The sequence below is a fragment of the Paenibacillus sp. D2_2 genome (assembly GCF_031199965.1).
Taxonomy (GTDB): Bacteria; Bacillota; Bacilli; order Paenibacillales; family Paenibacillaceae; genus Fontibacillus.
The window spans coordinates 3096350-3211692 of the sequence record NZ_CP133605.1; the positions used below are offsets into that span (position 1 = coordinate 3096350).

The 115343-nt window shown below is 45.2% G+C and carries 89 protein-coding genes, 20 pseudogenes and 1 riboswitch (2 of these 110 running past the window's edge); of the genes and pseudogenes, 26 read left to right on the forward strand and 83 right to left on the reverse strand.

The annotated features are described in order from the left end of the window. The 3 genes in view from RE628_RS15770 to RE628_RS15780 are tightly spaced (at most 32 nt apart) and all read right to left on the reverse strand, a layout consistent with a single transcriptional unit that may run on beyond the window. A protein-coding gene (locus tag RE628_RS15770) for a glutathione S-transferase C-terminal domain-containing protein (protein WP_309153979.1) crosses the window boundary here: on the reverse strand, nt 1-543 show its 5' portion. Its footprint begins 465 nt before the window's first position; 543 of the gene's 1008 nt are visible here — the first part of the coding sequence; it begins with the start codon at nt 541-543; its stop codon lies off the left edge, out of view. 32 nt (nt 544-575) lie between these two features. Then, nucleotides 576-1553: a glutathione S-transferase family protein gene (locus RE628_RS15775; RefSeq protein ID WP_309153980.1), complete on the reverse strand. Its 978-nt coding sequence runs from the start codon at nt 1551-1553 to the stop codon at nt 576-578. 15 nt (nt 1554-1568) lie between these two features. Next, nucleotides 1569-2003: a GNAT family N-acetyltransferase gene (locus tag RE628_RS15780; protein WP_309153981.1), complete on the reverse strand. Its 435-nt coding sequence runs from the start codon at nt 2001-2003 to the stop codon at nt 1569-1571. Between the two features lie 306 nt (nt 2004-2309). Between RE628_RS15780 and RE628_RS15785 the strand changes: the two genes are divergently transcribed. Next, the gene (locus tag RE628_RS15785) at nt 2310-2903 is read left to right on the forward strand and encodes a restriction endonuclease (RefSeq protein WP_309153982.1); all 594 of its coding nucleotides are present in this window, start codon (nt 2310-2312) and stop codon (nt 2901-2903) included. A 76-nt stretch (nt 2904-2979) separates the two neighbouring features. Here RE628_RS15785 and RE628_RS15790 read toward each other — a convergent pair whose 3' ends face one another. Genes RE628_RS15790 through RE628_RS15800 form a run of 3 tightly spaced genes read right to left on the reverse strand, consistent with a single transcriptional unit; the run spans nt 2980 to nt 4142 of the window. Further along, nucleotides 2980-3720 (reverse strand): SDR family NAD(P)-dependent oxidoreductase, encoded by a 741-nt coding sequence (locus RE628_RS15790; RefSeq protein WP_309153983.1) that lies wholly within the window; start codon nt 3718-3720, stop codon nt 2980-2982. A gap of 24 nt (nt 3721-3744) precedes the next feature. Next, nucleotides 3745-3972: a tautomerase family protein gene (locus RE628_RS15795; RefSeq protein ID WP_309153984.1), complete on the reverse strand. Its 228-nt coding sequence runs from the start codon at nt 3970-3972 to the stop codon at nt 3745-3747. Beyond that, nucleotides 3969-4142: a tautomerase family protein gene (locus RE628_RS15800; protein ID WP_309153985.1), complete on the reverse strand. Its 174-nt coding sequence runs from the start codon at nt 4140-4142 to the stop codon at nt 3969-3971. The genes RE628_RS15795 and RE628_RS15800 overlap by 4 nt, the downstream gene beginning before the upstream one ends. Nucleotides 4143-4262: 120 nt before the next feature. Between RE628_RS15800 and RE628_RS15805 the strand changes: the two genes are divergently transcribed. The 3 genes from RE628_RS15805 to RE628_RS15815 all read left to right on the forward strand — a co-directional run bounded on the left by RE628_RS15805 (nt 4263) and on the right by RE628_RS15815 (nt 6969). Continuing rightward, nucleotides 4263-5180, forward strand: coding sequence for a LysR family transcriptional regulator (locus tag RE628_RS15805; protein WP_309153986.1), 918 nt, complete (start codon nt 4263-4265; stop codon nt 5178-5180). Between the two features lie 200 nt (nt 5181-5380). Further along, complete coding sequence (locus RE628_RS15810) at nt 5381-5980, forward strand: YjgB family protein (protein ID WP_309153987.1); 600 nt, start codon at nt 5381-5383, stop codon at nt 5978-5980. A 101-nt stretch (nt 5981-6081) separates the two neighbouring features. Further along, a complete protein-coding gene (locus RE628_RS15815; protein WP_309153988.1) occupies nt 6082-6969 on the forward strand; it encodes a fructose bisphosphate aldolase in 888 nt (295 codons plus the stop codon). 101 nt (nt 6970-7070) lie between these two features. On the opposite strand, the gene RE628_RS15820 is transcribed toward RE628_RS15815, so the two are convergent. From RE628_RS15820 to RE628_RS15840, 5 genes are all read right to left on the reverse strand, one after another. Then, complete coding sequence (locus tag RE628_RS15820) at nt 7071-8756, reverse strand: ABC transporter substrate-binding protein (RefSeq protein ID WP_309153989.1); 1686 nt, start codon at nt 8754-8756, stop codon at nt 7071-7073. Between the two features lie 131 nt (nt 8757-8887). Continuing rightward, the gene (locus RE628_RS15825; RefSeq protein WP_309153990.1) at nt 8888-9763 is read right to left on the reverse strand and encodes a carbohydrate ABC transporter permease; all 876 of its coding nucleotides are present in this window, start codon (nt 9761-9763) and stop codon (nt 8888-8890) included. A gap of 15 nt (nt 9764-9778) precedes the next feature. Next, nucleotides 9779-10732, reverse strand: coding sequence for an ABC transporter permease (locus RE628_RS15830; protein ID WP_309159480.1), 954 nt, complete (start codon nt 10730-10732; stop codon nt 9779-9781). Nucleotides 10733-10978: 246 nt separating this feature from the next. Continuing rightward, a complete protein-coding gene (locus RE628_RS15835; protein ID WP_309153991.1) occupies nt 10979-12559 on the reverse strand; it encodes a glycoside hydrolase family 3 C-terminal domain-containing protein in 1581 nt (526 codons plus the stop codon). Continuing rightward, the gene (locus RE628_RS15840; protein ID WP_309153992.1) at nt 12522-13136 is read right to left on the reverse strand and encodes a glycoside hydrolase family 3 protein; all 615 of its coding nucleotides are present in this window, start codon (nt 13134-13136) and stop codon (nt 12522-12524) included. The genes RE628_RS15835 and RE628_RS15840 overlap by 38 nt, the downstream gene beginning before the upstream one ends. 299 nt (nt 13137-13435) lie before the next feature. Here RE628_RS15840 and RE628_RS15845 point away from each other — a divergent pair, with 299 nt between their 5' ends. From RE628_RS15845 to RE628_RS15870, 3 genes and pseudogenes are all read left to right on the forward strand, one after another. Next, on the forward strand, nt 13436-14320 hold the full coding sequence (locus tag RE628_RS15845) for a helix-turn-helix transcriptional regulator (RefSeq protein ID WP_309153993.1): 885 nt from the start codon (nt 13436-13438) through the stop codon (nt 14318-14320). Between the two features lie 30 nt (nt 14321-14350). Then, nucleotides 14351-17851: pseudogene (locus tag RE628_RS29685) on the forward strand (glycoside hydrolase family 2 TIM barrel-domain containing protein). A gap of 332 nt (nt 17852-18183) precedes the next feature. Further along, nucleotides 18184-18840: a hypothetical protein gene (locus tag RE628_RS15870; RefSeq protein WP_309153996.1), complete on the forward strand. Its 657-nt coding sequence runs from the start codon at nt 18184-18186 to the stop codon at nt 18838-18840. Between the two features lie 36 nt (nt 18841-18876). Here the strand turns inward: RE628_RS15870 and RE628_RS15875 are convergent, their stop codons facing one another. The 3 genes from RE628_RS15875 to RE628_RS15885 form a co-directional block, all read right to left on the reverse strand. Further along, complete coding sequence (locus RE628_RS15875) at nt 18877-19203, reverse strand: thioredoxin family protein (RefSeq protein WP_309153997.1); 327 nt, start codon at nt 19201-19203, stop codon at nt 18877-18879. Further along, nucleotides 19200-19577 carry a MerR family transcriptional regulator gene (locus RE628_RS15880; protein ID WP_309153998.1) on the reverse strand — a complete coding sequence of 126 codons (378 nt, stop codon included), beginning with the start codon at nt 19575-19577 and terminating at the stop codon, nt 19200-19202. The genes RE628_RS15875 and RE628_RS15880 overlap by 4 nt, the downstream gene beginning before the upstream one ends. Before the next feature lie 378 nt (nt 19578-19955). Next, a complete protein-coding gene (locus RE628_RS15885) occupies nt 19956-21191 on the reverse strand; it encodes an RICIN domain-containing protein (RefSeq protein WP_309153999.1) in 1236 nt (411 codons plus the stop codon). A 307-nt stretch (nt 21192-21498) separates the two neighbouring features. On the opposite strand from RE628_RS15885, the gene RE628_RS15890 reads away from it, so the two are divergent. The 7 genes and pseudogenes from RE628_RS15890 (at nt 21499) to RE628_RS15920 (ending at nt 28113) form a co-directional block, all read left to right on the forward strand. Further along, nucleotides 21499-22533: an MFS transporter gene (locus RE628_RS15890; protein WP_309154000.1), complete on the forward strand. Its 1035-nt coding sequence runs from the start codon at nt 21499-21501 to the stop codon at nt 22531-22533. A 150-nt stretch (nt 22534-22683) separates the two neighbouring features. After that, a complete protein-coding gene (locus RE628_RS15895; RefSeq protein ID WP_309154001.1) occupies nt 22684-23232 on the forward strand; it encodes a TetR/AcrR family transcriptional regulator in 549 nt (182 codons plus the stop codon). A 73-nt stretch (nt 23233-23305) separates the two neighbouring features. Then, nucleotides 23306-24052 (forward strand): DUF421 domain-containing protein, encoded by a 747-nt coding sequence (locus tag RE628_RS15900; RefSeq protein ID WP_309154002.1) that lies wholly within the window; start codon nt 23306-23308, stop codon nt 24050-24052. A gap of 71 nt (nt 24053-24123) precedes the next feature. Further along, nucleotides 24124-25029 (forward strand): polysaccharide deacetylase family protein, encoded by a 906-nt coding sequence (locus RE628_RS15905; protein WP_309154003.1) that lies wholly within the window; start codon nt 24124-24126, stop codon nt 25027-25029. Nucleotides 25030-25102: 73 nt separating this feature from the next. Further along, on the forward strand, nt 25103-26140 hold the full coding sequence (locus RE628_RS15910; RefSeq protein ID WP_309154004.1) for an asparaginase: 1038 nt from the start codon (nt 25103-25105) through the stop codon (nt 26138-26140). A 223-nt stretch (nt 26141-26363) separates the two neighbouring features. Further along, nucleotides 26364-27026: pseudogene (locus tag RE628_RS15915) on the forward strand (alkaline phosphatase); the annotation flags it as partial. 115 nt (nt 27027-27141) lie between these two features. Next, a complete protein-coding gene (locus RE628_RS15920; RefSeq protein ID WP_309154005.1) occupies nt 27142-28113 on the forward strand; it encodes a serine hydrolase domain-containing protein in 972 nt (323 codons plus the stop codon). Nucleotides 28114-28172: 59 nt separating this feature from the next. Here the strand turns inward: RE628_RS15920 and RE628_RS15925 are convergent, their stop codons facing one another. The 5 genes from RE628_RS15925 to RE628_RS15945 all read right to left on the reverse strand — a co-directional run bounded on the left by RE628_RS15925 (nt 28173) and on the right by RE628_RS15945 (nt 32807). Beyond that, nucleotides 28173-28802 carry a glycerol-3-phosphate acyltransferase gene (locus RE628_RS15925; protein ID WP_309154006.1) on the reverse strand — a complete coding sequence of 210 codons (630 nt, stop codon included), beginning with the start codon at nt 28800-28802 and terminating at the stop codon, nt 28173-28175. Between the two features lie 2 nt (nt 28803-28804). Beyond that, nucleotides 28805-29929: a glycosyltransferase family 2 protein gene (locus RE628_RS15930; RefSeq protein ID WP_309154007.1), complete on the reverse strand. Its 1125-nt coding sequence runs from the start codon at nt 29927-29929 to the stop codon at nt 28805-28807. A 140-nt stretch (nt 29930-30069) separates the two neighbouring features. Beyond that, on the reverse strand, nt 30070-30693 hold the full coding sequence (locus tag RE628_RS15935) for a hypothetical protein (RefSeq protein WP_309154008.1): 624 nt from the start codon (nt 30691-30693) through the stop codon (nt 30070-30072). Nucleotides 30694-30726: 33 nt separating this feature from the next. Beyond that, nucleotides 30727-31473 (reverse strand): LTA synthase family protein, encoded by a 747-nt coding sequence (locus RE628_RS15940; protein ID WP_309154009.1) that lies wholly within the window; start codon nt 31471-31473, stop codon nt 30727-30729. Then, nucleotides 31473-32807 (reverse strand): SPFH domain-containing protein, encoded by a 1335-nt coding sequence (locus RE628_RS15945; protein ID WP_309154010.1) that lies wholly within the window; start codon nt 32805-32807, stop codon nt 31473-31475. Before RE628_RS15945 ends, RE628_RS15940 begins: the two co-directional genes overlap by 1 nt. An 836-nt stretch (nt 32808-33643) precedes the next feature. Here RE628_RS15945 and RE628_RS15950 point away from each other — a divergent pair. Continuing rightward, nucleotides 33644-34300: a transcriptional regulator gene (locus RE628_RS15950; RefSeq protein ID WP_309154011.1), complete on the forward strand. Its 657-nt coding sequence runs from the start codon at nt 33644-33646 to the stop codon at nt 34298-34300. Nucleotides 34301-34761: 461 nt separating this feature from the next. Here RE628_RS15950 and RE628_RS15955 read toward each other — a convergent pair whose 3' ends face one another. From RE628_RS15955 to RE628_RS15980, 6 genes are all read right to left on the reverse strand, one after another. Beyond that, complete coding sequence (locus RE628_RS15955) at nt 34762-35961, reverse strand: MFS transporter (protein ID WP_309154012.1); 1200 nt, start codon at nt 35959-35961, stop codon at nt 34762-34764. 409 nt (nt 35962-36370) lie between these two features. Beyond that, complete coding sequence (locus RE628_RS15960; protein WP_309154013.1) at nt 36371-36520, reverse strand: hypothetical protein; 150 nt, start codon at nt 36518-36520, stop codon at nt 36371-36373. A gap of 31 nt (nt 36521-36551) precedes the next feature. Next, on the reverse strand, nt 36552-38852 hold the full coding sequence (locus tag RE628_RS15965; RefSeq protein WP_309154014.1) for a DUF4132 domain-containing protein: 2301 nt from the start codon (nt 38850-38852) through the stop codon (nt 36552-36554). Next, nucleotides 38819-40744, reverse strand: a complete 1926-nt coding sequence (locus tag RE628_RS15970) for a DUF5724 domain-containing protein (RefSeq protein WP_309154015.1) — start codon at nt 40742-40744, stop codon at nt 38819-38821. The genes RE628_RS15965 and RE628_RS15970 overlap by 34 nt, the downstream gene beginning before the upstream one ends. Beyond that, nucleotides 40671-41540: a DUF5724 domain-containing protein gene (locus tag RE628_RS15975; protein ID WP_309154016.1), complete on the reverse strand. Its 870-nt coding sequence runs from the start codon at nt 41538-41540 to the stop codon at nt 40671-40673. Before RE628_RS15975 ends, RE628_RS15970 begins: the two co-directional genes overlap by 74 nt. Before the next feature lie 15 nt (nt 41541-41555). Further along, nucleotides 41556-41972, reverse strand: coding sequence for a hypothetical protein (locus RE628_RS15980; RefSeq protein ID WP_309154017.1), 417 nt, complete (start codon nt 41970-41972; stop codon nt 41556-41558). Nucleotides 41973-42384: 412 nt separating this feature from the next. Here RE628_RS15980 and RE628_RS15985 point away from each other — a divergent pair, with 412 nt between their 5' ends. Further along, the gene (locus RE628_RS15985; RefSeq protein WP_309154018.1) at nt 42385-43557 is read left to right on the forward strand and encodes an immunity 26/phosphotriesterase HocA family protein; all 1173 of its coding nucleotides are present in this window, start codon (nt 42385-42387) and stop codon (nt 43555-43557) included. 270 nt (nt 43558-43827) lie between these two features. Then, complete coding sequence (locus RE628_RS15990; protein WP_309154019.1) at nt 43828-44436, forward strand: MORN repeat-containing protein; 609 nt, start codon at nt 43828-43830, stop codon at nt 44434-44436. A gap of 181 nt (nt 44437-44617) precedes the next feature. Here RE628_RS15990 and RE628_RS15995 read toward each other — a convergent pair whose 3' ends face one another. The 13 genes and pseudogenes from RE628_RS15995 to RE628_RS16060 form a co-directional block, all read right to left on the reverse strand. Continuing rightward, complete coding sequence (locus tag RE628_RS15995; protein WP_309154020.1) at nt 44618-44812, reverse strand: hypothetical protein; 195 nt, start codon at nt 44810-44812, stop codon at nt 44618-44620. A 234-nt stretch (nt 44813-45046) separates the two neighbouring features. Beyond that, on the reverse strand, nt 45047-45358 hold the full coding sequence (locus RE628_RS16000; protein ID WP_309154021.1) for a hypothetical protein: 312 nt from the start codon (nt 45356-45358) through the stop codon (nt 45047-45049). After that, a complete protein-coding gene (locus tag RE628_RS16005) occupies nt 45355-45492 on the reverse strand; it encodes a hypothetical protein (RefSeq protein ID WP_309154022.1) in 138 nt (45 codons plus the stop codon). The genes RE628_RS16000 and RE628_RS16005 overlap by 4 nt, the downstream gene beginning before the upstream one ends. Nucleotides 45493-45586: 94 nt before the next feature. Continuing rightward, a complete protein-coding gene (locus RE628_RS16010; RefSeq protein WP_309154023.1) occupies nt 45587-46129 on the reverse strand; it encodes a hypothetical protein in 543 nt (180 codons plus the stop codon). After that, the gene (locus RE628_RS16015) at nt 46111-46353 is read right to left on the reverse strand and encodes a hypothetical protein (protein ID WP_309154024.1); all 243 of its coding nucleotides are present in this window, start codon (nt 46351-46353) and stop codon (nt 46111-46113) included. Before RE628_RS16015 ends, RE628_RS16010 begins: the two co-directional genes overlap by 19 nt. 29 nt (nt 46354-46382) lie before the next feature. Next, on the reverse strand, nt 46383-46880 hold the full coding sequence (locus RE628_RS16020) for a hypothetical protein (RefSeq protein ID WP_309154025.1): 498 nt from the start codon (nt 46878-46880) through the stop codon (nt 46383-46385). A gap of 37 nt (nt 46881-46917) precedes the next feature. After that, on the reverse strand, nt 46918-47589 hold the full coding sequence (locus RE628_RS16025; RefSeq protein ID WP_309154026.1) for a DUF2625 family protein: 672 nt from the start codon (nt 47587-47589) through the stop codon (nt 46918-46920). 108 nt (nt 47590-47697) lie between these two features. Further along, nucleotides 47698-49376 (reverse strand): annotated as a pseudogene (locus tag RE628_RS16035) (DUF6138 family protein). Nucleotides 49377-49439: 63 nt separating this feature from the next. Further along, nucleotides 49440-50506, reverse strand: a pseudogene (locus tag RE628_RS16040) (suppressor of fused domain protein). Between the two features lie 99 nt (nt 50507-50605). Further along, complete coding sequence (locus RE628_RS16045) at nt 50606-51184, reverse strand: hypothetical protein (protein ID WP_309154029.1); 579 nt, start codon at nt 51182-51184, stop codon at nt 50606-50608. Then, nucleotides 51132-51416, reverse strand: a complete 285-nt coding sequence (locus tag RE628_RS16050; protein ID WP_309154030.1) for a hypothetical protein — start codon at nt 51414-51416, stop codon at nt 51132-51134. The genes RE628_RS16045 and RE628_RS16050 overlap by 53 nt, the downstream gene beginning before the upstream one ends. A gap of 348 nt (nt 51417-51764) precedes the next feature. Continuing rightward, entirely contained in the window at nt 51765-52409 is a 645-nt protein-coding gene (locus RE628_RS16055) for an RNA ligase family protein (protein WP_309154031.1), read from the reverse strand. A 39-nt stretch (nt 52410-52448) separates the two neighbouring features. Then, on the reverse strand, nt 52449-53408 hold the full coding sequence (locus RE628_RS16060) for an AAA family ATPase (protein ID WP_309154032.1): 960 nt from the start codon (nt 53406-53408) through the stop codon (nt 52449-52451). A gap of 202 nt (nt 53409-53610) precedes the next feature. Here RE628_RS16060 and RE628_RS16065 point away from each other — a divergent pair, with 202 nt between their 5' ends. Further along, nucleotides 53611-54708: a hypothetical protein gene (locus tag RE628_RS16065; protein ID WP_309154033.1), complete on the forward strand. Its 1098-nt coding sequence runs from the start codon at nt 53611-53613 to the stop codon at nt 54706-54708. A gap of 145 nt (nt 54709-54853) precedes the next feature. On the opposite strand, the pseudogene RE628_RS16070 reads toward RE628_RS16065, so the two are convergent. From RE628_RS16070 to RE628_RS16090, 5 genes and pseudogenes are all read right to left on the reverse strand, one after another. Beyond that, nucleotides 54854-56031 (reverse strand): annotated as a pseudogene (locus RE628_RS16070) (MFS transporter). A 171-nt stretch (nt 56032-56202) separates the two neighbouring features. Further along, nucleotides 56203-56790, reverse strand: coding sequence for a TetR/AcrR family transcriptional regulator (locus tag RE628_RS16075; protein WP_309154034.1), 588 nt, complete (start codon nt 56788-56790; stop codon nt 56203-56205). Nucleotides 56791-56939: 149 nt separating this feature from the next. Further along, complete coding sequence (locus tag RE628_RS16080) at nt 56940-58070, reverse strand: stalk domain-containing protein (RefSeq protein ID WP_309154035.1); 1131 nt, start codon at nt 58068-58070, stop codon at nt 56940-56942. After that, on the reverse strand, nt 58067-58414 hold the full coding sequence (locus tag RE628_RS16085) for an RCC1 domain-containing protein (protein WP_309154036.1): 348 nt from the start codon (nt 58412-58414) through the stop codon (nt 58067-58069). Before RE628_RS16085 ends, RE628_RS16080 begins: the two co-directional genes overlap by 4 nt. A 185-nt stretch (nt 58415-58599) precedes the next feature. Next, nucleotides 58600-59897 (reverse strand): annotated as a pseudogene (locus RE628_RS16090) (alpha-glucosidase/alpha-galactosidase). 194 nt (nt 59898-60091) lie between these two features. Between RE628_RS16090 and RE628_RS16095 the strand changes: the two are divergent. Continuing rightward, nucleotides 60092-60919 (forward strand): AraC family ligand binding domain-containing protein, encoded by an 828-nt coding sequence (locus RE628_RS16095; protein WP_309154037.1) that lies wholly within the window; start codon nt 60092-60094, stop codon nt 60917-60919. Here RE628_RS16095 and RE628_RS16100 read toward each other — a convergent pair. Then, nucleotides 60897-62006 carry a GIY-YIG nuclease family protein gene (locus RE628_RS16100; RefSeq protein WP_309154038.1) on the reverse strand — a complete coding sequence of 370 codons (1110 nt, stop codon included), beginning with the start codon at nt 62004-62006 and terminating at the stop codon, nt 60897-60899. The two genes, RE628_RS16095 and RE628_RS16100, sit on opposite strands and share 23 nt — an antisense overlap. Before the next feature lie 146 nt (nt 62007-62152). Here RE628_RS16100 and RE628_RS16105 point away from each other — a divergent pair, with 146 nt between their 5' ends. Next, nucleotides 62153-63037: a M23 family metallopeptidase gene (locus RE628_RS16105; RefSeq protein ID WP_309154039.1), complete on the forward strand. Its 885-nt coding sequence runs from the start codon at nt 62153-62155 to the stop codon at nt 63035-63037. Between the two features lie 79 nt (nt 63038-63116). Here the strand turns inward: RE628_RS16105 and RE628_RS16110 are convergent, their stop codons facing one another. The 13 genes and pseudogenes from RE628_RS16110 to greA form a co-directional block, all read right to left on the reverse strand. Then, on the reverse strand, nt 63117-63452 hold the full coding sequence (locus RE628_RS16110) for a thioredoxin family protein (protein WP_309154040.1): 336 nt from the start codon (nt 63450-63452) through the stop codon (nt 63117-63119). 118 nt (nt 63453-63570) lie between these two features. Continuing rightward, nucleotides 63571-64830 (reverse strand): annotated as a pseudogene (locus tag RE628_RS16115) (alpha-L-fucosidase). Between the two features lie 14 nt (nt 64831-64844). Beyond that, a complete protein-coding gene (locus RE628_RS16120) occupies nt 64845-66305 on the reverse strand; it encodes a glycosyl hydrolase family 95 catalytic domain-containing protein (RefSeq protein ID WP_375143119.1) in 1461 nt (486 codons plus the stop codon). Continuing rightward, nucleotides 66254-66523 (reverse strand): hypothetical protein, encoded by a 270-nt coding sequence (locus tag RE628_RS16125; protein ID WP_309154042.1) that lies wholly within the window; start codon nt 66521-66523, stop codon nt 66254-66256. The genes RE628_RS16120 and RE628_RS16125 overlap by 52 nt, the downstream gene beginning before the upstream one ends. Beyond that, nucleotides 66489-67213, reverse strand: a pseudogene (locus RE628_RS16130) (glycoside hydrolase N-terminal domain-containing protein). Before RE628_RS16130 ends, RE628_RS16125 begins: the two are co-directional and overlap by 35 nt. A 141-nt stretch (nt 67214-67354) precedes the next feature. Beyond that, on the reverse strand, nt 67355-68713 hold the full coding sequence (locus tag RE628_RS16140; protein ID WP_309154045.1) for an ABC transporter substrate-binding protein: 1359 nt from the start codon (nt 68711-68713) through the stop codon (nt 67355-67357). A gap of 183 nt (nt 68714-68896) precedes the next feature. After that, nucleotides 68897-69733 (reverse strand): carbohydrate ABC transporter permease, encoded by an 837-nt coding sequence (locus tag RE628_RS16145; protein WP_309154046.1) that lies wholly within the window; start codon nt 69731-69733, stop codon nt 68897-68899. Between the two features lie 12 nt (nt 69734-69745). Further along, nucleotides 69746-70676 (reverse strand): annotated as a pseudogene (locus RE628_RS16150) (carbohydrate ABC transporter permease). Nucleotides 70677-70934: 258 nt separating this feature from the next. Next, the gene (locus tag RE628_RS16155) at nt 70935-72521 is read right to left on the reverse strand and encodes a response regulator transcription factor (RefSeq protein ID WP_309154047.1); all 1587 of its coding nucleotides are present in this window, start codon (nt 72519-72521) and stop codon (nt 70935-70937) included. After that, nucleotides 72514-74232, reverse strand: a complete 1719-nt coding sequence (locus tag RE628_RS16160; RefSeq protein ID WP_309154048.1) for a cache domain-containing sensor histidine kinase — start codon at nt 74230-74232, stop codon at nt 72514-72516. The genes RE628_RS16155 and RE628_RS16160 overlap by 8 nt, the downstream gene beginning before the upstream one ends. A 74-nt stretch (nt 74233-74306) precedes the next feature. After that, nucleotides 74307-76481, reverse strand: a complete 2175-nt coding sequence (locus tag RE628_RS16165; RefSeq protein WP_309154049.1) for an alginate lyase family protein — start codon at nt 76479-76481, stop codon at nt 74307-74309. Beyond that, nucleotides 76471-77595, reverse strand: coding sequence for a glycoside hydrolase family 88 protein (locus RE628_RS16170; protein ID WP_309154050.1), 1125 nt, complete (start codon nt 77593-77595; stop codon nt 76471-76473). The genes RE628_RS16165 and RE628_RS16170 overlap by 11 nt, the downstream gene beginning before the upstream one ends. 617 nt (nt 77596-78212) lie before the next feature. Beyond that, nucleotides 78213-78689 (reverse strand): transcription elongation factor GreA, encoded by a 477-nt coding sequence (greA, locus tag RE628_RS16175; RefSeq protein ID WP_309154051.1) that lies wholly within the window; start codon nt 78687-78689, stop codon nt 78213-78215. Nucleotides 78690-78900: 211 nt separating this feature from the next. Between greA and RE628_RS16180 the strand changes: the two genes are divergently transcribed. Continuing rightward, nucleotides 78901-79521: a TetR/AcrR family transcriptional regulator gene (locus RE628_RS16180; protein ID WP_309154052.1), complete on the forward strand. Its 621-nt coding sequence runs from the start codon at nt 78901-78903 to the stop codon at nt 79519-79521. A gap of 148 nt (nt 79522-79669) precedes the next feature. Further along, nucleotides 79670-80880 (forward strand): annotated as a pseudogene (locus RE628_RS16185) (MFS transporter). Between the two features lie 269 nt (nt 80881-81149). Here RE628_RS16185 and RE628_RS16190 read toward each other — a convergent pair. From RE628_RS16190 to RE628_RS16295, 22 genes and pseudogenes are all read right to left on the reverse strand, one after another. Continuing rightward, entirely contained in the window at nt 81150-82424 is a 1275-nt protein-coding gene (locus RE628_RS16190; protein ID WP_309154053.1) for an MFS transporter, read from the reverse strand. Between the two features lie 125 nt (nt 82425-82549). Next, nucleotides 82550-83298 (reverse strand): annotated as a pseudogene (locus tag RE628_RS16195) (SDR family NAD(P)-dependent oxidoreductase). A 38-nt stretch (nt 83299-83336) separates the two neighbouring features. Continuing rightward, complete coding sequence (locus tag RE628_RS16200; protein ID WP_309154054.1) at nt 83337-84215, reverse strand: NAD-dependent epimerase/dehydratase family protein; 879 nt, start codon at nt 84213-84215, stop codon at nt 83337-83339. 48 nt (nt 84216-84263) lie between these two features. Continuing rightward, a complete protein-coding gene (locus tag RE628_RS16205; RefSeq protein ID WP_309154055.1) occupies nt 84264-84662 on the reverse strand; it encodes a hypothetical protein in 399 nt (132 codons plus the stop codon). Between the two features lie 35 nt (nt 84663-84697). Then, a complete protein-coding gene (locus tag RE628_RS16210) occupies nt 84698-85486 on the reverse strand; it encodes a DUF817 domain-containing protein (RefSeq protein WP_309154056.1) in 789 nt (262 codons plus the stop codon). Nucleotides 85487-85650: 164 nt separating this feature from the next. Then, nucleotides 85651-86493, reverse strand: coding sequence for an aldo/keto reductase (locus RE628_RS16215; protein ID WP_309154057.1), 843 nt, complete (start codon nt 86491-86493; stop codon nt 85651-85653). Nucleotides 86494-86570: 77 nt separating this feature from the next. Next, nucleotides 86571-87062, reverse strand: a complete 492-nt coding sequence (locus RE628_RS16220; protein ID WP_309154058.1) for an RNA polymerase sigma factor — start codon at nt 87060-87062, stop codon at nt 86571-86573. A 209-nt stretch (nt 87063-87271) separates the two neighbouring features. After that, nucleotides 87272-88167 (reverse strand): annotated as a pseudogene (locus tag RE628_RS16225) (sensor histidine kinase). 187 nt (nt 88168-88354) lie between these two features. After that, nucleotides 88355-89048, reverse strand: a pseudogene (locus RE628_RS16230) (response regulator transcription factor). Nucleotides 89049-89155: 107 nt separating this feature from the next. Further along, on the reverse strand, nt 89156-90223 hold the full coding sequence (locus RE628_RS16235) for a sensor histidine kinase (RefSeq protein ID WP_309154060.1): 1068 nt from the start codon (nt 90221-90223) through the stop codon (nt 89156-89158). Nucleotides 90224-90230: 7 nt separating this feature from the next. Further along, nucleotides 90231-90904 (reverse strand): annotated as a pseudogene (locus tag RE628_RS16240) (response regulator transcription factor). A gap of 25 nt (nt 90905-90929) precedes the next feature. Continuing rightward, nucleotides 90930-92701 (reverse strand): annotated as a pseudogene (locus RE628_RS16245) (ABC transporter ATP-binding protein). A 216-nt stretch (nt 92702-92917) separates the two neighbouring features. Continuing rightward, nucleotides 92918-93632 (reverse strand): annotated as a pseudogene (locus RE628_RS16250) (MgtC/SapB family protein). A gap of 124 nt (nt 93633-93756) precedes the next feature. Beyond that, nucleotides 93757-94254 carry a metal-dependent hydrolase gene (locus RE628_RS16255; protein ID WP_309154061.1) on the reverse strand — a complete coding sequence of 166 codons (498 nt, stop codon included), beginning with the start codon at nt 94252-94254 and terminating at the stop codon, nt 93757-93759. A 216-nt stretch (nt 94255-94470) separates the two neighbouring features. Further along, on the reverse strand, nt 94471-95097 hold the full coding sequence (locus RE628_RS16260; RefSeq protein ID WP_309154062.1) for an FMN-dependent NADH-azoreductase: 627 nt from the start codon (nt 95095-95097) through the stop codon (nt 94471-94473). A 142-nt stretch (nt 95098-95239) separates the two neighbouring features. Beyond that, nucleotides 95240-97544: pseudogene (metE, locus tag RE628_RS16265) on the reverse strand (5-methyltetrahydropteroyltriglutamate--homocysteine S-methyltransferase). 160 nt (nt 97545-97704) lie between these two features. Next, a riboswitch (cobalamin riboswitch) is annotated at nt 97705-97904 on the reverse strand. A gap of 86 nt (nt 97905-97990) precedes the next feature. Beyond that, a complete protein-coding gene (locus RE628_RS16270; protein WP_309154063.1) occupies nt 97991-98353 on the reverse strand; it encodes a replication termination protein in 363 nt (120 codons plus the stop codon). A gap of 301 nt (nt 98354-98654) precedes the next feature. Then, the gene (locus RE628_RS16275) at nt 98655-99290 is read right to left on the reverse strand and encodes a response regulator transcription factor (RefSeq protein ID WP_309159482.1); all 636 of its coding nucleotides are present in this window, start codon (nt 99288-99290) and stop codon (nt 98655-98657) included. Next, entirely contained in the window at nt 99265-100119 is an 855-nt protein-coding gene (locus RE628_RS16280; RefSeq protein WP_309154064.1) for a sensor histidine kinase, read from the reverse strand. Before RE628_RS16280 ends, RE628_RS16275 begins: the two co-directional genes overlap by 26 nt. A gap of 204 nt (nt 100120-100323) precedes the next feature. Further along, nucleotides 100324-101488: pseudogene (locus RE628_RS16285) on the reverse strand (FtsW/RodA/SpoVE family cell cycle protein). Between the two features lie 194 nt (nt 101489-101682). Beyond that, entirely contained in the window at nt 101683-103146 is a 1464-nt protein-coding gene (gene nagE, locus RE628_RS16290; RefSeq protein WP_309154065.1) for an N-acetylglucosamine-specific PTS transporter subunit IIBC, read from the reverse strand. 29 nt (nt 103147-103175) lie between these two features. Continuing rightward, complete coding sequence (locus RE628_RS16295; protein WP_309154066.1) at nt 103176-103676, reverse strand: PTS sugar transporter subunit IIA; 501 nt, start codon at nt 103674-103676, stop codon at nt 103176-103178. 474 nt (nt 103677-104150) lie between these two features. Between RE628_RS16295 and RE628_RS16300 the strand changes: the two genes are divergently transcribed. After that, the gene (locus tag RE628_RS16300; protein WP_309154067.1) at nt 104151-106145 is read left to right on the forward strand and encodes a YhgE/Pip domain-containing protein; all 1995 of its coding nucleotides are present in this window, start codon (nt 104151-104153) and stop codon (nt 106143-106145) included. Beyond that, nucleotides 106145-106315, forward strand: coding sequence for a hypothetical protein (locus RE628_RS16305; RefSeq protein WP_309154068.1), 171 nt, complete (start codon nt 106145-106147; stop codon nt 106313-106315). Before RE628_RS16300 ends, RE628_RS16305 begins: the two co-directional genes overlap by 1 nt. Before the next feature lie 134 nt (nt 106316-106449). On the opposite strand, the gene RE628_RS16310 is transcribed toward RE628_RS16305, so the two are convergent. Beyond that, nucleotides 106450-107352: a glycoside hydrolase family protein gene (locus RE628_RS16310; protein WP_309154069.1), complete on the reverse strand. Its 903-nt coding sequence runs from the start codon at nt 107350-107352 to the stop codon at nt 106450-106452. 140 nt (nt 107353-107492) lie between these two features. Beyond that, nucleotides 107493-109691 (reverse strand): alpha-L-fucosidase, encoded by a 2199-nt coding sequence (locus RE628_RS16315; RefSeq protein ID WP_309154070.1) that lies wholly within the window; start codon nt 109689-109691, stop codon nt 107493-107495. Between the two features lie 137 nt (nt 109692-109828). Between RE628_RS16315 and RE628_RS16320 the strand changes: the two genes are divergently transcribed. Beyond that, nucleotides 109829-110683 carry an AraC family transcriptional regulator gene (locus RE628_RS16320; RefSeq protein WP_309154071.1) on the forward strand — a complete coding sequence of 285 codons (855 nt, stop codon included), beginning with the start codon at nt 109829-109831 and terminating at the stop codon, nt 110681-110683. 359 nt (nt 110684-111042) lie between these two features. Here RE628_RS16320 and hrpB read toward each other — a convergent pair. After that, a pseudogene (hrpB, locus tag RE628_RS16325) lies at nt 111043-113604 on the reverse strand (ATP-dependent helicase HrpB). Between the two features lie 263 nt (nt 113605-113867). On the opposite strand from hrpB, the gene gluQRS reads away from it, so the two are divergent. Beyond that, complete coding sequence (gene gluQRS / locus RE628_RS16330) at nt 113868-114830, forward strand: tRNA glutamyl-Q(34) synthetase GluQRS (RefSeq protein ID WP_309154072.1); 963 nt, start codon at nt 113868-113870, stop codon at nt 114828-114830. A 61-nt stretch (nt 114831-114891) separates the two neighbouring features. Here the strand turns inward: gluQRS and RE628_RS16335 are convergent. Then, a pseudogene (locus RE628_RS16335) lies at nt 114892-115343 on the reverse strand (SDR family oxidoreductase) (it continues 353 nt past the right edge of the window).

Below are 115343 nucleotides of genomic sequence, written 5' to 3' on the forward strand. Positions count from 1 at the left end.
CAGGAAGTCATTGTACTTGTCGATCTCTGCCCTCAGCTGAGTGGGATACAAATCAGGAGCGCCTTCCTTGTGAAAAGGAGCAAATTCATTCTCCAAGTAATTCGTCAGCCAAACGTAATCATTGTTCACGACCTGCTTGGTGGTAATATCGATAACCGCAGGTACGGTTGGTCGTCCTTTGTAATCCGAGTCGCTATTGGCATACAACTCACTCAGGAACTGTACGCCCAGCACCGGGTCAGTATTGTTCTCATCAAAGATAAATTCCCAGCCCAGATTCTGCTCATGCTGTCCACGTCCGACTAGATTAATGCTAATGAACTCTTCCAGTCCTAACAGTTCTCTGACGATTGAAGCCCGGTTAGACCAATGGCAACCCTTCGCCCAAATCAGCCGATAGCGTCCTGCTTCCACAGGGAGCTTCCCTTTCCCGTCTCCAAATGGCGTCGTAAAGTGATTTTTCTGCCGTACAAAATATCCTTTTTCATCGATTTCATGCTCGGTCTCTTTAGGTCTTACACGTACATTTGCCCCTTGAGTCATGGCTTTCCCTCCGAATCTATATTTTGATCGTCCTACTTGAACTTTTCTGCTCTGTCATGAGCCTCGTTCCAGATTGATAGATCCGGGCCTTTGGCAAGAATCTGATAAGGATTGTCAGCATGATTGCCAAGCTGGTAGCCTCTCTTAATCGCGTAGAAATCCGTTGTATCCCCGAAGCCAGATGTCTGATATAAATCTTTGGCATAATTCCAGATGTTCGGAAAATCGATAATCCGGTTACGATTGGTTCTGAATACGGAATAATAGGCGGAATCAAACCGGACTAGAGTGACATAGAAGCGGACATCGGCATCGGTAATACGATCACCAAATAAGTATCTGCTCTTCGACAGTCTCTCCTCTAATTGGTCCAATCTAGCGAATAGCACATCATAAGCTTGCTCATAGGCCTCTTGCGATTGTGCAAATCCTGCTTTGTATACCCCGTTGTTTACCTCGTGAAATAATATGTCATTGAATTCATCAATTTCTGCTCTTAATTCAGCCGGATATAGATCCGGAGCGCCCTCTTTATGGAACGGCTTAAATGCTGTCTCCAAATAATTCGTCAATCTGAAATAATCATTATTAACGACCTGTCTCGTTGTTACATCCACCACAGTTGGCACGGTGGCTCTACCGGTGTATTCCGGATCAGTTTCGGCATAGATCTCTGGTAAGTAGCGAATCCCCAGCACCGGATCAACTCCTCCTTCATCCAAGGAGAACTCCCACCCGTTCTCCGTTCGTACCGGACTTGTAGTACCAAGGCTAATTACATCCTGCAGGCCCAGCAATTCTCGTACAATGACGGCACGGTGCGCCCAGGGGCGAATTGGGGCCCAAAGCAAGCGATACCGTCCTGCTTCAACAGGCAGTTCCCCGGGCTGATTGCCAAAAGGAGTAGTGAATCGGTTCTTCTGGCGGTTGAAGGCGCCCTCTTTAGTAATTTCGTTGGCAATTTCATGATTGGCAATGCGTGTGTCTAGTGCTGTAGTCTTCTCTGACATATGGATCTCCTCTTTTCAATCGAATTGTTTGTCGGTGTAGACGATGGGGATCGTAGACTCCAACTTAATTTCAGGTCTAGCAATATAGCCCAAGCTTTCATAGAACCCAACGGCTTGCTGCTGACTTATAATCACGATTTTTCGAAATCCAAGCTCTCTAATCCAATCCTCAGCCGTTTCAATCACGAGTTTTCCATAACCTTTATTCTGAAATTCCGGGATGACGGCGACTCTTTCGATCTTGGCGTAGTCAGTATATTTCGTGTTAATACGGGCAGTAGCAACAGCGGTGTGGTCCTGCTCAAGTAGGATATAACAGTATGCCTGACCATACGTTTCATCGAATTCATGTTCTTTAGGTATTCCTTGCCCATGCACAAAAGTCTTCGTTCGCACTTCATAGACTCCAGCTAGCTGCCATACTGTATCCACTCTGTAGATTTCTGCCATCCTTTAACCCCTTTCTCTGCCGCCAATGATCCTGGCCACTTGTATCCTAGTATTTTTATATAACATACATTTCTTATCCGTTAACTCGGATATATGTTTTCATCATATTATCTGGATTGTTATTTGTTGTCAACAACATTTTTTTGATGTTTGTACTCACAGCCCTCTGAGATCTCTGGGCGTATGTCGCCGTAGTTATTTGTCATTTAGTACTATGAGGCCGAGGAATGACAAGGTCTTCCGTAACAACTCTTAGTCTGGTATAGTAAATAAGAACATACATTCGAATAGTGAGGTATAACCGCAATGCCAATTCCTTGGAATACAACAACGATATTAACCACCGCGATCCTCGCTTTGCTTTTCGTTTTGCTCGTTATTCGTCTGGTTAATAACAGGCGACGACGCATCCGTCGTGAAGCCAATCCGCGCAAAATTTCGCTTAAGGACATTGATCTGATGGCTGATGGTTCGGAGTTTGAGCTGTACCTATTCCACTTGTTCCATGAGCTTGGCTATGATGAAGTCTATCAGACAACTGGCAGCCGTGATTTCGGGGCTGATCTGGTATTTACGGGTCTTGATGGGAGTAGAAATGTACTTCAGGCCAAACGTTACGGGCAGAGTAACCCAGTAGGACTTGGTGCCGTCCAAGAGATCTATGCTTCTATGCGCTATTATGAGGCTGAACGCGCCCTAGTGTTGACTTCAGGTCGTTACACCGAAGGTTCCCGTACTCTCGCTGCTGTGAACGGTGTCAAGCTATTGGACAGAGAGGATCTTGAGGATATCATTCATTTATTCAAAAGCCGTCGGTATGATGAAGCGATAGCTATAATTGAGGAGCCTGCTGAACTGCATGAGTCTCCTTGGAAGCCAAAAGTGAAGAAAGCTACATAAATACAGCCTTGGTTCCATTTTGTGAACCAAGGCTGTACTATTGTGATTCGATATGAATAAGGACCTTCTTTACGCCTTACATGGACTGCCCAGCATCCACCGTGATGATCTGGCCGGTGAGAGCTTCCTGCTCCAATACAGCACAGATCATATGAGCAATATCGGCAGGCAGTGCGGTCTCACCCAGCAAGAGACTACCTGCCAATTGCTCCATCTGCTGCTCCCGTCCCTCCCACCAACGGGTCAACACCGCTCCAGGGGCAACACAATTGACGCGAACATACGGTGCAAGTGATCTCGCCAGAGAGAGGGTGAGTCCATGGACAGCAGCTTTGGATACGGCATACGGCAGCGATGAGCCCGACCCAGTAATTCCGGCAATGCTGCCCACATTTACGATCGCTCCCTTCTCTTGTTTGAGCATATAAGGAGCAACAGCCCTTGCCACATAGAACATCCCTTTAACATTTACTTGAAATAAATCATCCCAAGCATCGTCCGTCACGGCATCCAGATCATTCATCGGAATATGACGGGTCACACTGGCGTTATTAACCAGCAGATCAATACCACCCCATTCGTTTCCAAGAGTGTTCACCATGGCTAATACCTCTTGCTCACACGAGACGTCTGCTTGAATAGCGAGTGCATTTCGACCCTGACTTTGGATCGTCTGTACCGTTTCCTCCGCTTCGTCCAATGATCTTGAATAATTGACAGCCACAATAGCCCCACGTTCTGCCAGCGCCAATGATACCGCTCTGCCTATACCTGTGCCTCCACCTGTAACCAGTACCTTTTTACCTTGCAATTCCATTTGTGATCCTCTCCCTATCTATCCTTAAGAATCTGATTCTTCTCTCGCCAGTTGAGCGATTCCATTGCCAAATGACCAGTTCTCCTGAGTATTTTCCGTTAAAATGATTATGACATCCTGGGGCCGAATTGCCGCGTTCTGCTCGAGCAACTCTGCAATCCGGGCGTACAGCGCCTGCTTCTTCTGGGTTGTTCGTCCTTCCTTCATGGTGATATTAATAAAAATTTGCTGATCCGATCTTGCAATATTCATATATGCCCGATCATATAAAAGCTCCCCACTGCATGCGTCGTAATGGTCTGGAAATAGTCATCCTCTGGAATATCAATCGTATCCACCATCGATTGGTGAACTGCACGACTAATGATTAATAAATCTTCTTTTGACTTCCCCTCATGCAAATCAATACATACAAACGGCATAAATGATTCGCCCTCTCTTATTCAATTGCCGGCAAAATTATTGTATCTGAACAACTGTTATCTGTATAATTGAATTAATAGAATGAATAGTTCATTATTTTTGAATCAACAGGAGGAAACATGGATCTAAAAGCGGTTAAAACATTTCATCGTATTGTTGCCTTAGGAGGCTTCAATCGCGCAGCAGAAGAGCTTAATTACGCACAATCCACTGTTACGATGCAAATACAGAAACTTGAATCCGAGCTCGGCATGCGTCTCATCGAACGTAGCAAATCCTTTGAACTAACTGAAGCCGGTCGTCTGTTCCTTGAACAAAGCGAGCATATTATCAGGGATATTGAGCAACTACAGGAAACAATGGCAGAGCTAGTGGCTGGCGAAGCAGGACATGTTCGGCTCGGTGTAGTAGAGCCGATCGCCAGCTATCGGTTGCCGAAGATCATTGCTGAATTTTTATCGGAATATCCCCATATTCGCGTGTCAATTTCCATTGCAAGTTCTGCGGCGTTAAACCAGCAGTTGCAGCATGGTGAGCTTGATCTGGCGATATGCTCTCCACCTATGCTGGGAACAGAGTTGTATTTCGAACCACTGCTTACAGAGAATTTCGCTGTTTTACTGCCTGAACTACATCCTTTGTGTGATAAAGATATGATTACGATTCAGGACTTACGTAATCATCGACTACTTATCACTGCTGCAGACTGTCCGTATCGGCGCAAGCTGGAGATGATCTTACAGGAACCAGGCGGTCTTCCCTTGAATACGCTGGAGATCGGTAGCATGTCCGCCTTGAAGTTCTATGTTCAGAGTGGTATTGGAGCTGCTCTCGTACCATTGTCCGTGCTTCATCCGGAACCTCCCAGAACCGTGATTAGGCCACTGCAAGGAAATGAGGTCGATATGACATGCGGTCTAGTATGCAAAGCATCTCATTATCCTCTTCGCCTGGCCGCAGGCAAACTGTACGATGCCATACACAGAGGGTTAGCCGATAGCCGTCTCAATCCTTTTGCTAGTGTGCAGCCAACATAAAGAGCCCTGGGCCAAAGGCCCAAGGCTTTTTGTAAAGAATCAGATAGATCCTTTCTACACATCATATCGTCATATGTCAAAAATGACATTTCATTTTTAGAGAAAAGTAACACAATCATTCGCCAACCTGACTATGATGTAGACTATGAATTGACATAAAAATACATGTATCTCAACTTAGATCAAGGAGTGGATCAACGATGAACTTTAAATTATCAGCAAAAAAAACATGGGCTACTGTCGCCATCGCAGGTGTTGTCGGTATTGGTACAACGATGGTAAGCGGCATAGTTCCTTCAGCAAATCTGGCCCAGGCCGCAGCAGCTGCGTCCAGCCAAAACAACGAAGACGCTGCTCAAGCCCTTAAGACGCTGAACAGCTTCTATAAGCCTGCCTTGAAAGGCCAATTCCCCGGTTCAGTAAGTGAACTAACGGTGGGTAAGAGTACGCGTAAGGATGTGTTCAAAGCCATCGGCGAACCCTCAGAAGAACGCAAGAATGCAAGCGGCTATGACGTGTATGGCGCCGAGATGGGACACCCCGGTTATGCCTTCACGTACAAATCTGATAAGATTCGGGAGATACGTTATTTCGGCACCAATATAGAACGGCAAACCAACATCGGCGGTATTACAATGAGCATGCTGAAGAAAAATTGGGGTGCCCCTAATACTACAACGACCGTCAAGAATGGCAATAGCAAACAGACCAAGATCACCTATAATCGTGACAAATATAAATTAGAGTTTATTTTTAACAGCAGCACCGATCTGGATCATATCAATCTACTGGCCAAATAAGCGGACACTGTAGAGGAATTGTAATTCGTCCTTGAAGAAGTGCTATAATATAAGCGTTCAAGATAACTCCAATTTTCACCATCAGGAAAGGAGAGGTATTTATGAATACCCAACAGTTTGAAAGAATTCATTCAGGAAAAGGCTTCATTGCAGCATTAGATCAGAGCGGCGGTAGTACCCCAAAGGCCCTTCTGCAATATGGAGTAAAAGAAGATAGCTATTCTAATGAGGAAGAGATGTTCGTATTAGTTCACAAGATGAGAACACGCATCATTAAGAGCCCTGCCTTCAACTCAAAGCATATCCTAGGTGCAATTCTGTTCGAGAATACGATGGACCGTACCATAGACGGGATGCATACTGCTGACTATCTCTGGGAGAAGAAAGGCATCGTACCTTTCCTGAAGATCGATAAAGGACTGGCAGAGCTAGAGAACGGCGTTCAGATTATGAAGCCTATGCCCGATCTGGACGAACTGCTTGTGAGAGCGGTACAACGCAACATCTTTGGAACGAAAATGCGTTCTGTAATCCAAGAAGCAAATCCTGCCGGCATCAAGAAAGTTGTAGAACAACAATTCGCCGTCGGCAAGCAAATTATTAATGCTGGATTAGTGCCGATTATTGAGCCGGAAGTGGATATCCATAGTAAGGATAAAGAAGTGTCTGAACAAATATTGAAGGATGAGATTTTAGCGCAATTGTCCAAGCTTGATGCTGATGACAAAATTATGCTTAAACTCTCCATTCCAACGCAAAATAATTTCTATAGTGACTTGATGTCCGATCCACATGTTGTCAGAGTCGTTGCCCTGTCCGGTGGATATTCACAAGCCGAAGCTAACGACAAGCTGGCGCATAACCAGGGACTGATCGCCAGCTTCTCCCGTGCCCTGTCACAGGACTTGACTGCACAGCAGAGCGATGAGGAATTCAATGCGATGCTAGCCAAATCGGTTCAGGACATTTACGAAGCTTCTGTTCAATAATCACAAGTACGTTAAATCCCATATAATGATAAATAAACGGCCCGGCACACCATCTAATGGTGCACCGGGCCGTTCTCATTTGTTAGGTCCTATTCAATGGATTAGTAGCCTAAAATACTCTTTGTGCTATTAAAGATATCATTAGCCATGTTTGTATAATTAGTGCTGCCGTTAGCTTCAGCAGTTTTTACGAAATTATCCCAATTAGACAAAGGCTCTTGACCCGTAATGAACTTCAAGGTCATTGAGTTAATATAATCCATCAATGGTGTTGAGATCATGTTCAATTGCTCACTCTGATCAGCCGATGCCATAATTGGCGGCGCAATTGGGCGTGGTTGATTGTTCTTAAAGATCCGGTTATAGTAATCCTTCTCGCCTTCTGTAAACTTCGACCATCTCAGATCATTAGAACCACCATAAGCAAATACTCCTCCACCAAAACCAAAGTCAACATTCAATTTCTTGGTAGCCGTATCAGCATTTAATCCATTATAAGTAATATCCGGATTCAATTTGATTGTACCATCTGCATCCTTAGTATAAGTTTCTCCTTCAACGCCCCACAAGCTGAGCGTCTGACCTTCATTAGAATACCAGAGCCAATCGACAAAGCGAAGCATCTTAATAAAGTTCTCTTCACCCAAATCTTTACGGGCGTTCTCTGAAATCATAACACCGTTCTCCAAACGAGAGTTTTCAACCTGCAGCTTGCCTTTAGGACCGCCAGGCTGAACAATCATATATAATTCTGCGTTCGGGTCTTGCATTTTCGTTTGATAATCAGTCATTACTTGGTAGTTAGTATTAAGCACGTAGCTGTCGCCTTTGAAGAACTTGGCTTCGGCAACATCATTTTCTTGTGTGAAGGACTCAGGATCCAGCAGTCCTTCTGTGACTAGTTTATTGAAATACGTTACATACGCTTTGTAGTCATCCGAAGCGTCGGCAAAATAAAATTCTTTCTTAGCCTCATCGAACTTCAAGCCGTTAGCTTTACCCCAACCAGCTGTTACGCCGTATTCTACAGCAGCAATATTCAAGGTAGAGTCGCCTTTGTTAATATCGGACATTACATATTTCGCTCCAGTATACGCTTTCACTTTCTTCAGAGCTTCATAGAAATCCTCGTAGGTCCAAGTTCCTTCTTGACTTAGATCAACTCCAGCTGCTTCAAAAATATCTTTGCGAATAGCGTAGGAATATCCGCTACCAGCCCCTTCCCACATACCAGGGAGGACATAATATTTTCCGTCCGCTTGCAACTTAGCTTTTAAATCTGCTTCAAGACCCCAATCTTTTACAGCCTTCATAAAGTTTGGCATGTACTGCACATAATCGCTAATAGGGACAATTTGTCCACCAGCAACAAATGGAGTTTCATCATATGTTTTAGGAATGATATAAGGAGCATCGCCACTATTGATGATCAGCATTTTTTGATTATCATATTCAGTTCTAGCTGTGAGCGACAAATCAAAGCTAACATTCGTTTTTTCTTTAATTGCGCTCCAGAGTCTCCAATCCTTTTGGTAAGGATAGTTCTCATGGTCACTATACATCATAGAATAAGTGATTGGTTCGTCGGAGTGGAAGGTTTGACCCTCCCCAAATTGATAATCCAGGGTAGGTTCTGCTGGTTTATTTTCAGCAGAATTGTTTGGCTTGTCAGTTGCTGGCGGGTTCGGATCGGATGCCCCCTCATTTTTCCCACCACCACATGCGGCCAAGCTGAGTGCCAAGACTAACACCATGAGAACCCCTATTGCTCTGTTAAACTTTTTCATAGCCTTCCTCCTCAATTTTTTTGTGAAGAGCCGCTTAGCCTTATTTATCTGACTTAAGCAAACCTTCATTTATATTACAGAAATCGCTGCAAACAAGTTTCACGTGTGCAGAATTTCCGAACATAAACCAATTAACCTTTTACAGAACCGATCATCATCCCTTGTACGAAGTACTTCTGTATAAACGGATATACACAAATGATCGGTAATGAAGTCAGTACCATCGCGGCAGACTTTACAGTAGCGGCGATTTGACTCTGTTGATCAGCTGTAGTCGCTCCGACTTCAGTCGGACTGATTGCATTCTCGATAAGCTGTCGTAAATATAAGGCTACAGGCCATTTATCCTTCGACTGTATATAGAGAGAAGCTCCGAACCAGGAATTCCAAAGACCTACTACTACGAACAACATAATCGTTGCCAGTATCGGTTTAGATAGCGGAAGCGTAATTTTCAGGAAAATACCGAATACGTCAAGCCCGTCTACCTTGGCCGCTTCCTCCACTTCATTTGGAAGACTAGAAAAGAAGGTCTTCATCAGAATAACGTTAAAAGCGCTTATCGCTCCTGGAAGAACTATCGCCCAAATTGTATCCCGCATTGCCAGCGTCTTGGCGATCAAAATATAATTGGGAATCAACCCTCCGCCAAAGTACATTGTAAAGATAACAAATGGAATAAAGAACTTATTCATTCTCAGCTTATCTTTTGATAATGGATAGGCCATTACCGCTGTTAAGGCCACCGAAATGAACGTCCCTACTACCGAGTACAAAATGGTATTACCGTAATAACGGAAGAAATCCGGTTTACTTAAAATTATTTTATAGGTTTGAGCTGTGAACTCCACTGGATAGAAGCTTACTTTACCTGCGTATACAGCTGCCTCCGAACTGAAGGACTGGGCTATCAAATAGACAAAAGGATATAAAGTTGCCACTACAACCAAAGTCATGATCAATGCATTAAAAATTTGGAACGATCGATATGATAATGATGCCTTCATGTTTTTCGCCTCCTTCTACCATAAGCTTGATTTTGTCGTCTTCTTGGATATTTGATTCGCTGCTGTGACTAAGATCAAGCCGAGAATACCTTCGAATAATCCGACTGCGGTAGCATAACTAAAGTTACCGCCCTTGATCCCTAGTCGGTAGACGTAGGTGGAGACAACATCCGCGGTTTGATAGATTAAAGGATTTTGCAGCAGTAAGACTTTTTCAAAATTAGAACCTAAAATACCACCAATATCCAAAATCAATAACGCCATTATCGTAGGAAGAATTCCTGGAATCGTAACATGCCATGCCAACCGTAAGCGGTTCGCGCCATCAATTTTGGCCGCTTCATACAGTTCTGTATTAATTCCCGTCATCGCCGCCAAATATAGGATCGTGCCCCAGCCAAGCCCTTGCCATATGCCTGAGGTGACATAGATTGTCGGGAACCAATGCGGTATAGTAATGAATGGAATCTTATCGAATCCTAAATTTTCGATCAATGAATTGATCGGACCGTTCATTGAGACAAATTCCTTGATCATACCCGCGACAATAACCGTAGCGATAAAGTGTGGCAAATAAGATACCGTCTGAACAAACTTTTTCAGCCTCAGCCTGACGATCTCATTAAGTAGTAACGCAAAGCCGAGCGTTAATGGAAACCTAAAGATCAAGTATAAAGTACTTAACACTAGATCGTTCTTAATTGCTCTCCAAAAGGTTGGATCATTAAAGAACATTTTGAAGTAAGTAAATCCGACCCACTCTGTACCAAATAGATTGGGTCCGCCTCTGTATTTCCGGAAGGCGATAATATTCCCAAGCATTGGAACATACTTAAAAATAATAAAGTAGATTACCGGAATAAGTAGAAATGAATACAGCTTCCATTCCTTTCTGACGTGCTTCCATAGTGGTTCTAAATCTACTGACTTATTTACCTCGACGCGTTTCTTCAGTGGCTCTACACCCATATCATTGTTGCGGAACGCCATACCCTCACCTTTCCTTCATGAGTATTGTTGGTTTCTTTCCCTACGTTGAAGATTTCGGCATCGAATCTTGAATTCAGCCGGGTCTTCCGGTGCTCACGTACCTACTACATACGCTCCGCTCCTCAGACCCTAGCTACATCCAACTGAAGCGTTTTGAAAAAACGCATATCGGAAGCATAAGCTTCGGTGCTGAAAGTCTGACTTTTTAAACACACATTTTTATTCTTAGACTTCTGTATCCAGTTCAGAAACCAGCTTAAATTCCGCTGTTTTCTTACCTGTAAGTGTGTAACTTCTGCTGTCCGGTCCGGAAGTACCTACATAAACGGCATACGTTCCAGCTTCTACCTTTCTTCTACCTTCTTCATCGTATAGAGCAAAGGCCTCGACTGGCAGGTGAAGTGTCAATTCCTTGCTCTCCTGCGGCTGCAGATGAACTTTTCGGAAGGCTTTTAGCTGAGCATTCGGAGTTCCATCCCGATCTGCCTTAACATACACTTGTAGTACTTCGCCTCCGGCCATGCTACCTTCGTTCTTGATCGTAGTCATAACCGAAATTCCGGCTTCTGTAATCCGTTCATGATCAATCCTCGTATTTAAAATAGTGAAATTCGTATAGGACATTCCATATCCGAATGGATACAGAGCTTCTTGCGTCATGTAGCGATATGTCCGGTTCTTCATGGAATAGTCCGTAAATTCCGGCAATTCTTCTGTCGTCTTGTAGAACGTAATCGGCAATTTTCCTTCCGGCGAGAATTCCCCAAAGATCGCTTCGGCAATGACACGGCCACCCTGAGCGCCCGGATACCAGCCCTGCATAATAGCCTGAACATGCTCATCTGCCCAAGGAACCGCGAGAGCGCTTCCAGATAACATAACTAGAATAATCGGTTTTCCGCTCTCATAGATCGTTCGTAGCATCTGTTCCTGAATTCCAGGTAAGTTCAAATCTCTCTTATCACCACTAGCGTACTGATTACCGGTATCCCCTTCTTCACCTTCCAATCCGGCATCTAGTCCCAAGCAGACGATAACAACGTCGCTTTCTTTGCAAACCCCCATCACTTCGGCAATCCGGTCATTCTCTATTCCCAGACCGCTAATTTTGTCTTTATGTAAATGACAGCCCTCGGAGTATAAGACACGAGCACTATCCCCCACGTAATCTTGAATACCTTCGAGTATAGTGATATATCGAGATGCCGTTCCTTCGTAATTGCCTTCTAACGCCCGTCTATTATTCGCGTTTGGACCGATTACGCCGATCGTTTTAAGCTTCGATTTATCTAGCGGGAGCATACCGTTCTCATTTTTCAGAAGAACCAACGATTCTCTCGCCGCCTTGCGATTTAATTGCTGCATCTCGGTCGAATCTACTTCGGTATACTTGATCGATGAGTACGGAACCTTCTCTTGCTCATCGAACATCCCCAGCTTCATTCTTGTCGTGAACAGACGGGTTACGGCTTGATCGATCTGAGCTTCAGTTACTAATCCTTCTTTGACTGCATCAAGTAGGAACACGAACAGGCTTCCGCAGTTCAGATCACAGCCCTGATTTACTGCCAGTGCTACGGATTCTATCGCATTAGCGGTAACGTGATGATGTTCGTGAAAATCCCGTATCGCCCAGCAATCTGAGACTACGTGTCCGTCAAATTGCCATTTTCCCCGTAATATTTCCTGCAGCAGCAGCTCACTTCCACAACACGGTTCACCATTAGTTCTGTTATAAGCCCCCATGACCGCTTCTACCTTCGCTTCTTCAACGCAGGCTTGGAACGCCTGGCAAATAGGTTTCATACAAGTCCTGAGTGGAGACCACTGCATTAAATTGATGCCGTAAATCCTCAGGTCCTGAATGGACGGCAAAATGCTTCGCACAAGCGGCAACCTTCATATAATTCTCATCATGGCCCTGTAAGCCTTGTATAAAACGGACTCCTAATCTTGAGGATAGATATGGATCCTCTCCATAAGTTTCATGCCCTCTGCCCCACCGTGGATCACGGAAAATGTTCACATTCGGTGCCCAGAAGGTCAGTCCTTTATAAATATCCGTATCATCAAATTCCTGCTGCATATTGTACTTCGCTCTAGCTTCTGTCGCGATCTTATCTGCAACTTCTTCCAGAAGATCCTCATCAAAAGTTGCTGCAAGTCCAATTGCCTGTGGAAAAACCGTTGCAACCCCTGCCCTCGCTACACCATGTAGCGCTTCATTCCACCAGTTATAGGCCTTCACATTAAGGCGTTCGATCCCTGGTGCGGCATGCAGCATTTGACGCACTTTCTCCTCAAGTGTCATTTGCGCGACCAATTGCTCCGCTCGTTTCTTATACTCTAGAATCTTAAAACTGTTTTCAACCAACTCTGCCATACTACACCATCTCTTCCCATTTATTTAAGCAATCAAAAGAATTGGCAAAACCAATATTTGCATGTTATGATTTCCTTGCTAGAGGATGTTTTTAACGAGTTTGTCACCTCATAATTCCAATGTATGCGGTTTCATAGGCTATATTATAGCGACTTTAGCTTTGAGGTTCTTCGTGAATTTAGCTTTTGGCTTCTCAAATATTGCTAAATTTATGCTAAGTCCACCTAAGTGATTGTTGGTGAAGTCTCTTTGATTTGATTCGTGTGTAAATAATCTAACCAAAGTAAGGATGGATGCTAATGATTGAGTCTCTGAACGGAGCCAAGGAAACAGTCTCTTATCGCGAACATTTTGGAATACGTATTTATTTAAATCAAGAGACAGAGGATTATCCAATCCATTGGCACACCGCTGCAGAAATTATTATGCCGCTCGAAAATGATTATACTGCTGTAATCAACGGTACCAAGTATGTGCTTCATCCCAATGATATCCTCGTGATCCCTTCGGGTGAGCTGCATGAACTTTTTGCTCCCAAATCAGGAAAGAGGATCATTCTGCAATTCGACTGGTCCCTACTGTATAACTTGAACGGATTTGACTCTACATTCCATTTGCTTCGGCCATGCTTACTCCTTACTTCGGGAGATAACGAAGATCTGCATGGCATACTAAGACCGCTTCTACATCAATTAATAGATGAATATTTCAGTAACTCATTACTGAAGGAAGCCTCAGCTTATTCCCTGCTGATTCAGTTCTTCGTCGTGCTTGGACGGAATTTCATGAATCATGATCAACGCTTTCTAAATACCAACAACCAGAAGCAACACAAATATATCGATAAGCTCCTCCAGGTTTGCAATTATATGAACAAGCATTGTACAGAGGATATTCAGGTTGAAGATCTGGCGAAGCTCGCTGGCTTCAGCAAATTTCACTTTATGCGCCTGTTCAAGCAATTTATGGGGATGTCCTATTACGACTATCTCAACCAGCATCGGATTATGCATGCGGAGACATTACTGATTGATCCCAATTTATCAGTGATGGAGATTGCCATGAGCTCAGGCTTTGGAAGTCTCCCACCTTTAACCGGGTGTTCAAGAAATATAAGAAATGTACTCCTACTGAATACAAATGCCTTCATGGCAACCATCCAACGCGTTAATAGATGGACTTAAATATAATAGAATTAAGGGAGCTTAACACCGATGAATCAGAATACAAACTTCAATAATGATTGGTTTTTTGCCAAACTGCCTCTTCATGTAAATATAGAGACGGTTTTTTCCGGCAGCGTTAATTGGTCACCGGTCACCTTGCCCCATGACTGGTTGATATATGACACACATCATTTATATGAAAATGGAGAAGGCTGGTATCGTAGAACATTATTCATTGACGAGTTAGTACCAAATAGCGTCACATCGCTTTGTTTTGAAGGCGTTTACATGAACTCCTCACTCTATGTGAACGGTCATCTCGCTGGGACTTGGAAATACGGATATTCCACCTTTGAAATAGACATCACTCCTTACATAACTTCAGGTAGCAACGAAATTTATGTTCAAGTTATACATGAATCTCCTAATTCACGTTGGTATTCCGGGCGGGAATTTATCGGAATGTATGGCTGAGAACTTATCCCGATACCCATATTGTTCCAAACGGGGTTTATATCGTTGCGAGAAAAGACAAAGATGATCCTGACCTCTGGAATGTAGAGATAGAATCCGAGCTGAAGTTAAGCGAGATTTCTGGCTCAACAGCGGCCAAGAAGTATCAGATTAGACACTCGATTCTGGATGCTTTCGGAACGCAGGTTACCCAGGCTATAACGGAAGTTTCTTGGGATAACAACAGATTGTCTGCATCCCCTCTTGTATTTCAATCCTTAATCCGATGCTATGGGACATCTCACTACCATACTGCTATACACTTAAAACCGAGCTTATTGTCGATGATACGGTCATCGATTTAGAGATCAATAATTTTGGATTCCGAACTATGGAATTTGATAGCCAACGGGGCTTCTTCCTCAACGGTCGGCATGTTAAGCTTCATGGCGTTTGTCAGCATCATGATCTGGGTTGTCTAGGTGCTGCTGTTAATAGAGCGGCCTTGAGGAGACAGATTTCGCTCTTACAGGAAATGGGCGTGAACGCAATCCGTACCGCTCACAATATGCCTGCCGTTGAACTGATGGAACTTGCTGATGAAATGGGCGTACTGATCGTCTCAGAAGCATTTGATATGTGGGAGCGAAAAAAAACTACGTATGATTATGCGAGATTTTTCCCTGAATGGTGGAAAAAAGATGTAGCTAGTTGGATACGCCGGGATCGGAACCACCCCAGTATGCTGATGTGGAGTATTGGGAATGAAATTTATGACACTCATGCTGATGAGCGTGGTCAGGAATTAACGATTCTACTCAGGGATGAAGTGCTCATACACGATCCAAAAGCAAATGCTGTCGTTACGATTGGCTCTAATTATATGCCTTGGGAGAATGCCCAGAAGTGCGCCGAGCTGGTTAAGATCGCTGGATATAACTATGGGGAGAAGTATTATGATCTCCATCATCAGGAGCATCCCGATTGGATTATTTATGGCAGCGAAACTGCGTCAACGGTACAAAGCCGGGGAATCTATCATTTTCCATTATCCCAATCGGTACTGTCAGATGATGATGAACAATGCTCATCCTTAGGCAACAGTTCAACCAGCTGGGGAGCAAAGAGCACAGAGCACTGCATTATGGATGACCGGGACGCTGTGTATTCCCCTGGACAATTCATATGGACGGGCTTCGATTACATCGGTGAACCAACTCCCTATCATACGAAGAATTCCTATTTTGGACAATTGGATACGGCGGGGTTCAAGAAGGACTCCTTCTACATATATCAGGCAGAATGGACGGATTATAAAGTAAATCCGATGGTTCATATCTTCCCGTACTGGGACTTTTCCGAAGGTCAGATGATTGATGTGCGCGTCACCTCAAATGCTCCAAGGATTGAGTTATTCTTTAACGATGTCTCACAAGGCACGGTAGATATTGATCATAAGCATGGTCGCAAACTGTTGGGAGAGTGGCAGGTCCCTTATCGTAAAGGTGTTCTGCGGGCTGTAGCTTACGATGAGGACGGAAATACATTAGCAACAGATGTGAACTCCTCCTTTGGGGATGCGGCTTCTCTAGTACTGGTTCCTGACAAAAAGACAATAACGGCCGATGGATCGGACCTTATTTTTGTTGAGATTTCAACTGTCGATCTGGACGGTATTCCAGTGGGAAACGCAAATAACCGGGTTCACATCACGGTCGAAGGTCCCGGACGACTTGTTGGCCTCGATAATGGCGATAGTACCGACTATGACCAATATAAAGGAACGAACCGTAGGCTGTTCAGCGGTAAGCTACTTGCCGTCATTGCCAGTACAGAAGAGACGGGTTCCATCATAGTTCGTGCTGAATCCAAGGGGCTGAACCCTGCCGAGCTTATCTTAACCGCCGCTCCCCCACAACCGTCTAACGATACGGATAGTATTGTTTCGTTATATAGTTACACAAATGAGAATGCAGCAGAGCTGAAAACGCAGGAACTGCGGATGACTCAGGAACTACAGGCGTCGGAAATTCCGATACGTAAGCTCGAGATTATTTGTCCTGAAGGGAATAAGCTATCTAAGGACATCAGATCTCTTCCCGTTAGGGTCAAGATCCATCCAAGTAATGCCACTTATCAAGAGGTTACATGGAGAGTTACCAACGCAGGTGGTATAGATGCAAATATTGCTATCCTAGATGCGAAGGGGCATGCAGCCGTCATTACAGCATTGGGCGACGGAGAGGTCTATATCCGCTGTGCGACGACAAATGGTTCTGATAACATACGGCTCTATTCCATGATGGAATTTCAGATCACCGATCTGGGCAAGCCTATTTAAATCCATACGAGTTCGTGTCAGCTGGGTATCATAGCGATGCCAGTACGAATTTAACGAATGGCAACGAGCGCGGAGTTGCTACAGGTAGAGACGGCGAGAGTCTGATCTGCTTTGACAAGATCGATTTTGGGAACTTTGGTTCCGATGAAATTACGCTGCCGATCTTCTCGCTTGATGATGCGGAGTTCCCTATCGAGATATGGGAGGGTATCCCGGGTGAGGACAATGCTTCTTTACTGACAACGGTAACCTATCAAAAACCGTCAATATGGAATGTCTATCAGGAAGAGACCTACCGTCTACCGAGACGATTGAAGGGAATTGTCTCCCTCTGCTTCCTGCTGCGACGTAAAATTCATTTGAAAGGCATGCAGTTTGAGAAGCCGATGAAGGCTTTCGAAAAGCTAAGCGTTCTTGAAAATAATCGCATCTACGGTGATTCCTTTACTCTCATGGAAGATTCGATAGAGAATATTGGTAATAATGTCTCGCTGGTCTTCGAAGATATGGACTTCGGGGAATCGGGAAGCAGTAAGCTGGTCATTTGCGGACATTCACCTCTCGATAAGAACACCTTGCATATTCAATTCAGCAGTCTAGATGGTGATAACAAGCAGATTGTGGAGTTCACCTTATCCAAAGATTATTGCGAGCAGGAGTTCACACTAGAACGTATAACTGGCCTCCAGACCGTAACCTTTGTATTTCTCCCTGGTAGCCAATTCGACTTCAAGTGGTTCCAGTTTCATAGGTGAATAGAACTTAATATATGCCTATTGAGCCATGGAAGTGAAGAAATGATGAGCTAAGGATTGTTGATTGCAAAGAGGAGCTGTCCCATAAGTAAGTGTTTACTTACTAGGGATGGCTCCTTTTTATTTCATGGCGAGGAAAAGACGTAGAAATCACCTATGCCAGATTTAACGGACGACGGACGACGTTCCACTTATTTCTACTACTAGCGGATTATTTGTAGTATTATGTCATAAGAGAATTGGGAGAATTTACGCTTTGAAAAGAAAAAAATAATCGTATGAAGGTGTAACAAGTGAAGAATTCTATAAGATTAATACTCATATGTTCTCTTATGATAGCTTTATTTAGTGGTTGTTCCTCAGGCAGTAACAATGAGCTATCTTCCAAAATCGATAGTTTGTCAAAACAAGTCTCTTATTTAGAAGATGAAAACGAAAAATTAAAACAACTACTTAAAGAAACAAACGTGACAGTGGATGAAACTACTGAAGAAAGCAATTCTCCAACTAGTGAAGATCAATCTCAGACGACAAATAACTCCAATATAGACAATCTTATTGAACTTACAAAGCCCTTCACTGTCGAAGACTATGCTAAGCTTAAACTGAAGTCGGTCGAATTTGCTTCAAAAATAGCTCCTCCTAATCCTGATTCTTTCTATTCTTATTATGAAGTAAAAGACTCAAATAACATCTACCTTGATACCGTAATCAACATTAAGAGTTTATTGACCTCCGCAAAATCATCAGATGAATTTGTATCGGTAAAAGTAAAGTATGATGAAAAGTATGATTACAATAGCTTCTCAACGGTTGAAGAAAATGGCGGAACAGATTTTACATATACGAACATCACTAGTATAGAACCACTTAAATCTAAAAACCTACATTTTATTGCCGAGCTTCCTGTCGAAGCATCTAAGGATACTAAATCTCTCTCTGTAATTATTACCTGTGATGGCAAGGACTTTATTTATAAGTTGAGATAATGAAAAAGAGTGCAGGGGTCCCTGCACTCTTTTTCATTACACCGTGGCCATATACTTGGAAAGTACATTCTCGTATACACTCATAGGTCGCAACCCCACCAGCTTTTCAACTGGTTCCCCATTATGAAATACAATCACTGTAGGCATAGACATGATACCGAAAGAACCTGGTGTAATCGGAGACTCATCGCAATCCAACTTAAGAATTGATACCTGTTCTCCATACTTTTCGCTTAGCTCACCTAAAATAGGCAATAACGCCTTACAAGGTGGGCACCATACAGCGCCAAACTCTACCAAGGTCAGTTCTTTCTTTTGGATCTCCGATTGAAAAGTTACATCATTTACCTCAATAACACTCATAATAATCTCTCCTCCTTCATATGTTTACGCTCCTGCAGAATGGAGACCATACGATCCTGCAAATTCTCTCTGATTTGGCTCAGTAACCGGATTTGTTCGTCGATCTCCTCCATCTTCTCTTGAAATATCGGCAGTATTTCTTCACAGAACGCTTCTTTGTTTTTGAGAACACAATGAAGAAATCCTGAAATCTGCTCCGTCGATAACCCAAGATCCAGATAAAATCGAATAGTACGAACCTGCTCTTCAGCCAGAGCCGAATATTCCCGATATCCGTTATCCTGCCTGATCGGGGCTAGCAAGCCCTTGCTTTCATAATAGCGCAGTGAACGAATGCTGATTCCAGTCCTCTCAGACAGTTCTCCGATTTTCATTTCATATGCTCCCTTCTGCTTCATAACAATAATAAACCCTAACATTAATGTCAGGGTCAATAGTTAAATGCTTGATTATGTACTGATAACATACAAATATCCGTAGTAAATCTAAGAAGTGTTTAGCATACTACATGGAAGAATTTATACGATTGCGTAGAATAGCCGGCTGAATCGCCGATTTTCCGCCAAACCTGCCTCCGACAAGCTTTGTGTTAGAATAGTTCTCCAGCGTTTAATACTATATATATCCGGAACTTTTTGTCCTTTATTATTAAAAATTGACGGGTATAGATAAAAGCCGAGTCTAACGACTCGGGCTCTTCATATCTCTAAGCTCTAAGTGAATATTCCATTATGAATTGAAGTTCAGAGAGTTCAATTTACTTTAGTAAATGCCCATTTCTGCGCGTCCGTTCCATTATCGGTCCACTGTTGAACGGCGGCTCCATCAGCAGTTGAGGACCCAGATACGTCCATAACAAGCCCGCTCGCCTTGGACACCAGCTTGTAATAGCCTCCGCCGACATCAACTAGCTTCCACCGCTGCGCACTCGTGCCGTTATCAGTCCATTGCTGTAGCTGTACTCCGCTTGATGTGCTTGAATTGGGCACATCCAGCACCTTTCCGCTATGGACTGCCGTAAGTTTATAATATCCATCCCCCGTGCTCTCGACTTTGAAGCGTTGATTGTTGGCGCTGTAATTCGTCCACTGCTGCATTTTAGCGCCGTCAGCCAGGGAAACATCAGTTACGTCGAGTACCTTGCCACTCGCCTTGGAGGCGAGTGTATAGATGCCGCCACTTATGATATTCGATGGATTTGACTGTTGATATACCCTCACATAGTCAACGAGCATCTGTGAAGGAAACGGCGTTGATCCATTCGGGCTACCCGGCCAATTGCCGCCGACGGCCAAGTTCAGAAGGATAAAGAAAGGTCTCTGGAACTCCTCTGTATTCCCCGTTCCGTTCTGAATATAAATCTCGTTATACTGGTTGCCATCTACAAACCAACGGATGTAATTGGCATCCCATTCTATACTATACGTATGAAATTGAGAGAAATCCAAATTACCTGATATATTCCCGTAACTTGCATAACCGTTCGCATCCCAATGTACAGTTCCGTTCACATAAGGGTTATTGTTAACCCGCTCCATAATGTCGATCTCACCGCAAGCAGGCCATCCAACCGAAGTAATATTCGAGCCAAGCATCCAGAAAGCCGGCCATAACCCTTGACCAGAAGGAAGCTTGATCCGCGCCTCAACCTTACCATAGGTAAAATTCTGTAGACCTTGTGTTTTGATTCTTGCAGAGGTATAGTTCATTCCTCCATAAGATTCCTTCTGCGCAGTAATGACCAGATTTCCCCCGGTCACCTGCAAATTTTGCGGTCGACTTGTATAATACTCCAGCTCATTGTTCCCCCATCCACCGCTACCGGTACCGATTTCGGCTGTCCAATTAGCGGTATTTAAGGATGAGCCGTTAAATTCATCGCTCCAGACCAGGTTCCAATCAGCTGCACTCGTCTTCATCGTAGGCACAAAAGCAATCAGGAGAGTAAACACCAGAAATAAACACAGTTTTTTCCCATGTCTTAACATTCATACTCGCTCCTTTTAGGGTAGATTGCCTTGCTTCTTCTACACACGCCCGCGCAGCGTGCTTTGGACCTAAACCGGTTTCGAATTGAGCTGAATGATAGCGCTATCTTTTTCTGTTGTTTCCATTATAAGGGTTTGGGCTTTACTATTTCAACTTATTTTTATATTTCTTCCAAAATAGAGGAATTATAAGTGATATTCATAGGATTGAACCGGAGTCTTGACTGTACTAAATAAGAGATGTAAAATTTGTTCGGAAACTATTTAAACTTATTCGGTTTCTATATTTCCTTGGAGGGTTGATTAAATGAAAAACGTCAAGTCAGTCTCTGTTATGCTACCGGTAGTAATGCTTAGTCTCGCATTGGCCCTTCGTCAAATGTCCATGACGATCGTCATGCCTTTTATTTCTACGTACTGTAAAGACCTTATTGGATACACGCCTTTATTAGCCGGACTTGCAGTCGGAATCTTTGGACTAACACAAGCTATATTTCAAATTCCCTATGGAGTACTTAGTGATAAATACGGGAACAAGCGAATGGTTCTGATTGGGCTTGTGCTTGTCGTCGTTGGGCTTGTCCTCGCTTTTTTCTCTAACAATATGGCTCTCTTGATCGTTTCACGTGCATTACAAGGCAGTGGTGCTATCATCGGAGTTGCCTATTCTTGGAGCATTGGCATGGTGAACGAAAAGGATAGAACGAAAGCGATGAGTATTCTTGGCGCCTTTATTTCCGTTGCAGCGGCCCTCGCTTTCGCAGTCGGACCATTGCTTCGCGAGATTATGTCCGTCAGATGGATGTTTATGACCTGTGCCATATTACTTACTTTGAATCTACTCTATATTTTGTTTTTCTTAAAGGATAATAAACAACATACAAAGACCCAAGCTGCTCCGAAAGGCACTTTTCGGCTCTTGCTTCAAAACAAGACTTTTGTAACACTCAATCTGGCTGCCTTCCTTAATAACTTCTTGATGGTCTCCGTATTCTATGCATTGCCTCTCGATTTGAACAAAATAACAGGGGAAACTGGAATGTGGAAGATTTTCGTACCGGCCATTATCGCAGCTATAATATTTATGAAGGCCGCAGTAACTTGGGCTGAGAAGAGTATTAACAACAATTATTACGTTCTGATCGCTTCCTTTATGATCTCAGCCGTGAGCATTATTTTTTATTTTAACAAGACGTCATTCCTCTCTTTGCTTGCCGGGACAACATTATTTATGTGTGCTTACATTTCCCTGACCACCCTTGTGGCGGCCAATGTGAACAGCATCGCAGAGGACAGCTATCGGGGACAGCGAATGGAATTTTTAATTCTTTCCAATTCGTAGGTAATTTTATCGGTGCCCTGATCACGGGATTTTTATGGGGATATCTGAGAGCCTAACCTGGCTAATGATGATCGTTATAGGAATAGCAGGTATTATTTTGATTGCTTTCGGAGGAATTCCGAGAGCACATCAAACAAGGGGGAATCGTATATGAAAGAGAATATCCTTAATGTCGCTGCTGAACTCATTGAGAAATACGGACTTAGAAAATTCACGATCGATGAAATTGCAAAGGAATTAAAAATCAGCAAAAAAACAATTTATAAGCACTTTCAAAGTAAAGATGAGATTATTAAGGAGTTCTTTATTACAACACTGGACAGCGATCGAAACAGCGTAATTAGCGCACTCAACAGCGACCTGAATTTTAGGGATAAAATCCATTCGATTATATATTCCAATCACATATACAAAATCCCCCTCGCCCTCTTAACTGAAGCTAAACAGTTTTATCCTGAAGAATGGACTAGAATTGAGGAATTAAAGCACTTCAAGACACGCTCTATACAAAAATTGTTGGAGCAAGCTCAGACTAATGGCATCCTCAAGCCGCAGATTCATTTTGGAGTTTTATCAAAAATGCTGGAGGAAATCAGTGATATCTTTATCGACTACGATTTTCTGTTGGAGAACAAACTAACAACGTCCGAAGCCATCGATGAAGCTTTGAAGATTGTGTTTAACGGAGTTATGAAATAGCACTGACGTATAATAAGTGGCAATCCAATCATACTAAACCATAGCAAATCCCCACCAAAAGGATGTGGCCTATGTGAATGGATGGATACAATTCGATTTTTGGGAAATGATCTTGAGAACTACCATCACTTTCCTTATCCTGCTTACACTGACCAGACTTATCGGCGAAAAACAGCTAGGACACCTTACCTTTTTCGATTATGTTACTGGAATTACGATCGGCTCTGTAGCAGCGGAAATTGTCGTTAGAAAAGACACTCCTTTTTTTAACGGCATGATAAGCTTAATATGGTGGGTAATTCTGGCGATTCTGATAAGCTATATAAGCTTAAAATCAAGTAAAGCCCGAATTGTGATGGATGGACAACCGAAGATTATTATTAAAAAAGGGAAGATTATGAAGGATACTTTGAAATCGACCCGTTTAAACCTGGATGATCTATGCATGATGCTACGGGAAAAGGATGTATTTAGCATCCAGGACGTTCACTACGCAATCCTAGAACCTGATGGGAAAATAAGCGTTCTTAGAAAGGAATTCAAACAACCTGTAACTAAAGGGGACTTGAATATTCCTACTCCTAACTTCACATATTTACCGTCCGAGATCATTTCAGATGGAAAAATAGTTAAGAAGAACTTACAGGAATTAACTCTTGATGAGACTTGGCTCCATCAAGAGTTACTGAAAAAGGGATCCATTCTGCCGAAGAAGTGTTCTATGCTGAAGTGCAGAGTGATGGATCCCTATTTGTTGATAAGGACTGAGGTTCAGTGTATAATGCTGGTAACAAGTTCAATAAAAATTCAAGGGACGTAGTTTACGATCATTCGTAAATTGCGTCCCTTTATTCTTGTTCAATATCCTATTAATCTGTTGAGGTGTATACAATGTTTGAGATACCACAGCTTATGCCAAATGATCGAGCTATTATTATCAATGCGGATGACTTTGGAATAACACATAGTACAAATCAAGCCATAGTAGAATTGTTCGAAAACGATTCAATTACTTCCTCTTCTCTCATGGTCCCTTGTACTGCAGCAAAAGAAGTACCCCAATTATGTTCCAAGAACCATAATCTCAAAGTCGGAATACATCTGACACTTACTAGTACAGAAAACTATTCACTTAAACCTGTATTTCAAGAGTATAATCTGGAGAGTCTGGTTACTGATGAAGGCTTTTTCCCTAAGGACCTTACGTTTGTTGAAAAGAATGCAGATCCCCTTCATGTCAAAGCGGAATTGGAAGCGCAGATATTATGGGCGCTCTCGCATGGAGTCGATGTTACCCATTTGGACAGCCATGCTGGTTCAGTTATGGGTCTTACGACCGGCCGTGATTTCCTTGAGATCGTATTCGATTTATGTGAGAAGTATGAATTGCCCTTTAATTTACCTTTGCAAATTATCGATCAGCCTTTCTTAAGTAGGAGTCAAAAAAGTCTTTTTGAACAAAGGATTCTTTCTGCTAAGCGTCGTGGAATTGAGTTAATTGACGACTTGATACCGCTCCCCTATCATCTTGATCCTGGAGAGAATTACAATCATATGAGAGATGGGCTAATTAGGCAGATTGAATACTGCAAACCAGGCATTACACAGATCGTTGCTCATCCCGCCAAGGTAACAAGTGAACTCCAGGCACTAACCCCGCACTTCAAAAAAAGAGGGCTTGAATTCCAATTGCTCAATGATCCACGGATCAAGCATACGCTTCAAGTAAATCACATAAAGCTAATATCATGGGAATATTTGCGCTCGCTACAAAGATCCAAGAAGCCGCTGTATTGACTTATTGGCAAATATACGTTAATTTTCTGACTAGCAGTACTGAATAGATTGCAACTGGAAAGGAATACCAAACATGATAATACCTGATTATTCCGTACATTTTGAAACTTTGCCTTCTTATAATCCTGAGCTTAAAAATGTTGTCGTTCTAGCCACAGGCGGGACGATTGCCGGAAGCGGAGAGGCGCATAAAACATTAAATTACGAACCGGGTTCACTGCCTATAGAGCATCTTCTCGATAGTGTGCCGCATTTGAATGAGATCGCGAATTGCAGCGGCTTACAGATCAGTAATCTGTGCAGCGCTGACATTACTGGCTCACACTGGCTGACCTTGGCCACAATCATCAATGATTTAGCCCAAAGGGAAGATGTCCATGGCTTCGTCATTACTCATGGGACGGATACACTCGATGAGACATCCTATTTTCTCAACCTTGTCGTTAAGACAGACAAACCCGTCATTATTACCGGTTCCATGCGTCCAGCTACTGCAATTAGCGCTGACGGCCCGCTGAACCTGTTCCAATCCGTTGCACTGGCTGCAAATCCAGAAGCGATCGGCCAGGGAGTGATGGTCGTATTTGCAGAAGGAATATACAGCGGCAGAGATGTGCAAAAAGTTAATACTTTTAAAGCTAACGCCTTCGACGAACGGGATTTCGGCTGCCTCGGATACATGCGGGACCATCAGGCTTTCTTCTATACCCGTTCGCTGAAGAAGCATACAACGGATGCTCAATTTGATATTTCACAAATATCTGAACTGCCAACAGTCTCTGTTGCTTATTTTCATGTCGATGCTGACCCGGGGATCCTGGATTATCTAGCTACGATCTCTAAAGGGATCGTCATCGCTGGAGCAGGCGGAGGTATCTACAGTAAACCTTGGATCGACCGAGTTCAGGCACTCAAGAATAACAATATCCCTGTAGTACGCTGCTCACGGATTTCAAGTGGAATTACGCTCAAGGATGCTTATATTGACCTGTCCGCGAACTCTATTCCATGCAATAGTCTCGTTCCGCAAAAAGCTCGGATCCTCCTCTCTCTTGCCTTGACACAGACAACAGAGTATCACGAGATTGCAGCTATGTTTGATGAATATTAAGCTAGCGATGTAAATAAAGACAGCCCAAACAAGCGGGGCTGTCTTTATTTACATAATATGCTAATTGATAAAACACTCTCTTAATGTATAACGCCTACTATTAATTTGTAAAACATACATTAGGAGGGAAAATATGAAGCCAGATAAGACTAAATTGAAACATGCTATTGTAGCAGCAACTGCTGCAGCCGTGCTCGTCTCGGGCGCGATTACAACGCAAATCTCGGAGAAAAGCAAGGGAACTCAAGGCAATCTCGTTAATAAAGCCAAGCAATTAGGCTATTCATATGTGTCCAGTAAAGAGGAACTGCAAAAAGCTAAGAATGGTAAGCTGCTCGGTTTATTCGCAAATGAGGAAATGTTCCAGCAAAGACCGGAAGGCGAAGGAGATATTTATGATCCGGTCGTCTCCTTACCGGAGATGACGAAGAAAGCGCTCGATACACTCTCCACCAATAAAAAGGGATTTTTCCTGATGGTTGAAGAAGAGGGCACTGATGAATTCGCTCATGAGAACAATGCGAAAATGACGATCAAATCTGGCCAAGAGCTCGATAAAGCCGTTAAGATCGCTAAAGACTTCGCCAAGAAAAATCCGGATACCCTCGTACTTGTGCTGGCCGACCATGAAACCGGCGGCTTCTCGATCGAACCTGTGGACGATAAGGACGAATCAGGAGACGGCATCTCCCAAGAAGACGGACCTTTTGCTATCGCCAAATCGAAACTTAACTTCGTAGTGGATTGGACGACTTCAGGGCACACGGCGGTAGATATTCCAGTTACGGCAACTGGCAAAAATGCCGAACTCTTCACAGGAATCTATGAGAATACTGAAGTATTTAGCAAATTGATGCAGGCTCTCGGACTGAAAACTAAGAAATAACTTATAGAGAAATATTGAGACAGACAGCCCTTACGTCAGATGAATGACGTTAAGGGCTGTTTTTTGCAATTATTTAGGCCATAATGTTATATGTACATAACATATTAATCAAAGGATGAACGCCATGAGTTTTACATCACTGTCTGCCTCCCTTGCGGAACTGAAGCTAAGAAGCTGTCTGATCAGTAAACGTGGCCAGCTAATTTTCGAATATTATAAAGACACTAACATCCCGGGCCAGATCGCCAAGATTAACTCATGTACCAAGAGCATCCTTTCCTCTCTTATCTGCATCGCTATGGATCAAGGGTACTTGCCTCCTCCGGAAACAGCGATCTCGAAATACTTCCCGGAGCTTGTTGTAAAGGCAAAGTATGGCTCCATCCAGACGGACGAGCCATCCACTGGCAGCAAAATACCCGATGCTCGCAAGCTTGATATTACGATAAATCATCTGTTAACAATGTCAGCTGGATTTGATTGGACGGAGTTTGGCGGGCAAAATTCTTTTCCGAAAATGACAAGAACGTCGGATTGGATCAACTTCGTGCTGGATCAACCTCTATCCGATCTACCTGGTACGAGAATGGAGTACAATTCCGGAGTCTCGCAGCTGTTGTCTGTTATTCTGGTGCAAGCAACCGGCTTATCCGTTGCCGAATTTGCCGAGAAGCAGCTATTCGGCCCGCTCGGGATAGAGTCCTATAAATGGGAGACCGACCCTCAGGGTTTCCACACTGGTGGCTTCGGACTATGGCTGCGCCCTACCGATATGCTGAAGTTTGGACAACTCTATTTGCAACAAGGAATGTGGGAGGGCAAGCAGATCATCTCGCCTGAGCTTATCACCCGAACTATCCATCCCACTCTTCCCGCCGAAGCACCGCGTCATGGATTTTATGGCTGGCACTGGTGGGTGGATAAGTTGTCTTCAATTGACTATTACTATGCACGCGGCTTCGGCGGGCAGTTCATTCATATCATCCCTAGCCTGGAGACAGTGGTTGTTCAGACGCATGATAATCGCAAGAAAAAGGAACAACCTGATATTTTCCGTGAATATATCTTGCCTTTGTTAATCGAATAACGTCCCTGTAAATCTGAAAAGGAAGGTATCGGACTCGAACTGTCGATACCTTCCTTTTATCATTTTCCCCACCTGGCTTCATCAATAGACCAATTTCTCACGATAAAGGACATGCATGCTTTTCTGTTCGTATATAGGAGGATTACAAAATTAATTATCCAGATGTAGATCAGCGGTAGCGAGAAATCAATGAAGTATAGATACACTAATAATATTAAAAATCCGATTACGACTTGAAAACCATCTGTTGACCTTGGATCGGCCCGGTTGTTATGGAGCGGGATGAAGATAAGTTTCAGTAGAGCCAGAATGACCGCGTAAGCTAGAGCAACCTCGAACCATGTTAACGCACTCCACACACCAAAGGTCACAGCTATCGCTTTACCGCCCTTGAATTTCATAAATGGTGAGAATACATGCCCCAAAATAAAAGCAGTTGCAACCCATATCAGATCATAGCCTTGAATTAGTCTGAAATGCATCATCAAGAATAGAGGAACGTATCCCTTGGCGAAGTCGAGCAATATCCCCAGTAGCCCCATTCTGTACCCAGCTGCTTGCCATAGATTGAAGGCGCCAGGATTGCCGTCTCCTTCCCTTCGTATATCTTTGCTAGCTACCTTCCCCAGCCAATAAGAGAACATCAGTGATCCGGACAGAAACCCCGTAACGGTCAGCAAGATGATCATTTCTAGGACCTGCCCCTCACCTGAATCGCCCTGCCTTTCCACGATACAGACCCAAGAAATATGACCTGATATGCGGAATAGAGCATCACAATCAGAAAGAACAGCGTCGACAAAATATGAAGGATTGGCATTAGCTTACCGAACTTTCCAACGTACTTGATCAAATAAAAAATTTGCATGGTATACAGTACATAACCGATAAGTGCTGCATAGAACCACGAACTATCCCAAAAGATAACAGTACTCTCGGCGACAATCAGTCCAATTAACCATAACGCAACCAATACGATTGTCGGAGCCGCTAATTTGGAGGTACTGAGAACAGCCCCCTTTCCAAATCCCTGCAGTTCACTCTTGATCCCGTTCGGATACATTCTAAAGGAGACAAGTCCTTGCCCTAGAAAGTTGGTCACTGGAATTCCAGCTGCCCGGTACCTTGCCCCTAAATTGAGATCGTCCAACACTTCTGCTTTAATACTGTCATGTCCCTGAATCGCTTCATAATCCACTCTGGTCGTAATAATACAGGAACCATATAGTCCTTTCTGCTTACTTTTACGTTCAAAAGGAGAAGTAAAGGCGAACACGCCAAGAATATTGGCAACCATTGCTAACCGTTCATAAAGTTTCTCCGTATAGTGGTACGGGACAACCGAGATTACCCCGCCACATTGCTTACGTAATCCTAATAACGATTCAAGCGCATGAGGATCCATCCGAATATCCGCATCCAGAAAAACAATCAAATCGCCTGAACTATGCAGAAATCCATTCCATACGGCCCAGGTCTTCCCCGTCCACCCGGCAGGTAGCTCCGGATTATCTACTACCTTAACTCCGTAGCTCATAGCAATTTCTCGCGTTCGATCCTCTGAACCATCGTCTACAACGATAATTTCATCAGGTTGATAGCGTTGACTCAACAAGGAGCTAAGGAGTTGAGGCAAATTGGCCTCCTCATTTCTAGCAGGGATGATGACTGAAATTCGTTCATCTTTTATATATGTCTCTGTACTTTCCGGCACTGTATTTTTTCGAAACAATAAAAAACCTGAAATACATCCCAAGAAGACAATAACAGAAACTGCAACCACCAAATCGATCCCCCGATCAGAAAGGAACTGCATGAACAAGATTAATTATTTATACGCGACATGATAGTTTTCAATGCTAGATGTACCGGATATAACGGAAAAGCCACGAAACCCTCATCTGGTAAAATACAGTGAGCTGCTTCATGGCTAATGGTTTGAACTAAATTTGATGATTAGGTAGTGGCCTCTTTATAAGGTACTACAGCACCGCAGAATTCGCACTTAACCGACTGATCCGGCGGTACATTTGCTACAGCACCGCACCCCGGACATTCGACTGATAGTGGTACTTTAGGAGTTGCTCCCGTTACTGAAGACGTTCCTCTCGGAAAAGCGCTAGCTGGATTACCATTCTCCGTTGATGAAGTATAAACATAGCTAGTGGTAACAGTTCTACCACCCTGAGAATTTGCTTGTTTGATCTGCTGCTGTACAAAATCATTTACCGATCTTGCATCAAGTGGGTCAAAACCTGTATTCACCGGTCTTTGCGGAGATGGTCCTGCTTGGTTCGGATTAGGAACCCCGTATGGTACACCATTCGGCATCCTATTCATACCAGGATTTGCAGGTCCACCTCGGGGATAGCCTGCCATGTTCATTTGGGGCTGCTTTTTCGCATCAACCATCTTGATACTCGCTATTAACAACAAAATACCCGGTAAAATTAATACAATAAGAGAAATAAAAAACAACGCCACTTCAGACGAAGCTAAACTTCCAAAAACCATGATGATCCCGAGAAGAAGTAGAACTATTGATAATACCATGAGCAAAACACCGGAAAGCTTCTTCACATCATAACCTCCTGAACCTATATCGTCGACTAACTATTTCGATACGAGCAGCTGGTTGTTCCGTCTGGCAAGTGTACTAGAGAATTCATTCAAGCCTTGTAGAATAGCCTCGAATGATAACTCCCTATCGCCTGAGAACATCAGCGTTACCTGATCTATCAACGAATGAATTTGATGATACAATGATTGATCCATGTATGTAAGCGAATGTGGCGTAATCGGATCGCTGTAATGAACCTTGTCGATCAGCTTAGCCATAACAGACTCGATTTCTTGATTATACGGACTATCTACGGAACGGACTTTTTCCTGTAATTCTTTTAACGCCATTTCAATAGCATGCAGGTTCACAACGCTTGTGTTCGTGTCTTCTTCGCGATCGATTGCTGATCTGACAAACAAGAAGAGCAATCCACCAATAATAACCGCCATGGCAAAAGTCAATATATGCAAAAGGATGAACCAACGTAGAGCAAGGTCAGCAAATCCGGTAAAGAAGGAATAAACAAGTACTGCCACGAAATATGCAACAATAACGGTCCCGAGACCTAAATATCCAGGAATCATTTTTTTAATGGTATCGACGTTACCGACCCAATAATCCGCATAACGCCAAAGGATGGTTTCCGCCAATAAAACAGAGATCAACGAAATCCAAAAGGAAACCGTAATCACAAAGCTAGTATACAGTGCCAAAAAGGCGAATAACGTTGATAAGACTGTTACCACATATAATCCAAATAATACAATCTTCCCCAAAGGTAACCGTTTGGTTGCCACTAATCATTGCCTCCTTCCAGCAGGTTCGTCCCGCATTCCAGACAAAATTTTTGATTAGGAGCGACTTCTTGCCCGCAATTCTTACACTTCTTAACGAGCACAGTACCACAATTACCGCAAAATTTACTGTTACCCGGCACTAATTCACTGCAAGTAGGACAACGACGGGGCAGCGGCTCTTTGCATTTTACGCACTCCAGACTATCCTCAGAATTATCCGCGCCACACCGCGGACAAGCAAAGTACTTATCTCCGCAGTTTGGACAAAATTTAGAGTCCCTTGGAATAGGTGAGCTACAGACATTACAAACAACGAGCTGTTCCTTTGCCACATCATTTTGTATGTTCCCAGTTAACGAATGACCACAACTGCTGCAAAAAGCGGAATTCCCCTCGTTAGTATGCTGACAGTTCGGACAAATACTTTGGGAGGATGGCTTGCCTGTCGCTTTTGTATTCATAGCTCCTGCAAGCTCGGACATTGCATTTCCTAACGGGCCGCCAATGCCGTATCCCATTCCGAAGCCTACCCCGGTACCCATCATTCCAGACTGCATACTTCCTTCGTTCTTGGCGGCGCCCTCTAACGTATCAAAGGTCCGCTCCTGCTGATAATTATATCCAAGAATGTCCATTTCCGCCTTGCGAGCAAGCGCATCTCTCAAGCGTTTGACGGAAGGATCCGAATCTGGAAGATTCACACTCTGGACGTATAGGTTTAAGACATTAATCCCATACTCATCCATAGCGGAGGCTACTGAACTCTTAAAATGATCTGACATTTCACTAATAAATGCATTGATCTCCAGCACGCTGATCTTTTTATGTACAAGGTAAGAAGTAATCAGTGAGTTAATGTTCATTCCTATTAAGCCGCGGAAATATTCAATCAACGTATTCTGAGTAAAACCGCGTAGCGTTCCTACCAACTTGGTCAGGAATTTGCGCGAATCCTCGATTTGAATGCCCAGCTGTCCAAAAGCCCTTACAGGAACAATAATATTATATTTAGGATCTTGTAATTGAATCGGGCTGGACGTTCCCCATTTCACATCCAACGAGCTCACCTTATTGATATACCAAACTTCGGCCGAAAATGGAGACTTGCCTCCAAACGGCAAATTGATGATATTGTTCAATATCGGAATATTAGCCGTACTTAACGTATGACGACCAGGACCATACAAATCAAGCGCTCTGCCGTCTTTATACAGAATCGCTTCCTGGGATTGATTTACAATCAGTTGAGTCCATGTCCCTAATTCTGTCTCGGGATGCTTCCATACAAGTACATCAGGGGAGCCATCATACTTTATTACATCAATTAGTGCCATTCCTCTTTCCCCTCTTATCTATATATTTATATAATTATGTATTCTACCAGTTCCATGTATTTCCTCCTACAATACAACAAAAGGACTAATCAATAAGGCACTTCCATCAGATCTATATGACACTCTAATACGATAAATCATAGCAGAAGTTGCAAAAAAAATAATTGAGAGTTAAACTTAAATAAATTGGCCATAAAGTTTACGCCGCTTCGATCCTTTGTGTATCGAGGCGGTTTTTTTGTCTTTTAAAGCTGTGATATGAACCACATACCTCGGATGACTCTCCCCATTCTCTAACGAAACTACGTATTGCTATTTACACAAAAAGAGGCCTCGAAAAATTCTAACGAAACTGGGTATCGCTATTTAGTGAAAACAGCAGGATTACACCCGTTTTTCACCCAAATAGCGATATGGTGTTTCGTTAGATTTGAAAAGGCCTTAAATCTACTCAAATAGCGTGTCTCAGTTTCTTTAGCGTGGGTGTTTGGTGGCAGAGGCACAGTTCGTTAGCGGACTTGTTCGGTGACAGAGGTTCCAGTTTTGTTCTAGTAGAATCGTTCGATAGCAGAGGTCACTGTTTCATTTGCGGCACTGTTAACTGTTAATCCACTAGCGGAACTGTAACACAATAACTGCCTAATTATTGGGGTAGTGACTTCAGTCACGATTATGGAATTGCAGTCAACTAATTACTGTGTATAGTAGTAGTCTCCAAATTTTAGGATGCAGGTTAAACTTAACTTAATGTGGTCGTAAAGCATACGCCGCTTCGGTACTTATGTATCGGGGCGGCTTTTTTTGTTATTAAAATAACAAATCGGTGGTGAAGCTGAGTGTCAACATTCGAACAGAAATATGAAGAATGGCTGGAGAGGAACATGGTTCAGGAAGAAAATCCGAGAAGACGTGAATTACTAGAAAACGGACTGGGACATGGAACTATAGAATTCCTACGTACTATTTGGTATCCCGCTGTTCAGCATTTCGAGCATTTATATCCTGAATGGGAAGTACGCGATTTTCATAACGGGTATCGTTATGTCGATCTTGCCTACATGCCTGGAGGAATGAAAGGCGCTATCGAAATCCAAGGCTACGGTACTCATGCTAGAGATCTTGATGTTAGGCGCTTTAAGGATCTGTACTGGCGGCATAGCTTGTTGGCGCTGGACCATTGGATCATTTTACCGATCGCTTACCTTTCTATTAAAGATGAGCCACAGCACTGCCAGCAGCTTATTCTATCATTCATTGGCAGATTTATGGCTGTTGATGTACCGCTCGAGCTAGATTATCTTGAAGCGGAAACCGTACGTTTTGCCCTACGACAGTTCCGTTCTTTTAGTCCGGCTGAGCTTGCAAATCACCTGCGGATTTCAGACCAATACACACGACGTATCCTACATAAACTGGTAGATGCGAATCATTTGGAGGTATCCAGTGGGGGTAAAAGATATCGCAAATATCGTTTGCGAAGCCTACAAAATTAAACCACAGGCGTGGCAAATGATTCTTCTCATTCGCTAACGAAACTACGTATCGTTATTTAGGCAAAAAGAGGCCTCTCAAAATTCTAACGAAACTGGGTATCGCTATTTGGCAAAAAAAACGGGCATAAGCCCGATTTTTGCTCAAATAACGATATGGTGTTTCGTTAGATTTGAAAAAGCCTCAAATATGCTCAAATAACGTGTCTCAGTTTCGTTAGCGGAGTTGTTCGTTGGCAAATACTACCGTCACATACGGATTGCATCTCCAGAATTGATCCTAAATGACCGCTGATTCACAATCCCGGAATGTATTCATTTCATTTGCGCTATTCAGTCCATTAGTGACACCGATCAACAAGAATCACTTTCTCACAATGGCATAACCCCGCGCTCCGGCCTTGCCCGCAAGCACCCAGCATTTAATAAGGCGCTGCGAAAAAGGCTTCAAAATGTCAATTATTTTACTTCAGCCGATTGTAAAGCCTTGTTTGAGCCTCTTTTAAAGTTAGCATCACTAGGAAGGAAATGCAGTATAAGGCTGCTAAGTAGATCATTACGACCGTCATATCATAGCTTTGAAGAATATAGCCCACAAAGACTGGTGAAAATCCTCCTATAGCTCTACCAAAGTTAAAAATCGTATTTGTCGCCGTACTTCGAATTTGCACAGGATAGAAGCTGCTAATTAAAGCTCCATACCCGGCAAACATGCCATTCGAGAAGAAGCCGACAACTGCGCCACCGATTAATATGGCGATACTTCCAGTTGCGTAAGAATATAAGAACACAGCACCTGCTGATGCAAGTAAAAAGATACCAAAAGCACGCTTTGCGCCGAATCTATCCATAAATCTGCCAAACACTAGCATCCCTATAATCATGCCAACCGCTGTACTAATTGTCCATAAAGCGGAGCTTGAAACGGATAAACCTTGAGATTTCTGCAACATAGATGGTAACCAAATCATTAAGCCATTGTAGCCGGCAATTTGTACAGTTGCCATAATTATCAATGAAATTGTCGTCATTGTCGTTCTAGGCGTTTCAAAAAGCTGAGCTAACTTCCCTTTATTGTTTATCTTTTTATTCTTCTGAGCAGCCAGCCATTCTGGTGATTCCCCAAGATTCTTACGTACAATAATAGCGAAAATAACAGGCAACACACCAACTAAGAATAAAGCTCTCCAACCTAACGTTGGTAGAATAATAGCACTGAGCAGTGCTGCTAAAATAACCCCGTACTGAGCACCTACACTAACGTATGAGGAAGCTCTTCCCTGCTTATTTTTCGGCCATGCCTCAGCCACAAGAGCCATACCTATTCCGTACTCGCCTCCTGCACCAAGCCCTGCGATAAATCTATAGATATAAACTTGTTCAATATTCGTTGCAAGTCCAGTTAAGGCTGTTCCAATTGCAAATAGCAAGACGGTGTACGTAAACACTTTTACCCGACCATACTTATCCGCTAAAATTCCAAAAATAATACCGCCTAACAGCATCCCCATATTCGTTATGGAAGAAATCAGTCCACCCGTTGCGAGATCAATGTTAAATTCTGAAATAATCATTGTCATCGCGAAGGAAATAAACATTATATCCATTCCTTCTAACGTTAGACCTGCTACTGAAGCAACCACTGTTTTCTTTCGATAATCCATTCTTACGATCCTCCCGTTTCTTGTTGAAAAATCTCTTTTAATTTGTTTGAGGGAATGGATTACATAATTTTTCCATTCTCTTTTGAAGCCTCACGGGACTTCCTTTAAAAGAGTTACAAAAAAAGCATAATAAAAAGCCCTTTTGGCTCAGAGGACAAAAGGGCATGTAAATACATAGATATTATTAATCTTATAACATCAAGTACCCTTTTCAGCCTCTCTGGACCGTTTTAAAGGAAAATTATTTCGTGTTACATAGTAGCAAACTAGAATAGGTGATGTCAATAGCTATGATAAATTGCTAACGAAACTACAGAGCGTTATATAGGCTAAAAGAAGCTTCAAAAAAATCTAACGAAACTGGGTATCGCTATTTGGTGAAAAAAGCGGGGAAAAGCCCGAATTTTGCTCAAATAGCGATATGGTGTTTCGTTAGATTTGAAAAGGCTTCAATTTTGCCGAAATAGCGTGTCATAGTTTCGTTAGCGTTACATACCGCAGGGAGTAGGCCATCGGGCTGGCCGCCAGACAGACCACTAAGCAGGCCATCAGGCGCCATCAGGCAGGCCACCAACCCGATAGCTCCCCCTTTATAACTGCATCAAAATTTGCGGGTCCTTGATTTTGTTGTCTTCGGCCAGCAGTACGACCTTGGACAGGACTTCAGCCGTTCTTGGATCCTCATCCATAAACGGTAGGAACAACCGTCCACGATGCTGCGAATGCACTGGAATAATGTTCAGGGCACCTGTGCCTTGTTTGTAAGCTACTCCACTGCCAAGATGAACAGCGTATTCTCCAAGCTTGCCCTCGATACGGGCAAAATTACCGTCCAGTCTCACCTTATCTAGCTTGAGCAAACGCAAGGATTCCTCCACAATCACCTTCCGTAGTTCGATCGTCGTCAGGCTGGCCTCTGGATCAACACCACCGACATGCGCAGTACTGACAACAAGGTCGATATCGCGCATCGTCTCTGAGAACAGAATTGGCGGAATCTGATCAACTGGAATACGTTCATACGTTTTCCGGTCGAGGAATTCCACTGTCTCCAAAGTCGGCGCCTCAGTGTCCGCAGGCGAGAACCAATCCGCCATCGCATAGACTGTCGCGATAATGTTCTCCCGGTAGTGCACCTTTTGCAGCCCCGACTCATAGCTGACCGTCCAGCCGCGTCCGCGCAGTAGCGCCACTGTCTTGCTTGGCTGCACCTGATGGCCAGCATAACGCTGAGAGCCAGCCTTACGAGCTCGTTCATCCTCGTTAACCAGATACAGCTCTCGGAATACTTGCTTGAACGGCTGTCTGATGCCACGAGTGAACAAATCTCGCTGATAGTCACTCCATTCGCCGCTTTCATATAAATCTAGCGGGTGGGCAATCGTCAACTGATCCTTGTCTGCAAGCACCCAGGCATCGCCAGCTGGTTCAACCAGTCGCAAAGTACCATCCTCCGCTGCCGTGAAATACCCAAGCTGCTCATCCGCTTTGAACACCAACGCGGCTACCAGAGGACGTAACACCGGACTTGCGATCAAAGCCGCTATTTCACTAGCATGGAAATAGCTTTGCTCAGCCATGGAGCGCTCAAGTTCCCGCTTTGCACGACGATATTGATCCGTCAACTCGGTCTTAGCTTGCTTGAGCTGCTCGATATAACCGTTCTTTTTGAATCTCGCCGGTACCGATTTAAGCAGTTTCCCTTTGCTAGTCACTTCTAACTCGGCTTTCCCTTCTTCGTCTACTGTCAGGCGCACATGGGTATCTGTATCCAAAGCGTATGACTCGAACAGACTGGCCAATTGCTCTAACATACGCGCTTCCATATCCCAAGTTAGCCGAATCACATCGGTGTATCCCGCGCTACGTGCCAGATTTCCTAGCGCAATTTGCCCGGCCGTACCTTCGCTTGCACGGCGCTGTGCTCCAAATCCCCGGCTTTGCTTCAGGAACTCCTGAATAAACTGATATCTATCACGCAGATCCTGCTCCGGATTAGCTGCGAACGGGATCAAGCTGTACGCCAGCAAATGCTCCTTATTCCGCTTATCCATGACGGATCTCTTCATATCATCAAGACGCAACTGTCCTAGAACCGCATCGGCAAACAATTGTGAACGGCGATGATTGGATCCAGCGGAAATATATTTTGCGGAATCATATAACTGACGGAAGCGTTCTTCACCTATGGTGCGATATGCTTCATTAAACCAATTGACGTCAAATGCTCCATCGTTAAATTCCTGTGGCGTAATCGGCGAATAATGGGCAACGATGGTCTCTTTTTCGGCCGAGAAGCTCTCATTGATATGGGCATGAAAATACCAAGCCGCACTGCGAAGCCCCTCCCAACCCAAATACTTGGCTACAATTTCGATCCATTGTGGTGCATACATTGCCGCTTCCAGCAGAAGCTGCCCCGTGATTCCCGTCCCCTGAAGCAACAGACCCAGCTTCTCCTCATCCTCACCATCACGTGGATAACAGATCTTCAGGAGATGGCTGAGTGATTCCTTCTTCGTCGTCTGGTGACCATAGCCATAAATATATCCGCGGACAAACGTCTCGCCGCGTAAGCTCGTCAGTATACGGATCAATGGCTCCATACCATAAATCCGCTCGAAGGACATTGTGTACGGGGTGGCATCTGTTGACAAATCGCCGCGGGCAAGCTCGATATCAAGCAATCGTGATACGATGCGTTCACGTAGTTCGATCAGCTGTTCATGCCGATTCACCAGGGTATCCCGTGGCGATGTCAGTTCACGCATGTGGCTGCGCTCGTCCCGACCAAGCAATTCCTTGCACAATTCGTTCTCCCCTATCAACCCCAGCAAAAATGCTCTGAAATATTGGTTCACATGAAGAATCGAATAACGTTGCTCATCCATTTCTGCTCTTCGCAGATCATATTGGACCGCCGCGCGGAAGAGGACCGGAATGTATCCACATCATTGACACGACTCTGCAAAATCGCAAATAAAGGACTTGCCGCCACCTGCCACACTGGTAGATCCTGCTTCTCCAGCTGCGTCAGGTCGCTCGTCATCACTTTGATCAAAGCGGCTTCCGCCAGATCATACGTGTCGCTTCTCTTGCTATCGGTAAAGAAAGCAGGTACGAGCGTCATCACTTGCCGGTTATATCGCAGATCATCTATTATTTCTACTATTTCCCAAATACTCTCCAGCGGGAGAAGCTGCTCTAAAAACTGTTTCCGTCCGCCCTCTAACAGCTTGGTTTTCCTCATTTGATCGTAATCATAAACATTAGAAAAATGGCTGTAGAATGAATATACTGCATCCTTCATATTCCTCATTTGTAGAGCAAAATGAAGTCCCATCAGCTCCTGTGAGCATAGTCCACTCTCTCCATAATAGTGCTGCCACTTCTCGGCCAATGGATACTGCTGCAGTTCGCTTGCTGTCTCGAATTGATCGTGATCCAGCACCTCCACACGGTGCTTATACGATAGAGGCCTTAATTCGGCTCCGATGAGTTTAGCTTCTTTACTGCCGCTGTAATACTCAACCTCATATTCGAAATCCCGATATTCATGCACCAACTCATCTAATCCATGCAAAAACTTGCTTGCGCGCTCTGTCGAGATTATTAAACTTTGCTTCAGATCCACCGCGGATACGTCTCGCTGCTCCAGAAGCCAAGCCTCCGTCTGCCGCGGGTCATAAAGACCAAAGCCATTCTCGGCGTTATAGTCACTGTCCTGCTTCAATTTATCTAACAGCTGTCTTTCCTTAGGCGTTGGAGTCGTGATACCGTCTGCCAACGTCTTCAGCTGCTCGTATTGCTCCGTGTTATCTTGATCATCTTTGAGCTCCGTCAAAAGCTCAAGTCCGGCAAGCCGCTGTAATTCACCTTTGGCTGACAACAATCGCTCTAGGCTTAGGGACAGTAGTTCCCCTGATTGATGAAGAAGGATATCGATAGCGTTCTGCCGTAGAGATCCTGTCTTTAGCTTAAGCAAGTCTTCAACCAGCTTCAGTTCGTTCTCATGCAGAGTAAGTTTCTTCACTTGGCGCAGCGCATGCTCGCGGTTTGTCATGCTCTTATCGGAGAGAGAGGCGAATATAAAACCACGCTGCTTCTCAGAATTGGTATCACCTGTGAAATAATTGATAAGGTCTCCCCTTATATCAGGACTCATTTGCGCGGACATGTCGATTAGCTCGGCGATCCACTCCGCGTCCATATCATAAGCGGTCAAATATAACATTTTACGCAACACCAGATCAGTGGAATAACGGAATTCCGTAAAATCAAGCACTGCTGATACACCCGACTTCTCCTTAACAGGAACGGCTTTGAGAATCGCCTTGAAACGCTCATATTCGTGCATTCTCGTTGACTTATCTTCTAACGCAGGCGTGCGCTTAACCTTCAGTACACGCTCCTCGGCCTCGCCGACCTGCCATGTATATTCATAATCATAGCTATAATTCTGCAATATCCAATACAACAACTCTGGATCTTTCTCATCCAAACTATTCCGGGCGATTTCGAACTTCACCGCTATGTTCTGACTGTTCGCCAGTACATATTGTGCGACTACCTTCTGGTAGTGTTCACCATTCTCCATCAAATACTGGATCTGTTCCGGAAGTACCTCTTCCTCGTGTACCGCGGAAGCCCAGAGACTAATATATACCTGATTGGCATTGGCAGAAGTAAGCCACTCTTGACGCTGCTTCTCATCGGTAAGCGTAGTGTAAGCCTGCTGTAGCAGCTGGCCTGCCACGCGTTGATTCGCCGCTTCCAGACCCATGCCTGGTCCATGTGCCAAGCGCACGCACAATCGAGCTGAATCGAAATAGATCGTGATCCAAAATGATTTTCAGCAGGTACAAATTCGCCTGTAGAGTACCCGCATCCATCTGCTCGGCGATCGATTGGCGAAGTCCTTCCTGCAGCCGCGCTGCGATTAACAACTCTCCAACCATCGTGTATACATCCTCGCGGTGGCTGATCAGAATCCCCTTGATCATTTCTGGCTTAAGAAGAGCTGTCTGGTTATCACTATAAATGATTTCCCGTAGCGCCTCTGCTGCCCAGCCATCGCCATGATCGAGTTCAAAAGCGATCATAGTCGATATCACGCGAGATATCCAGTGCATACGCTCGATGGAATAATCCGGTTTGGTTAAATAATCACGCAGTGAAAATTGAATAGATTCGGCAACGAAGAGTTCTTTGAGTTTTACATAGATATTACTGTAATGGACTTCTGGCCGCCTCGTTCGGAACGGACGCCTATAATAACTATCTGCATAGGGGTATTCGACCTCATGTCGGAAGATGTATCGGACTTTTTCCGCTGTCTTCTCCCCAGCCAGAACAATTGCAGCTTTCTCAAGTGGAGCATAGAAATTTTCCGTTTGTGTACCACTGAGTGTATGTAGTTCTTTATTCAACGCTTCATAACCTTCGTGATCGTGATTATGATAGGCATTGCGCATTAGATTGTAAACTTTCCGTACAATCGGATCACCGCCTGCCTCAGCCTCTTTAACCCTAGCCTCGACCGCTGTCCAATATTGTTCTTCCTGATTCAGATCCTTCATAGTCTCCCTCCGATTTCACCATAGTCCTCCCGCTAGCATTGTAAAACGCATAAATACGATACGGTCCCCTTCCCGGGCTACTAGCAGAGCATCCAAATCCTCTATTTCCGTCTCATTAATAAACACCCGATACAAACCATCAGCGAAAGCGGTCAAAGCGGCCCCCACTGCCTGATCAGGATCAGCCTGCCTGTCATCATAGACAGCCCCAAAACCAACCTTGCCAAGTTCGGCACTTTCCCCGATTTGCTTTTCCGTTAAGTAGGGAATGACATTTTGTTCAGATTGTCGTTCCTTATACGCCTGTACCCCGCCTTCCACAACCCCTGTAATCAATTCGCGGAGGGTTTGCGGCACATTTGGCAATTCTAGCTCCTGGGCAACAAGTTCCTTGCGTTTCCCCGGCTTTTTCACTGTCACAGTCAGCTTCATTCTGTATCTCCTCATCACAACATATTTCAGATCTTCCTGCGATATGAAACGAACACAAATTCGAACCTCAATCTGGAATAAAATGTATCTATACAATATGTAGCATTCTACTCTACACAACAAATAGAACTTGATAGATTCGTTAAACAATAGTCCATGACAGAACTCACGCTCTGATTAGAGTTAGTATAAAGCTTGGCAAGTTATGTAATCAATTTTACAATTCGTCAATACGCTAATCGATGCTTTGGGCCTACGTGTGTTAGTTTCATTTTCCTAGCTATACTCTTGCAACTTTTGTCACAAATAATCTGAATTAACTAATTCTCATACATTTATTGCAGAGGCTGTTTTCGCACCCAAAAGCCTTCAGTATACTTGTAATTACTAGAATGAAATTATGGAGGTATTTATGATGCAACCGTTCGACAGTTGGCTGACTAATACTTTGCGGCCATTTTTCGGATTACTTCCGTTGGAAGAAGCTTGGGATATACTTGAAATCCGGGAAGGATATTTCGTCTGCATGGACGGTGATATTATACGAAAACGTATCTCGGTTAGCGAACAAGCCTACCAAGAGGACGATGTACATATTCTAACTCGCAACCGCGAAGTCATCCTGCCTCTAACTGCCCGTGGAAAAGAGAAAAAGATGAACTATACCCATATCTCAGCTATCAAAGCAGACGGAATTCTGTTCTCCGCTGGAATACATGCAAGACAAGAGCAGTCAGGTTATATCCTAGCCCGGAATCCAAGGACCTATATCAGTCTGCCATTGCCATGCGTCAAGCATCTAACAAGCAAAATGGAGATCATTAAATGGCTTGAGGAGTATCCCTCTCATTTGCCGGCAGATTATGATCTAAAGCTAGACAAGTTCAAAAATATGAAAAGCTTGAGGTATAAGTCCGTTCCAGGTGATATATTTCGGGTCGAAATCGATCTATTCACCGACGGTTATGTGCTGGTGGTCGGGGATTTGCGCCAAATGCAGAAGGACGGCTTGTTTACAAAGGACAGCTTATGGAACAATGTGATGACAATGCCACTTTTTATCCGAACTTATCTGTTTAAGACGGCGGACCGTTCACCAACTTTGGATGAAATCACATCGACTCCGTTATCAGAGCGAACCTGGATCGTTATGGATGATCATTTTATGCGTGGAGGTTATGAAAAAGTAGGGCATAAGCCGTTAACTGAAGCTGATATTCAATTGCCCATCGGTTATGGAAGAACCATTAACTATGGAGAAGAAACTCGCTACCGTTTATCTTGGGGAACTGGTACGGTTAGCAAAGCGGAGCAGGATACATCTTTCAAGTCGGAGACCCGCTTCTCAAATTATGGTGTATCAGTCGGCGTCAGTGATGACTGGTTTAATCCTGTAGCCGAGCATCGTGCCTCATCCAATTCGCTAGAACATCCCCTATACCATGCGGAACGTACGCTGGTACTGGCGGAATTCGGACTCCCCGAGGACATTAGCTACGACGAGTTCAATCGTCAAACCGGTGGATTAACCCGTGCTGAGTATCTGGAGTATCTCGCGAAAACTTACAGCCGTACTCGAAAATGATGTTCTTGAATAAGTGATGTTCATTGGTGCGAGCTGTGACACCAGCTTAAACAACAAAAGCATGTAAAAGTGCATCTTTTTGACCATCTGCGTGATGTTTCGTTGAATAATGCAGGTCCGTTTAGGATTTTCATTTGTTTTCAGAAACTTTCTCGAGTAATGATACGTTTAATCAATGAGAATGCTGGGATCCCTGTTTCATTCTTAATTTGTGGACGATTCCCTCTTTTCTCAAATGCATAACTTACATACTCGAAAGGAAGTTCAACGATGAAAAAAATAATTTCTCTATCCTTATCCGTAGCTCTTTCTGCAGCTCTAATCAGCGTTCCATTTATTCCTGCTTCTTCTACTGCGCATGCCGCAGCAGCCAAAGAGTCGGTCCAAATTTCGGAAAACACTCAGTATTATGGAGAAGTCTCTGATGGAGTTCCAAACGGACGCGGTACGATTCATTGGGGTGACAGCAAACAGTATTCGGGAGATTTTGTGAATGGCATGTGCGAAGGCAACGGCAAATATATCAATGAATATACCCAGGACGGTGAGAAGCATAAAGTCGTCTATACAGGTACTTGGAAGCAAGAAAAAATGGACGGTAAAGGTACTCTGACCCATAAAATCATTCAGGAAGATGGCGAGGTAAGATGGAATGAAATTCAAACTGGAAATTTTAAAAATGGAGTGCTTCAAAGTGGCTATGATGTGATTCACGCCTTGGCAGATCCGGATTATAGCTTCACCTATAAAAATGGAAATGAGAAGCTGGAAGTCCTGGGTCGAATTCCGGTCTTAAAGAATCACTTAACAATGGCACAATGTTCAGCATCAAATACCGTAACGGCTCGGTCAATAAATTCTTTTCTGGCCTACCGGTAGAAACTAAAGCCGAACAACGCAAGTTAGACGCGGCATTAAAGTACTTAAAGGGTATCCAAAAGACGCTGAATCCACATATGGATGAGTTTGAACGCTTGTCCAAACAAGTAATGCTGAAATAACAATATAAGTTGATCTCTAATATAGAAGCTGCGCATTTAAGCGCAGCTTTTATTGCGGTCTAATCCAGCACCGCAGCCGTGAAGATAAAAGCCCGACCATCCGCATTTAAAATCTGCGGACCATCGTCTAGTTCAGCCAGCGCTTCTTCCCAATGAATATGTCCACAGCAAATTAATGGGACAGGAGCCCCTGCAGCTCTTTGAAAATATCCGGGTTGCCCGGTTGTCCTTGCGCCCCATCTTTGGGCTTTCATGAAGAAGTAGAACATCAGGCCCCTGCCTGACAAGCCGACGCAAGTTTTCCAGATAATCAGCATCCGCCATGCGGTGGGGTTTATCCGCTCTGCCAATAATCCCTCCCAGACCTGCTATGCTCAGCCCGTCGTGAGTGATCTTCCCTGCATCAGAGAAGAAATGAATCCCTGCCGTAGAGGACAATTCGGTTTTCCCGTCCTCCGTTAGAAGATCATGATTTCCAGCAACGCCTGTTACGAACCCAAAATGTTTCCGGAAAGCCCGCCAAACAGGAGTGGATCGCCGCTGGCCCCCCTTCGGGCTGGATCAGTAAACAGATCGCCGCATAAGCACACCAGCACCTTGGCCGGATCCAAGTCCGGTAAGTGGATTTGCAGCAAGAGCACCAGGGTCTCCGCCAGTTCTTCGCCCAGCAGCTTTTGTTCGCCTCTCGTAGACCCTACTACCTGATTAGCATCCTCGGCCTCAACACTCCTATGCCCAGCGATCCCCTGCAAATCAGAAGCGATAACCAGTGCATCCCATTCTTCCGGTAGCCCAATCATCTCGCCCCAATAAATAGGGAGCCATTCATAGGATATGCCTGCTCCTTTGGTAGCGGCGGTGATATAAGGAATCTCTCCAAGGGTTCTCGGGCAATGTCTACGATTTGCAGCGATCTCTTGCTATGTTTCTTCATCGGAATACCTCCTACTAAGACCTGTTACAGATACCGGCCGAAGATATCTCCTTCCTTAACGCCGATTTGCCTATATTTCGCATAGTGATACGGTTCAGCTTTGCTGGTACGTTGTCGCCGTCATCCGGTCCATGGGACAAATAAACATATAATAAATTCCCTCACCATAATCCTCCATATCCGACCAATCCAACTGTCCGATAAAAAGCATACTCCGGCCACAGCACGGACAATTCGGATAATCGGCATCTTGTACCCAACCCGGATACCCACCGAATTTGGAATGGGAATCTAACTCCCATACCGCAGCGTAGTAAGCAGAACGAGGGATGCCGGATAACGTCAGTTGCGGACCGACCTGCAAATACTCTCTGCTGTATTCTTCTAATTCTATGTCGGGCAAGTAATCTGGCTTCCGGTTATATGTGCTCCAGTTTGGCGCACCGTTTCCATCCAGCTCCATATAAATAACGCCATAACATCCGCAATTCACACAGGTATCCACCTGCAGCCGCTCCCAAGATAGGTTCCATCTGGCCAGTGCCGTATGGGAAGTATTCACATCGATCAGTCTAGTTAATTTTCCGCCGCACCACGGGCAATCCGCAGCAGCATGTCTTAAAAATCCTGAGGACATTGTTGAACTGTGGAATCGCGCTGGTCTTCCATTTTCTCAATAGCATAGCTACTCCCTTGAACCAGGTTGCGCTGTTGCCCAGAATCCGACAGCTCCCAGCCCGCTTCCCGGGCGTACAATTCTGGAACGACGTACAAATGCTCTGCCCACTCCGGAGGCTTCTTCCGCCATTCTTGAAAGCGGCGAACGACTTGTTCATCCCCAATCCAGGCAATGGCAAGCAAAATAAGATTCCTATTTTCGTCATCCCATTCTAGCTGATCCAGAGCCGGTCCCGAACATCAGGTCCAGCATCTTTATACAAAATTCCTGGATAGTATACCTCGTGTTCCAAGAGGAGCGGCAAGCATCCCGCGATCGATTCGTTACGGAAGCTTACAAGGGAGGATAGAATGTCACGGCTCGTATCTTCATCTCCTGATACCAGTAAGTGAGACGCATAAGCGACCATGCTCTCCGCTTCAGTAGGAGACGACGACGCGTAAACCTGTTCTTTGCTGCGTGGATATGGAGTGTATTTAATAAGGGGATCATATTGCTTGGGGCTGTGCATGATTTTCAAAATTTCCACTGGATCATTCAGACCTTCATACAAATTCACCGTTTTACGATGCTGTTGAATATAGGCTTCCCGCTTCTTCCGCTCTTGCTCCTGGTAACAGGGCATGCAGTATCCTCCCGTTTTAGCAGCGGTTGTCGGTAAAATCATAGCCGCGCAGCCTTCGCTTTGACATGGAACTTTTTCTGTCATACTTCCTCTCCCTCCTTCTAGTAACTTTGGTAATTTACTATTTTACAGCTGCGAGCCATGCTTCCTTGATCGAGATCGGGTGTTTGCTACTGTTCCCTCCGTCCCCTTCTTCCGACCACAGCGGAGGGTAATAACTCAGTACTCGACCGCGCTCCAACTGCCTGACTTGCTTCTGCCAGCCTCTCCAGCGGAAGGTCTGGTAGAACTGCTCCAGATCTCCATCGGCCAGCCACGCTATAAATCCGGAATAAGCTAGCTCGGTTGACTCCCATTCTAGCGAGTCCGGAGCAAAATAATAGATTAGACCGGTACCTTCATATCGTCCTGTATCCAAGGCAAAAAAACCGCCTGCTGCATCGTAGGCTACAACCAGCATTCCCTCCAAGGGAGCAAACTCTGGATCATTCTTCCCAAGCAGACCATTCCAAGAGGTCAAACTGCCGTAAATTCCGGCTCCTCCAGCTCCAAATAGAGTGATCCATCCTTCGTCAAACAAAATGCCCCCGGTCCGATAGGCGACACTGCCTAAATAGGATCGGGTGCTCACTTGCAAAGCGTATAAAGTCTCCTTAGCCGCATCTACCTCTGCTGGTATAATTTTGTAGGTATTTGCACTGTTTTTCAGCACTTCGCTAAGTTCGGCCCATGAATCATTTGCGGTATCTATAAGTTCTTTAATAGTTATGGGTCTAGCAGGTGTATTATCCATAGCCCCTCCAGTTGATTCGACTTATTGCAAGCTGTATGAGGGAATCTAAGCTTGGTCCATCTATTTTACCTTCTTCCAGATTCCTTCGGTCAGGCTTTTCCAGACTACTTATCTCATCCAAGCCAGCAGTTTCTCCAGCTTGTCCTTGAGCGGCGATGCTTCCTTCTTCGCACGCTGTGCCAGCTTGCTGCGGCTGCCAAAAATCCGATAAAGAACGTATTCACGCTGGTAATCTTCCTTTGCTGTAAGCTCATGCACAAGTGCGTCCGCCAGATCCGTACTATCGATGACGATATTTTTAACTGTCCCTGCCGACTCATTGCCTCCCAGTAAGATAGATATCAACACTGGCATCTGTTGCACGGAAAGCCCATGTGCTTCCACAAAAGCCTCCGCATATCCGTCCTGAACCGATTGATGCTCCGAATCCACCAGTTCCATGTATCGTTGCAAGAGCGGGTAATAGGCTTCGCTGTACAATCCCAACCCAAACACCGCATAGGTTCCGGGCATTCCCGACTTCTCGCCGGGCTCCACATCCCCGTACCAAGCGAATTCCTCCATAGCAGCTTCTGCATAATCCGCTACGCGCGGAAACAAGCCTGGGTACTGGAGGCAATTGGCAAAAAGTTGATGCTGCTGCGATTTCGCCAGCTTTTTAACCGATAAATAGTTTTTGGCTTTGCTTCGCAACGTAAGCTTATAACCCTTGGGAACCCTTGCTCTAAGAGCAAGATGACATAGTCCAGCGCTTCGCGGTAGGCTGCTTCCTCTTCAGACGCGATTCGGATGTCGATCGTCTGCAAAATATCGTTCGCTTTGCCTTGGAATAAGCTGCCTTGCCGCATGCTTTCATACCGTCCGCTGCCCTGCTGCAAATAATTCGCTGCCTGTTCCGATCCCAGCTTCTTGGCAAGTTCAAGATATTCCTTGCGAGTGTCCGGATCTTTACGACCAATCTGCAGTGCCGCATATAGAAAAAATTCCATTGCATCGGCATTTGGCAGGCTGGCCTTGGCTTCCTCTTTAAGCAACCATTCATGCCCGAAATTCCCGATTCGGTCAAAATACCGCTCCAAAAACTGTTTTTCAGCCCACGCTCTAAAGGCCGAAGTATACTGATGGGACCACTGCTCAAGACGGCTATGGTTCGCACGATGCTTGTCGTTCAGACACTGAATTAATGGATCTATAATGTCAGACTTCTGGGCAAAAAGCTGCGGATTAAGCAAATGGCGCGCAAAGAAAAATTCATCGTCCTTGTTCGGCCGCACTGGCAGCTCTGCCAGTACCTTGGATTGGATGAACATAGCCAGTTCCTGCTTCAGCGCTTGAAGTTTATGCTCATTGATTAGCACCTCTTGACGGCGCAGAGCGGCAGACTCCCACTCCAATTCCAGAATCAGTTCCATTCGGTAATCGAAAAACCAGCTGCCATATTGATCGGATTGAAAAGTCTCTTCCACTTGCGAACGCAAAGCGGAATAAAGTTCCTCCAACAGCGCTTCTTCCTTCATTTCCATCAAACCTTCAATATAAGAACCTGCTTCCACTGTATAAGAGCTATCGCTCCAATCAAAGGGTTCGTATACATCGATAAATATCGTTCCGTATCCGTCGCCTTGCTGACCGTTCTTCCACGAGACTTTAAAATAATCGTTCACCCCAGCCTGAAGCCGGCTACGATTTTTCAACTCTTTAATTCTCTCGCTTTCCCGCTCATAGACCGGGATGATCTGACTCCATACATCGTCAAGAAAAGCCTCGACATATTGATTCAAACGCAACTCTCCTCTTATAGACCTACGTATAGGCTTACTACTTCATCTCCTGCTTCTCTCTTGCTTATGTCAGCCGATCGTCTCGACGACATTACCATCTTGATCTTTAATATGAGTCTTCACAATTTGGAACGTTAGCCCTGGTAGTGAATCCAGCATAAACTCGCTTCTCGGGGTGCCAATCTTTGACTTAGCTCGGTGGCAGCCGCTCCATTCAAGCGAATGCTGATCTCCTGATTCTCCATACTATAGTTAGCGGTTCCGCCTGGCTCAAATACAACCTGAATCTCTTGACTGACAAGAGTAAGATTTCTCTGTTTCAGAATCCGTCCACGCAGCAGCTTGCCGATGATTCCCGCTTGTTTCGCCCCTAGTATCACGCGATCCGGCTGTTTCTTGAACCATCCTTTCTTACCAGACTCCCAGCTCAATTGATCCACGAATAAAAAGCCTGTATTGGAGCCATCCAGCTCTATTCCTCTCTCGACTGCTTCGGCAATCGCTGGAATCTGTAAAAGAGAGTCCCGCGATAGATCCGTTACATACCCTGGAATTTGCGCCAAGCCCGACTCAAGCACGCCTAGCGTATTCCAGGTCTGCATAGCCTCAAGCTCATCAGCTGTAATGCCGACCATTTGAATAAATTGCAAATGACCATTAGGTGTTTCAACCGCCGGCAATTCCGGGTCTAACGTAAAAGCCAGTGCTGTGAGAAGCGTATCCGCACCCAGACAGATCGGGCCATTAGCATCCAAATAATCGCCTGACCGGAACACATTACCGCTGCCAAACACGTATCTTCCCATATTTTGCAACAAATTTAGCGCCCAAGCCGGTGGCTCTTCCTCGTCTTCATTCCGCACAAGCCGGAACGTAAGTTCAAACCCATAACCACTGTGCTCCGTATTCTCGGATTCTTTCTCATACAGTTCCGAAAACCCATACGTGACAAAATGCCAATGTGGCACTGGCATCTCGCTTTTGTAGGCACTAATACCATCGAGCGGATCCTCGCCTCCAAGTGAATAGGGAATCATCGTCCCATAATGCTTCGGCTCTTGCTCCCCGTAGATTTTACCTAATTCCTGATCAATCGCATCCCAGCCGGATGTATTTTCTTCTACTTCTTCGCTCATCACTTTGCCTCCTATGTATTTATGACTAATTGAATATAAGATCGTGTTCAGAAAGATCGGTTTTCTTATCAACACTGAGCTTTTTGAACTACCTTTAAATTACGGTAATTTTCGAACACGTTGCTTGGGCTTTTGAGTCCGCCAGGCCACCAGAATCCCGGCTTCGCCTAATATCTGATTCACAACCTTAAGATGTTCAACCGGTATTTCCCATACGAAATGATTGCTGATCGGACGGAGCGACCCTCGTTCTTCGTTATCTTCAATCCAGTCTCGCAAGGTCTGGCCATCTCCCTGCCCCGCGATATGAATTTTCATATGCTTCTCACTTAGAAGATTATATGGATACACCATCCGCAACATGTTTTCTGTGTATCGACCCTGTCCCTGATAGGTTCCCGGCGCTTCGTGAATAAAAGCGAAGCCGTTCTCATAAGGAAACATGGTGGCACCGTTTTCGCCCGCCGCGTAGTACATTGCTTTCGTAATTCTATCTGCCGTATATACAATGCCGTATGGTACATCAAACCGCTGTGCAGCACTGTTAGTCCACTCCGTTATCGCCCCATATATCTCTTCAAGCTTACTGTCGCAATGGGCCCCGATATGCGGAAAACTACCATATTCACCAGGTCTGATATGTAAAGGCGGCGTCCCAGGGTCGCCCTCCACGTACATCGCTGTAAAGCCAATAAGAACTTGTCAACCCGTTCTCGATTCTTGCCTCTAATTTCTCCAAGGATACCTCGAATAGATCATGATCCCCTTCATGGTCCCCATTCTTTATATGCTCATAATAAGTGGCTCCGGTAATCGGCATGCCAATGACATCAAAATAAGACTTCCCGGCTTGCAATGCTTCCAATGGATGAATATGAAGAGTGTCGTAAAACGAAACCCCTGTGCACAAAATGATCACCTCCTTTTCAGGCTCAGATGTATTTCTAACGAAACTACAGATCGCTATCTCTTCAAAAACAAGCTAAATTCGAATCTAACGAAACTACAAAACGTTATTTAGGATAAAAACAAGCTCTACGCCCCAAATATAGTTCAATAGCGTTACCCAGTTTCGTTAAAATTCTCAGATGACCTTTGCAGCCCCCATAGCGATATCTAGTTTCGTTAGAACTTCTGTTTAAGGTACTTCTACTCGGAATTACATGATCAACACCTCTTTCTTATCAAAATGTCTAATATAGCTTATTTCTCGTCTCCACTAAGTCACTTTGATGCCCATAGACTTTAATCAACAACTTTATTCCGCCGCTACCTCGGCACGCAGGTTTGGTTCAACCGGTTTGCTTAACCAATGTTCATCGGTTTGAACATGGTTTTTGCGGACGAATTTGGCCACAGACCGTTTGAAATCCTCATAGGCAAAAGGGGATGCCAGCCTGACAACGTATCCTTCTTGTTCTCCGCCACAACGCGACTGTGTAGTATAACACGCCTTAGCCGCTTCCTTGCTCCAAATTCCTCGGTAAAGCACAGGAACTGTCGACAAATTGAGGCGTGCCGCCAAATCCACCGTCTCATCCCAGGATAAGCAGATATTCTGTTCATTCCACACAGAGAACAGCATGAAATAACTTGGTAGAGCTGAGTAAAATAGTGAGTGCTTCGCGTACACATTCTCCCCGCATAACCGGTATCCTTCGGGAATCAGGTACTTAATACCACCATGTAACGTTTTGACGTAATGCCGAGAGGGATGGTCCTTACTGTCCAGCGATCTGGCATGTATGAAGTCCCGGTACATCGTCGTGTTTTCGCCATCCATTTTTTCGGTAATAACGACTTCCCGCCCCGTGAAATGATCGGTATTGCGCAATATTTTGTCATCATCGGTATATCCCCGCGACCATGGCAGATGCATCGTCTTTGGATATTTAATTTTCATATGGAATCTCCTCTTTTATTTCAGGATGCTATAACATCCTTATTTGGCAAAGGAATCTGCCTCAGCAAAAAAATACAACTCCGCAAGCCTATCCCCACCAAGCAAATGATAAATCTTAGACGCTCCCGCATCCCCACCGTGCAATATCTCCATATGGAAGCTGACCATATTTACGACATGTAGGATAAAATCATCTTCATATCCAAGCTGCTTCAGCACATGACAGGTTATCATGGCAGACACATGCTCATGCCCATAATACGAGTAGTAGCCACGGGCCTCCTTCCATACCTTACAGAACGGTTTACCCGCATCGTGGAACAAAGCCGCAAGCTGCATAGCTAGCAAGTTGTCTCCTTCATAGAAAACATTGATATAATCCAGGACAGCATAGGTATGCTCGGATAAAGTCTTGGAATGATGCGGATTCTCTTGATCATACCCCAGCATGACTTGGAAATGGGGTGATGCTGCCAGATAAGCAAACAGTTCATCATGTCCCGCTCGCTCCACAAGTAACTGCTCCAATCTGCATCGATCAAGGCCCGTCTCTACAGGAGCATGAACCAGATGTAAAGCCTGAAAGCCCTCACCAAGAACAGGGAATTCGAAGTTCTTAGCAAACTTGGTTAACACCTTGTCACCGATCCGCCGTTTTCTTCCCTCAATTCGCACCTTTGCGACCTCATAAGGGGTATCCAATACATGACACTGAACCAGTGTGCCTTCGAAACGTTTCAAGAATTTAAGTCGACGATCCCGGCTAGCATTCGTGGCATCAAAGATTACATTTCTGCCTGCACTGAGCGCCCGCTCAATATCCGCAAAAGCCGCATCAAACACTAAATACGTGTTTTTTTGCTTCGACTCACTTCCGAACAATCTTTCCCGAATGGAATCAGTTGCTACTACAATTGCTTTTTCACGCTTGCATAATTCCTTGGCGTAATGGCTTTTCCCGCTGCCCGGAATACCGACCAACATATGAATTACACTCATCGCTATATCACCTCCTTTCATAACATAGCTGCATACCGGCAGCCATATGACCAGTATAAAGGAAGCATTTCCCTGAACACACGGGACCAGCGACGCATCGAGATCGGCCTTTTCACCTGAATTTTCCTGTTCTTCACCTTTCAAGACCTATTTCCATGGTATAATTTTACGGATCTATAATGAAAAGGGGATTAACGATCCTATGAGAAGAGTATTTCAAGATTCAAATAGCCACAAAACTTGGGAAATCGTCTGTGACGGGGATCGTGTTGTTACGTCGAATAACGGAGGCAAGCCGCGGGAGAAGTTATTCGATGATCCGGGTCAAGCGGCAAAATATGCGAAGAAAGAAATGTGGAGCAAGCTTAAAAAAGGCTTCATTTATAGAAATACCGAGGCAACACCGGGCACTCCATTGTTTCAACTCTATATCGGCGCCGGGTACACCGGTTTTATGCCGTTGGCAGCTGTTCCTGACACTAATCAGTTCTATGCTGGATATGTAGTAGGCGAATTTGAAAAGGAAGAGATCTATCATCTGGACGAACATGGGCGAAAACAGCTCTCATGGGAATTGGCAGGAAATCATCTGATCTATGATATGTATTACTGTCTGGAAGCAGGCGAACTTCTAATCAATGACAGCCATCAAATATCAGGATTGGTCATAGGCGGCAGTATTCGAAGCTACACCACGTTTACATATCATAACAGCACGCTCTCCCTATCGGGAAACCGTGGGCTTTGGTACGATGGGGCTCAATTAGTGATGACAGATCTGCTGAAGCAGGAATGCCTGTATCAGACGGAGGTAACGCCAGAACTCGTTAACGGTCACAGTCCTCAGCTATGCGCTGCACTTTCGCGAAACGGGCGCTTCATGGCCTATTGTACTCATCCTGATGATATTATCATTTGCGATATTAAGACAGGCTCTGCACATTCGATTACCAAAAGCATTAGTGCTATGACAGCGGCCATGGATTTTTCAGCTGATGGTCGTTACTTATTCACTCAGGAACAATACGGCTCATGGGAGCTTGCATGCTATGATATGAACACTCTAATTAGACGGTCGGAATGGAAAACCGAGCATGTTAGAAGTTTTGCCGTGCATTCTACTAAACCACTCCTGGCTGTATACACCTACGGGAAGGTCGAACTCTATCATACAGAGTCTTGGCAACGAATACTCGAATTCAAACCAGAGTATATTGTGAAGAACTGCAAGCTAGTTTTTACTAGAGATTATTTGGCGCTGTATTCCGATTATGGCTGTATTAGCTTGTACGCTATTTAACAATTAAATATCCACATTTGGGGCTACAAGAGCCAGTTGAACATTAGGCGTAGGAATTTATATTGGACATTATTGTCCGTTACACAGGGGAAGTACCAAAAAAACAATACTAACGGTCATTAATGTCCAATGTGTAGTCCGACTATTAAGCGCAAGTCTGTTTACTGCTTCCAGCTTGAACTTCCGTTACACGAGCCTTTAACAGATAAGGTAGCAGTGAAATGAATCCCAGTACAGCTAGGAATACACCAACCCATAATGGGGATGTCAAAGCAAAACCTCGATCGATCGTGAATCCTCCGAGTGATGAGCCCACAACAATACCAAGATTGATAATGGAAACATGAATCGTATTAACCAATGATCCCGCATTGGAGGACCGTGTTACACGGGTCACCATAGCCGGATTCATTGGCACCCCTGCGAACCCGATGACGATCACAACGATTACTACAATTACTGGGTGTTCAGCGAACATGCCAAAAACAATCAATGCGGTCACAAGCATAATCAAACCTGTCGTTAAAATAGGCATCATATATCGGTCGGCAAGCCTTCCTGTAATGATGTTCCCGATCACAGTGGCCACCCCGTAGATACCAAGCAAAAGTGGTACGGTCTTCTCACTAAAACCAGCAACATCAGTCAGGATAGGTGAAAAATAACTGAATGCCGCAAATGTAGCTCCAATAATCAACATGCTCGTCGTGTAAGCAGCCCACAAGTGATGGTTGTTGAAGTCTTTGAATTCTTCTTGTATGCTGACGGGTTCTGCTGATGGTGATGAAGGAATTAGCCATTGTGCTAAAATTGCGGACAATAGCACTAGAACAGCAACCGCCCAGAAGCTCGCTCGCCATCCAAAATACTGATCGAATAGCATCGCAACTGGCAGACCAATAGCAGTAGCCACCATTAAACCGCCAAGAACGATTGAGGCCGCTCGACCGCTGGACTCCGGACTTATAAGCGTTAGAGCAAGCGCAAGCGCGACTCCGAAACAAGCGGATGAAGCGATTCCGGTAACTACTCGCGCTATCATCATCATCTCATAGTTTGGAGCAAGGGCTCCCAAGGTTTGACCTGCTAGGAAAAGGATAGCAAGCACCATAAAAGCTTTTTTGCGCGGAACCTTAAACAATCCTACAGTAAGAAGCGGTCCCCGATAATCATTCCGGCAGCATAGGCGGAAATAAGATACCCTACTGCTGAAATAGAGACCCCGAAATCTCTTGAAAGCGAAGGCATCATTCCAGCAACCATAAATTCTGAGGTGGTCATGGAAAATATCATGAGGCCAAGTACATAGATAGCTAATGGCATGTAAACAACAACTCCTATCAATATTTTATATTTTGTAATAATCAGTACAATATTAAACAAAAAAATTTCTGAACGGATTAAATCATTATCAAGTGATCATTTTTCGAATAATCAATTTTGTACTATACAGTACAAAATTACCCATAAAAATATAAGTAAACCCTCTTCTCTCTAAAAAATAGAGTTTAGGATTCCATCAATCATCCGTTCCGCCAAGGCATAATCCATCGTAGCTGGAAAAATAACGCGAAGTCCATAGTAGCTACTAAGGAACATTCCGGCAAGCTCTTCAGTTGTTTTCTCTTTGGAAATTTCGCCCGTTTCCTGACCCCTTCGGATCGCATTCCATATCGCTTGTTCCAGTAGACCTACATGTTGCTTAAAGATCTTCTCGACGACAGGATCGCTTTTTGCCCTTTCACCCGCCGCATTAATCAGAAGACACCCTCTACTGTCAGCTTCTGCCCCCTTGGGGATCTCCCACTCCAATAACGAGCGGAGACAATTCTTTACTGGGCCCTCTTGCTCCAATAATTCAATTTGCGCCTGAATACCCACTTCATGATATCGCCGAAGAGCTTGCTCATACAATTCGTGTTTGCTTCCAAATGCGTTATATAAACTCCCTCTGCCGAGTCCAGTTTGCTTGCAAAGGTCATCCGTTGAACAGGCTTCGTACCCGTTCGTCCAGAACACTTCCACAGCGGCATCAATTACTGCGGTGTCTTTAAATTCGCGAGGTCTTCCACTCTTACTCATGAACCTGCATCCCTTCTTAAGTATGTACTGTTATTAGAATACGTATTTTGTACTGCTCTGTCAAATATGTGACAGACATAATCCCCTGCGATAATATCACAGGGGATTTATTGGTGGTCTTGAATAGACAATTTATATACCGCAGCCTTTTAAGATTGAATCACAATCTCTCCAGTCGCTTTGTTCCATTTCAAATCGATACCCAGACCTTCACAGATGATTTCTAGCGGAAACAACGTCGAGTTGGCCAAGTAAAGAATTTGCCCAGGACTCTTTGATTTCTTGCCATTGAAGTACACTTCATTCGGCTTGCCTTGAAGTATTGAAACGGTCCGTTCCCCATAAGTGAAGCTCCATTCCGTATTAGAACGGGGCACAGCCTTCGGATCGCTCGCCTTCACTTCTTTGCGTGAAATATTTACACCCATCGCTTTGAACACGCTGGTATAAGGCACGTACAATTTATTATCTACCATAGCTGAGGTGGCATAGAAGTTTATGTCCTCTCCATTTACCTTCCAAGACAAGGCCTGTTGTACAGGAGTGATCATAAGCTCTGATCCGTTCGAACCACTATTTTCTGTTCCACTGCCCGTTGCGAGTCCCACGTTATATTCACTGGACCAGGCCAAGAATTGTCCTTTTTTATTTAAAGCAAAGCCTGTTTGACCTGTCGTTCCCCAAATTGCAGAGATTCCAGTCAACCCTTTGACTTGAAATGGCTTAGCCTTGCTTCCAGAGTTATAGTTCCACTGCCAAACCGTACCGTCTTGCTTAAGAGCATATAGACGGTTATAACCTGTCTGAATATCAGAAATTCCTTTTAACCCACTGACTACCGTGAATTTCTGACTCTTCTCATTCAATTGAAGTACTGTTCCATCCTTACTAAGCAGGAAGATGTCTCGCCATGATATAGCAAATCGGGATACGTCCGCTTTGAGAAATTCTGGTGCTTTTATCTCGTTTTCAGTCCGGTACCTCCCGTAGAAGTCATTATATATATACAGGGAGCTCAACTTGCCATTCTGATCCAGAAGCAGTGCTTTCGAGCCCATTATTTGCACTTCTTTTATCCCCGTAACTCCTTTTAGAGGTACATACTTGATCTGCTTGATATAATCCGAGTCATAAAAAATATGCCACAATGTTGCCGTGCCATCCTTATACACCGCGATTCCTGCGGAACCGTTCGTACTGATGCTTGCCACGCCGCTTAGACCTTCAAGCTTGGATGGAAGTTCTCTTTTTTGAAAAGGTAGTACAGGATCATCATTCACATATTCGGAATATCCCGTCCCCAGGCCCAGACCTCCCCCTCAGACGTCACAGCAAATGAAGTGTTCTGCGATGCCGCAACCTGAGTTACATGCCCAAGTCCAGCAATCTTCTTCGGTATATATTGATGAATGCTTGTACCATCCCCGAGCTGGCCGAATTTATTGTCTCCCCAGCTGGTAACGGAACCATCGCTCCATGCTGCTACTCCAAATAAATCTCCACCAGCGGCGCTAACAACTTGAGCCGGAGAGTCCGCCTTCACTTCCAGGTTGTTCACCCCTAAACTACCGCCTACTAGAAGAACGATCACGAACCATTTTCCGAGTAATGCCCATCGATTCATTAAGCTACCTCCTACTCTATTTATGCGCTATCTAAATTTATAATACCACATATTGGATATCAATAGTGTCAAAAGAGACAGGCTCCCGCTTCGTCTACAAGAAGGGAGTCTGTCTCTCAACTATATTGGATGAACTTTTATGGTCCGGACAAGTCATCCGGTGCTGACACTAATTTGAACAACGATCACTTAAAGTCCGGCAGCCAGCTACCGTGTGCTTCGATCAGATCGTCACAGAGCGAGACGATATCATCGATGGACAACTCGGCAGAGGTATGAGGGTCAAGCATCGCAGCATGATAAATATGTTCTTTGCGTCCTGTTACGGCTGCTTCAATCGTCAACGATTGTGTATTGATATTCGTTCTGTTCAGGGCGGCCAGCTGTGGCGGTAGTGCTCCTACATAAGTTGGTGTAATGCCTGAGGCATCTACTAAGCATGGAACTTCCACACAAGCATCGGTCGGCAGATTCGTAATTAACCCATTGTTCATCACATTGCCGCCGATCTTGAATGGCTTGTTCGTCTCGATCGCTTCCATAATGTAAGAGGCATACTCATGGGTACGGACATGCTCTATGCTCTCGCTAGCAAACAGCTTCTCGCGCATTTCCTTCCAACCCTTAATCTGTTCAATACAGCGACGCGGATACTCATCAAGCGGAATATTGAAGCGTTCGATCAACTCTGGATAATTACGCTTGATGAAGTAAGGATGATATTCGGCATTATGCTCAGACGACTCTGTTACATAATAGCCGAAACGCAACATCAACTCGAACCGCACCATATCATGATGCTTCTCCTTCTGTTTCTCCGCCGCCCGGCGCTTAATCTCGGGATACAAGTCTACCCCATCCTTCGTGACTTCAAGAAGCCAGGCCATATGATTAATTCCGGCAATTTTGGATTGAACCCCTTCAGAATCCATGCCTAATGATTCAAGCAATCCTGGCACACAGACCTGTACGCTGTGGCACAGCCCTACAGTACGGATTCCGCCCACGGTATTCATCACATTCGTTAGTACCGCCATCGGATTCGTATAGTTCAGGAACAATGCATCGGGACACACTTCTTGCATATCCCGCGCAAAATCAAGCATGACCGGAATCGTCCGCAAGTTGCGGAATATTCCCCGATTCCTAAGGTATCAGCAATCGTCTGACGCAAGCCATACTTCTTCGGAATTTCAAAATCTGTAATCGTACAAGGATCATAACCACCGACCTGAATTGCATTAATTACAAATTTGGCGCCTTTAAGCGCTGCCTTCCTATCATGATACGCCTTGACTGTGCAGTTGCTTCCAAGAGTCTGCCTCATACTATTCAGTAATCTCTCAGAATCACTTAATCGCTCCTCATCTATGTCATACAAAGCCAACTCATAGCTTTGCAGAGCTTCCGTCAGCATGACATCGCCTAGCACATTTTTAGCAAAAACCGTACTACCTGCACCTAGAAAAGTTATTTTGGACACTGATCATCGCCTCCATGTCATAATCTACTTTGAGTATAAGTGCAAGTAGAGGCCAGGAACATGGAGCAACCCATGATTCACATGTCATAATCCAATATGTATATTAGATTTCTTGCCAAATATCTTTATATTACCTGTTATAATGTAATATATAAATCTATCTTTTATAACTTCACTTCGGAGGAAATTGCTACATGTCTCGAATCAATGTCACGATTAATTCTGCGATGCCACCAGATCGGCTGGATCTTAACCTGATCTTCTTCGGCAAAGAGGAGTGCCTGCCTAATCATTCCTGGGGACCAGGGGTACGCGACTCCTATATTCTCCATCATATTCATAGCGGATGCGGCGTATTTCGCAGCGGCAATCATAGTTATTCTTTATCCGCAGGCCAGGGTTTTCTAATTCATCCGAGTACTATCGTTCATTATCAAGCAGATAAGCTTGATCCATGGACGTATTCCTGGGTTGCCTTCAACGGTCTTAGCGCTAAATCATTCATGAGACGCGCCCAGCTTGAAGCGCCTCAACTCATCTATGATGCGCCTCAAAACCCTTATTTCGAAACCTTCTATGATGATCTGCTTGCTGTTCATGCCGAGCGAAGCAGCGATGTATTAAGCCAGAGCATTCTCTACCGCCTGATTGCCGAACTCATATCCTGCTCCGAGGCTTCTTCCGAACAGCCTAAGCCTTCTCCTTCCAGAGATGCTTATATCCAACAAGCAATTGGATTTATTGAGAGCAACTACAGCCAGAAGATTACGATTCAGGACATTGCAACCTTTGTTGGACTTGACCGGACCTATCTGTCCAGCCTATTCAAAGCAAAATACGGCAGTTCGCTGCAGAACTTTCTCCTGGAGTACCGTATGAATCGTGCAACTGAATTGCTAGCTAATCCGGAGCTGTCCATCAGCGATATATCGCGTTCTGTCGGATATCCTGACCCTTTCTTATTCTCTAAGATGTTCAAGAAGGTCATCGGACAATCTCCTAAATATTTTCGTGGGAACTAGGCAACAGGAAGCTATCCAACGCTTCGTTCAACTCTTGCTGTCCCTTCTCTTTAAGCCAGGAGCTCTGAATATGAAGATGATGGCTTCCGCTTCCGTGCAAATAACTGTATATGATCTGAGCTTGATCAATTTCTTCTCGACCTATTTGAACTGGAGCATCATCAGAAGCTGAGTTAGGCTTAAAATAATGCAGTATCCTCGACCGAATCTCCGTAGCTAACCATGTCCTTTGTCCATCTGCTGGCAGAGGATATTTTTCACTGAATAGAATCTGATTGCGTCTAATTAGGAAAAGCTTGATCATAGTATCATCAACATATTCATAGACAACGATGCTTAAATTCTGTTCTGAGAACTCGATCACCTTTCTTTTTCTCAGCAGGAAGTTCACAGCCTCTATATGATCTCTCCACTTCGCAGCCTCTTCAAACTCAAATCGCTCTGCGGCCTCCAGCATACTCTGTTCCATCTCATGTAGAAGGGCCAATCCAGTTCCTTGTAGCAAACTGACGATACGATCCATGATTCGCTCATACTCCTGCACAGCACTCCCTCCGAGACATACTCCATTACATAGTCCGAGAGAATGGTTCAAGCATGCCCGCCCTGCCAACGGCTGACTGCAAGCAATGTGGTAGCACTCCTCGATGCTCTGTATAGCCCGTTCTACCGCATGCTTATTTGCCGTATAAGGGCCGAAATACAAACCCTCTCTATCAGCTCCTAGGGTATCAGTCACTTCCATGCGCCGTAAGCCAGCTTTGTTCCTAATGACTACATAAGTATAAGCGAGCGGATTCTTCATCTTCCTGTTGTACATTGGCTTCAGCTCTTGAATCAGTCTGCATTCCAGCATAAACGCTTCAAATTCAGTATCCGTATTGCGATATTCGAGTTCAGCGATATGGGCAACCAACTTAGCAATCTTCGGGGAATGAGATTTCGAATTATGAAAATACGACTGAACCCTTCGCTTCAATTGCTTGGCTTTGCCAACATATATGATAGAGCCGCGGGAATCTTTCATTAGATATACCCCCGGCGTTAAGGGTAGATTTCTAACCCGTTCTGCTACATGTGCATTCAATTCTAATCTCCCCTCCTAACCTTCCAGCTTCTTTTAGTTCGTAGTCAGTCTACTCTGACCTATTTTATTGCTTATGTAGTAATTCTACTATTTCAATCGTTATAGATTAAGAGGATATTATCGACAATATTGAAATAGAGGTAGTTATGAGAAAAATTAGCCGCAAAATTGGGAACATCAACACGTTACTGGCTTTGATTATTTTATTACCGTGGATAATTGTTCTGGGAGCGTCCGGCTTGCCGCCAATCTATGCCTGGTTTCTGTTAAAGCTCGTTATGCCATTCATCGGCTCTGCGGGCATGCTGGTCAGTCTTGTCATGATTGCAATCACTTTGTCTAAAAGAAAACAAGTAGCTGGCCGAATAATTACTTTTGCCTTATGTACGGTTATGGCGCTACACCTGCTCCTAACTTTGAATATTATCCCAATGCCATATCCCGCTCAGGTCGACAGGACTAAACCTGCCGTTACTGTCGCATGGCCCCTCGCCGGGCCAACGGTAGTCGGTTGGGGTGGCAATTCAACCCATACTAATCTCCCACACGTTATATGGCCTTCTGAGCGCTGGGCGTATGATTTACTGATGGAGCCTTACAGCACAGGCAGTAGAAATTTTGAGGATTACGGGATTTGGAATCAAGAAGTGCTTGCACCTGTATCCGGTACGGTAATCGCCGCATATGACGCGGAGCCGGATATTGTGCCTGGTTCGGAAGATATCCTATCTATGGAAGGCAATCATGTGTACTTAAAAATTGATGAGACAGGAACCTATTTATTGCTTAACCATCTTAGGCAGAATAGTGTCGCAGTACAGGTTGGGGACCATGTAGAGCCAGGCGATGTCCTGGGTCGAGTAGGCAATAGTGGGTCAAGCTCTGAGCCTCATCTACATATTCATCATCAACGGCAAAATCCGCTATCCACACCTCACCCCATATTGGCGGAGGGACTACCGTTGTATTTTACAGGAATCGATTCCGAACCTATGCCTGAAAAAGGAGCTATCGTTCATCCGCTTCATTAGGAAAATAAATTATTGCTGAAATATAAAGACTCATATTCTCTGGCCTGCTGACCTTGAATATGAGTCTATTACTCTAACACTACGATGTATATAATTCATATAATCTGGCCAACTTCTCCTCCAAATCCGCAAAGCGGACGAATCGATCCTCTCTTAGATATTCCTTACCATCTACGAACAAGAGGAGAGTCGGCGCAGTAAAGATTGATAATCCTCCAGCTATCTCTTCCACTTCCAGGGCATTCACTTGTCCTAGCTCCATTTGGGGAAAATGATCCAATAACGATCGAAGCTTAGGTAATATAGCGTGACACACACTGCAATCCGGCCTTGATACATACAGGAAGCTTAGTCCATGCTCTTTGATAAAAGCTTCTACCTGAGCAAATGTGCTTAATTCCTTTGCTTTCTTCATGGTCTTCTTAATCTCCTTGTAAACGATGAACTGTGGCTAGCCTACTTATTATAATCCATTTGATAAAAAAAGGCCCCCTTGCCCATTTAGGACAAGAAGGCTAACTGATACGATTGCTCTATTGCGAGCAAAATACAGCAAATTTACGAATGATCGGATTAGCAACAGACTCCGTGAGCCGTAGTCGGATTTTCTCCACATTTACTGGAGTCAATAAATCGATCTTCTTGTGGCCAATTGCGCTACCATTAACGATCTCTTTCCATTCTCCATCTGCATATACATCAATGGTATATTGACGCACCCGCTCTCCGTACACGATATCTTCCATCAACTCGACGTGGTCAATGACCGCAGCCTCGGATAACTCCAATTCAAGCATCTCGCCACAGCCCTTGATCTCTGCCAGAGGATGACTTAATCTACGACGAATCTCGTCTCCAAACTCCACCAGACGTTTCGCATCTACCTCAGGCAACAACCCGCGATTGTCCGGAGATACATTAAGCAGCAGGGTCGCACCATGGCCCACAGAACGATAGTAAATATCCATCAGCTGTTCTAAGGTCAGTAACGATTGTTCATCATTCGGATGCCAGAACCAGTGATTCTTGCGGATCGGAACATCGCATTCTGCCGGTACCCAGTCCGGAGTCTCCGGCAGCCATTGCAAGGAAGCTTCACTGAACATACTACCTTTTGCTGTCTTTGCCGTATTCCAGCACGGATATGGGGCAAGACCGTCCTCATTACCTACCCAGCGTATTGTTGGAGCGCCCATATTGAAGATCATCGCTTCAGGCTGATGCTGCTTGACAAGGCCAATAATCCGCCGCCAGTCATATTCACGACCTTCAGAGCCGGCTCCATCGAACCAGATTTCCACCAGCGGCCCGTCAGCCGGTAAGCAATTCCTCCAATTGGCCGCAATAGAAATCATCGTACTTCTGAGGATCCGAATAACATGGCTCATGCCTGTCCCAAGGAGACACATAAATGCCGAAGCCGATCCCTTCCTCACGGCAAGCGTCAGCGCATTCTCTTACTACGTCTCCCTGTCCATTCTTCCACGGACTAGACACTACGGAATAATCGGTCGTCGAGGTTGGCCAGAGGCAAAACCCATCATGATGCTTCGCCGTAAGAACAAAATAGCGGAATCCCGCCTCTTCGCCGTTCTAACCCACTGCCGCACATCTAGTTCCTTCGGGTTGAAAAGTGCAGGCGAATCATTGCCTTCTCCCCATTCTTGATCACAGAAAGTATTCATTCCAAAATGACAGAACAACCCAAGCTCCTTATCCTGCCATGCTAATTGCGCTGGGCTCGGCAGAGCCATATAAATATCTGATTGCTGCATACTCACATCGTTATTCATCATTATTCACTTCCTCATTTGATTTCTGCTTTATTAAGTATGATTCGATAGATCTCTCCAGGCTCAGCAGCAAAAGTATATTGATATCCTAGCCCAGAGCTTAAGCTTGCCATAGTAACGGGAACCTGATGAGCATCGTTAATGACTAGGTGCTTCTCACTAAACAAAGTGCAGTCCCTTGCGGTTGACGAATATATCTCTGCAGCTTCCAATTCCCCATCCTGCCAGCGAATATTAATCACGAAGCCTCCCCTGGCTCGCAAGCCCTTAACTGAGCCGCTTGACCAGGCGGTCGGAAGAGCCGGAAGCAGGCGAATCTCATCACCATGAGACTGCAACAACATCTCTTGAATCGCTGCAGCTCCACCAAAATTAGCATCAATTTGGAACGGAGGATGATCGCCGAACAGATTCGGATGTACCGCCTTGACCAGCAGCTCGCGCAGACTGCCATGCGCCTTATCCCCCTCGCCAAGTCTGGCCCAGAAGTTAGCAATCCAAGCTTGACTCCACCCGGTATGTCCACCCCCATGTTGCAATCGTCTTTCTAGCGTTACTTTAGCAGCGGCTCCCAACTCGGGCATTCTATGCGGAATGATCTGTTCACCCGGATGAAGGGCAAATAGATGAGAGATGTGACGATGACCCGGTTCATGCTCTACATAGTCGACAGCCCATTCCATAATCTGACCATGACGGCCAATCTTAGGTTCAGGTAGCTGTGCACGGACGCCTACCCATTGCCCAACCAGTTCTTCATCCAATCCCAGCATCTCCGCCGCTTCAATACAAGCAGTGAATAACGCATAGATGATCTGCGAGTCCATAGAGGAGCCGGAGCATAAGGAGCCAACCTGTCCCTTCTCATTTACATAACTGTTCTCAGGGGATAGCGATGGTGAAGTAATGAAATAGCCATTCTCATCAAAGACCAAGAAATCAAGAAAGAATAGAGACGCTTCCTTTAACACCGGATAAGCCCGTTCGCACAGAAATGCTTCAGAAAGATTGTACCGGTAATGCTCCCATAAATGCAGCGCCAGCCATGCCCCGCCCATTGGCCAAAAGATGGCAGGTGTCCAAGCACCGAACAAGCCGCTCTCCGCCCAAATATTCGAGCTAGAGTGAGCCGTAAATCCTCTTGCTCCATATAAGTCTGCCGCTGTCTTCTGTCCATTAATGACCAGTCGATCGATGAAGTCAAATAACGGTTCATGACATTCCGGTAGATTACCCGTCTCGGCGATCCAATAGTTCATTTGTAGGTTAATGTTCAGATGATAGTCGCTCTCCCAAGGCGGCGTGAAGCTGTCATTCCATATTCCTTGCAAATTCGCTGGTAAGCTGCCCGCTCTTGAGCTAGATATGAGTAAATAACGGCCGTATTGATAGAATAGCGCTTCAAGCTGTGGGTCCTCGCCCCCTAACCGATAAGACTGCAGCCGTTGAGAAGTAGATTGAAGATTCCCACATATCCACGGCTAGTACCTATGGGTTCTGCATTCACTTCTGCTTCTCCTGCTGTATCATCCGAATGAACTTCCAAGCTAACGCGATCAAATAACTTGCGGTGATCAGCCGTATGTGAATCAAGCAAAGTTGAATACGGATGTAATTTGGCTGCTTCCATCTGATTAAGCGCTTCTTGGCGCGGATCCTCACTGCGGAATGTAGTCTGAGCCGTGAGTAGCAAAATTACTGCATCGGCAGACTGAATATCTAGATAATTGCCAGGTTGCTCGGCACTCCCCTCCAGTTGCCTGAGCATTCAATACCGCTGCGTATTTAACGCCATCAGACCCACAAACCCCCTCCATCATTAAGGTATGCTCATTCTCCTGCAGCATGTCCCCATCAAAAGGTCGCCGGCTTAACCGTGCAGTTAAGCTTATAGCCCCTGGCTCTGATGCCGTGATTCGAACAACTAATACTTGATGAACAGCACTTACGAAGATTTCCCTCTGGTAGCGGACTCCGTCCACTGCATAACTTAGCGAAGCGACTCCTGTGCTCAAATTCAATCTCCTGCAGTAATCCTCCGCTTCCGATTTAACATGACCGAATTGAAGCAGTAGATCCCCCAGCGGCTGATAAGGTCCAAAATATTGTGGAACATTTGTGAAATGAAGGAGCATCTCCCTCTCCGCCTCTTGAACCTCGCCTCTACGAAGCAGATCTCGAATCTCGTCCAGTTTCATCCTACCCTGTGGATTATCACACTGCTTCGGACCCCGTACCAAATAGAATCTTCATTCAGCCCGATTCGCTCCGAGGACACGCCGCCAAATAACATCGCTCCAATCCTACCGTTGCCAACTGGGAATGCCTCTGTCCAGATCCGAGCAGGTTGCCTCTCAATAAGCTCGTTCATCAAGTTCGCCATCGTTCTACTCCCATCCACTTCCAAATATTCTTCGTATTTTCGCTCATAAGTAGATAACAAGGGCCGTCTCTCATAAGATCATTGAGACGGCCCTTGCTTGTCAATTGCTAATCATTAATCTTCTGTCTATTTCAGCTCGTATTATTCTACGTAGCCTTTCTCGTTGATGTACTTCGTCGCTTCATCAACCATCCACTTCAGAACATCATCAAGCGGCTCATTGCCAAGCATGAATTTACTGAAACCATCATCGATCACTTTCGAAACCTCTGCGTTAGCTTTGGTCATCTTCTCAGAAGCCCCAAGGAACTTAATGTCATCGCTAAACAAAGAGTATTTGAGTGAATCCATATCGTACATATCTTCATGACCAGCAACCAACTTGTTCAGCAATTCTTCGTTGTTCGCTTTCTTGTAACCGGAGAATTCTTGTCTGCTTGGTGAATCAGCCGTAGTCATGAATCTCATAAGTCTATAAGATTCTTCTTTATGCTGTGAATTAGCACCCATCACGATTTGACTTCCGCTTGTGAAGTATTTACCTTCATAGCCTTTAGGTTCAGCTCCTTTAGGAGGAACTGGTACCGGTGCAAACGCAGTCTTGAACGTATGCGGATATTGCTCTGTATTACCTGGATCCGCGATCGTAAAGTTACCAGTCAGAATCATAGCAGCTTCTTCGTTGAAGAACTCTGTACGATAAGCAAGCTTCGCAGCCAGAACGTCTGAATAAGGCTTAGCCGACTTGTCAATTGTCTCCATGTCTTTACGCAATTGGAAGAAATATTTGTAAGATGGGTCAGACAGGATTGTTGAACCGTCATCATACACGAATGGATCCTTCATCATCGTCTGAGCAGGAGCATTCATGTAAAGCTCCCAAGTATGGAAGTAGGTACCGTAACGCTTGTCAACGCCTTCGCCTTTCGTTAGCTTCTTAGCGTATTCACGATAGTCATCCCAAGTCCATCCGTATTTAGGAACTTCAAGACCAACTTCGTCCAAGGCATCCTTGTTCATCATAACGTAGTTGATGCTCTTGGTATATTGCATACCATAGTACTTACCGTCAATTTTAGCATTAACCCAGTATTCATCATCAGGATTAACGCCTTCCTTATCATAGTACTCATTCAAAGGTGCGAAAGCTCCGCGACCTGCGCGTTCAATAGCAGAGCCCAAGCTTGCCAATTGTACTACGTCAATAGATTCTCCAGAGGAGATCAGGAAGTCGAGCTTCTTCTCCATTTCAACGGAATCACCCGGTACAAGAACGACATGCTCAACCTTAATGTCCGGATTCTGTTCCATGAATTCCTTAAGCATCCCATCTGTTCCAACCGCTTGAGCATCGTTGTCCCAGTTGTAATACTTGATCGTAACTTGTTTGTCGGATTTAGCATTTCCGGAATTATTCGTACCGGTTGCAGCATTTCCATCGCCGGATTTTCCGCATCCGCTTAACATCAAGCTGATGGCAAGAACGGTACCGAGAATCATAGAAAAACTCTTTTACCCTTGTGTTTCATCTTGTTTCCCCTGCACTGAAGTTTTTTAGTGTAGTGCTTGTACAAGTTCATTATAGGCGGTTGCCTTGAAGGCCAAGTGCAAAATTTTGATGTTATAGGATTACATTTTTGACTTTTCGATAGCGCTTACTTTCTGTAAAAGGTTGATCACAGATCAACCTTTTACACCACCTAATGCAATCCCGTTAATAACCTGTTTCTGAAGAGCAATGAACACAATCAGCAGAGGAATAATCGCTGATACAGCTGCTGTCATCATAATCGCGTAGTTGTTCGTGAAGTCATCGCGGAACAACGTCATCCCTAGTGGAATGGTATATAGATCCTTATCTAGTAAGAAAATAAGCGGATTCTGATAGTCATTCCATGTCCAAATGAATTTGATAATAGCTACTGTTGCCAATACTGGCTTACAGAGCGGCACCATAATTGATGAGAAGGTTCTTAAATGACCTGCTCCATCGATTCTTGCCGCCTCAATAATCTCATCGCTGACGCCAATCATAAATTGTCGTAGTAAGAATGTAAAGTAGATCGAGAACATGCTCATAAAGATAATCGCTGCATGTGTGTTATAGAGCCCGAACCAGCGAATCAACAAGAAACGCGGAATCAATGTCGCTTGGTCAGGGATAATCATAAAGGACAAGAGTGCGAGGAATACAAGATTCCGCCCTTTAAAATTGATCTTTGTCAACGCATAAGCTGACATAGACGAGATGATCAGTGTGATAAGTGTCGTAATAATAGCGATCTTGAATGAGTTGAGATAAAAATGATAGAAAGGAACTTTCCCCATCCAGACTGTCTTAAAATTATACGCTACATTGATCTTCTCTGGAATCCATTGAATTGGGAAGCGCATTACATCTTTCTCATACTTGAACGCTGCTGATATCATCCAGACGAGTGGTATAAGGAATACGACGGACAGAGCACCCATGAAGACGGTGGTTATCACTTTTGACATGTTTTTTCGAATTAGTTGCATTTGATATTCCCCCTAGTCTTCATTTCTCATTTTCCAGGTAAGTGCTGTAATGATGCCAATAATGGCGAACAGCAACCAGGAAATGGCGGAAGCGTAGCCCATGTTATGGTATTTGAAGCCTTCCTCGTAAATGCGGTATACCAGCACCATTGAAGAGTTGTTCGGACCACCTTCGGTTAGATACGCGATGACGTCAAACACTTTGAACGAACCGATCAGCATCGTAATCAACAAGAAGAAGGTGGTTGGACGCAGCATCGGAACAGTAATTGCAAAGAATTTCTCAAAGGCCCTGCCCCGTCAATATCTGCTGCTTCATAAATTTCATTGGAAATGTTCGTCAAGCCAGCCATGTAGATAATAATGGTATAACCCAGGCTCGCCCATGAGCTAATAATCGCGATAGATAACAATGAAGTTCTCGGATCAACCAGCCATTTCGGCGGATTGGAAATACCGATATCCATCAAGAATTGGTTAATTGGCCGAGAGACGGGTGGAACAATGCACTCCATACCGCCGCAATTGCGATTATCGACGATATGTACGGAATGAAGAACGCTACCTTGAAATAATCCTTGAAGAATACACTGTTATGAATCAGAACTGCCAGTACCAAGGCGATTGCAATCGGAATCGGTACCGTCATTATCATATAAATAACATTGTTCTTAACAGCCTGGATAATCGTCGGATCATGGAACATTTTCACATAGTTATCAAACCCGGTAAACTCGATCCCTTTAACCCCAGATAGCAAATCCCACTTAGATAAACTTAAGTACAATGAAAATCCAAGTGCAAATACATTTAGAAACAGCATGCCGACAATTTCCGGAGTTAGAAATAACCATCCGATCAATGCTTCCTTACGATGCGGAGTCCAAAATTTCTTCCGTGGTTCTAGCCGAGTGCTCGGCTCAGGTTGTTTGACTGCCTCCACGTTGTATCACCTCTACAATTTATAAGTTGTTATTATAGTAATACATCGTAAGACAGCTAGAAGGAGTGATTATGACCAGCCGCGTGCAAGATTTTGACCTTATTCTTTTATCTATATAAGTTGAACTAATGATTGAAAGGATGAAGGCAGCCGGTTGAAATATTCTTACGATCGCTGTTGTGTCTTCTCACATAAAAAAGCAGCCCCTGTGTCATCTCCAATGACTTAAGGAACTGCTCTGATTTAATTACTTCGATATCATTTGCGTGCCGTATGCTTGGCCTTATACTCACTTGGCGTTGCACCAACGTACTTCTTGAATACTTTAGAGAAATAGGTTCTGTCTGAATATCCCAAGCCGATCGCCATTGATTCGAGGTTCTGATTGGACACCTTCAGCATCTTCGTCGCCAGCTTCATCTTGTACTGATGCACATAATCAGTAAAGGTAAGTCCGGTCATCCGCTTGAAATAACGAGAGAAGTAGCTCGGGTTCAGATACAGATAGCGTGCCATATCGATCGAGGTAATATTGTCTGCTAGATGCTGCTCAATATACTGTTGAATGACCTGCAGCTTCGGCTCTTGAGACGTACTCGTCCCCTGCTTGTCCCTGCTCTCCGTAATCTGAACGAGCTTTCTTTCGATCAGCTCCATTGAATCGCTTAATGTGCGAGATAAACTTAGATAGTTGAACAGATCCTCTTCAAACTTCAAATTAGAGAACATCAACTCAATACCCCGTAGCATAAAAGATAACTCTTTCGCGAAATCACCCGGCTCAATCATCATATCCCGCGCGTTCCCGGCGATTTCAAGCAAGATGTTGTGAATGCCGTCCAGATCTTGCTTGATCACTGCCTGCTCCAGCTGCGACACACAGTTATTCAGGAAACCTTGTGGAGCATGCTGAAAGTTTGAAACCGCACTCTGTGAAATATCAGTAATCGTATAATCGGTTGTTTCATAAAATTCCAATTTACTCTGCAATATTTGCTGATAGGCCGAACCCACCGAATCCAATTCCATTTTATCCGTTACTGATACAATACTAGGCTGAATTTTAAGGAAATTCACACACTGGGAACGCAGCTGTTGTAAGAAATTATTAAAATTAAGGATCGCATTTTGGGCCAGATTCATTCTGAAGTTGTATAGAATCGCGATGTTGTCTTTTTCCAGAAATGGCGTAACCCCTTCAAAGGATTCGGACAGCTCCAGTGCAATATTATATATCGCGTACAAAATCAGCTGATGTTCACTTTGCCTATAGCGCTTATCGAAGCTAGAAAATTGCACATTAACGATCCCCAACATGAACCAAGGATAATTCCAAGAGACCCCGATCTGCGAAGCATAGTCCATCGTCATCTCAGAGGGAGCCCGGTCAATGACTCTCTTCAGGAGATCTTGACGGAATAGCTGGCTGTTATAATTAGAAGTCTTCCAGCGAATCAGACCACTCTTAGACTTCAATATCGTAACGGATTTCTCCAGACTCTTCTCCAGTTGCTCCGCTGTCAGCTGATCTTTGATCAGATAGTCATCTGCCTTAAGCTTGATCGCTTGCTGAGCATATTGGAAATCTTCATGACAAGTTAGGAAGATCACCCGCACGTCCGGCTTCATAGACGTAAAGCTGTCGGCTAGCTCAATCCCGTTCTTTTGCGGCAGGCCAATATCTGTAATCACAATATCAGGCTGTACCTCTTCGAACATATGCATTGCCTTCACACTTGAATAGGTTGTTCCGACAATCTGCAGATTGTTCGCTTCCCAATCGATCATCTGCTGCAATACTTTAAGCATGGGAACATCATCGTCGATGAGCATGACTCTATACATTATTCATTCCCCCAGATAGAAAAACATGGTGCATTTCCAAAGGCAAATACAGTGAAACCAAAGTACCTCCCTGCTGGAGGTTACTGATCGTCATTGTAGCCTCCTCTCCAAAGGTCAGCCTCAATCTTTGTACGACATTAATCAATCCGACTCTCTGATAAGAACCGTCCTCATTGTCATCGAACATGAGTCTGCGGTTAAGGCGTCCTAGAGTCTCTTCTTCTATACCGATTCCATTATCCTTAATCTCGATCATGATTCCGCCTGCGGCTTGATATGAGCTGACCCTTATCGTCGGCGACGGATGATCCACAAATCCATGCACAATCGCATTTTCTACTAGCGGCTGCAGGATAAGCTTAGGCACGATCAATCCCTTCGTCTCGGGTTCCAATTCAATATCAAGTTTGAGAGGGATCTCACTGCGGATCTTCATAATATCCACATAATGTGTAAGCAGCTTGCACTCTTCTTCTAGAGTAGTCGGCTCATTCACCTTCAGATAAGCCCGCAAAAGGCTCATCAGGGAATCGATTATCCCACTGTGCAGCTTGTCTTGCTGTAATATAAGACTGCATTTTATAGAATTAAGTGTATTGATTAGAAAATGAGGGCGAATCTGCATAAACAGCGCTTCCAATTCCATGACCCGCTTCTGCTCCTGCTCCTGCTCGATATCATGAATCAACTGCTGGAGTTGATCTAGCATTATGTTCAGCGTATGGCCTAGTTCCGCGATATCATCCCTGCCCTTAACTTCTAGACGCACATCCAGATTACCTAGACCGAATTGACGAACGACCCGCTGCAGCTTATGGATCGGACTATGTAGCCTCTTGGCAATCAAGATGGAAGTCATCAAGAAGACAAGGAACAGCAGAATAACGACGAGAAGTCCCGTATAGAACGTACGAGAAATTTGACCGGACCATTCCTTCTCCGACGCCTCGTAGACGAGCTTCCAGCTAGATTTGGAGATGTTGCGGAATGTTCTCACATTGTTATTAGGATCAGAATTATCTAATGACAAGTCTAGATTTCCGGAGATTAACTCACCCGATGAATCGAACAGCGCCACTTTGCCGAACTCTACTGGACTTAGCAGCTTGTTAAAATAAGAGTCCGCAATCGAGACGAACAACACGGACACGTACTGTTTCTCCCGGCTATCAAAGATAACTCGAGCAATATAGTAGCTTCTGCCTCCGAAACCGCTGTCAGCCATTCCGAGCCACTGCAGCTTCTCCGGCTCCTTCAGATCTACTCGCTTCATTAATTGGGCTACACTAGAACTAACCCCAGTCAATTTTTCACTTCCAGATGAAATGACAAAGTTCTGGCGGTTTACGAGATACATGCGGATATTATTGTTCAACGGCTTTGTATTAATCAGATTGAATAGATCTTGAATTTGTGTAAACAGCACATAATCGTTGTAATTATTGATTCGCTTCGTATCGGCAAAAGACTTCAAATTATTTCGCACATTAACATCGTTTACAATAAAATGTGATGCAAAAGTAACATCGTCAACGGTCTTGTTCATCTCATCGGTCATCACGTTCAGGAAATTCTCATTGCTAAGCTGCAGCTTCTCGACCATCGAACTGCGAATTAGCAGAAACGAGATGGTCGAGACGGCAATCAGCGGGATGAAGATAAGTAATAGAAATGACAGCTGGATACGTCTATAATAAGTTAATTTGAACATGTACTGCCGCGCCTCTCTCACACTCTTTTTACTCTCATCTCTATTTTATCAGTTCGTCATCCCTTAGGCATTCATTAATTTATGACCGTAATCTGTCTCTTATTGGCAGAGCCGGTAATGAGCACAACCTCTCCAAAAATCTGTACGCCATCCACGACGTAGGAATCATAGTGGCCTGTCGGCACCTTATGACTAATCACAAGGATATGCTCAGTGCCTAAGTCAGGATGAACTATCCGGCAAGCCTCTGCCTGTCCATCATCCACCTGTTCTCCGGTATGACGGAACACAGGGATCTTACTCACTTGTGGAGCTTCCGACTCACCAGGACGGAGCGGATATAGCAGCTGCATCATCAATGTCGTCCCGCTTCCAGTTCGAGCATAAGTTACTTGACTACTTGACTCCAACAAATTGTATTCACGAGAAATGACGCCCTCTGATACTTCGGCCTGCAGTCCCTCACTCTGAACTGGGATCATGAGCAGATTCGCTTCCCCTTCATTTTGCGTACGACAGATTAGCGTGCTATCCTCCAGTCCAATAGCATCCGATCCAAAGTGGAAATGCTGCTTGAACTGATGCTGCCCCTTACTTTGGAAACGGTCAATCAACAGCCAGTAATGCGGCTTGATAAAAATAATTCTCCGATTCACAAATACTGGATCGTTCAAATGCAAGTATCCATCATGTCCGCCTTCAACATAGTCATAGGCAGGGCGACTGATCCATTTGCTGCCTATCGGACAGGCAATGCGATGAAAAGCCCAAGTGTCGGCAATTTCCGTAAATCCAATGTCATCGACCGTCGTCGTGTTGTGGGCTGCGCTCTCTTTTAATGCATGTCTGAGCGGTGTATGGTCACTGTAGTTATATCTGCCAAGATCGGTTAGAAACTCCTTCCCGTAAGCGTGCAGATCGATATGCAGCATATCCGCATGTCCATGTCCGCCGCCCTGTGGTCCACAGTGGAAGTACAGATACAGATCTTGCTCACTCCAGCCCGAACGCATCACAAAGTGGCCAGAGTGGATAAAAGCGTGAGATATTTCCGCAGGCTCCACAGGATTCAAACTCTCATAGCTTCTGATTGCTTCCATTCCTAGTAACCACGCACTATCATAGTCCATCCGCTGATAAGAGCCGAAGCGCAGTGTTTCATCCTTGAGCAGAGCGGAAGCATACGTCAATAACGAACGAACGTCATTATCATCGCTATCACCGAACATAGGCTGTCTATGACTCGGATTAGCCCAATATAGGGAAGCGATAGCCATTTCATGTACTTTGCCGAGGAAGCCTTCATCTAACTTAATTCCATGTTGTTCAGCAAAATAAAGACAATCGAGGTAGCAGCACATCACCTCATGATGATAGGTTGGCGATTGCTCCCAGTGAATTCCGTCCGCCATCACCTGAATACGTGCCGTCTCTTCAAGCCTTTCTTTAGTCAGGCTGAGCCACTGCTCAGAACCCTTCATTTCAGGGAAGGTTAAAGCAATCGGAAGCAATCCGTTCGTCTCCAGTACTCCCCAGTTGCTGATTCGCTTCCAGCTTGTAAATGCATTTGCCAAATACCTAGCATGCTCGGATAAGGAGATCAGCAATTTTGCCAGCAAAACAGGCGTGAGCTGCGGGCAATCCCACACATAACGCAGTGCCTTAATCCAGTTGCTGCCGCGGAGACCTGCTTCAATCGTACGCCAGTTAAGTGTATCGCTGGTAGGCTCACTCGGAACCGGGTTGCGATCGATCCAGTCTTCAAGCTGGCGGCACAACACCGACGCATACTTGTCATCTCCGGTCATGGCGTAAGCCTGACCCAGGGCGATCCAGTAACGATGCCGATTCAGCATGTATGACCATTCCGGATCGACATCAGGGATGTAGTGCCAATCAATCGCTCCATCAAACGTAACTGGAACCTGTGTCCGTTCCATATCCCATGGGAACTTGAATAGAAAAGTCTGGTTCACGACTTCATCCGCCGTCTTCATAACCATTGCGACTTCATCTGCCCAGTTTCCTTTGACGTAATCCGTAATTTGAGTTGTCTCTTCCTGTGTCCATCGGTTGCCAGAAATACGACGCTTCATATAATAACGATGCAGGGCCTGAAGCGCATCTTCGTATCGCTCCTGCTTGACCGCTTCAGCTACATCAGCTAATTCAGGTGCTTCTAAATGGAGTAACGAGAAAACCGAATGTACTTTGTCTTGATGATTGGTTTCCGTTCCGTTAACGTTCATACCAATACCCCTTTATCCCTTTTTCAAGACGCATTAAGGCTTCAAGATAGTAGTAATCGCCCCAGATCATATAATCATCCGGCGACAGTCCGCCGCGTACATAATAAGAACCACGCTTTAGAAGACCCTCCGCTTCTTCTCCAATCGTAGAGTAATTCTCTACCAAAGAAGTCAAGGAATCGGTCAAGCCCTGCTTGAAGTACTCACGATCCGGATCCTTCTCATCCAGATGCTCCAGCAATTCCTGCAGTCCGGCCGCTACAATGGCGGAAGCCGAGCTGTCACGGTAAGTATCTTTATCTATCGGAGCATTGAAGTCCCAATAAGCTACATGATCCTCTGGCAAATGAGTTAAGAAATAACGTGCCATTCTTCTAGAGGTCTCCAAGAACAACGGATCCCCTGTGTAACGATAAGCTAGTGCAAATCCATACACTCCCCAGGCCTGTCCCCGCGTCCAGGTTGATCCGTTCGTATAGCCCTGATGTGTCGCTCCGCCGATCGGCTCACCCGTGCTTGGATCGAAGAAGAAGGTGTGATAGGAGCTATCGTCTCCACGCACAATATAACGTCTCGTCTTCTCAGCCTGTATAATCGCGGCCTCACGATACTTCGGATCTCCAGTCTGCTGTTCCGCCCAGAACAGCAGCGGCAGGTTCAACAGGCAGTCAATGATAATACGACCTGCTTCCTTCGGATCTCCTTCACGTCCCCAAGCCTGGATGTAGCCGCCTCCAGCTGGACGCCAGCGCTTCAAGAGGTGATCCGCCGCCTCCAGTGTCAGCTGGCGAGCGCTTTCATCTTTCTCAATAATCCACTGTGCCTTCGAAGATAGTGAATACAGAAATCCGATATCATGATGGTCTAGTACGATCTTAGCATCGAAGCGACGGCGGAAATCTTTTACCGTCTCGATTGCCTTCTCACGGAAATCCTCATCTCCCGTATACTCATAGCACAGCCACAGCATCCCGCTCCAGAACCCGTTCGTCCAATCCTCATTGTCATTCAGCTGATAGACGCCGTCCGTACTAATATGCGGGAATCTCGTTCCGAACCGCTCCATATTCGCTCTAACCTTACCTACCGCATCTTCAATCGCCTTATTCCACATACTTATTGCTCCTTTCGAGTCATGTTGTCCTAAGCCTATAATAAGAAGTCTAGTGCCTTCCTAGTAGGGGCTATTTTTGACCTTATGTGAACAATTTTGACTTTTGGTAGAGAACGGACTATTAATGACTGGAAAAAGAGGCAACAGGTTACGATATTCCCGTTTGTTCTCCAAATCTATCATATAATACAGTTCGTGCTATCCCTTGCTTTTTATGTACGAGATTGTGTTGATTTATTTACTTTTGACTGCAAGATGGTCTTGACGCTCTAACACTAATCTCGCCATTTTAGTTTAAGTTTGAACTCTAAGGGATATTACGGCCGCTTAGAAATGACTTTAGGGCGTTATGACTTTCTAACGGACGTGCCTGCAGCTTAGAGGTAAATAAGTCCTTTGGAACGGCAGTTTACAGCATTTCAGTGACTGTGATGACCGTTAAAATTTCATGAGGTACGGCAATTACTTCAGACGGGACATTCTCGCAACCATAACGATTCAACTAAAACTCCAAGCTCGCCATTCACTCGCCAAAATTGATCACCATAAAAAAATCAGCCCCATATAAACGATATGATCGTCTATACGGGGCCAATTCTTCTTCAATAATATTATGTTTATTTGATCTCAAGAATTTCGTATTTAATGATACCTACTGGAGCTTCGACGTGAACGATGGTTCCTATTTTCTTGCCGAGAATCTCCTTACCGAGGGGACTCTCATAAGAAATTTTGTTCTCGAACGCATCTGATTCGGTTGGTCCAACGATTTGGTATTCCACATTCTCTTGGAATTCCAGGTCGTTCAGAATCACTGTAGAACCGATGCCAACTGTACCCTCTTCCAAGCTGTCAGAATCAACGACTCTGGCATTCTTCAGCATTTTCTCTAAGGTAAGAATACGTGTCTCCATGAATGCTTGGTCTTCCTTAGCAGAGTGATACTCACTGTTCTCTTTCAAATCGCCGTAGCTGATGGCCAATTTAAGCCGTGCGGCCAGTTCGCTGCGTCTAGGGCCCTTCAGTTCCTTAAGCTCAGCTTCGAGCTTCTCAAGCCCTTCTTTTGTTAAGATTACTTCTTCTTCATTAGCCATAGTCTACATCTCCTATTTATCCTGCATACCCTTATTTTAAACTATTTCCTTAAAGAACGGTGCATAAACTTTAGAAAATTTTTCAGAAAATTTATCCGTTCTCAAGATTTTTTCAACAAACCCTTGCACGCCCACCTCTAAATTTGATATAATCCTGAACGAACGTTCAGTATAAAAAGTATTTATCATTACGATCAAGGAGCCGATTGAAATGGAACCAACGGGCGCAGCATTAAATAAGAAGCAATTGCAAAGTGAACTGACGAAGCGAAAAGTTGCCGATGCTGCTAGAGCTTTATTTGTAAATAAAGGCTATAAGGCGACTTCGATCGAAGAGATCTCGGAAGCGACCGGAAGCAGCAAAGGGAATATTTATTATCATTTCAAGAGTAAGGAAGGTCTATTCCTCTATTTGCTGGATGAATGGGAACGTGAATGGGAAGAAAATTGGCAGCAGAATGTATCTCAATATAAGACAGTTACAGATAAGCTGTACGGCTTCGCCAAGCAGATGGTGCTTGATGACCTGAATCATCCCCTCTCCAAAGCGGCCAGTGAGTTCTTCAACCATGATGAGAAGCCAGGTGATGTGGAAGAGCGTATTATCGAGATGGTGCAGGGGCACCTTAAGTTTAATCAAGCTCTAATTCAGCAGGGCATCGATAATGGAGAATTCAAAACGGATAATATTGAGTGCCTCGCTCTTATTTTAGAGAGCCTTGTGATTGGATTAAGCCATATGTCGAGGCAATTGAAATTACAAAATGCGCTTAACGTCTATCAACAAGCCATCAAAATTTATTTATACGGTATTGCCAATTCTCCTCATTAGCTTTGTGTTCTTTCAATGAGGTTTATATATACCTAGTACAAAACATCATTTTTTATAAATTTTATAGAACGAACGGTCAGTATAGTTCCAGGAATCGGAGTATCCACCGACGACCTCAACTATTCTACACCATGCGGAGGATATTATTATGTCAATTTTATTTAAAAATAGAGGAGCATTACTGCTTCTCATGCTTAATATTTTTATCGTTTTTACCGGGATCGGTCTCGTCGTCCCTATCATGCCGACCTATATGACCGAGCTGCATATTAGCGGCAGCACCGTTGGTCTGCTTGTCGCATCTTTCTCACTAACACAACTCATATTCTCTCCTTATGCCGGGAGATTATCCGATAATTTCGGACGCAAGAAAATTATTGTAATCGGGATGGTCGTATTCGCGATATCAGAGCTTCTCTTCGGGATCGCTAATGCGCCAGTACTTCTATTCGCTAGCAGAATGATCGGTGGACTGGGCGCCGCGCTGATCTTTCCTGCGGTAATGGCCTATACGGCAGACACTACCACGGATGACGAGCGGGCTACCGGAATGGGCTTCATCAATGCAGCCATTACCACCGGATTCATCATCGGTCCTGGTATTGGCGGATTTATCGCAGAATTTGGGATTCGCGTTCCATTCTTCGCGGCCGCAGTTGCTGGTGGCGTCGCCGCCACGATAACATTGTTTGCACTACCGGAATCCAATAAACGAGCGCAGGTAGCAAAGGATAAAGCTAACGAAGCTCCTAGACAATCATTATTTAAGCAATTGCTCAACTCATATAAAGAACCTTATTTTATCGCTCTTATCATCGTGTTCGTCGCTTCATTTGGTCTGGCGAACTACGAGACCGTATTTGGACTTTTTGTCGATCATAAGTTTGGCTTCACCGCCAAAGATATCGCCTTCATTATCACTTTTGGTTCCATCGCCGGGGCGGTCGTCCAATTAACGATCTTCGGCTGGATCTTGAACAAGTTCGGAGAACGCAATGTCATCTCATTCTGTCTGATCACAGCTGCTGCATTCGTTCTACTAACGCTCTTTGTGCACACTTACTGGCTAATTGTCATTGTAACGTTCATTCTATTCCTATCGATCGACATTCTACGGCAGGCAATCGGCACACAAATGTCTAAGATGGCCGAGGAGAACCAGGGATACGTCGCTGGCCTAAACTCGGCATACACGAGCCTTGGCAATCTGCCTGCCCGATTGTTGCTGGATTCTTGTTCGATTTTAACATCAACTATCCTTACGTCTCGGCAGCGCTCGTTCTCGGATTGTGCTTCGTGCTCTCGCTCAGAGCGAAGCGAAGCAGCCAGCCAAATCCTGCGCAGCAAGCTGCTAAATAACATCGCGCTTTTCAACCGGTCAAAAATGACCGTTACAGCAAGAAATGAACAACTTCCCTATTCTAACGGACACTTTTGACCATTAGAAGCAATAAATGCAGCTTTCCGCGATGTTTCTCTTTGTAACGGACACAATTGTCCGTTACAAGAACAGAGTAGCAAAGATTCAACGCTAACGGTCAATAATGTCCGCGTGATCAGATCAAACGCAAAAGAGGCTGTCTCCAAGTCGAAAAAATCGACTTTGGAGACAGCCTCTTTGTTACTTATTACAGCTGAATTGCCTTCCGATTCACAAAGCCGATCACAGCCGTGATCAAGCTAAGCAACGCAGCCAGCAAATACATATTTACAATCCCGAACCACTCCGCAACACCACTCAGTAGGAGAAGAGATAGTCCTAATAAAGTACTAAGCAGCGTCGATTGCGCAGAGAATACCTTTGGCAGAATCTCCTTATTCACACTTCTCTGAATAAGCGTACGTCTAGTTACTCCGGCGAGCTCGGTAAAAGGCCCGGTGAAGAGGACAATGACAAGTGCGAGTACAGCAGAATGGTTGAGCGCAAAACACGCGGTAAGTAGACCATAGCCGAGTGTTCCCACGATCATAGAAAGGAACATTTTTTTCTCGAATTTTTTGACAAGAGCTACGACGATGAGCCCACCAAGCACAGCCCCGGCAAAATAACTCGCATTAATGTAACCCCACCACTTCTCATCCTTGTGCAGTATATCTTGGACAAATACGAGGATGAACGCACCGACCCAAACCATCCCGCCTAGCGCATCGCATACATCCATCATTGTTAGAGCACGAAGTCTAGGAATCCGCCAAAGAGCGACCCAACCTTCCCTCAATACTTCCCAGCGTGAAGAAGACCTGTTATCCGCAGTTGCTCCGTCCACCATCGTTCCCTTTTCCTTAGACACCGACGTACGCACATCGAACAAGTTTCTCCGCTTGGCCTCCGTTGGATCTTCAATCAGAACTGTAACCGCTGCTGCTATACCGTAGCAAATCGCAACAACCACTAACACGGGAAAAGAGCCCATAACCGCAACCAGCACACCGCTGACGGCCCATCCGGCGAACTGTACAATCTGATCTGTCGTTCCTATAATCCCATTCGCCTTCATCAAGCTAGAATCATCCACTAACCTTGGGATCAATGCATTTCGTGCCGGACTTGTCCACCCGTCCAGGAAGGATAGGCTAGCAATAAGGGCATAAATGACAACAGTGTCCGCACCGCCAATCCATGGTGAGAGATAAAGTGCAAGCGTGATGAACAGTAGAAACTGTCCGCCTTGTGCCAAAGTCAACAAGAAAGATAAACGATAGCGGTCAATCAACAGCGGCGCCAATAGCCCGCTAAGCATTTGAGCGACAACGCGAAAGAAAGGCACCAATGTGGCAAAAATAATCGATCCGGTCTGATTCAGCACATATGTGGTCAGTGCCACCAAGTACAGCACATCGACCGTATTCGATAATGTCTGTGATCCCCATAAATAATAAAAAGACGGTCTGAATTTCACCATGTTCACTCCTATTCAGTTATCAATCTATGAAGTACATGGCTTAACTCAAATCGGTCTCATAACATTCTCCTTAACAAAAATATATATTACTTCGTGTTCAAAAAGTTCAGTTTTCAGCACCTCTATTAAGGCTCATATTTCATCTTCCGGGTCATTCCCCCATCGACAACGATATGCGCTCCTGTAACAAATGTATTATTCGGATCTGTAAAATACAGACACGCCCGAGCAATATCCTCTGGAGTACCAACCCTGCCGGCCGGATGCTGCTGGTGATCAATATCCCTCAATGCTTCATACTCCCGGTCTCGATCCAACCGGGACTAATACAATTGACACGAATCTGGTCACTTCCGAGCGTCACCGCAAGAGCATGACTGAGGGAGGCAATCGCTCCCTTGGATGCAGCATAGGCTTCCGAATTCGGCTCCGACATCAAGAAACGTGTCGATGAGATATTGACGATCGCACCGCCGTGACCACCCGCCTTCATATATCGAGCCGCAGCGCGTGAGGCCAGGAAGCAGCTTCGAGCATTCGTATTAAGCACGTCATCCCAATCTTCTACCGTTAATTCAAACAGATCCTTGAATCGTGAGACGCTGGCATTATTAATGAGTACATCAATCCGCCCAAATCGTTCATGAGCCGCTGCCATCAAGCTAAGGATATCCTCCTCCTGCCTCACATCACAAGGAACAAAAAGACTCGTACCACCCTTTGAGTTAATCTCCTCTGCGACATTAATTCCCGCCGCCTCGTTCACCTCTGCTATGATTACCGATGCTCCAAGCTCGGCATAAACCTTAGCTACACCGCGTCCTATTCCCTGCCCCGCACCGGTTACGATTACAACTTGACCTTGCAACGACACTTGAATCGGCTCCTCTCAAGAGAATAACTCATCATGTCCTATGTACCTTCGATATCATGAATCAGCTCTGGCAACCACTCCTGAACGGAATGGAAAGAGTACCCGGCCGCCTTGGCTCTGGATGTATCCATCGTCCAGGAGGTCGGAATGCCAAACGGAGACATATGTTCCTCCTCGGTCTCTGACAAGATGCGAGCCTCATTGCCTGAAGCTTTTTCAATCATCTTTATAATTTGACCGATCGTCACCGCCCCATCCGAGCTCCCATTCACAGGTCCTGTAATTGAAGAAGTGCCAAGCCACTTCATGAAGGACGCAACTTCACCTGATGTGATGAATGAGATCGCCGCCTCAGGATTGGGAATCCCAATCTTCAGGCCCTGCTTTACATGCTCAATATGGAAATGCAGTCTGCGTGTGTAATCATCCGGCCCAAGAACAATCGGAATACGCATCGCACATACCGGAAAATTAGCTTTTTGCATAAAGACCGTCTCAACAAGTCGCTTCCCCTCAGCATATCCAAACGCATCACGGTCACCCATTTTCAGTTCATATTGATACGGATCAAAGTCCGACTCAACCAGTGGATGATCAAGGAAATCGTAAACAGATGCCGAAGAGGTTACAATATACCGACCCACATGCCCTTCAAAAGCATGCACTGCGGCCAAAGCCTCGTTAGGAGAATAACAAATATTATCATAGACAATATCCCAAGGCCCAGACTGTGCTACTTCTCTCAATGAAGTTTCGTCTGAACGATCCAACACAACTTGATGGACCTCACCAGCAAATTCCACCTTTGTCAGTCCGCGCGTAGCGACAGTTACCTGATGCTGCCCTTCACTGGCCAGCAATTGAACCAGTCTTTTCCCGAAATATCGGGAGCCTCCTAGAACCAATATTTTTGACATCAGACACAGGCACCTCCGTTAATAGTATCTTTTACTCTCACGATCACATTATCGACTGCCGAATAAACTCTTCATCAAGGTTAATCCGCAAAGCAAACCGAAGAAAAAGTGTCCTTCCTGCCTAGCTACATCTTGATACAGAGCATAATAAGGCATCTTCAAGAAAATATTCAGCATCGGATAGATCATCAAAATCAAACTGGGCAGAAATACGAAAAAGAATAACGGTCTATGAAACTTTCTACGGTTTGGCAAACCATTGAGCAGGCTTAAATAGATCCCGAATAATAGCGCATATATGATATTACCCAACAGACTATAGTCGATTCGTAGGAACTCCCCCTTCTTCGACTCCATCATCCCTACGAATTGGTTGCCGTAATATACTACGATCAGCATCCCAATGGTCCATAGCAAATAATAAAAATAACCCTTCGACTTATTCATCACTGACCACCTCCGCTCATAACTTAACGAACAGTTCAGCCCATTTCGTCGCCCTTACGCCAGATCAAGCCCGTTTTAACATGCTTCAATTGCGCTACAATAATAATGCTGATCACAACTAGCATAAACCATGAACTGATCTTACCGATATGAACGAGCTGCCATTTGTGCTCTTGTCCCGGATATCTCCATGCTCCTAGAAAAGTAGAAATATTCTCCGCGATCCAGATGAAGAAGCCAATCAGAACAAAAGACAACATCAGCGGCATCCGGTACGTCTGGGAATGGAGCGAATAATGCACTCTAGTACGGAAGAATATAAGGAACAGTAGGACGGTTAGCCACCAGCGATAATCACCAATGAAATGATGTGTGAAAAAATTTAGGTAGATCGCTGCACAAATTAGTACGGTGAGCCATCCACTGGGCCAGCCCGTCATCTGCAATTGAAGTCTACGCCATGCCTGGCAAATATAGCTCGCTACACTAGCATACATGAACCCGCTGTAGAGCGGGACTCCGTAAATCTTCGTCCAAGCCTGTTCAGGATAAGCCCATGACCCCATATGTACCTTGAACAATTCTAGACAGAGACCAATAATATGAAACATACATATTACTTTAAGCTCATCCATCGTCTCCAGCTTGAAGACAATCATACCAATTTGCGCTAACACGCAGACGATCAGAATTAGATCATACCTCGGTAATCCCGGGATATGTACGATCTTAGTTAATCCTAGCGTCCCAAATATAATCACTGGAAATATGCAGGATAAAGCCTGAAGCCATCCGAATTGCAGCAAATTGCGGATAAATGTCATAGTTCCCTCCGAAATTTGGTAAACAGCTATACACGATTTTATCACAGACGGGGTGTGATGGGCAGAGCTATTTTTGTTATATGACGATTCCCCAAGCACAGTGGAAACCAATCATTAAAAAAGAGAGCTGCTCTCACAACTCTCTCTTCACCATAACTATTCCTTTAGAAATCAAAAGTGTCCGGGTCTGGACCAAAGCGCTGATTCTTATTCAGCCCATCGATCTGCGCGATTTCTTCTGCGCTTAACTCGAAATTAAATATATCAGCATTTTCAATAATCCGCTGCTCATTCACCGATTTAGGAATCGTAATAATGCCTACCTGCAAATCCCAGCGTAGGATTACTTGAGCCGGAGTTTTCCCGTATTTGCTTCCGATCGCTTTCAGCGTCTCGTCATCAAGCACACGACCTTGTCCAAGCGGAGCCCATGCTTCGAGATAAATTCCTTTGCCGGTCGCATAGTTAAGTAGTTCTTTCTGACTCAGCAATGGATGAAGTTCAACCTGATTGACCGCCGGCACAATCTTCGCTTCGCCCAGCAAGTCCTCGAGGTGATGAATTTGAAAATTACTTACACCAATAGCACGCACTTTACCTTCTTCATAGATCTTTTCTAAAGCGCGCCAAGTGTCTTTATATTTACCTTTGACTGGCCAATGCACGAGGAACAGATCGATATAATCAAGGCCAAGCTTATTCAAGCTTGTCTCAAAAGCCTGTAGCGTCTTCTCGTAGCCTTGCTCGGAATTCCACACTTTGGAGGTGATGAACAGCTGATCGCGGGTCAGACCATTCTCAGTCATCGCCTCACGGACAGCTTGCCCCACACCTTCTTCATTATTATAAAGCGCCGCGGTATCGATACTCCGATAGCCAGCCCGAATCGCAGACTTAACCGCGTGAATAACTTCTTCCCCTTCTTGCACTTTGTAGACACCTAGACCGAATCTTGGCATCTTCACTCCGTTATTGAGGGTTACTGTATCCTGTAGATGGAAAGCCATGTACCTATTCCTCCTTACAATAAGTTAGTCTCCCATCTATTATGACGGATTTAACCCATAAATGGAAGCTGGCCCACTTATGCCGATTGACTACCTTTGCGTAGCTTTTGTCTAGCACGATACAGCAATATTTTAAAATGAGATAATCCTATCCCCATCAATTCAGCAGACTCTAAATAAGAGAATCCATGAACATCGTACAGAAGTACCGCGTGCTGTTGATTCGGCGGAAGCAGAGATAGTTGATCGAACAATTCATCCCTAACCTCTTGGCTAAGCAGCTTCGTCTCCGGTGTCTCTTCATTAGAGAAGTTGTAGAAGAACTCATTCTCATACACATTGGAACGGCTCTCTTTACGAAGCTTATCGATATATGCATTATGAGCTACCCGCAGCAACCAAGCTTTAATCCGCTTCGGCTCCATCCCTTCAAGCCGGGTTAATGCACGGTAAAATGTCTCCTGCATTAGATCCTCGGCATTGTGATGATTGCGACATAAATAGTACAAATATTGATACACATCGGTTTTATATTCACGGTAAATTATTTCCATTGTACGACTATTCATTATTGGATTCTCCCTTGGTTCTCTATATTTCCTACAGTTCATTCCGTAGTCACTATCTGTACCCAGCATTGCTATTTTCCATTATGGATGACATAGCTTGCAGTTCAGATAAGAAATTCTTAAGTTTATCTTAAGATTTCACTGCTTAATTCTTAAAAAATACGACAAGCACAAAAAAACCATCTGGAATGGTCTCCAAATGGTTTAATTTATTCCGAATCATCCTTCCGCAGACGAACCCTGAACATCGTTCGATGCACATTGCTCTCGGCCATAATCGTTCCTTCATGCAGGTCGACGATATGCTTGGCGATCGCCAGTCCAATTCCCGAACCACCGGTGTGTGTCGCCGAGATTTCTCCACGCGATAGAAACGGTCGAATAGATGTGGTAGATCGGCCTCCGGGATCGGATCACCATAATTGATTACCTCTGTGATCACCTCATTCGCCGTTATCTCACCGCGGATATCAATGTATTTACCGCCGCTTCCATAACGGATAGCATTCGTAATAAGATTCTCATACACTCTTCGCAACTTGTCACCGTCTGCATGAACAAACAGCTGTGGCTTGAGATAGAGACGGCACTCCATCCCACTCTCCTGCAACTGCCATCCGAAATGAGATGTAATCTGATACAGCATCTCGGCCAGATTAATTCTCGTCTTCTGTAGCTTCATCTCCATATTCTGTAACCGAGTGAACTCAAACAAGTCCTGGAGCAACTGAGTAAGACGCAGCGACTCTTCATATGCCATATTGACATAATATCGAAGCTCTACCTCATCACGATAACGATCCTGCTCGATCAGCCCCAAATATCCAGTGATAGAAGTCAGCGGTGTGCGAAGATCATGTGACACATTCGTAATCAGTTCACTCTTGGTCTGCTCTGCTCGCCGTTCCTCCTCAATAGAGGTTCTGATCCGGTCAATCATACGGTTAATGTCAGTAGCAAGCTGACCAAGCTGGCCTACGTTCTCGACGGGTATTCTCGATGCCGAGCCTTCCTCAATCTGGTGTACTTCCTCAATCAGCAGCTTTAAATACTTCTCCTCATGCCTGCGCACACTGCGTCTGTAGAAATAGAGAGCGAATAGCATCAGAATCGGTACGCCGGACAGATAGTACACTTCCGGGAACCCGATATACCGGTTGATCCAGACTAATGCTGATTGCAAGGTAAGGTGGGGAAATAGGAAGAAAGTTAGCTTGGCCAATTGAAAGAGTAGCAACAGCGCAACAAGCGAGGTAACTACAGTCCATAATAGCCAGGATAAAAAGCGTAGACTAGCTTTCAATTTTGTAGCCTACCCCCATACAGTCTTGATCAGCGCTTCACATTCCATTTCCTTCTCTATCTTATCGCGCAAGCGACTGATGTGCACTGTAACGGAGTTGCTGCTCTCGAAATATTTATCCTTCCAAATCAGTTCAAAGATCTCCTCCGAGCCGAATACACGCCCCGGATGGCTGGCCAGAAGATAGAGAATGCTGAACTCTATCGGTGTCAGCTTAACCGCTATGCCATCGACAGTGGCGGTATGCGTCTCTTGTCCACCTGCAAAGGGCCGATCTTGATAATATGGCTCGCGCTGGGCGCGATAGGCTGCGCTGAATATGATGATCTACGGAGCAAAGATTTGACCCTGGCTACAAGTTCCAACGGATTAAATGGCTTCACCATATAATCATCAGCTCCAGTCATAAGCCCGGTAATCTTGTCCATATCACCATCTTTGGCGCTTAGCATTAAGATCGGCGTTGTTAAAGTCTCACGAATTTTCAGACATACCGAGATTCCGTCCAGGCCAGGCATCATCACGTCGAGAACGATCAGATCAATCTCACTCTGCTCGATAATCTCGAGTGCCACTAACCCGTTATCCGCCTTGATCACATTGTAGCCTTCATTTATCATATAGATTTCTATCAGCTTTGCTATCTTCTCATCATCATCTACAATCAGTATTTGTTTGCTCATTTATTTCATCCTTTTATCGACTAAAGTCACACATATGATTCTATCATACCATGACGAATAACATCGATTCCAAAATAAACGGTTAAAAAAGGATTACAAGCTATTCATTATTTCCACTGTATTGGAATAAATACTGTAAATTGTGTTCCCTGATCTGGCTGTGATTCTACAGATATCTGCCCTTGATGAATATCAACAATCTTTCGAACGATAGATAATCCAAGGCCGCTGCCACCGGCATCACGATTTCTTGATTTATCCGCTTTATAGAAACGATCAAAGATATATGGGATATCCTCTTTGGAGATACCTACCCCGGAATCGGCAATGATGACCTTAGCACCCTCATCTCCGGTAGTAAGCTTCACCCATATTCTGCCCTTCACAGATGTGAATTTAATACTGTTATTAAGTAGATTAACCCATACCTGGCTGAGTAATTCCTCTACGCCTTCAACATAGATTTCCTTCAGATCCAACTCGATCTCAATCTGCTTAGCCAGCCACTGCGGCTCGGTAGCAAGCACAATTGATTGTAATTGACGATCCAGCCTGAACTTACTATGTTCGAACGAAGAACGATCTGATTCAAGTGAGGACAGCTTAAGCATGTTATCACTCATTTGTGAGAGCCTGCGACTCTCGCTTTCGATAATGTCCAGATAATGCCTTCGCTGCTCTTCCTTCAACTGTGAGCTTCTTAAAGCCTCTGTAAAACCGCGAATCGAGGTAAGCGGAGATTGAATCTCATGCGACACATTCGATATGAAATCCTGCCGCATCATCTCCATCTGGCTTAATTCTCCAGCCATTTCATTAATGCTCTCAACGATCTGTTTAAATTCACGGTACTCTTCGCTCTCATCGAGCTGTACCGAGAAGTCTCCTTTGGCAATCCGACGCATGGCTTCAATAATACGCTTTAACTTGGCAATCTCTCTTTTTCGATAAATTTGTCCAACAAGCATAATGGTGATAAAGAACAGATGAAATCCTACAACGAGGTTGATTACCTGTGATACGTAAGCTGATGAGGGAGCACCCGTAAAATGGTATATTCCACGCAAAATAAACATTGCGCCGAACCATGCTCCGATCAGAACGAGAATTATCCCAAGATACTGAAAAAAATGGGATATGACATGCCAGATTTTCTTCCACATTTTCTTATACATGGTCCTTCTAGCATACCTCCAGACGGTAACCGAGACCGCGAATCGTTACAATTCTAAAGCGATACTTTAGTTCTGGAAATCGCTCCGTAACCGGTTCACATGCACATCTACCGTTCGTTCATTTCCTTCGAAATCATAGCCCCAAATATCTTCAATTAACTGCTCTCGGGTTATCGTCTTACCTGGATAGCTGCCGAGCAAGAACAACAATTCAAATTCCTTGGGCGGCAAAGTCAGGCTATCCCCCTCCGCGATAACCTGAAATGTCTTGCGGTCCACATGAAGTGCACCGATCGTTACGCTCTGTGAAGCAATCACTTGATACCGCTTGAGTAGCGCCCTGACTCGGACGATAAGCTCTGCTGCCTCGAACGGCTTCACCAGATAGTCATCGGTGCCAAGATCGAAGCCCTTGACGATCTGCCTCGTCTCCCCCTTAGCTGTAAGCATCAGAATCGGCATATCATACATGCTTCGCAGCTCTCGGCACAGCTCCCAACCATCCATATTCGGCATCATGATATCTAGGATAACCATATCTGCCCGCTGCATCTCCATCATTTCAAGTGCTTCAACACCGTCGGCCGCTTCCAGCACATCGCCGATCCCAGCCTCTTCAATTAGAACCTTAACCAGCTCACGAATATGATGATCATCATCAACAACGAGTATTTTCGCCATAATCGATTATTCACCTACGATCTATTTATTGTTGCTGAAGGTTAAACTCTGGTGAGGCATCGGCAAGCTGTAATTGCTGCGTAGCGAACTCCCGATACATCTCATGATGCTGCAGCAGTTGTTCGTGGGTACCCGTCCGGTGACTTTTCCCTTCTCGATAAAAATAATCTGATCCGCACCGACAACCGTTGATAACCGGTGAGCGATGACAACCGTCGTTCTTCCCGCCATCAGATTATCGAGCGCTTGTTGCACAACGATCTCCGAGCGACTGTCCAGACTGGATGTGGCTTCATCTAGCATCAATATCTTCGGATCACGGAGCAATGCACGGGCGATAGCAATTCTCTGCCGCTGTCCGCCAGATAACTTCACTCCGCGTTCACCTACATCCGTATTAAATCCCTCCGGCAGCTCTGAGATGAACCCATCGGCATAAGCCATTTTCGCAGCTTGCTCCAGCTCTTCAAGGCTGACTTCGCGTTCAATCCCGTAGCAAAGGTTATCACGAATCGTACCGGCAATCATCGGACTCTCCTGAGACACATAGCCGATAATTCCCCTCCATGAACGGAGTGAGAAGGAATCAATCGGCTCGTTGCCGAGCATTACCCGTCCCTTCTGCGGTAAATAATAGCGCTCAAGTACCTGGAATAGCGTAGTCTTCCCTCCGCCGCTTGGACCAACTACCGCTGTGACAGTACCCGGCTCCATCTGGAAGTTAACCCCTTGAAGGATAGGTTCATCCTGTTTATAACCGAATGACAGATTTTCAATCTTAACCGGAAGCTTCGCATCCGTCACCTCATGACCAGCATGGAAATCCTCCTCCAGCTCGTTCATTGTCTGCATCATCCGCTCGGTTGCACCGTTGGCTTTCTGCAGTTGAGTGAAGAAGGTGCTAAGTTGAGTTACAGGAATAACGATCTGAATCAAATACAGAATAAAGGCTACTAGTTCCCCAGCGGTCAGTACGCCTGAAGATACCTGCATACCGCCATAGCCGATAACTATTACGAGCAGCATCATTAAGACGAAGCTCATTAACGGACTGATCCAGGCCATAATCAGCCCTTCTTTAATCCCGAATTTCAGCAAATTCTGAATGCCTTTGTTTCCGTTCTCATACTCTATTTTTTCTGCGTTGGAGGCTTTCACTAGGCGGATCTCAGATAGCACTTGGCTTATCATCGCTGTGAAGGAGGCTGTCTCATCCTGCATACTGATCGAGACCTTATACATCTTGCGGCCGATCGGTACAAGCACAAGCGCCGCCAGTGGAATCACAAGGAACATAATCAATGTCATCTTCCAGTTCAGATAGATCAGTACGGCGATAGAGCCGATAATGGATATGATACCGCTGAAGAAGCTCGCTACATGCTCGGAAATGAAGGTCTTAATGACTCCCGTGTCATTCGTCATCCGGCTGACCGATTCTCCGGTCCGGTTGTTATCGAAATAGGATACCGGCAAAGCAAGCAGCTTCTTCCACAATTTGTCGCGAACGACGGCAACTACTTTCTGACCGATATAATTCAGCAGGAAGATGGACACACCGGCCGCCAGTGTCTGCCCGATAAAAGCGGCGACCAGACCTACGATCTGCATTCGGCTAATCGATTCCAGAGAGAATCCATCGACCAGGCTCTTAGTAAACATCGGGATAACCAGACCGACCAGCGTAGAAACAACGCTAAGCAAAATCGAGACAATGATTAAAGCCACCGGTGGCTTCGTTTCTTTCATTAATCGATAAAATGATGAGAAATTGGGTTTGCTTATATCTGTTTTCATAGTTCTTCTCCTTGAGTGATTAATAAAGGAAGCTCAAAAAGTCCGCTCTTAGCCTCTAACGAAACGTGACATTGATGTTTTTAAGCAAATAAGGATCTGTAGTTTCATTTAGAAGAAAACTGGCCAAATTGAACATTCCCTGTTCGTTCTTAAGAGAAGAATACCTTACTATTTTAAACTGAAGTTAAACAAACGCACTTCTAGAGGTAATTCAAGCTATAAATTCTCGACCTCGACGCTGGTTACATGATCAATACTCCGTACAAAGTTGTAAATTTCTGTTGTATACTCTTTCTCCGACGCTGCAATCACCATATCAACCCGATGGCGTCCTTCGTCCAGATCCTTGATCTTAAGTCGGCGGATGCGATGTTGTTGAATATGTTTGTCGCCGCTCCTGTCATCTTTGCGTTCAATAATTCGAATCAGATCCGTCACATTACCATGTTCCTCCATAACGATCTTCAAGGATACATCGCGTTGGTTCAACTTATATGGTCCAATCCACTTAATGATATACGGGACGAAATTGACAGCCAGAATCAGCAAAATGACAGCGAACGCAGCTTCAATATAAAATCCCGTACCAATTGCAATACCGATGCCTGAAGCCGCCCATATCATCGCTGCGGACGTTAGCCCTGAGATTCCTTCATTACTGCGGCGCAGAATTGCCCCTGCCCCCAGGAAACCAATCCCGCTAACGATCTGAGCCGCCAATCGCATTGGGTCCATATTGGGATGATCCGGCCCAGCAAATTTCTGAAAGGCTTCAATCGAGACGATGGTGACAAGACAGCTTGAGATGCAGATTACCATACAAGTTTTTATCCCAAGCGGCTTCTGCTTCAGCTGCCAGCTCGATTCCAATGAACAAACCGAATAATAAAGCAATGCAAAGTTTAAACACCATTTCCCAATCTGAGACCATAACATTTCTCCTTCAATTATATTGAGTATATTATTCATTATCCCCAGCCGGTAGAGATATCCATGAGCTCTACCGAACTTAAAGTAAACTCCATTTTATAATGAAGCACAAATAAAAAAAAGACTCAAAATGAGCCCCATAGTGCGAACGGTAAAATAATAGCCAATACAGCTAATGTCGTCCTGAAAATGATCTCCTGCAAAGATCCCGTATCAATCGCGAGTGGCTTCGGCAATAAACGGAATTTCCGATTCAAAGGCCATAGTAGAGCAACTCCTTGATCATTCAGAAGATCGATGAGCGGATGTGAGGCATAAGCGGCTATAATCGTCCAAAAGTAGAAGTCAGGTATAGGGGACAACAAATAACCTAACAGCACTAAGAATAACAAAGAATGTGTCATTGTTCGATGCTTAACGCGAAGTAACTGCAGCAACCATGATAGCGGCAGTAGAATCTTAGCCATCGTTGATCCTCTCTTATCAATATCCGCAAGCGGACCTACTAGGCATCCAATCAGCATCGCTGCTCCTGACTCCCAGGATAGAAGCGGCTGGTTATAGTGGATTATGACGCATTCAGCCGCGACCAGCCCTGCCAAAGTATGTGTCTTCTGAAGCATTCCGTAATTCCTCCGTATCTCTAAGCTGTCCTCGATAATATAGCAATATCAGCACTCCTTATTCGAGCACATGTTCGCATATTATATTATTATAGCAATTTTAAATATTTTTACTAGCTAATATCGTAAATACAAAAAAAGCTATCCCGCAAAATAGATTTGCCGGGATAGCTTTTTATATATATTCGGTAAGATAGTAGTTAGCTACCTACTAAATTAGAAGCGAGCTGCGAGATCAGCTGCACGCTTAATACCGTCTTGAAGAATCTCTTCAGCGCGATCCGGGAATTGATTGTGACCTTCCACAATCACATTCTCAGGATTCTTGATTCCCCAGAATGCAAGTGTGTTAGTTACATAATTCAAGGACATTTCCAAAGCAGCCATTGGTCCTTCGGAGTATACACCGCCGCGAGCGTGCAGCAATGCTACTTTTTTGTCGCCAACCAGGCCTACAGGGCCTTCTGCAGTATATTTGAAGGTCTTACCCGCTTGGTTCAAATAGAACAGGTAAGTCAGAAGTTGTGCAGGAATAGTGAAGTTCCACAATGGAAAAGCAAATACCACTTTATCTGCGCTCAGGAATTGATCAAGGTATGAGTTCGCGAGTTCAACAGCCTTCATTTCTTCTGGTGTTGCTTCAAAACCGTTAGCCAGCTTGTATCCTCCGTTGATCATGTCGTTGTCATAGTACGGAAGATTTACTTCAAATACGTTCACTTCAGCAACTTCATCTTGTGGATGAGTCTCCTTATAGGATTGTACGAAGCTTTCATACAATTTTACTGTTGCGGATTGCTCAACCGGACGGTTGTTAGCTTTGACGAATAAAACTTTAGCCATTTTTATGATTCCTCCTGGTGTAATTCTATTATCCTATCTACTAACTTTTTCTCTTGAGATATAGATAACATAGTAAATTACCCAAGATCATTTGTCAATTGCAGTTTTTAGAAAATTTCCTATGTCTTTTCTCACATTTTCATCATTTTACTTTCAATGAGTTAGAAGTTACTTTCTCTCTATAGGTTTCTGCCGCTGATACCATATGTGACAAAGCTGCGACAGTTTCCTCTTGCCCCCTTGTCTTCAATCCGCAGTCCGGGTTGATCCAGAATAACTGCGGATCTAGCACTTCCAGCGCGCGTTCGATCAGAGACAGCATCTCCTCCTTGGAAGGAACCCTTGGACTATGAATATCATAGACGCCAAGACCAATACCCAGTGGATAGGTCTGCTCCTCGAAGCTGCTGATCAGTTCTCCGTGACTGCGCGACGTCTCGATCGAAATAACATCCGCATCCAGAGCTTGGATGGAATCTATGATATCCTGGAATTCGCAGTAGCACATATGCGTATGAATCTGCGTCGTATCCTGCACCGAGCTAGTTGAAATCCGGAATGCATTCACTGCCCAGTCCAGATACTCCTGCCATTCTTCACGCTTCAGAGGAAGCCCTTCTCGAAGTGCAGGCTCATCCACCTGAATCATCTCGATCCCTGCACGCTCCAGTGCTTCCACTTCTTCGCGCAAGGCGAGGGCGATCTGATAAGCAACATACTTGCGAGGAATATCGGTTCGTACAAAAGACCAGTTCAGGATGGTAATCGGCCCGGTCAGCATGCCTTTAACTGGCTTCTGAGTGAGCGTTTGAGCGTACTCTGTCTCTTTTACAGTCATAGGCTGACCGAATTCCACATCCCCGTAAATAATCGGCGGCTTCACGCAGCGCGTCCCATAGGACTGAACCCATCCACCACGTGTAAAAGCAAAGCCTGGCAGTTTCTCACCGAAAAATTCAACCATATCCGTCCGTTCGAACTCTCCATGTACGAGCACATCCAATCCAATTTCCTCCTGGATGCGGATCCATTTATCAATTTCAGATTGAATGTATTGGTCGTATTGTTCCGTGCTCCATTCACCTTTGCGCCACTTCTGGCGTGCCGAGCGCACTTCCTTCGTCTGTGGGAAGCTGCCGATTGTCGTCGTCGGAAGCAATGGCAATTGCCACTTCTGCTCCTGCTTCACTCTGCGTACATCGAACTCATTCTGCCTTTCTGCTGGTTGCTGCAAGGCCTGCTCGACCTGACTACGAACATTCAGGCGATTGCGAACCGGAGCTGCTGATAATGCATTGAGGGACTGCTCGTTCTCCGTGAATAAGGAAGGAACTGCTGCGCTGCCGAACACTGCCTTCAAGCTAACTATCTCATCCAGCTTCTCTTCCGCAAAGGCCAGCGCATTCTTCAGAAGAGGTTCCAGATCCGTCTCCCCTTGCAAGCTGACTGGTACATGCAGCAAGCTGCTCGCTGGCTGCACGATAATCTTCTCGGCCTGTGGCGATAGCTCTATGATCTCGTCTAACAGTTGCTTGGTTGCTTTCAAGTCGCTACGCCAGATATTGCGTCCATCTATGATTCCAGCTCCGAGTACCTTGCCAGCCGGATAGCCAAACTCGCGAAGTGCCGCCAGATTGCCCTCCAGACCATGTACGAAATCCAATCCGAACCCCTGTACCTGGCAAATCAATCACCTGTTGATATTTGGATGCCGCGGCGAAGTAGGTTTGTAGCATGACTGAGATTCCTGGCACTTCCTGAGCAATTGTCTTGTATATCGAACTCAGATGCTGGATATCCTCGGCGGTTATCTCGGTTACAAGGGCCGGTTCATCGATTTGAACCCAGGCTGCGCCTTCAGCCGCAAGCTCACGCAGTACTTGAATGTAGAGTGGCAGAAGCTTGTCGATCCATGCGCCAAATTCACTCTCAACATAACCCTTGGACAACTTCAGGAACGTATACAAACCAAGCAGCACGGGTCTGCCCTCGATTTGCAGAGCTTGCTTCGCTTCTCGGTACGCCTCGAGCGGATAATTCACAGTTAGCTTCGGCTCTCTATCTCCAAGCTCAGGTACGATATAGTGGTAATTCGTATTAAACCACTTCGTCATCTCACTGGCCGCGGCCTGTTTATTTCCTCTGGCGATAGCGTAATAGGTGTTAAGTGGCACAGCCCCACCGTCATACTCGAACCGTGCTGGGACTAATCCGAACATAACCGCAGTATCTAGCACATGATCATAGTAGGTAAATTCACCGACCGGAATGATTTCGATTCCTTTATTTTGCTGCGTACGCAAGTTGTCCAGTCGAATCGCAGTTAAACGTTCCCGCAGCTCAGACTCAGCGATTTGCCCTGACCAATAAGCTTCGATCGCTTTCTTCCACTCCCGATTCCGTCCAATCCTTGGGTACCCTAAATTTCCGCTTACGATTTTGCTCAATTCAACCAACCTCCATGAATAATTTTGATGGGATACAGGTTCTCAGAGTCCATGCCAGATGAAATAAAAAGAGGCTCCCTTTAGGCAATGCTAAAGAGAACCTCTGTATTCGATATACAATGGCAGTAATCTTTAACACTTCCCTATCTCCCGTAGGTAATTCAGTGTTGTCAGAACAGGCAGGTCTCCTGGCTCCAGAATCTACGTCTTCATGCTGCCTTCCCGATATGACTTATATCAGTGGCAAGAATCGCATCAAACTCCTCTGTTACAGTGGCGGGACCGCGCCGGTATCGCACCGGACTTCCCTTTTAAGTTCTCAATTGTATTACCGAGAACACCTATTCCCACAATATTTAATTGATAGGTAATTTGAATCTAAACTTTATTCTTTGTTATCATCTTACTATGTATTGGGACAGTAGTCTTATCGGAATTAACTATAACTAGTTATAATTGTCCTGAACCGCTTTCTGCAACATGCCGATACAGCGATCCAGGTCAGCCTTCATCTGTTTCTTATACAGCTTGGCCTTATCCCGTCCATCTTCCGTAAAATGATAAAGCACGATCTCCTGAAAATCTACGCTGGGATCATTCCCCTTCAACTGCTTGGTCCGGTACAGTACTCCTTCCTGCACCAGTTCATGCAGTGCGCGGTAAATCTCACTCAGCGGAGGTACATACCCGAACGGCTTGAATTCCTCCTTCATTTCCTCCAACATCTGATAACCATACCCGCGTCGCTGCTCCACCTTCGTAATTAGAAATAACTTAATGTAAGCCCGTTGAGCGATCATAAAAGCCATGGGGCAGTCACCTCCCTTTTGTTTCCAGTATACATAAGCTATGAAATTTTCACAATAGTCGCTTTAATACGTTCTTTTAAAGGAATATTTGTGTGACTAGATAGTTGAGCTGGTGTAGATAAAGGTGAGAGTAACTAGGTAACATGAATTTGATTTTACTATTAAGAATTTTTCATATAGTGAATTTATATAAACAGTAGGTTTGGCCTGCCTTATTGGCTATTTTTTCTTTCCCGTTGTGAATTATGGAACTAGGGATTTGGGGCTTATCCTTTGGGCTGTTTTAACATCCCTATGAGTATTAAATCCAACCTTGCTCCATGGCATAACGCGTAAGTTGTACGCGATTCTCTAGGTGGAGCTTATGCATGATGTTCTTCAGATGGTTCTTAACTGTCTGATCAGAAATGTCGAGAGCCTTAGCAATCTCCCGATTAGTCATCCCTCTCGCAACCAAGTCGAGTATCTCGCGTTCACGATTCGTAAGCGGATGATGACCGGTCTGATTCGGTTTCTGCAATGAGAATTCCTGTAAAATACGCAGGGCTAGTTCACTCGTCATCGGCGCCTCTTCACTTGCCACCGCACGAAGGTATTCAAGCCAGATGCCTGGCTCGAGATTCTTCAGCAAATAGCCTTGCGCCCCCTGCTTCAAAGCCTCAAAGAGATAAGCCACATTGTCGGAGACGGTGACGAGCACAATTTTCACATAAGGGAACTTCAGCTTGATCTCTCTTGTTGTCTCCAATCCGTCCTGTCCCGGCAGATGAATGTCCAGCAGAATTAGATCCGGCATCCACATCTCCGTCTGAAGTACAGCCTCTTCCCCACTCTCAGCAAATCCGATAATTTCAAAGCTCTCATCCTCCGAGAGAATGTCACTCATCGCCTCACGGGCATGAGGATGATCATCAACGATCAATACGCGGGTTCTCATCATTTCCATAACCTCCTTGAATCATAATACTAGTCTCTCCAGCCGATGACTCCACGATTAAACTCCAATGCATCTGCTCCGCTCGCTCCTTAATAATCCGCAGTCCATACCGCTCCGGCGTTAGTTCACCTACCACGAAGCCATTTCCTCGGTCGATAATCCTTACTTGAAAAGCACCCTCTTGCTCATTTCCCTGCACAAATATCTCCTGAACTGCAGCGTGCTTACCAGCATTCACGATCGCTTCCCGGATACAAGCGAGCAGTTCTAACTTCTCTTTGGCCGACCATCGGTCCTCTGACAGCGCCCAATTCAGATGTAGAACCAGTTGATACTCATCAGCTATCTGCTGAATCCGCTCCGGGAAGGAGAGATGGTTACCCTCTTCGTCAATGTCCGGCGGCAGCTTCAGATCGGAGATCGCCTGCCTGACATAGCGATTAACGTCTTGAATCGTCGTTCGGAGCTCGTCCAGATCTACTGCTTCACCACTGGATTTCTGCCTTCTCTCTGCCCTATCCACCTTGACAGACAGCAGGAACAGAGATTGAGCGATGCCATCATGCAATTCACGGGCTAACTGCTCTCTTTCTTCCCAGCTCGCCTTATGGGCCCGCTCCTTCTGAAGTTCCTCCTGCATGCTTTCCAGATTGCGGAACCATTTATATTGCAAAGTTACACTGATCATAAACAGCAGCATTGGCGTTAAGTAATTTCCTGCCTCCATCGATAAGTATGGCATCAGAAATTGATGCCTAACGTACTCCCAAATCCCGATCAGCAACGTCGGGACGATCAAGATCATCCATTTAAGCTGTCGATACGACATGCTGCACCTCCATTAAATGTGCATTTTTCGAATTAGAAGTTATAACTTTTCAGGAATTGCCAATAGTTGTATAATCATTTATCTAAAGACAGCTTCAAAAGTCGTCAGCCTCTGCCAACAGTATTATAAGCTATTATGCAAGGACGAGCATATATCTTGGAAAACAAAACCGCCTATGTAAGGGCGGTGTTAATCGACGTCGTATTAAAAACTCAACGTAGACCGATGCTCTTCCTTCTCTTCTTCTTCATAAAGGCGAATGCTAAGCGCCAGGCCCATGCAGATCATATTAATCAGCAGAGATGTACCGCCATAGCTAATAAATGGCAGCGTAATTCCTGTAAGAGGCATCAGCCCAATGAACATCCCGATATTCTCAAATATTTGATAAAGGAACAGCGACACGATACCTACGATTAGATAGGGACCAGCCGCTCCTTACACTCTAATGAGATCAATATCAAGCGATGGATCAGCACAAAATACAATAGTAACACGAATGAACTGCCGATAAAACCAAACTCTTCAGCAATCACAACAAAGATCGAATCCGAATAAGTAAAAGGAACCCGCTCAGACTGTACATTCACCCCTTGTAGATAGCCCTCCCCGTTTATACCTCCGGCAGCGATCGCCATCTTGGCATTCCTTGTATGATAAGCCGCATCATCCGTTGCTACTTCCGGCATCAGCCAAGGATCAATACGATTGATCCAGTGTTGGCGGCCGATCTCAACGAGATATTGATTAATCTCATCATGATGCGTCTTATAAGCCCCAATCCCCCGATAACCGATCCTACTAGCAAGACTGTAGCAATAAAAGCATGAGTGTATTTAATGTTCCCAATCCATAGCATACCAACGAGAATAACGAGATAGCTAAGCGCGTTCCCCAGATCATTCTGCACCATAACGATGACGAATGGAATGAACGTTACGAAGCACATCGGCAGCACATCCAACCAGAATCTGAGCTTAGGCCTCTGCTTGCGAGATAGTATGTATCCGAGAAACAACACTAAAGGAAGCTTGAAAAATTCAGCCAGTTGGAAGCTCATTCCAACCACCGGAATCGTCATCCAGCCTGTAGCATTATAGTAGGTATTTCCGATAAAGTTCACGATCACCAATAGGCCTAGACCGAGCAGGTAAATGTATGGAGCCAATTTAAGTACAATCCGATAGTTGATCAATGATACAGCAGCCATAACGAAAAAACCAAGAATGTAGTATTTCAACATTTGTAGATGATACCCGTGATATGCCGTATTCACTGTAGCGCTGTATAATACGGCGACACTTATGCCCATAAATAGCAGCAGAATGAACAGAATGACGAAGTCAAATCTTTTTAACCTGTCAAAAATAAACATGGCTTCACATCTTCACTTTGGATTTGGGTGAACTGCTTTGCAAGCCCTAACTCAGGTAGATTCTTGAATTCATACTATCATAATTCATACATTGAAGGAATGATCTGGAACCTGGTATTAACAAAAAAACAGGACAGATCGCAATGATCTGCCCTGTGAAGGGTAAACGAAGTTTGCCAAAATGCGCATTACAGCATCTTCTGGATTTCGTCCTTAATCGCTTCAGATTTCGGACCGAATACAACCTGAACTGCGCCTTGACCGAGTCTCATTACACCGGAAGCGCCCAGCTTCTTAAGAGCTGAATCATTTACCTTTTTATCATCCCTAACGATTAGACGAAGACGAGTGATACAAGCATCTACAGACTGAATATTGCTAGGTCCACCGATTTGCTCCAAGATTTGAGCAGCACGACTGTCTGAAGAGGATACAACACGATCCCCATTGGATGTATTAGCTACTACCTCATCCTCGTCGTCATCATCTTCTCGTCCAAGAGTCTTCAGATTGAACTTGACAATGATAATGCGGAACAAGAAGTAGTACAGTAGGAAGAAGCCAACACCTACCGGCAGCAGGATCCAAGCGTTCGTCGACAGCTTCAAGTTAACGAGATAGTCGATCAGACCAGCTGAGAAGGCAAATCCTAACTTAACATCCAGCAGGTACATAATCAATCCTGAAAGGCCTGTCAAAATCGCATGCACAACATACAAGACTGGAGCAACGAACATGAACGCGAATTCTAGCGGTTCAGTAATACCTGTCAAGAACGACGCTACAGCGGAACCGATAACGAGAGAAGCTACCATTTTACGTTTCGATGGCTTAGCTGTATGAATGAAGGCCAATGCCGCACCAGGCATCGCGAACATCATGATTGGGAAGAAGCCTGTCATGAACATCCCTGCCGATTTATCTCCGGCGAAGAAACGCCACAAGTCACCATGTACAACCTCACCGGCTGCATTCGTGAAATCACCAATTTGGAACCAAGCGATAGAATTAAGAACGTGATGCAGACCGAGAGGGATCAACAAGCGGTTTGCAACGCCAAATACAAATGATCCAATCCCACCAAGTCCAACGACCCAGTTACCGAAGACACTGATCGCATCCTGAATTGGACTCCAGATCATACCTGCGAATACCGCGAGAACCATTGTACTTGCAGCCGTGACGATCGGAACAAACCGTTTTCCAGCGAAGAATCCGAGCCAATCCGGCAACTTGATATTATGGAATTTATTATATAAGTAAGCTGCCCACAAACCTGTAAATATACCGCCCAGAACACCCATATCCAATTTGACATCATTACCGATAAAGGAGAACACACCTGGTACTTCAGCCAGTACTTTGGTCAACACCATGTAAGAGATAAGTGCCGACAACGCAGCTACCGCATCACCGGCAAACCCGATTGCAACCCCGATCGCAAAAATTAGAGCTAGGTTTCCGAATATTGCCGATGCACCTGCATTCAGGAACGTAGCGACATATTGATTGATGAACCCTCCGACTGCCGAACCGAGATGTAGATCCTTCTCATAATCGATATTAGCGAAACCTTGCAAAATTCCCGCTGCTGGTAACGTTGCAACCGGAAGCATGAGCGATTTGCCTAGCCTTTGGAGCTTTGCTAGCATTGATAATCATCCTTTCAAAATAGTGATATTTAAGACTTCATAACCGCCTTTAAAATGACGTCTTGGCCTGCTGTCACTGATCCGCTGAGTCCTTCCAAGCTCTCTGTCACTTCATCAGCGTTTGTTACAATAATCGGCGTGATCGTTGGATATCCGCTGCTTGCAATCTTAGCGATATCGAATTCGATCAGCAGTTGACCAGCCTTCACTTTGTCGCCTACATTGACATGTGAAGTGAAACCCTCACCTTTTAGAGATACCGTATTAATACCAATGTGGAACAGATACTGTAGTCCCGAAGCATCTTCCAACATGATGGCATGATTCGATTTGATCACATGTACGACGGTACCGTCGAACGGCGAGATCAGTTTACCCTCTGTTGGTTCAATTGCGATCCCTTTACCCATATGTCCTGCTGCAAATGCCTCATCTGGAACCTCAGTTAACGGAACAGCCTTACCTGTTACCGGGGCTAAAATTTCTACTTGCTTGCTTTCAGTTGATTTCTTTCTCCATTTAGAAAACATGAGTTAAACTCCTCCTAATCCTATAGTTAGATGATCAATGGTTATACCGACATAAGCGTCCCTTATACGATCCTATCTTCTATCTTCTTACATTCGCATAAGAACTATTCTTGTGCGGCTCCCTCCCCACGTCATCATTATCTTGATACCGTTTACATAATGGGCGTCGTCCGCTTCTTGGACGAAGTCTGGACCCAGATTCGATTCGTATGACTAAAAGATCGAACAAAAAAGAGCCAAGAAAAGAATCCTAAATAAATAGGACTGCTCTTCTTGGCTCATGCCCACGAATTGAATGGTAACACGCCAAATGTATTCGGTATGTTGTTATGTGACTATAATAAAGCATGCTTCCGACAACGTCAATAGTAAAATTGTAAGCGTCTCTATTTTTATCTGCTTCAAGGACATAGCTATGGATTATAATACTGCCAATTCGGAATAATAAGCAAAAAAATGAAAATGGAGATTGCTGTGAAAAAGATATTGTATATTTATCGCTCGGATTTACACGGAATAATCACCAACTGGGCAGCCGCTATCATCATATCGGGCTTGATCTTTCTCCCTTCTCTATATGCTTGGTTTAATATTGGCGCTTCCTGGGATCCTTATGGCCAAACCTCTGGGATCAAGATCGCTGTTGCCAATGAGGACACCGGAACAACCATGCGCGGACAATCCATTGCTCTAGGAAAGGAAATTGTCACCTCCCTACATGAAAATCATAATATAGGCTGGGTCTTCACCGACAGGGACAAAGCGATTCGAGGCTTAAAGTATGGCAAGTACTATGCTGTCATTATCATCCCAGCGAATTTCTCGGCTCGAATCGCGACCGTTCTTACTCCGAACCCGGAGAAGGCGGAGATCCAATACTATGTCAATGAGAAAATAAATGCCGTCGCGCCTAAAATCACGGCCAAAGGGGCCAGCTCGATCATTAGTGAAGTTAGCGCAAATTTTGTGAAAACAGCAAACGGGGCGATTTTTCGTATCTTCAATGATATTGGGGTGGAATTAAAACAGGAGCTTCCTCTCATCAATAACGCCAGACAGCTAGCTTTTCAAATGGTACAGCTCTTCCCGCAAATTAACGAGGCGGCAAATATCGCTGTCTCAGATTTACAAAAAGGACAGACCATCGTCACGAAGGTGCAAAAAGAACTCCCCTTTGTCGCCGATCTGGCCCAAAAAGGCGAAGGGATCGCCGGGCAAACCTCAGATTTTCTCGCCCGTAGTAGGGATGCTGTTCAATCTGCCGGTCCAGTAGCCAAGGAGACATTAGAGCAGCTAAAACTGTTAGCCGATTTGGCTGGTCAGACGAGTAACAATTTGCTCACCGGGCTCGATGTGGCTGAAGATCTGGGGACTTTGCAATTGCCTGAGCATTTGGAGAACGCGCTTACTGTGGCTGCTGACGGGGCCGGTTCACTTAGCAAATTACTGAGCCGATTACAGTCCATTGCTCCGAGCTCCAGTTTAAGTGCTAAAATCACAGAACTGAACCGAATTGAAACGGATTTCAGACAAATGGCACAACTCTTAAAGGACATCAAAGCTTCTGCCGACCAAGGGAAAGACGTAACACGATCCTTGCTAGAAAAATTCAATGCTCTGGCCGCAGATGCTTCCGGTCGCCTGGACGGACTAATCGGCAGCTTCGACAGTACGATACTTCCAGCGATATCAGCTGCTCTCGAACAAGCGCAAAAAGACGCCAACCATACGAAGAGCATCTTGTCAGAGGCTTTGTCCGACTTACCTGTCGTAAGCGACATCATTAAGGATGCGAAGAAAGGTCTGGTCGTAGCGACGACAGAAGCCAAGACTCTGCGCGGGCATCTTCCAGAAGCAGAGCGGAAGCTCAAAGAAGTGACTGACCGTATCACAGCCTTGGAGAAAAAGGGCTCATTGGAGGACCTAATTAAGCTACTCAGTCTGAACTATGCCAAGGAGAGCGATTTTTTTGCCGAACCGGTCATATTGAAGGAGACCCGGATGTTCCCAATTCCAAATTACGGGTCGGCAATGTCTCCCTTCTTCACTACTCTTTCACTATGGGTCGGCGGTCTGCTCCTCGTCTCCATGCTTACCGTCGAAGTGCATAACAAGACCATTAACGGCGTTCCCCTACGCAGCTATCACGAGTATTTTGGCCGCTTCTTCACCTTTTTGACGCTGGCGCTATTGCAATCGCTATTTGTCACGACGGGTGATCTATGGATTCTAGGTACCTATGCCGCGGAGCCACTCAGGTTCATTCTGTTCGGGCTCTTGATCAGCGCGGTGTTCATGCTCATGATCTATACGCTGGTATCCGTATTCGGCAATGTCGGCAAAGCGATGGCGATTGTTCTGCTCGTCCTGCAATTGGCCGGTTCGGCGGTACATTCCCTATCCAAGTCACACCGCCCTTCTTCCAGGCGATCTATCCTTATCTGCCCTTTACTTACGGGATCGGACTAATGCGCGAATCCGTCGGAGGAAGCTTTGGAGGATTGGTTACAAGGGATATCTGCGTGCTGCTCATCTATGCCGGAATATCGCTAATCCTCGGACTAGGTCTCAAGCGATTCGTGAACCGCATCTCCACAAAATGGGTCAAAAAAGCCAAATCTGGCCACTTAATCCATTAAACCTGAAAGAAGTTCACCATAATGCGGAATCCTTTTTGACTTGGAATTGTACAAAAAATGATGCCTGGATTCGAACCGGTAACTAAGTTGCTCGGATTCGATCCAGACATTATTATTACATCACTCTCTATCTTCTATGCTAATGGAATAACCATATTCCATGTATTCTTTCCGCTGAAATTGCCTTCTCCATCAGACGTAGCGGCATATAAATGTGTGGGACGACCATCTTCGAACAGAAGGAATGGCCTCTCGAAATTACCCATTGTTTTGATCGATCCGTTCTCCCATATGACTTTCCTGGAATAAGCTTTTGGATTGTCTGCGATCTTCCAATCGAGCCCGTTCTCAGAGTAAGCGTAGATTCCAGCATGTCGCTCACCACACACATCACCGGTCATATCTTTGGCAATCATTCTATATCCATCATCAGTTTTCCAAATAAAAGGATCTTCTAGATGTATTTGCGATGGCGGAAAAATGGGCTCTTCTCTGAGAGGACGATAAGGTCCTTCAAAATGATCTGCCCATGCTGCACCAAGAGCCATATCACTAAATCCATTGCCAACATAACGCCTTGCTTTATAAATTAAAAGAACAGATCCTGATTCATCTACACAAGGTGCTGGATTCGATGTTAAATAGCTGTCGAATTTACCAGGACGTACATTTAGAATTGGTGCGTCAAGGCGTTTCCAAGGACCATGCACACTTTTGGAAATGGCTAGGCCGATTCTTTTATTTGAACGTGCCACGATCACCCGGGGATCATCTAATATTAGTTCGTCTCCCGGAGACACATCGTCGAATGGATGAGTAGTCCCCATATAATAGAGAAGATAATGATCCTTATGCCTCACAATAAATGGATTATGTACAGCCCGACCATCCCAATATTCAGCTCCTCTAGAAGTAAGTACCACTTCCTCAAATTCAAATAGCCCTACTGGTGAATCCGACGCGGCAAGAACAATTTCCGATTCCAAAAGCCATCCTGGATGCATCGGCAAATGCTTCGGCCAACGTGATGCAAACATATAATATCGCCCGTCATCACCTTTTGTAACAGAACCACACCAAATCCAATAACCCTCCATCGCGAATCCACCATCTAATGGGGCTGGTAGCAATCGATCAATAAATTGTCCAGTTTCCGTCTTTTAAAGTCCCTCCTACGCTATTCTCCCACATCAGTGAGATCTCGTTCGAATGTCTCTCTTATTCCATCTTCATACACCTCAAGTGGTATGATCGTTGCCGAGTAGAGTCTCATTAACTCTGTACCATCAATCTGGGCAGCCACAATGGATAAATCTTGTTTGCCAGCCAATATCCTAAATTCTTGCTCGACCGTGGTATAATCCGTGCCTGTTTCAATTCGTTCCTGATACATCTTTTCACCTAACTCGACCTGAACCACGCCGCCCATATCGTCCAAAGCCTTATATTTGAGTATTACCTTGACTCTCATGGAATGATAGGCGCGGATTTTCCATGTTACACGTTGACTCATGCTTGTCCAGTTGTCGATGTATTCATTGCCCTTCTTACCGTCTCCGTAGCCCATTCCCCCACTAACTATGGCATCGAAGCTTCTTAACACGTTAATGCCCTTTTCACCGATCAGACGCCCTGAACAAACCCGGGGCTCTCCTGCTACCTCTACCGCGATAACCGTGCAACTGGAGGAATTAGTTGGGGTGGATATAGGAAGATCAATGATCCAATCACAATAATTTAACCTTCGGGTTGCCAGTGATTGTTGGGACTTATCGGACAATACCCATGCTTTATGAATATGATTCATCAACCCGCCTAACACCAGCTTTCCATCCTCCGGCCAATCGAACACATGAAGATAGAGCATATTTTCTTTTCTTGTGGATTCGCCCCATTGCTGAACCTCGAGCGGTGTTGCGGTAGTTCCGTAAATACTCTCCCCGTGAGTATCAAGCCATATGCCAATCTCTTGGAGGATGACCATGTCTCGTTCATCGATGGCTCCATCCCCTTTCGGTCCTAGATTCATAAGCACATTGCCTCCGCGTGCCGCGGCTTTCACTAGCAATTGAATGAGCTCGGACACCGGTTTATGACTATTATCGTCTATCGAATAACCGTAGGACTCATTGGTTGTCGGAATGGTCTCCCAATCTCCCTCACAGGGAATGATCTCATGTGCACGGTCTCCGGTGTTCACATAATCCGCAAATGTATCATAACCTTGCCCTACGGCCAAACGTCCGTTGACCACGATCCGATTGTCTGCTTTACGGATTGCCTCCAAAATTCTGAGATTTTCGGACAGAGGTAGCTTATGTGGGGTATCAAACCATAAAATATCCGGTTCATATTTATTGATCAGTTCAATAATTTGCGGAATGGATTTATGGTCTACGTAGTTATCCGCCACTCTAGGCACCAGCTCGGGATGTTCAGTGAACCACAGCTTTCCTTCACCTTCATAAAGTCTAAGGTCCCCGCCAGGATTCGAGTATTCCCAGTCGTTACCAGGTGCATCAGGGTGCTCCCAATCGAAAGCATGCGAATAGTAGAATCCGTACTTAATATCATGTTTTGCGCATGCCTCCTTTAACTCTAGTAGAGGATCGCGATTGAATGGAGTCATACGAATATCATAGGGATAAGCATCGGAAGGGTAGAGCGCAAATCCATCATGATGCTTAGCTGTAATCACGAGATACCTCATCCCTGCCGCCTTGATCGATTGCACCCAACTCTCGGCATTGAACTTCAACGGATTAAATTCATCGATGAATATTTCTTGGTACTCCTGCTGGCTAATCTTCTTCATTCTCATCAAATGCTCCGCATAACCTACTGACTTGCTACCCTTCCATCTTCCCCCTGACAGGGAATACAATCCCCAGTGTATAAAACATCCAAATCTAGCTTCTCTCCACCATGCCATCCGGGACTCCATGTTCTCTAGCGACTCAGGCCACCATCCATCAATAGCCCGCTCTATCTCATGATGATCACGTTCCTCCGGCGATAGAAATATAGGTTGAATAATACGAATCGAGCCAAATTTTAGAGAGAAAACTTCGTTCGCCACCTCTATCTTCCCGTGCAAACCCTCACCAAGAACGGTTGATTTCCCTCTAAAATGATCATCCACATATAAAACAGCTTGATACCCTTTCGCCACCTCAATTGAGCTGTAGGTACTATTCTCTATTAACCCAAATTCTTTTAAGTTGGATTGTGAATATTCTCCGATCGGAAGTTCTACTCCCCCATCAGGTCCAGTCAATCTCACTGCTGCTTGAACGACATTTCTCATTCCGTACCCCCCGTATTTCAATACAAAAATCGGTTCCGCTCTAGCTTTATTATCTTCCTTTTGATCCATATAGTATTTAGAATAACTTCCGCTCCCTTGTACTACTTTCCGGTAAATAAAATAGACTCATGCTCGAAGACGATACTTGACTCTTAGGTAGTAAGCTGGTTACTCTAAATTTATCTTTTTGTAAATTGGAGAGGGATATGATGCAGGAAATGTCATCCATTGTTTCTATTACGCCTTCAATCCGAGCCGCGCATTATTTTTCGTACTCTGGCAGAGTCAAAGAACGGAATCGATTTGGATATTGTTGCGCCTTTCATCTTATTGACAAAGGAATGGGCACCATTCATATGAACGGTCGCAGCTATCCGCTACGAAGAGGAACGCTACTATTCATTCCTCCTGGGGTTAATCATTCCTTTGATATTAGTGAAACCCAGCCGATTTCTGCTTACGATATGTACTGCGATTTTTACTTAAAGAAACAAACCATGATCCACCTATATTTTGATCCCCCTCGGGACTTTGATGAAGATTTAATGTCTGTAGTTGAAGATAAAAAGGCGCTTGACTCATTAATGGGAGTGATTCAGCTATCCGGTTACCCTGAAATGATGCAGACCTTTATCCAAATCGTAAGGTTAAATCGTGTTGCTATTCATTTTAAAGACGAAATTGTAAATAGCTTGCTATACAGCTGGATTCTCCAGTTAACCAATCTTAAATTATCTGACAATATTCCAGATTACCGAATTCAGAAAATCATCGATTTGATGGAGCAGCTTCCGGGAGGACATCCACCCTATCAACATTGGCTTGAACAATGTCATTTAAAAAAATCGCAGTTTTATAGTTTGTTCAGGAAAATGACAGGTCTTTCACCAAAAGAGTATCTGGTCCGTATTAAGATGCAAAGAGCTTACGCCATGATTCATGAGAGTGATCAATCCATCACGTCAATAGCAGAAAACCTTGGCTATTCAAGTATCCATTACTTTTCCAAGCAATTTTCAGAGTATTTCGGTATCGCGCCTTCAGAGCTTCGAAAGAGATGAGTAGCAATACAACTAAGATGGGGCACAAATATACATACGAAGAAAAACAGCCTGTTGAGTGGTCAACAGGCTGTTTTTTATAAAGTCGGCGCAGGCTTTTATATGGAATCGAAGAAAATTTGTCATTATGTTTGGCTCCAGGGATAGTAAGAAGGGACAATCCATACATAGATTTGTTCTAACGAAACTATGTATCGTTATTCCTTCGAAAATACGTGGATAATTATTCTAACGAAACTACGTAACGTTATTTGTAACAAATACAGGCCTTTAGTGGCTTATTTAGCAAAATAGCGATACTCAGTTTCGTTAAAATTTTTAAAGGCCGGTTTTGGCGTAAATAGCGATATGGTGTTTCGTTAGAGATTGCGATCTGGGCGCACCTTGCGGGTGGCTGTCGCCTCCAACGGATCATCCGGCCAATAATGCTTCGGATAGCGGCCCTTCAGATCCTTCTTGATCTCGAAGTAAGTACCGCTCCAGAAGCTTCGCAGATCCGCGGTCACTTGACCGGCCGGCTAGCAGGTGACAGCAGATGCAGTGTAATCGGAACGCGTCCGTAGGCAATTCGAGGCGTCTCCATCATGCCAAATACCTCCTGCAGACGGACTGAGACAAATGGCGCCTGCGGACCCTCATATTGAATCGGTATTTTGGAACCACTTGGTACCAGTAGATGGGTAGGGGCTTCAGACTGAAGCTCCTGCATTCGATTCCAGCCGATCAAATTTTCCAGAATCGTATACATTGACAGGCTCTCGAGCTGCGAACGCTTGCGCATACCGACTACATAAGGAGCTAGCCATTCATGAACATGATTGGCTAATGCTTCATCACTTAGCTCTGGCCAAGAAGTATCAAGACGGCGCAAAAACTCAACCCGAGCTTGTAGTTGTCTTGACTTGGCATTCCAAGGCAGCAGCTTATCGATTTGCTCTGCTACTGCACCAAGCAAAGCTTCTGTAATCCGCTCAGCGGTCGGATTTGGATCAGGTTTATCCTGTAGCAGAATTGCTCCCAAGAATAGGCGACGGCGCACCCGCACTGTTCCTGTCTGTTCATCCCAATCCGCATGGGCGCTCTCCTCCATCTGGTCTCGATAATACTCATATACATATTCCTCCGGCAGCGGAGCGGCCAGTAAAATACGGCCCTCTGTTCCTTCGTCATCGACCTCTGCAATAGCAAGAAACGGTTCTTCACTGAGTAGTTGCCTATTCCGAAAGGCCGCTCCCCGTCCTGAGCTCAACAAGTATCTTCCGTCTGAGCGTCGCTGAGCGATCCTGTCCGGATAAGCCATGGAGACGAGCAGTCCGCAAAAGGACAGCCAATCATCGGCCTTATCACGAGCTGTCCCGCTACTTGACTGGATATCTGCAGCCATCTTATGAAGCTGCCGCTCCCATTGACCGCTGACCTGCAGCAACCGCTGCAAAGCGAAGCGGTCCACATCCGCGCCATGCGTTACCACGGAACGCTGGCTATCCTCTTCGCGGGCTGCCATCACAAGCGATAAGCGTATGCGCAGATCGCTATCATTAGCAGCGGCTTGCCCGCGGAACAGGTCGCGCTCTTCGAGTAGAGCGGCCAGACGGCAGGCGGCGCGGGAGAGCCCGAGCGGGACCGCGCGCAGCAACATATGGGCGAGTCGCGGATGCAATCCAAGCGAGGCCATATGGCGGCCGTGCTGTGTAATAGCGCCGGCCGCATCTAGTGCGCCGAGCTGGCGCAGCAGCTCGGTTGCCTGACGGTATGGAGCGGCTGGCGGCTCGTCCAGCCAGCTCAACTCCTCCGGGCTGGCGCCCCAGGCAGCCAGCTCAAGGGCAAGCGGCGTCAGGTCCGCCTCCAGCATTTCCGGCGGCGTGGCCGGGCCAGCAGCCGGTCCTCGGCCTCGCTCCAAAGGCGGTAACACACGCCTGGAGCGAGACGGCCCGCGCGGCCGCGGCGCTGATCGGCCGAGTCACGCGCCGCGCGCATCGTCACAAGCGGCTGATGCCGGTACGCGGTGAGAACAACGCGGTACGCCGCAGGCCGCTATCGATGACGACCGTAATCCCGGCTACGGTCAGACTCGACTCAGCGATGGACGTCGCCAGCACGATCTTACGCTTGCCCGAAGGCGGTACAGCAATTGCCTGCTGCTGTAAGTCCTGCGGCAGAGATCCATATAGCGGGGTAATTAGCACATCGCTACCCAACCGCTGCTCCTGGTCCAACGCGCTTTGCACACGGCGGATCTCCCTTGCACCGGGTAGGAACACAAGCAGACTTCCCGAATGATCATGTAGCGCCTGCAGAATAGTACGAGTTGCCGCCGATTCCAGCGGTTCATTCTGCCGCGAAGGTACGTAAATCGTCTCCACGGGATACATGCTACCTTTGCACTCAATGACTGGTGCGTCTTCAAGCAGATCAGCCACGGCGACGGCATCCAATGTCGCCGACATGACCAGAATGCGTAAATCCTCGCGTAATAAGGAGCGGCTCTGCATCGCCAGCGCCAGTCCAAGATCCGCGTGCAGACTGCGCTCATGGAATTCATCAAATATAATCAGCCCGATTCCGGTCAGACCTGGGTCATTCTGCAGCATCCTGGTCAGAATCCCTTCTGTCACAACGGTAATTCGAGTACGGGCAGACACCCGGCTCTCCGTGCGAATACGGTACCCAACCGTCTCTCCGACGCTTTCGCCCAGTTGCTGTGCCATATAGACGGCTGCGGCACGCGCAGCAAGACGCCTAGGCTCCAACATGATAATGCCCTGGCCATCCAGCCACGCCTCATTCAACAAAGCCAACGGCGTTCGCGTTGTCTTTCCCGCCCCCGGCTCCGCAGTCAGGACGGCTCGTCCAGACTCTTGTAGCTTTTCTATCAATACTGGCAACACTTCATCTATTGGCATTGGTTGTGAAATATTCATAAATAACTCCTGTGTATTCAATTTAAGCTTTTAAAAGAACTAGAGAAGATGATCTCTGCTATTTATCATGTTAATAGCGTATAGAATTCACTTGTGCTACGCAAGCTTTGATTCTTTATTCAGACAGCTCTTATTCACAGCTCTCCACGAACGAGTTATAATGGCTAGGAAAGTCAAGGTACATCAACTACATACGGTTTGATACACAATGTTCAGCAGCAAGTGATCTGAACAGAGTTACGAATACGAGGAAGTGATGGAAGATGAGACGAGGACGCTTTGCGCCAACTCCATCAGGAGATATGCACCTCGGCAACGCCAAAATCGCGCTGTTGTCTTGGCTGCAGATCCGTTCTATTGGCGGACAATTTATTCTGCGAATTGAAGACATTGACATACAGCGCTCCAGACCGGAGATTACAGAGAGAATCATTGGCGACCTGAAATGGCTTGGACTTGATTGGGATGAAGGGCCTGAGATTGGCGGAACCTATGGCTCGTATTGGCAGAGTGAGCGGCTCGCGCTATACCATGATGCCTTAGTCAAGCTGCAGGCCAAGCACCGTCTCTATCCCTGCTACTGTAGCCGTGCCGAACTATTGGGTGTGGCTGATGCACCGCACGGCCTCGCCTCCGAGGGCACGGCTTACGCCGGAACCTGCCGCTTCCTGAGCGAAGCGGAGCGCAAAGAAAAAGCCAAGAGCAAGACGCCTTCACTGCGTTTTGCTCTTGGCGAGAGTGCCATCTCCTTTGAAGATGGCATCTTTGGCCCTCAATCGTTCCCGCCCGGCAGCGGCGGGGACTTTATCGTACGGCGAGCGGACGATATGTATTCCTATCAGCTCGCCGTCACCGTGGATGATGCCCTCATGGGCATCACCGATGTACTGCGTGGCGCGGATCTACTCGATTCCACGCCTCGCCAGCTCCAGCTCTACCAAGCGCTGGAGCTAACCCCGCCTACCTTCGCCCACGCACCTCTGTTGCTCGGCGAAGATGGACATCGCCTAGCTAAGCGGCATGGCGATTTGGGCATTTCCGCGCTACGCACAGCTGGCGCGAAGCCGGAGGCGATCGTCGGATGGATCGCCTATATTTGCGGAATCATCAGTAAACCAGAGACAGTCCGGGCGAGCGAACTGGTCAGTAGCTTCTCGCCGCAGCATGTTTCACACCAGCCTTTTATACTGACACAACAAATCATTCGCCAGCTCCTGCCCACCTAATCCAGAGGTGAGACAGGGGCTCTTTCAATTGAGGTGGTACCCTTGGCTGCAGAATCACAAGCTACAACAGCGATTCTGCTCCGTCGATGACAATTCGTGCACCAGTAATATGTACGGATTCATCACTGGCCAAAAATGCAACTAGATCTGCTACATTCTCCGGTTGACCTGGACCATCCGCTAACGGCTGCGAACCCTCCGGATACTCGACCGGAATTACGATCTCCTTCAGTTCATCACTTACCTCTGTGGACTTATCAATATTCGTTTTTATGGCACCAGGACAAATTACGTTTACTCGAATTTTATATTTGGCCAACTCAAGCGCAGTCATTTTCGCAAAAGCCACCTGACCGGCCTTTGTTGTACTATATGCCGACATACCGAAGCCGGAGAATCTGTCGTTACCATTAATCGAACTAGTAATGATAATGCTTCCTCCCCCGCTGTTTTAAATGTGGCACGGTATGCTTGATGGTCAGGAAAGTACCGCTTAGGTTAATACTTAACGTT

Coding starts and splice junctions, on each gene's coding strand:
- RE628_RS15980 (WP_309154017.1), bottom strand. CDS start 41,972: ATGAAGCTGACTGTGACAGTGAAAAAGCCGGGGAAACGCAAGGAACTT.
- RE628_RS15930 (WP_309154007.1), bottom strand. CDS start 29,929: ATGCAGTTCCTTTCTGATCGGGGGATCGATTTGGTGGTTGCAGTTTCT.
- RE628_RS15925 (WP_309154006.1), bottom strand. CDS start 28,802: ATGATCATCTTGCTGACCGTTACGGGGTTTCTGTCCGGATCACTGATG.
- RE628_RS16315 (WP_309154070.1), bottom strand. CDS start 109,691: ATGGATCAAAAGGAAGATAATAAAGCTAGAGCGGAACCGATTTTTGTA.
- RE628_RS15970 (WP_309154015.1), bottom strand. CDS start 40,744: ATGGGTCTGGAAGCGGCGAATCAACGCGTGGCAGGCCAGCTGCTACAG.
- RE628_RS15885 (WP_309153999.1), bottom strand. CDS start 21,191: ATGTTAAGACATGGGAAAAAACTGTGTTTATTTCTGGTGTTTACTCTC.
- RE628_RS16280 (WP_309154064.1), bottom strand. CDS start 100,119: ATGTCGTATCGACAGCTTAAATGGATGATCTTGATCGTCCCGACGTTG.
- RE628_RS16235 (WP_309154060.1), bottom strand. CDS start 90,223: ATGTATAAGAAAATGTGGAAGAAAATCTGGCATGTCATATCCCATTTT.
- RE628_RS15985 (WP_309154018.1), top strand. CDS start 42,385: ATGATGCAACCGTTCGACAGTTGGCTGACTAATACTTTGCGGCCATTT.
- RE628_RS16010 (WP_309154023.1), bottom strand. CDS start 46,129: ATGTCCTCAGGATTTTTAAGACATGCTGCTGCGGATTGCCCGTGGTGC.
- RE628_RS16075 (WP_309154034.1), bottom strand. CDS start 56,790: ATGAGTAAGAGTGGAAGACCTCGCGAATTTAAAGACACCGCAGTAATT.
- RE628_RS15815 (WP_309153988.1), top strand. CDS start 6,082: ATGAATACCCAACAGTTTGAAAGAATTCATTCAGGAAAAGGCTTCATT.
- gluQRS (WP_309154072.1), top strand. CDS start 113,868: ATGAGACGAGGACGCTTTGCGCCAACTCCATCAGGAGATATGCACCTC.
- RE628_RS16200 (WP_309154054.1), bottom strand. CDS start 84,215: ATGTCAAAAATATTGGTTCTAGGAGGCTCCCGATATTTCGGGAAAAGA.
- RE628_RS15995 (WP_309154020.1), bottom strand. CDS start 44,812: ATGAAAGCCCAAAGATGGGGCGCAAGGACAACCGGGCAACCCGGATAT.
- RE628_RS15905 (WP_309154003.1), top strand. CDS start 24,124: ATGTTTGAGATACCACAGCTTATGCCAAATGATCGAGCTATTATTATC.
- RE628_RS16270 (WP_309154063.1), bottom strand. CDS start 98,353: ATGGCTTTTATGATCGCTCAACGGGCTTACATTAAGTTATTTCTAATT.
- RE628_RS16320 (WP_309154071.1), top strand. CDS start 109,829: ATGATGCAGGAAATGTCATCCATTGTTTCTATTACGCCTTCAATCCGA.
- RE628_RS15810 (WP_309153987.1), top strand. CDS start 5,381: ATGAACTTTAAATTATCAGCAAAAAAAACATGGGCTACTGTCGCCATC.
- RE628_RS16025 (WP_309154026.1), bottom strand. CDS start 47,589: ATGGATAATACACCTGCTAGACCCATAACTATTAAAGAACTTATAGAT.
- RE628_RS16170 (WP_309154050.1), bottom strand. CDS start 77,595: ATGTGGAATAAGGCGATTGAAGATGCGGTAGGTAAGGTTAGAGCGAAT.
- RE628_RS16060 (WP_309154032.1), bottom strand. CDS start 53,408: ATGAGTGTAATTCATATGTTGGTCGGTATTCCGGGCAGCGGGAAAAGC.
- RE628_RS16275 (WP_309159482.1), bottom strand. CDS start 99,290: ATGAGAACCCGCGTATTGATCGTTGATGATCATCCTCATGCCCGTGAG.
- RE628_RS15775 (WP_309153980.1), bottom strand. CDS start 1,553: ATGTCAGAGAAGACTACAGCACTAGACACACGCATTGCCAATCATGAA.
- RE628_RS16260 (WP_309154062.1), bottom strand. CDS start 95,097: ATGGCTAAAGTTTTATTCGTCAAAGCTAACAACCGTCCGGTTGAGCAA.
- RE628_RS15890 (WP_309154000.1), top strand. CDS start 21,499: ATGAAAAACGTCAAGTCAGTCTCTGTTATGCTACCGGTAGTAATGCTT.
- RE628_RS16190 (WP_309154053.1), bottom strand. CDS start 82,424: ATGGTGAAATTCAGACCGTCTTTTTATTATTTATGGGGATCACAGACA.
- RE628_RS15965 (WP_309154014.1), bottom strand. CDS start 38,852: ATGGATGAGCAACGTTATTCGATTCTTCATGTGAACCAATATTTCAGA.
- RE628_RS16295 (WP_309154066.1), bottom strand. CDS start 103,676: ATGTTTTCTAAATGGAGAAAGAAATCAACTGAAAGCAAGCAAGTAGAA.
- RE628_RS15955 (WP_309154012.1), bottom strand. CDS start 35,961: ATGGATTATCGAAAGAAAACAGTGGTTGCTTCAGTAGCAGGTCTAACG.
- RE628_RS15785 (WP_309153982.1), top strand. CDS start 2,310: ATGCCAATTCCTTGGAATACAACAACGATATTAACCACCGCGATCCTC.
- nagE (WP_309154065.1), bottom strand. CDS start 103,146: ATGCTAGCAAAGCTCCAAAGGCTAGGCAAATCGCTCATGCTTCCGGTT.
- RE628_RS16140 (WP_309154045.1), bottom strand. CDS start 68,713: ATGATTCTCGGTACCGTTCTTGCCATCAGCTTGATGTTAAGCGGATGC.
- RE628_RS16085 (WP_309154036.1), bottom strand. CDS start 58,414: ATGAATCGATGGGCATTACTCGGAAAATGGTTCGTGATCGTTCTTCTA.
- RE628_RS16165 (WP_309154049.1), bottom strand. CDS start 76,481: ATGAACGTTAACGGAACGGAAACCAATCATCAAGACAAAGTACATTCG.
- RE628_RS16145 (WP_309154046.1), bottom strand. CDS start 69,733: ATGCAACTAATTCGAAAAAACATGTCAAAAGTGATAACCACCGTCTTC.
- RE628_RS16220 (WP_309154058.1), bottom strand. CDS start 87,062: ATGAATAGTCGTACAATGGAAATAATTTACCGTGAATATAAAACCGAT.
- RE628_RS16215 (WP_309154057.1), bottom strand. CDS start 86,493: ATGGCTTTCCATCTACAGGATACAGTAACCCTCAATAACGGAGTGAAG.
- RE628_RS16065 (WP_309154033.1), top strand. CDS start 53,611: ATGAGAAGAGTATTTCAAGATTCAAATAGCCACAAAACTTGGGAAATC.
- RE628_RS16205 (WP_309154055.1), bottom strand. CDS start 84,662: ATGAATAAGTCGAAGGGTTATTTTTATTATTTGCTATGGACCATTGGG.
- RE628_RS16020 (WP_309154025.1), bottom strand. CDS start 46,880: ATGACAGAAAAAGTTCCATGTCAAAGCGAAGGCTGCGCGGCTATGATT.
- RE628_RS16155 (WP_309154047.1), bottom strand. CDS start 72,521: ATGTATAGAGTCATGCTCATCGACGATGATGTTCCCATGCTTAAAGTA.
- RE628_RS16005 (WP_309154022.1), bottom strand. CDS start 45,492: ATGAAGAAACATAGCAAGAGATCGCTGCAAATCGTAGACATTGCCCGA.
- RE628_RS16255 (WP_309154061.1), bottom strand. CDS start 94,254: ATGCTTCAGAAGACACATACTTTGGCAGGGCTGGTCGCGGCTGAATGC.
- RE628_RS15800 (WP_309153985.1), bottom strand. CDS start 4,142: ATGCCGTTTGTATGTATTGATTTGCATGAGGGGAAGTCAAAAGAAGAT.
- RE628_RS16000 (WP_309154021.1), bottom strand. CDS start 45,358: ATGATTGGGCTACCGGAAGAATGGGATGCACTGGTTATCGCTTCTGAT.
- RE628_RS15870 (WP_309153996.1), top strand. CDS start 18,184: ATGATAGCTTTATTTAGTGGTTGTTCCTCAGGCAGTAACAATGAGCTA.
- RE628_RS15840 (WP_309153992.1), bottom strand. CDS start 13,136: ATGGCAGAGTTGGTTGAAAACAGTTTTAAGATTCTAGAGTATAAGAAA.
- RE628_RS16310 (WP_309154069.1), bottom strand. CDS start 107,352: ATGTTTGCATCACGTTGGCCGAAGCATTTGCCGATGCATCCAGGATGG.
- RE628_RS16110 (WP_309154040.1), bottom strand. CDS start 63,452: ATGAAGAAAGCAAAGGAATTAAGCACATTTGCTCAGGTAGAAGCTTTT.
- RE628_RS16305 (WP_309154068.1), top strand. CDS start 106,145: ATGCGCGAATCCGTCGGAGGAAGCTTTGGAGGATTGGTTACAAGGGAT.
- RE628_RS15920 (WP_309154005.1), top strand. CDS start 27,142: ATGAACGCCATGAGTTTTACATCACTGTCTGCCTCCCTTGCGGAACTG.
- RE628_RS15895 (WP_309154001.1), top strand. CDS start 22,684: ATGAAAGAGAATATCCTTAATGTCGCTGCTGAACTCATTGAGAAATAC.
- RE628_RS15830 (WP_309159480.1), bottom strand. CDS start 10,732: ATGGGTGTAGAGCCACTGAAGAAACGCGTCGAGGTAAATAAGTCAGTA.
- RE628_RS15825 (WP_309153990.1), bottom strand. CDS start 9,763: ATGAAGGCATCATTATCATATCGATCGTTCCAAATTTTTAATGCATTG.
- RE628_RS16210 (WP_309154056.1), bottom strand. CDS start 85,486: ATGACATTTATCCGCAATTTGCTGCAATTCGGATGGCTTCAGGCTTTA.
- RE628_RS15835 (WP_309153991.1), bottom strand. CDS start 12,559: ATGAAACCTATTTGCCAGGCGTTCCAAGCCTGCGTTGAAGAAGCGAAG.
- RE628_RS16045 (WP_309154029.1), bottom strand. CDS start 51,184: ATGTACGTGGAGGGCGACCCTGGGACGCCGCCTTTACATATCAGACCT.
- RE628_RS15990 (WP_309154019.1), top strand. CDS start 43,828: ATGAAAAAAATAATTTCTCTATCCTTATCCGTAGCTCTTTCTGCAGCT.
- RE628_RS15795 (WP_309153984.1), bottom strand. CDS start 3,972: ATGAATATTGCAAGATCGGATCAGCAAATTTTTATTAATATCACCATG.
- RE628_RS15805 (WP_309153986.1), top strand. CDS start 4,263: ATGGATCTAAAAGCGGTTAAAACATTTCATCGTATTGTTGCCTTAGGA.
- RE628_RS15910 (WP_309154004.1), top strand. CDS start 25,103: ATGATAATACCTGATTATTCCGTACATTTTGAAACTTTGCCTTCTTAT.
- RE628_RS16160 (WP_309154048.1), bottom strand. CDS start 74,232: ATGTTCAAATTAACTTATTATAGACGTATCCAGCTGTCATTTCTATTA.
- RE628_RS15960 (WP_309154013.1), bottom strand. CDS start 36,520: ATGGCGCCTGATGGCCTGCTTAGTGGTCTGTCTGGCGGCCAGCCCGAT.
- greA (WP_309154051.1), bottom strand. CDS start 78,689: ATGGCTAATGAAGAAGAAGTAATCTTAACAAAAGAAGGGCTTGAGAAG.
- RE628_RS16095 (WP_309154037.1), top strand. CDS start 60,092: ATGTCTCGAATCAATGTCACGATTAATTCTGCGATGCCACCAGATCGG.
- RE628_RS15975 (WP_309154016.1), bottom strand. CDS start 41,540: ATGAAGGATCTGAATCAGGAAGAACAATATTGGACAGCGGTCGAGGCT.
- RE628_RS15880 (WP_309153998.1), bottom strand. CDS start 19,577: ATGAAAATCGGAGAACTGTCTGAGAGGACTGGAATCAGCATTCGTTCA.
- RE628_RS15845 (WP_309153993.1), top strand. CDS start 13,436: ATGATTGAGTCTCTGAACGGAGCCAAGGAAACAGTCTCTTATCGCGAA.
- RE628_RS15780 (WP_309153981.1), bottom strand. CDS start 2,003: ATGGCAGAAATCTACAGAGTGGATACAGTATGGCAGCTAGCTGGAGTC.
- RE628_RS16105 (WP_309154039.1), top strand. CDS start 62,153: ATGAGAAAAATTAGCCGCAAAATTGGGAACATCAACACGTTACTGGCT.
- RE628_RS16055 (WP_309154031.1), bottom strand. CDS start 52,409: ATGAAAATTAAATATCCAAAGACGATGCATCTGCCATGGTCGCGGGGA.
- RE628_RS15820 (WP_309153989.1), bottom strand. CDS start 8,756: ATGAAAAAGTTTAACAGAGCAATAGGGGTTCTCATGGTGTTAGTCTTG.
- RE628_RS15875 (WP_309153997.1), bottom strand. CDS start 19,203: ATGAGTGTTATTGAGGTAAATGATGTAACTTTTCAATCGGAGATCCAA.
- RE628_RS15945 (WP_309154010.1), bottom strand. CDS start 32,807: ATGGCACTAATTGATGTAATAAAGTATGATGGCTCCCCTGATGTACTT.
- RE628_RS15790 (WP_309153983.1), bottom strand. CDS start 3,720: ATGGAATTGCAAGGTAAAAAGGTACTGGTTACAGGTGGAGGCACAGGT.
- RE628_RS16180 (WP_309154052.1), top strand. CDS start 78,901: ATGGAACCAACGGGCGCAGCATTAAATAAGAAGCAATTGCAAAGTGAA.